Origin of the sequence: Rubripirellula obstinata, from assembly GCF_001642955.1 — a bacterium.
Lineage (GTDB): Bacteria > Planctomycetota > Planctomycetia > Pirellulales > Pirellulaceae > Rubripirellula > Rubripirellula obstinata.
The window spans coordinates 1-115,343 of the sequence record NZ_LWSK01000003.1; the positions used below are offsets into that span (position 1 = coordinate 1).

The 115,343-nt window shown below is 53.6% G+C and carries 84 protein-coding genes and 1 pseudogene (1 of these 85 running past the window's edge); 45 read left to right on the forward strand and 40 right to left on the reverse strand.

Annotated features, from left to right (window positions below; translation table 11 throughout):
- The first annotated feature begins 1,291 nt into the window (after nucleotides 1–1,291).
- A complete protein-coding gene (locus RC85_RS01585; protein WP_068258131.1) occupies nucleotides 1,292–1,513 on the forward strand; it encodes a hypothetical protein in 222 nt (73 codons plus the stop codon).
- A 290-nt stretch (nucleotides 1,514–1,803) separates the two neighbouring features.
- Here RC85_RS01585 and RC85_RS01590 read toward each other — a convergent pair whose 3' ends face one another.
- Entirely contained in the window at nucleotides 1,804–2,013 is a 210-nt protein-coding gene (locus RC85_RS01590) for a hypothetical protein (RefSeq protein ID WP_149752887.1), read from the reverse strand.
- A 91-nt stretch (nucleotides 2,014–2,104) separates the two neighbouring features.
- Complete coding sequence (locus tag RC85_RS01595; protein ID WP_068258133.1) at nucleotides 2,105–3,349, reverse strand: DUF1559 domain-containing protein; 1,245 nt, start codon at nucleotides 3,347–3,349, stop codon at nucleotides 2,105–2,107.
- Between the two features lie 291 nt (nucleotides 3,350–3,640).
- Between RC85_RS01595 and RC85_RS01600 the strand changes: the two genes are divergently transcribed.
- From RC85_RS01600 to RC85_RS01650, 11 genes are all read left to right on the forward strand, one after another.
- The gene (locus RC85_RS01600; protein ID WP_068258134.1) at nucleotides 3,641–4,561 is read left to right on the forward strand and encodes a family 16 glycosylhydrolase; all 921 of its coding nucleotides are present in this window, start codon (nucleotides 3,641–3,643) and stop codon (nucleotides 4,559–4,561) included.
- A gap of 10 nt (nucleotides 4,562–4,571) precedes the next feature.
- Complete coding sequence (locus RC85_RS01605) at nucleotides 4,572–4,841, forward strand: hypothetical protein (protein WP_068258135.1); 270 nt, start codon at nucleotides 4,572–4,574, stop codon at nucleotides 4,839–4,841.
- A 134-nt stretch (nucleotides 4,842–4,975) separates the two neighbouring features.
- Nucleotides 4,976–5,491 carry a sigma-70 family RNA polymerase sigma factor gene (locus RC85_RS01610; RefSeq protein WP_068258136.1) on the forward strand — a complete coding sequence of 172 codons (516 nt, stop codon included), beginning with the start codon at nucleotides 4,976–4,978 and terminating at the stop codon, nucleotides 5,489–5,491.
- A 12-nt stretch (nucleotides 5,492–5,503) separates the two neighbouring features.
- A complete protein-coding gene (locus tag RC85_RS01615) occupies nucleotides 5,504–7,270 on the forward strand; it encodes a FecR family protein (protein ID WP_084422265.1) in 1,767 nt (588 codons plus the stop codon).
- 89 nt (nucleotides 7,271–7,359) lie between these two features.
- On the forward strand, nucleotides 7,360–9,003 hold the full coding sequence (locus tag RC85_RS01620) for an alpha-L-fucosidase (RefSeq protein ID WP_084422266.1): 1,644 nt from the start codon (nucleotides 7,360–7,362) through the stop codon (nucleotides 9,001–9,003).
- Between the two features lie 408 nt (nucleotides 9,004–9,411).
- Nucleotides 9,412–12,627 carry a beta-galactosidase, LacZ type gene (gene lacZ, locus RC85_RS01625; RefSeq protein WP_068258137.1) on the forward strand — a complete coding sequence of 1,072 codons (3,216 nt, stop codon included), beginning with the start codon at nucleotides 9,412–9,414 and terminating at the stop codon, nucleotides 12,625–12,627.
- A gap of 262 nt (nucleotides 12,628–12,889) precedes the next feature.
- Nucleotides 12,890–13,660 carry a PEP-CTERM sorting domain-containing protein gene (locus RC85_RS01630; RefSeq protein ID WP_084422267.1) on the forward strand — a complete coding sequence of 257 codons (771 nt, stop codon included), beginning with the start codon at nucleotides 12,890–12,892 and terminating at the stop codon, nucleotides 13,658–13,660.
- Nucleotides 13,661–13,807: 147 nt separating this feature from the next.
- The gene (locus RC85_RS01635; protein ID WP_068258139.1) at nucleotides 13,808–15,550 is read left to right on the forward strand and encodes a family 16 glycosylhydrolase; all 1,743 of its coding nucleotides are present in this window, start codon (nucleotides 13,808–13,810) and stop codon (nucleotides 15,548–15,550) included.
- A 246-nt stretch (nucleotides 15,551–15,796) separates the two neighbouring features.
- Nucleotides 15,797–17,008, forward strand: coding sequence for a DUF1559 domain-containing protein (locus RC85_RS01640; protein WP_068258224.1), 1,212 nt, complete (start codon nucleotides 15,797–15,799; stop codon nucleotides 17,006–17,008).
- A gap of 10 nt (nucleotides 17,009–17,018) precedes the next feature.
- The gene (locus RC85_RS01645; protein ID WP_068258140.1) at nucleotides 17,019–17,213 is read left to right on the forward strand and encodes a hypothetical protein; all 195 of its coding nucleotides are present in this window, start codon (nucleotides 17,019–17,021) and stop codon (nucleotides 17,211–17,213) included.
- 5 nt (nucleotides 17,214–17,218) lie between these two features.
- Complete coding sequence (locus tag RC85_RS01650; RefSeq protein WP_068258141.1) at nucleotides 17,219–19,579, forward strand: GEVED domain-containing protein; 2,361 nt, start codon at nucleotides 17,219–17,221, stop codon at nucleotides 19,577–19,579.
- Nucleotides 19,580–19,592: 13 nt separating this feature from the next.
- Here the strand turns inward: RC85_RS01650 and RC85_RS01655 are convergent, their stop codons facing one another.
- The 5 genes from RC85_RS01655 to RC85_RS01675 all read right to left on the reverse strand — a co-directional run bounded on the left by RC85_RS01655 (nucleotide 19,593) and on the right by RC85_RS01675 (nucleotide 24,503).
- On the reverse strand, nucleotides 19,593–20,612 hold the full coding sequence (locus RC85_RS01655; RefSeq protein WP_068258142.1) for a zinc-binding alcohol dehydrogenase family protein: 1,020 nt from the start codon (nucleotides 20,610–20,612) through the stop codon (nucleotides 19,593–19,595).
- Nucleotides 20,613–20,626: 14 nt separating this feature from the next.
- Nucleotides 20,627–21,466 (reverse strand): amidohydrolase family protein, encoded by an 840-nt coding sequence (locus RC85_RS01660; protein WP_068258143.1) that lies wholly within the window; start codon nucleotides 21,464–21,466, stop codon nucleotides 20,627–20,629.
- 38 nt (nucleotides 21,467–21,504) lie between these two features.
- Nucleotides 21,505–21,939: an L-fucose mutarotase gene (fucU, locus tag RC85_RS01665; protein ID WP_068258144.1), complete on the reverse strand. Its 435-nt coding sequence runs from the start codon at nucleotides 21,937–21,939 to the stop codon at nucleotides 21,505–21,507.
- Nucleotides 21,932–22,999: an aldo/keto reductase gene (locus tag RC85_RS01670; RefSeq protein ID WP_235033370.1), complete on the reverse strand. Its 1,068-nt coding sequence runs from the start codon at nucleotides 22,997–22,999 to the stop codon at nucleotides 21,932–21,934. The genes fucU and RC85_RS01670 overlap by 8 nt, the downstream gene beginning before the upstream one ends.
- Before the next feature lie 253 nt (nucleotides 23,000–23,252).
- The gene (locus tag RC85_RS01675) at nucleotides 23,253–24,503 is read right to left on the reverse strand and encodes a tagaturonate epimerase family protein (RefSeq protein WP_068258146.1); all 1,251 of its coding nucleotides are present in this window, start codon (nucleotides 24,501–24,503) and stop codon (nucleotides 23,253–23,255) included.
- 156 nt (nucleotides 24,504–24,659) lie between these two features.
- Between RC85_RS01675 and RC85_RS01680 the strand changes: the two genes are divergently transcribed.
- On the forward strand, nucleotides 24,660–25,580 hold the full coding sequence (locus RC85_RS01680) for an AraC family transcriptional regulator (protein ID WP_068258147.1): 921 nt from the start codon (nucleotides 24,660–24,662) through the stop codon (nucleotides 25,578–25,580).
- On the opposite strand, the pseudogene RC85_RS26550 reads toward RC85_RS01680, so the two are convergent.
- The 3 genes and pseudogenes from RC85_RS26550 to RC85_RS01690 form a co-directional block, all read right to left on the reverse strand.
- A pseudogene (locus RC85_RS26550) lies at nucleotides 25,561–25,650 on the reverse strand (hypothetical protein); the annotation flags it as partial. The gene RC85_RS01680 and the pseudogene RC85_RS26550 overlap by 20 nt on opposite strands.
- Before the next feature lie 43 nt (nucleotides 25,651–25,693).
- Nucleotides 25,694–27,403 carry a sulfatase family protein gene (locus RC85_RS01685; protein ID WP_084422268.1) on the reverse strand — a complete coding sequence of 570 codons (1,710 nt, stop codon included), beginning with the start codon at nucleotides 27,401–27,403 and terminating at the stop codon, nucleotides 25,694–25,696.
- On the reverse strand, nucleotides 27,400–28,812 hold the full coding sequence (locus tag RC85_RS01690; RefSeq protein WP_235033369.1) for a BNR-4 repeat-containing protein: 1,413 nt from the start codon (nucleotides 28,810–28,812) through the stop codon (nucleotides 27,400–27,402). The genes RC85_RS01685 and RC85_RS01690 overlap by 4 nt, the downstream gene beginning before the upstream one ends.
- 424 nt (nucleotides 28,813–29,236) lie before the next feature.
- Between RC85_RS01690 and RC85_RS01695 the strand changes: the two genes are divergently transcribed.
- Complete coding sequence (locus RC85_RS01695) at nucleotides 29,237–30,973, forward strand: sodium:solute symporter family transporter (protein ID WP_068258148.1); 1,737 nt, start codon at nucleotides 29,237–29,239, stop codon at nucleotides 30,971–30,973.
- A gap of 63 nt (nucleotides 30,974–31,036) precedes the next feature.
- Nucleotides 31,037–31,921 (forward strand): LamG domain-containing protein, encoded by an 885-nt coding sequence (locus RC85_RS01700; RefSeq protein WP_068258149.1) that lies wholly within the window; start codon nucleotides 31,037–31,039, stop codon nucleotides 31,919–31,921.
- Between the two features lie 142 nt (nucleotides 31,922–32,063).
- On the opposite strand, the gene RC85_RS01705 is transcribed toward RC85_RS01700, so the two are convergent.
- The 6 genes from RC85_RS01705 to RC85_RS01730 all read right to left on the reverse strand — a co-directional run bounded on the left by RC85_RS01705 (nucleotide 32,064) and on the right by RC85_RS01730 (nucleotide 37,930).
- Nucleotides 32,064–32,867: an alpha/beta hydrolase gene (locus RC85_RS01705; protein WP_068258150.1), complete on the reverse strand. Its 804-nt coding sequence runs from the start codon at nucleotides 32,865–32,867 to the stop codon at nucleotides 32,064–32,066.
- A 129-nt stretch (nucleotides 32,868–32,996) separates the two neighbouring features.
- Entirely contained in the window at nucleotides 32,997–34,103 is a 1,107-nt protein-coding gene (locus tag RC85_RS01710; protein WP_068258151.1) for a Zn-dependent alcohol dehydrogenase, read from the reverse strand.
- A gap of 119 nt (nucleotides 34,104–34,222) precedes the next feature.
- The gene (locus tag RC85_RS01715) at nucleotides 34,223–35,359 is read right to left on the reverse strand and encodes a cytochrome P450 (protein ID WP_068258152.1); all 1,137 of its coding nucleotides are present in this window, start codon (nucleotides 35,357–35,359) and stop codon (nucleotides 34,223–34,225) included.
- Entirely contained in the window at nucleotides 35,352–36,653 is a 1,302-nt protein-coding gene (locus RC85_RS01720) for an NAD(P)/FAD-dependent oxidoreductase (protein WP_068258227.1), read from the reverse strand. The genes RC85_RS01715 and RC85_RS01720 overlap by 8 nt, the downstream gene beginning before the upstream one ends.
- Before the next feature lie 11 nt (nucleotides 36,654–36,664).
- Nucleotides 36,665–36,976, reverse strand: a complete 312-nt coding sequence (locus tag RC85_RS01725) for a 2Fe-2S iron-sulfur cluster-binding protein (protein WP_068258153.1) — start codon at nucleotides 36,974–36,976, stop codon at nucleotides 36,665–36,667.
- A 114-nt stretch (nucleotides 36,977–37,090) separates the two neighbouring features.
- Complete coding sequence (locus tag RC85_RS01730; RefSeq protein ID WP_068258154.1) at nucleotides 37,091–37,930, reverse strand: helix-turn-helix domain-containing protein; 840 nt, start codon at nucleotides 37,928–37,930, stop codon at nucleotides 37,091–37,093.
- Between the two features lie 142 nt (nucleotides 37,931–38,072).
- On the opposite strand from RC85_RS01730, the gene RC85_RS01735 reads away from it, so the two are divergent.
- Complete coding sequence (locus RC85_RS01735) at nucleotides 38,073–40,613, forward strand: glycoside hydrolase family 2 TIM barrel-domain containing protein (RefSeq protein WP_068258155.1); 2,541 nt, start codon at nucleotides 38,073–38,075, stop codon at nucleotides 40,611–40,613.
- An 11-nt stretch (nucleotides 40,614–40,624) separates the two neighbouring features.
- On the opposite strand, the gene RC85_RS01740 is transcribed toward RC85_RS01735, so the two are convergent.
- Nucleotides 40,625–43,195, reverse strand: a complete 2,571-nt coding sequence (locus RC85_RS01740) for a glycoside hydrolase family 2 TIM barrel-domain containing protein (protein ID WP_084422270.1) — start codon at nucleotides 43,193–43,195, stop codon at nucleotides 40,625–40,627.
- A 103-nt stretch (nucleotides 43,196–43,298) separates the two neighbouring features.
- Nucleotides 43,299–44,471 (reverse strand): glycoside hydrolase family 117 protein, encoded by a 1,173-nt coding sequence (locus RC85_RS01745; RefSeq protein WP_068258156.1) that lies wholly within the window; start codon nucleotides 44,469–44,471, stop codon nucleotides 43,299–43,301.
- A 221-nt stretch (nucleotides 44,472–44,692) separates the two neighbouring features.
- Here RC85_RS01745 and RC85_RS01750 point away from each other — a divergent pair, with 221 nt between their 5' ends.
- The 8 genes from RC85_RS01750 to RC85_RS01785 all read left to right on the forward strand — a co-directional run bounded on the left by RC85_RS01750 (nucleotide 44,693) and on the right by RC85_RS01785 (nucleotide 54,144).
- Complete coding sequence (locus RC85_RS01750; protein WP_068258157.1) at nucleotides 44,693–45,295, forward strand: GntR family transcriptional regulator; 603 nt, start codon at nucleotides 44,693–44,695, stop codon at nucleotides 45,293–45,295.
- A gap of 73 nt (nucleotides 45,296–45,368) precedes the next feature.
- Nucleotides 45,369–46,538, forward strand: a complete 1,170-nt coding sequence (locus RC85_RS01755; RefSeq protein WP_068258158.1) for an L-rhamnose/proton symporter RhaT — start codon at nucleotides 45,369–45,371, stop codon at nucleotides 46,536–46,538.
- Between the two features lie 4 nt (nucleotides 46,539–46,542).
- Nucleotides 46,543–47,595, forward strand: a complete 1,053-nt coding sequence (locus tag RC85_RS01760) for an aldose epimerase family protein (protein WP_068258159.1) — start codon at nucleotides 46,543–46,545, stop codon at nucleotides 47,593–47,595.
- A gap of 99 nt (nucleotides 47,596–47,694) precedes the next feature.
- On the forward strand, nucleotides 47,695–48,708 hold the full coding sequence (locus RC85_RS01765; protein WP_068258160.1) for a zinc-dependent alcohol dehydrogenase: 1,014 nt from the start codon (nucleotides 47,695–47,697) through the stop codon (nucleotides 48,706–48,708).
- Between the two features lie 25 nt (nucleotides 48,709–48,733).
- The gene (locus RC85_RS01770) at nucleotides 48,734–49,504 is read left to right on the forward strand and encodes a 2,5-didehydro-3-deoxy-L-galactonate 5-reductase (RefSeq protein ID WP_068258161.1); all 771 of its coding nucleotides are present in this window, start codon (nucleotides 48,734–48,736) and stop codon (nucleotides 49,502–49,504) included.
- A gap of 188 nt (nucleotides 49,505–49,692) precedes the next feature.
- Nucleotides 49,693–51,159 carry an aldehyde dehydrogenase gene (gene aldA / locus RC85_RS01775; RefSeq protein WP_068258229.1) on the forward strand — a complete coding sequence of 489 codons (1,467 nt, stop codon included), beginning with the start codon at nucleotides 49,693–49,695 and terminating at the stop codon, nucleotides 51,157–51,159.
- A complete protein-coding gene (locus tag RC85_RS01780; protein ID WP_276526177.1) occupies nucleotides 51,140–52,318 on the forward strand; it encodes a mandelate racemase/muconate lactonizing enzyme family protein in 1,179 nt (392 codons plus the stop codon). Before aldA ends, RC85_RS01780 begins: the two co-directional genes overlap by 20 nt.
- Nucleotides 52,319–52,596: 278 nt before the next feature.
- The gene (locus RC85_RS01785) at nucleotides 52,597–54,144 is read left to right on the forward strand and encodes an MFS transporter (RefSeq protein ID WP_068258162.1); all 1,548 of its coding nucleotides are present in this window, start codon (nucleotides 52,597–52,599) and stop codon (nucleotides 54,142–54,144) included.
- A gap of 151 nt (nucleotides 54,145–54,295) precedes the next feature.
- Here the strand turns inward: RC85_RS01785 and RC85_RS01790 are convergent, their stop codons facing one another.
- The gene (locus RC85_RS01790; protein WP_084422271.1) at nucleotides 54,296–55,600 is read right to left on the reverse strand and encodes a glycoside hydrolase family 117 protein; all 1,305 of its coding nucleotides are present in this window, start codon (nucleotides 55,598–55,600) and stop codon (nucleotides 54,296–54,298) included.
- Between the two features lie 444 nt (nucleotides 55,601–56,044).
- On the opposite strand from RC85_RS01790, the gene RC85_RS01795 reads away from it, so the two are divergent.
- Nucleotides 56,045–58,528, forward strand: a complete 2,484-nt coding sequence (locus RC85_RS01795; protein ID WP_162273158.1) for a GEVED domain-containing protein — start codon at nucleotides 56,045–56,047, stop codon at nucleotides 58,526–58,528.
- A 311-nt stretch (nucleotides 58,529–58,839) separates the two neighbouring features.
- Here the strand turns inward: RC85_RS01795 and RC85_RS01800 are convergent, their stop codons facing one another.
- Nucleotides 58,840–59,901 (reverse strand): MamS/MamX family magnetosome protein, encoded by a 1,062-nt coding sequence (locus RC85_RS01800; RefSeq protein WP_149752884.1) that lies wholly within the window; start codon nucleotides 59,899–59,901, stop codon nucleotides 58,840–58,842.
- Between the two features lie 844 nt (nucleotides 59,902–60,745).
- On the opposite strand from RC85_RS01800, the gene RC85_RS01810 reads away from it, so the two are divergent.
- The gene (locus tag RC85_RS01810) at nucleotides 60,746–60,985 is read left to right on the forward strand and encodes a thiamine-binding protein (protein WP_068258166.1); all 240 of its coding nucleotides are present in this window, start codon (nucleotides 60,746–60,748) and stop codon (nucleotides 60,983–60,985) included.
- Between the two features lie 59 nt (nucleotides 60,986–61,044).
- Here RC85_RS01810 and RC85_RS01815 read toward each other — a convergent pair whose 3' ends face one another.
- The 3 genes from RC85_RS01815 to RC85_RS01825 all read right to left on the reverse strand — a co-directional run bounded on the left by RC85_RS01815 (nucleotide 61,045) and on the right by RC85_RS01825 (nucleotide 64,483).
- Nucleotides 61,045–62,070: a hydroxyacid dehydrogenase gene (locus RC85_RS01815; RefSeq protein WP_068258167.1), complete on the reverse strand. Its 1,026-nt coding sequence runs from the start codon at nucleotides 62,068–62,070 to the stop codon at nucleotides 61,045–61,047.
- Between the two features lie 377 nt (nucleotides 62,071–62,447).
- The gene (locus tag RC85_RS01820; RefSeq protein WP_149752883.1) at nucleotides 62,448–63,458 is read right to left on the reverse strand and encodes a Brp/Blh family beta-carotene 15,15'-dioxygenase; all 1,011 of its coding nucleotides are present in this window, start codon (nucleotides 63,456–63,458) and stop codon (nucleotides 62,448–62,450) included.
- A 23-nt stretch (nucleotides 63,459–63,481) separates the two neighbouring features.
- On the reverse strand, nucleotides 63,482–64,483 hold the full coding sequence (locus RC85_RS01825; RefSeq protein ID WP_238383078.1) for a bacteriorhodopsin: 1,002 nt from the start codon (nucleotides 64,481–64,483) through the stop codon (nucleotides 63,482–63,484).
- Between the two features lie 467 nt (nucleotides 64,484–64,950).
- Here RC85_RS01825 and RC85_RS01835 point away from each other — a divergent pair, with 467 nt between their 5' ends.
- Both RC85_RS01835 and RC85_RS01840 read left to right on the forward strand, forming a co-directional pair.
- The gene (locus RC85_RS01835) at nucleotides 64,951–65,277 is read left to right on the forward strand and encodes a hypothetical protein (RefSeq protein ID WP_149752881.1); all 327 of its coding nucleotides are present in this window, start codon (nucleotides 64,951–64,953) and stop codon (nucleotides 65,275–65,277) included.
- Nucleotides 65,243–65,848, forward strand: coding sequence for a hypothetical protein (locus tag RC85_RS01840; protein ID WP_068258172.1), 606 nt, complete (start codon nucleotides 65,243–65,245; stop codon nucleotides 65,846–65,848). The genes RC85_RS01835 and RC85_RS01840 overlap by 35 nt, the downstream gene beginning before the upstream one ends.
- A 63-nt stretch (nucleotides 65,849–65,911) precedes the next feature.
- Here the strand turns inward: RC85_RS01840 and RC85_RS01845 are convergent, their stop codons facing one another.
- On the reverse strand, nucleotides 65,912–67,123 hold the full coding sequence (locus tag RC85_RS01845) for an aromatic ring-hydroxylating oxygenase subunit alpha (RefSeq protein WP_068258173.1): 1,212 nt from the start codon (nucleotides 67,121–67,123) through the stop codon (nucleotides 65,912–65,914).
- 311 nt (nucleotides 67,124–67,434) lie between these two features.
- Between RC85_RS01845 and RC85_RS01850 the strand changes: the two genes are divergently transcribed.
- The 3 genes from RC85_RS01850 (at nucleotide 67,435) to trkA (ending at nucleotide 69,658) form a co-directional block, all read left to right on the forward strand.
- Nucleotides 67,435–68,052 carry a DUF6677 family protein gene (locus RC85_RS01850; protein ID WP_235033368.1) on the forward strand — a complete coding sequence of 206 codons (618 nt, stop codon included), beginning with the start codon at nucleotides 67,435–67,437 and terminating at the stop codon, nucleotides 68,050–68,052.
- A 63-nt stretch (nucleotides 68,053–68,115) separates the two neighbouring features.
- A complete protein-coding gene (locus RC85_RS01855; RefSeq protein ID WP_068258174.1) occupies nucleotides 68,116–68,307 on the forward strand; it encodes a hypothetical protein in 192 nt (63 codons plus the stop codon).
- A 10-nt stretch (nucleotides 68,308–68,317) separates the two neighbouring features.
- Nucleotides 68,318–69,658, forward strand: coding sequence for a Trk system potassium transporter TrkA (gene trkA / locus RC85_RS01860; protein WP_068258175.1), 1,341 nt, complete (start codon nucleotides 68,318–68,320; stop codon nucleotides 69,656–69,658).
- A gap of 138 nt (nucleotides 69,659–69,796) precedes the next feature.
- Here the strand turns inward: trkA and argH are convergent, their stop codons facing one another.
- Complete coding sequence (argH, locus tag RC85_RS01865) at nucleotides 69,797–71,185, reverse strand: argininosuccinate lyase (protein WP_068258176.1); 1,389 nt, start codon at nucleotides 71,183–71,185, stop codon at nucleotides 69,797–69,799.
- A gap of 117 nt (nucleotides 71,186–71,302) precedes the next feature.
- Here argH and RC85_RS01870 point away from each other — a divergent pair, with 117 nt between their 5' ends.
- The 3 genes from RC85_RS01870 (at nucleotide 71,303) to RC85_RS26555 (ending at nucleotide 75,846) form a co-directional block, all read left to right on the forward strand.
- Nucleotides 71,303–74,053, forward strand: coding sequence for a hypothetical protein (locus RC85_RS01870; RefSeq protein ID WP_149752880.1), 2,751 nt, complete (start codon nucleotides 71,303–71,305; stop codon nucleotides 74,051–74,053).
- Nucleotides 74,054–74,247: 194 nt separating this feature from the next.
- On the forward strand, nucleotides 74,248–75,474 hold the full coding sequence (locus RC85_RS01875; protein WP_068258178.1) for a DUF1559 domain-containing protein: 1,227 nt from the start codon (nucleotides 74,248–74,250) through the stop codon (nucleotides 75,472–75,474).
- Nucleotides 75,475–75,684: 210 nt separating this feature from the next.
- Entirely contained in the window at nucleotides 75,685–75,846 is a 162-nt protein-coding gene (locus RC85_RS26555; RefSeq protein ID WP_160148170.1) for a hypothetical protein, read from the forward strand.
- 114 nt (nucleotides 75,847–75,960) lie between these two features.
- On the opposite strand, the gene RC85_RS01880 is transcribed toward RC85_RS26555, so the two are convergent.
- The gene (locus RC85_RS01880) at nucleotides 75,961–76,767 is read right to left on the reverse strand and encodes a sirohydrochlorin chelatase (protein WP_068258179.1); all 807 of its coding nucleotides are present in this window, start codon (nucleotides 76,765–76,767) and stop codon (nucleotides 75,961–75,963) included.
- Nucleotides 76,764–77,144, reverse strand: a complete 381-nt coding sequence (locus RC85_RS01885) for a hypothetical protein (protein WP_068258180.1) — start codon at nucleotides 77,142–77,144, stop codon at nucleotides 76,764–76,766. Before RC85_RS01885 ends, RC85_RS01880 begins: the two co-directional genes overlap by 4 nt.
- A gap of 415 nt (nucleotides 77,145–77,559) precedes the next feature.
- Here RC85_RS01885 and RC85_RS01890 point away from each other — a divergent pair, with 415 nt between their 5' ends.
- On the forward strand, nucleotides 77,560–78,687 hold the full coding sequence (locus RC85_RS01890; RefSeq protein ID WP_068258232.1) for a patatin-like phospholipase family protein: 1,128 nt from the start codon (nucleotides 77,560–77,562) through the stop codon (nucleotides 78,685–78,687).
- A gap of 113 nt (nucleotides 78,688–78,800) precedes the next feature.
- Here the strand turns inward: RC85_RS01890 and RC85_RS01895 are convergent, their stop codons facing one another.
- Nucleotides 78,801–80,705, reverse strand: coding sequence for a DNA gyrase/topoisomerase IV subunit B (locus RC85_RS01895; RefSeq protein ID WP_068258181.1), 1,905 nt, complete (start codon nucleotides 80,703–80,705; stop codon nucleotides 78,801–78,803).
- A gap of 185 nt (nucleotides 80,706–80,890) precedes the next feature.
- Between RC85_RS01895 and RC85_RS01900 the strand changes: the two genes are divergently transcribed.
- Nucleotides 80,891–83,116, forward strand: coding sequence for an NADP-dependent isocitrate dehydrogenase (locus RC85_RS01900; protein WP_068258182.1), 2,226 nt, complete (start codon nucleotides 80,891–80,893; stop codon nucleotides 83,114–83,116).
- A 375-nt stretch (nucleotides 83,117–83,491) separates the two neighbouring features.
- On the forward strand, nucleotides 83,492–84,775 hold the full coding sequence (dprA, locus tag RC85_RS01905; RefSeq protein WP_149752879.1) for a DNA-processing protein DprA: 1,284 nt from the start codon (nucleotides 83,492–83,494) through the stop codon (nucleotides 84,773–84,775).
- A gap of 73 nt (nucleotides 84,776–84,848) precedes the next feature.
- On the opposite strand, the gene RC85_RS01910 is transcribed toward dprA, so the two are convergent.
- The 5 genes from RC85_RS01910 to RC85_RS01930 all read right to left on the reverse strand — a co-directional run bounded on the left by RC85_RS01910 (nucleotide 84,849) and on the right by RC85_RS01930 (nucleotide 90,885).
- Entirely contained in the window at nucleotides 84,849–85,256 is a 408-nt protein-coding gene (locus RC85_RS01910; protein WP_084422274.1) for a hypothetical protein, read from the reverse strand.
- Nucleotides 85,253–87,355, reverse strand: a complete 2,103-nt coding sequence (locus RC85_RS01915; RefSeq protein WP_149752878.1) for a hypothetical protein — start codon at nucleotides 87,353–87,355, stop codon at nucleotides 85,253–85,255. Before RC85_RS01915 ends, RC85_RS01910 begins: the two co-directional genes overlap by 4 nt.
- Nucleotides 87,356–87,700: 345 nt before the next feature.
- Complete coding sequence (locus RC85_RS01920) at nucleotides 87,701–89,359, reverse strand: Na/Pi cotransporter family protein (protein ID WP_200836782.1); 1,659 nt, start codon at nucleotides 89,357–89,359, stop codon at nucleotides 87,701–87,703.
- Between the two features lie 398 nt (nucleotides 89,360–89,757).
- Nucleotides 89,758–90,288 (reverse strand): hypothetical protein, encoded by a 531-nt coding sequence (locus tag RC85_RS01925; RefSeq protein ID WP_068258185.1) that lies wholly within the window; start codon nucleotides 90,286–90,288, stop codon nucleotides 89,758–89,760.
- A 36-nt stretch (nucleotides 90,289–90,324) separates the two neighbouring features.
- The gene (locus RC85_RS01930) at nucleotides 90,325–90,885 is read right to left on the reverse strand and encodes an adenine phosphoribosyltransferase (RefSeq protein WP_068258186.1); all 561 of its coding nucleotides are present in this window, start codon (nucleotides 90,883–90,885) and stop codon (nucleotides 90,325–90,327) included.
- A 113-nt stretch (nucleotides 90,886–90,998) separates the two neighbouring features.
- Here RC85_RS01930 and dapF point away from each other — a divergent pair, with 113 nt between their 5' ends.
- A complete protein-coding gene (dapF, locus tag RC85_RS01935) occupies nucleotides 90,999–91,838 on the forward strand; it encodes a diaminopimelate epimerase (RefSeq protein WP_068258187.1) in 840 nt (279 codons plus the stop codon).
- Nucleotides 91,839–93,071, forward strand: a complete 1,233-nt coding sequence (gene xseA, locus RC85_RS01940; protein WP_068258188.1) for an exodeoxyribonuclease VII large subunit — start codon at nucleotides 91,839–91,841, stop codon at nucleotides 93,069–93,071.
- 144 nt (nucleotides 93,072–93,215) lie between these two features.
- Here xseA and RC85_RS01945 read toward each other — a convergent pair whose 3' ends face one another.
- A complete protein-coding gene (locus tag RC85_RS01945; protein ID WP_068258189.1) occupies nucleotides 93,216–94,154 on the reverse strand; it encodes a sugar phosphate isomerase/epimerase family protein in 939 nt (312 codons plus the stop codon).
- A gap of 141 nt (nucleotides 94,155–94,295) precedes the next feature.
- On the opposite strand from RC85_RS01945, the gene RC85_RS01950 reads away from it, so the two are divergent.
- Entirely contained in the window at nucleotides 94,296–94,715 is a 420-nt protein-coding gene (locus tag RC85_RS01950) for an acyl-CoA thioesterase (RefSeq protein WP_068258190.1), read from the forward strand.
- 5 nt (nucleotides 94,716–94,720) lie between these two features.
- Complete coding sequence (locus tag RC85_RS01955; protein WP_068258191.1) at nucleotides 94,721–98,221, forward strand: DUF7932 domain-containing protein; 3,501 nt, start codon at nucleotides 94,721–94,723, stop codon at nucleotides 98,219–98,221.
- A gap of 448 nt (nucleotides 98,222–98,669) precedes the next feature.
- On the opposite strand, the gene RC85_RS01960 is transcribed toward RC85_RS01955, so the two are convergent.
- The 6 genes from RC85_RS01960 to RC85_RS01985 all read right to left on the reverse strand — a co-directional run bounded on the left by RC85_RS01960 (nucleotide 98,670) and on the right by RC85_RS01985 (nucleotide 108,299).
- Entirely contained in the window at nucleotides 98,670–100,001 is a 1,332-nt protein-coding gene (locus RC85_RS01960) for an ABC transporter permease (protein WP_068258192.1), read from the reverse strand.
- A gap of 47 nt (nucleotides 100,002–100,048) precedes the next feature.
- The gene (locus tag RC85_RS01965; RefSeq protein ID WP_084422275.1) at nucleotides 100,049–100,873 is read right to left on the reverse strand and encodes an ABC transporter ATP-binding protein; all 825 of its coding nucleotides are present in this window, start codon (nucleotides 100,871–100,873) and stop codon (nucleotides 100,049–100,051) included.
- The gene (locus tag RC85_RS01970) at nucleotides 100,870–102,519 is read right to left on the reverse strand and encodes an HlyD family secretion protein (protein WP_149752877.1); all 1,650 of its coding nucleotides are present in this window, start codon (nucleotides 102,517–102,519) and stop codon (nucleotides 100,870–100,872) included. Before RC85_RS01970 ends, RC85_RS01965 begins: the two co-directional genes overlap by 4 nt.
- A 106-nt stretch (nucleotides 102,520–102,625) precedes the next feature.
- Nucleotides 102,626–104,023: a UTP--glucose-1-phosphate uridylyltransferase gene (locus tag RC85_RS01975; protein WP_068258236.1), complete on the reverse strand. Its 1,398-nt coding sequence runs from the start codon at nucleotides 104,021–104,023 to the stop codon at nucleotides 102,626–102,628.
- A 38-nt stretch (nucleotides 104,024–104,061) separates the two neighbouring features.
- The gene (locus tag RC85_RS01980; protein ID WP_068258194.1) at nucleotides 104,062–104,787 is read right to left on the reverse strand and encodes a lipoate--protein ligase family protein; all 726 of its coding nucleotides are present in this window, start codon (nucleotides 104,785–104,787) and stop codon (nucleotides 104,062–104,064) included.
- Between the two features lie 23 nt (nucleotides 104,788–104,810).
- On the reverse strand, nucleotides 104,811–108,299 hold the full coding sequence (locus RC85_RS01985) for an ABC transporter permease (RefSeq protein ID WP_068258195.1): 3,489 nt from the start codon (nucleotides 108,297–108,299) through the stop codon (nucleotides 104,811–104,813).
- A gap of 279 nt (nucleotides 108,300–108,578) precedes the next feature.
- On the opposite strand from RC85_RS01985, the gene RC85_RS01990 reads away from it, so the two are divergent.
- The 4 genes from RC85_RS01990 to RC85_RS02005 form a co-directional block, all read left to right on the forward strand.
- Nucleotides 108,579–110,549, forward strand: a complete 1,971-nt coding sequence (locus RC85_RS01990) for a TolC family protein (RefSeq protein WP_238383079.1) — start codon at nucleotides 108,579–108,581, stop codon at nucleotides 110,547–110,549.
- Nucleotides 110,549–110,938 (forward strand): DUF3859 domain-containing protein, encoded by a 390-nt coding sequence (locus tag RC85_RS01995; protein WP_068258196.1) that lies wholly within the window; start codon nucleotides 110,549–110,551, stop codon nucleotides 110,936–110,938. The genes RC85_RS01990 and RC85_RS01995 overlap by 1 nt, the downstream gene beginning before the upstream one ends.
- A gap of 92 nt (nucleotides 110,939–111,030) precedes the next feature.
- Nucleotides 111,031–113,517 carry a tetratricopeptide repeat protein gene (locus RC85_RS02000; protein ID WP_068258197.1) on the forward strand — a complete coding sequence of 829 codons (2,487 nt, stop codon included), beginning with the start codon at nucleotides 111,031–111,033 and terminating at the stop codon, nucleotides 113,515–113,517.
- 98 nt (nucleotides 113,518–113,615) lie between these two features.
- Nucleotides 113,616–115,343, forward strand: the 5' portion of a protein-coding gene (locus tag RC85_RS02005; RefSeq protein ID WP_160148169.1) for a PVC-type heme-binding CxxCH protein. It continues 1,404 nt past the right edge of the window; only the first 1,728 of its 3,132 coding nucleotides appear in the window; the start codon lies at nucleotides 113,616–113,618; its stop codon lies off the right edge, out of view.

Genomic DNA, 115,343 nt, shown 5'->3' on the forward strand with positions numbered 1-115,343 from the left:
TGGCTCGATAGCGATCGAGTCGCTCGGCCCAAACTTGGGCGAGAGTCGGCAACATGTTGACCTCCTGGGTTCGAGAAAACCCGCCAACCTATCACGCCGAAAATTCATCCCCACGCCGAACGCTTACGTCTGTTGAGCTTGCATCGCCTGGTGGGCCTACTGAGGCAACCACGGTCGCCCCTCGGGTGATTCGGATGCTATCTGAGCTAGCACCTGGTTTCGGAGGCTCGGCGCTCCACGGTCCGGGGCAGAACCCCAATCGTTGTTGGATAGTGTTCATAATCTTCCTTTGTCGTGAGAGAAATGGGAAAGCAAAGAGCCGATTTCAAACGTCTGGCTTTTACTAGGAACATAAAAGCAGCGTGCAAAAAGTAATCTGCTTCTACAAGTAACATGAAAGCGACCGGTCAAAATCTTCGGCCACATTCGATAGAACCCGTTTTTTACGGGGGTTTGTCGTGTTTCCACGCTGGTGCAACCGCGTACGTGAATAGATAACGCTATACGTAGAGATGCATGGCCTATGCCTAAGCCTTAGTGCAGCGCAGGGACGCCGATTCTTAGGACCAGCGAGACAAATCTGACCAGCTCGAAAATGGCCGGTCTCACCAGTAACATAGAACGGACGTGCAGAAACGAGAAAACCCCCCTGAATCACTGCGATTCAGGGGGCAAATGGGATTCGATCGGACTGCTTACACCGAGTACGAAGAACAGAGCGACTAGAGCTCATGCAAGCGTCCCGCCCAGCCTTGGGCGACGGCTAGAATGTCGGCACGGGCGGCGGCGTCCAGGGATGCCCACAGCGTCAGCAGCTCGGCGGTGTCCGCATCGTCGGTGGGGTGGATTTTGGGGTGGTTTTTAGATTGCCCCTCGTTTTCCCCGCTATTTGTTGACGGGTTCGAGTCCCTCCTTCGGTACTTAGTAAATTACGGGGTTTTCGTCGTTTCGACGGAGACCCTGTTTTCATTGATTTCACCAGCAAGTGAAGTACAGGTGAACTCGTTGCTTTTGTATTGGACCCTGCGTCGCTCGTCAGAGCCGACGGACGTACCCTAGGCTCTGCTCTTGCTCGCAAGCGGAGCCCCTCGCGATGGCTTCCCTTGAGAAACAGAAAACGAGCAAATTTCGAGTTATTATTTTTTATGATGGCAAGCGATTCAAGTGATCACTTGAGACGACTAAAGAATCAGTCGCACTTGCACGCAAGCAAGAGATCGAAGAAACGCTCAGTCTGATCCGTCGAAATAGGATCAATGTTCCCGACGGGGTCAACTTCGTCGATTTCATCATGTCTGATGGCGAACTTGACACTGCGAACACCGAGGCGGCAATCGAGTGTCCGGCATCGGGTGATTTAAGTCCAGGCACCGCTGCATCGAAGCGCTACAGCGACCAGCCCGAAACCGTTGCTCACAACCCATTGCTCTTTTGTGAAAGCACAGTCAGCAATCATCGACCAGTATTCCCAGACATCTTGCTACCATCAACAACGCTTTCTCAGCGTCGTTGACTAAGTTCTTTTCTTTGCAACCGTTGGACTAGGCAACCTCGCGGATGAATTCCACCGCAAGTATCTGAATCATCGTTTCACAACGCGATGTTGGCGGCTACCTTCAAGGCTCCAAGTTTCCGGATCATCGGGGCTCTTGATGTGGGCACGTCCAATCAGCGCGTTGGCCTCTTTCCACCAGCCTTGGTTCGCCGCTTCAATGGCAAGCTGGAACGAAGATCGACTTTGGCGAGTTGCCACATCGATTCGTTGGAAGGCCCAGGAGCGTCATCCTGATGGCTATCCTTCTTCTATTGTTGCTTGGGTTTCCCCGCTTTTTGGCCACTCTTGGCTTGCAACTTATCCGTTTCGCCTGTCGCAGCCTGAGACTCTGCCACCATGCGAGTGTAAGCTTCCACGTCGCTTTCGGTGGCTCCCTCCATCACACTGGCAGGTTCCGACGTACCGCATCCGATGACCAACATCGAACCAACCACACAAACCAAAAACAACCGTTTCATCGAAAACCTCAAGTCATAATCTGACAAACAAAAAAAATGCGGTCGCTTGCAAAGATGCAGGCAACCGCAAAGAAAACTAACCCGAAGTCAATTAAAACTCTTCGTCGATGACTTCCTTGGACGCTCTGGTTCCCAATGCACCCCAAAAACCATAGGGACTCTCGCCGCCAGGATTTCGCCATTTGTAGACTCCCCCTGCGCTCTGGTCACCGGCTTCTACCGAATCGGTGATGAACTTGATCGCTCCGTCACCCATCAAGACGTGAACACCACCTTGGTGACGACTGGATGCGGAGTACCAACCGGAAAGGCCAGCGTTCTGCTCAGAACAAATCGGGCTGTTGGGTGGTTGAGCGGTGAAAAAGCCCGAGAAGTTTGGCAGATGGTCTGCCCATCGAAATCCACGGCCGTCCACCGAACCCACAGGCGTCGCGATGGCGGGATCAGGATTCCAAAACTGAGGGCGAAGAGGATCCGTCAAATTATCACAATCATTGGGCGGGAAGTTTCGGACGAAAGACCAACCGCGAGACAACGCAATCGTGCGTGCATCCGAATCGCCAAGGTCGGTTGCGATTTCGCCAGCAGCGATTGTGTTAGAAAGTCCGTCTAGAATATCGCGGAAGCGGCGTTTTTCGTGGACGGTAAAAAAGCCACGTGCAGCCGATCGGAACTCCTCGGCAAGAGCGGGATTAACCGTCCCAATCGGCACACCGGCGGGCGGACCAGGATTGTACCAAGCTCCGTGATGAGCTCGTTCTGCTGAATCGCCGTAGCTTGCTGCGTAGTTGGTTCGACCCAGCGACGGCAAGCCTGTTCCCGGATCGCTTGGACAACGAAGCGCTGGGATTTGCGTCGCCCATGGCGTGTAAAGAATCTCGTCGGGGCTTGGTCCCATCGGTGAGAAATTGGCACCGCTGCGGAGGGCTTGCACGTTGGCGTTGCCACTGGGACCAGGCGGGGAATTCCCCAGCGCATCGACATTCATTGGATTGGAAATTTGCTCCCAAATCGCTTGCTGCTCGATGAACGGAGTCAAGCCGACCAACCAGCTCAGCTTTCCATTGTTGGAGGTTTCCGATGGTCGCCAGTTAGCAGTCGTTACTGGGTCGGTCGTTCCGCCGCCCGAAATCGGCAACATTTTGTACGCCGAGTGGTAATTGTGGATCGCCAAACCAATCTGCTTGAAGTTGTTGCTACAACTCATGCGTCGTGCTGCTTCGCGGGCAGCTTGGACGGCGGGCAACAGAAGCCCCACCAATACGCCGATGATGGCGATGACCACCAGCAACTCCACAAGAGTGAAACCTGCTCTTTTTTCTCGCTTCGAGAACATGAAACCATTCCTTCATTTAGAAACACAGGGAATAAAGAAGACACCACTTCCACCAAAGGAAGATGCGTCACTCGTCTCCGAACAATTCGCTATTGTGTTACAAAAACCTCGAAAAACGACCGCCGCCGAGAAATAGCTAATTGTTAACAATTTGATTGTATACTCATTTTGCTTGCTACGCTATCCCTTTACTTTGACATTTCGTCATTAAAACAATCGACCATCGCCAGCGAGTGACCTGCACTCATCCCTTGAATTGCTTCGCCCTCCTTCGGACCCTTCGACAGATCCATGATCAACGCTACCCGCACAAAATTTGCATTCCTGTTGCTCGTGTCGATCAGCACAACGTTTTGCGAATCGGCACACAGTCAATCGACCGCTCCCCAGGATGTCCCGCCGGAACCACCTGATGGCTATCAATGGGTCAAGAACGATGCGTTCAGTGACGAATTCAACGGGACCGAGTTAGACCAGGACAAGTGGCACGATCACCATCCAAGCTGGGTCGGGCGGCCACCGGGTAAGTTCATGCCGTCCAATGTCAGCGTTCGTGATGGTTATTTGCAGATCAAAAGCACCGTGCTGGATCCACCCCAAGGAGACTTCTCGATTGCGTGCGGTGCAGTCCAGTCGAAGTCTCAGGAGGCTTTGTACGGTTACTACGAATGCCGGATGAAGGCGTCGAGTGTTTCAACGTCGTCAACGTTCTGGCTAGCCGGCAAACCAAAACCGGTGCCCGGCGGAACGCTGCGTTTGGAGCTGGATATTCAAGAATCGATTGGCGACGCGCAGCGGTGGGAAGGCTTCAAGACACGCATGAACAGCAACACGCACATCACTTTCCTCGCTGAAAAGCAAGCAGCCGGTTCCGAACAAGACAAAACAGCGGAGCCAGAACCCAAGACGGCCAAAAAGGGAGATCACGTCAAGTTGAAATCCAACGTCAATGAAGAATTCCATACCTACGGTTGCTGGTGGATCGATGCCAATTCCATGAAGTTCTACGCCGATGGAAAATACGCCTTCACGATCACGCCATCGACCGAGCTAGACCCGACTCCATTCGATCATCCCCTGTTCATGAACTTGGTATGCGAAACTTACTCGTGGGAAACGCCACCGACCCACGAAGACTTAGCCGATGATTCACGCAACACGACGTACTACGACTGGGTTCGTTCGTACAAGCTGGTGAAACTAACTCAGTAGCGACCGATCCGTGAACGTCGATCTGCTGATCGGCACTTTCGTCAGGGATTGCACAGAAATTGGCTCTGGCCAAAGCTGTAGGCGATCGGCAGATGGCTTCTTACGTGCGGAAGTGGATCTTGCTGAAGATCCCCATACAGAAGGATCTTTAACAAAGACCACGACGGTGGATTCTGATCAGCCGATCGCCTTCAATCAAAAAAATTCTGCACCGCCGTTTCGCAAGCTTGGGAAGCAGGCGAAAAGCGGCAGTGGCAAGCTGGATGCAGTAAAATCGTGAATCCTTCCAAGGCATTCATTCGGGTTCCTGACAATTTGGTTCGCCACCTATGGCGATAATTTGGAGAGAATCGTTGATGAAAGCGCTCGGAATCGTAAGAGCGCTTCCTATCGGTCCGTCGGGAAAATTGAGCAGTGGATGGCAGTTCAGATGACGAGAACTTTGTCGCTATGTTGACTTTGCATCAGAGTCGATTGCGGGGTTACATTTTGGCTTCGCTGGGGGACTATACAAATAGCCATGATGTGTTGCAGCGGACCAATTTAACGATTTGGAAAAAGGCTGCTGAATACAACCGTGATCTGCCGTTTCTGCCGTGGGCCATGGGAATCGCCCGCTATGAGATTCTAGCTTTCCTCCGCGATCGAGGTCGCGAACGAATCGTGTTCCACTCGGACGTCGTTGAGATGATGATTGCAACCGAAGACTCGACTTTCGACGATTGGCACGGTAGCCAACGCGAATTGCACGAATGCCTTCAAAATCTAAGTGAAAAAAACAAACGATTGCTGACGATGCGATATGCCCAGGGGAATTCGATCTCCAAAATCTCCGAGTCAACCGGACGGTCCCTTGATGCGATCAAGAGTCTCATGCTCCGGCTGCGGCGTTCGCTTCGTGACTGTATCGAAAAGAAACGACAACAATAACAATAGCATCCGATGGCTCTAGCGATCATGACCGAAGAACAACAACGAATTGAAGAGTTGCTGGAACTTGCGTTGACGGGTGACATTACCTCTGAAGACAAAGAGGAACTTAACGCGCTGCTTCGCGAGCACGAGAGCCTTCGTCGGTTTTCCAAAGCGTTTCTGCATTTCGATGCGATGTTAATGGATGAGTTGCAAGCGAATCAGACAGCCGACCTATGGAATCAATTGCAATTCAATGCCGATGTGACCCAAAGCGTTGTGCCACAGACGCAACCAGAAGATGCGCAACTGAAAAATTCGCAACTGAAAAATTCGCAACTGGGAAAAGTGGAACGGGCAAAACGGCACGGGTCTTATCAATCGCCTTGGACCGCCTCCCTGGTTTTTCTGGTCGTCTGTGCGTCACTAGTTGGAATCGTCTTCAGTTTGCAATTCCACCGGTTCACTGATTCAGATACCAACATTGAAGCTGCCAATTCCGAGGTGATCAACGACAAAAATCTGACGCCGCCAAGCGGACTGGGATCGGATCGTTCGCAGAAAAACGCGTTAGCTTCGATCACGTTTGGTCACGAAGCGGTTTGGGAACCTGCCAAACAAACCGGTGATCATCTCTTCGCAGGGCCGCTAACGCTGAAATCGGGTTTTGGGCGGTTGCACACCGTGGAAGGGGTCGAGCTAATCCTTGACGCCCGCAAAGCTCCCGTGGTGCTAACTCTTGATCGCGACATGTCGGTCTGGGTCGATGGTGGTACCGTTTTGGCGACCGCCAATGAGGAGGGACTTGGTTTCGCGTTGCGTACGCCGACCATCAGTGTCGTCGACATTGGCACTGAGTTTGCCGTTTCGGTAAATGCGCAAGGGCATAGCGACGTCCAGGTTCTGCAGGGGGCAGTGACCTGTCTGCCTGCTGATGCACACCCACTTACGAATCGATCCATGTTGACCCCAGGTGACGCAGCCGTTTTTACCGATGCCAAGGCTCGCGAAGGGTTATCCCAGGCTGGTACTCCTGAAATTTTCAAGGACTTACGATCACAAATTAATTCAATCGAAAGCCTTGAATCATCAGAGCAACCCATTGCCTACGATGGATTCGACTACCCAGTTGGACGAATGCCACCAACACCTGGTGGCTTCGGGTTCCGTCGTGGTTGGTCTCGTCACGAGCTTCCCGATCAGGCTCCGCAGGCGGTGATTCGTCAAGGTTCGCATCTGACCCCACCAGCTTGGCTTGCTGCTGGAAGCGATCGTTACAGCGTTCACAGCCTTGCCGCATCGTCCGCACGGGAAATCGAGGAGGATTTCCCTGTGGATCAGGATCGAGATGTCTTCTTTAGCTTCCTGATGAACAAACGTGTCTTTCGGCGAGACGCTTACTCCGGTGCGGGGCTAGCGTTCTATCGAAGCGACAACGCAGAGCAGATCTTGGGAGTTGCAATCGACATGCGTGACAATTTGGTCGTCTATACCGGAGAGGATCGCTACAACAGTGGGCGTGCATTGCCACCCGAGACAACCTATCTAGTCGTGATCAAGGTTAGCTTGCGCGATCAGGAGCAAGACAATGTGTTCGCTTCGGCGTTTTCGCTGGACGACCCGCCACAAGTCGTTGAACCGGAGCATTGGGATTCCGTGGGAATACCGACAGACCTTCCGCAATCGTTCACGGAAATCCGAACTTGGTGCGGCTTTACCGCCGTGGCCGCGTTTGACGAAATTCGCATCGGTCCAACATGGAAGTCCGTTGTCCCCATTCGCAAACTAGATCAGTAATCGCGATTACCATCTTTGCGATCGTATCGAGGCTAGATTCAGACATCGACTTGCACTCATTCAATTTCCTCAAGATCCGCTGAACCATCATGAATTCACTCTTTCGACCTGCGATTTTCCTATTCAGTTCTTTGCTGTGCAGTTGCGTCGGGTTCGCCCAGCAACCATCGACCCAATCGCCATCGACTCAGTCGCCATCGACTCAGCAACCATCGACTCAGCAACCACCGGGCCAGATTCCACCGAGCATCGAAGAGATTGATCAGGTCGCCGCATCGGGGCCGTTCACGGCGACTTGGAAGTCACTGGAAGGCTACGGAATTCCCGAGTGGTACAAGGACGCCAAACTTGGCATCTTCATTCACTGGGGTGTCTACAGTGTTCCGGCGTACGGAAGCGAGTGGTATCCGCGGAACATGTATATCGAGGCCGATGGCCCCCAGGGTGATGTCTTTCGTCACCACAAGAAGACTTGGGGTGATCAGTCCAAATTCGGTTACAAGGATTTCATTCCTATGTTTCAGGCCGAGAACTTTGACGCGGAATCCTGGCTAGCGCTCTTCAAGGAAGCGGGGGCGAAGTACATCGTTCCGGTTGCCGAGCACCATGATGGCTTTCCCATGTACGATTGCTCGTATACCCGCTGGGATGCGACCGAGATGGGACCGAAGCGTGACATTGTGGGTGAGCTTGCCAAGGCGTCAAAAGCAACCGGAATTAAGTTTGGTGTTAGTAGCCATCGTGCTTTTAACTGGGCTTTCTACCCACGCAACCAATCCTTCGACAACGCAAATCCACAGTACGAAGAATTCTACGGTCGCGCCATTCCTGCGTTGTTTGAGAAGGAAACGGTCGACTATCGAAACCACTACCCGCCCTACGATGACCAGTTTCGAGAAGAGTGGCTGCTGCGAACCGCTGAGTTGGTGAAAAAGTACGACCCTGATTTGGTCTGGTTTGACTTCGCGATCGCGGTTGACAAAGAAAAACCTTACGACCAACAAATGATGGTCGAAGAACTGCGTCGCTTTGCCGCTTACTACTACAACTTATCGGCGAGTCGTGGCAAAACGGGGATCATCAATTACAAATGGAATGCGTTTCCTGAACAAGCCGCTGTCTTGGATTTGGAACGCAGCAAGATGGACGCGATTCGTGAACCGTTCTGGCAAACCGATACGGCGGTTAGTTCAAGTTCATGGGGGTACACCGAAAACCAGCAGTATAAAACGCCCGATCGATTGGTTGATGATTTGATTGACATCGTCGCAAAGAATGGCTGCCTACTGCTAAACATCGGCCCGCGTCCAGACGGCACCATTCCCGAACAGGACCAAGAAATCCTGCGGGAAATTGGTGGCTGGCTGAAGGTCAACGGCGAAGCGATCTATGGTTCGCGACCTTGGGAAACCTACGGTGAAGGCCCCACCGGGACTGCCACCGGCCACTTATCGGAAGACAAGAATAAACCGTTTACCGAGCATGACATTCGCTTTACTAAAAAAGGCGACGTGCTCTATGCGATCCCTTTGGAATGGCCGGCCAGCAATCAGGTAACGATCAAGACGCTCGGCAAGAGTTCGACACGGTACACCGATGCAATCAAATCAATCTCATTGCTGGGAAGCGATGCCGAACTGCAATGGGATCGTAGCGAGGACGGATTGACGGTGACCTTACCGAGCGAACCATCCTGCAAGTATGCGTATGGTTTGAAAATCGAATCGCTGTAGTTTCTATCGGGGTTCTTGGGCGAATTCAGTAGCTGATGACCAAGATCCGAGGTTTTCGGAGGCATCGCTGCGATGTCCGAAGTTGCAGTGGAGTCGTCGATCTTCAAACTGAAAAACCCACCGCCAGGGGAACCCCGACGGTGGGCTGGACGCACCTTCGGCGCATCGCAGACCGGGCTATTCCTCGGAAAGTTGCACCTCTGCAGAGCTTTCCTCCGCTTCGCCCGGCACCCACATCGTATCGCACAAGTTCTTCGGACATCGCAGCAATGCCTCTAAAAACCTCCAGCATGGGTCCGTCGCACGCTTCCACCGGATGAGCCTTTCTTTCTTATTGCCTTGTCATGCCTTGGAAAAACTCCACGGCTAATTTTTTCACGTACTGTTTCTCCTGAGTTTCGAACAATCATGCTGAAACATCATTCGCCTGTCTTCTCAATCGTCATCTTTTTAAGCGTCTGCGGCTTGCTTGCATCGACGGCAAACTCGCAAGGCATATTTCCCAATGATTGGGAAAACGAAACGATGATTGCCAAAGGTAAGTTGCCCGCACGAGCAACTTCCTATTCTTATTCATCGACCGCCGACTCGCTCAGAGCCGATCGGAACCAAGCTCGAGTTTTATCGCTCGATGGTGATTGGAAGTTTCACTTCACGCCCGATTCATCCGAACGGCCCGAGAAGTTCTTCAAACCCGATTTCGATGCCAGCGATTGGGATCGCATTGCGGTCCCAAGTAATTGGGAACTCAAAGGCTATGGGACACCGATCTACACGAATTCGACCTACCCCTTTCAAGCCGATCCGCCTCGAATCGATCGAACCAATCCGGTGGGATCGTATCGCCGAGAATTTGAATTGCCGACCGATTGGAAAGAGATGCGAGTGGTGCTGCATTTCGGTGGCGTCTCGTCTGCGTTCTATGTTTGGGTTAACGGTGAATTGGCCGGCTACAGTCAAGGCAGTCGGTTGCCGGCGGAATTTGATGTAACCCGCCTGGTCAAGCCAGGCCGCAACCAAGTCGCCGTCCGAGTCTATCGATGGTCCGACGGAAGCTATCTGGAAGACCAAGACATGTGGCGGCTTAGTGGTATCCACCGTGAAGTCCTGTTAACGGCAGAGCCAAAGATGGCACTGCACGACTTCTTCGTGCGAACCAAATTTGATGAAGCATTGGAAAATGCAAAGCTTCAGATCCGTCCTGAAATCACTGCCCCGCCTAACGCGAACGTTGATGGTTGGAATCTGTCAGCCGATTTGCTTGACGCTGATGGGCAATCGGCATTAAGTAAACCGCTTTCAATCGGAGTGAAACAAATCGTAAGCGAATGGTATCCCCAACGTGATACGGTGCCGTTCGGGTTGATTGAAACGGAGATAGCAAACCCCAGGAAGTGGTCTGCCGAAGATCCCTATCTCTATTCTCTCGTCTTCTCCCTGACCGATCCCAGCGGAGCGTTAGCGGAGTCACGCAGTTGTCGTGTGGGATTTCGTCATGTCGAAATTGATCCCAGCGGTGCGTTGCTGGTCAACGGGCGCAGCGTCAAGCTGATGGGAGTCAACCGCCATGACCATGATCACATCCACGGCAAGGCACTGACGCGAGAAGACATTCGCGATGATGTTCGCTTAATCAAACAGTTCAACTTCAACTCGATCCGCACCTCTCACTATCCCAACGATCCCTACTTTTATGAACTGTGTGACGAGTACGGCATCTATGTTATGGATGAGGCCAATGTTGAATCGCATGGAGTGCGAGGGTTATTGGTCAACAGCCCAACATGGCATTACGCGATCAATGATCGAATCATTCGGATGGTCGAACGTGACAAGAATCACCCATCGATCATTTCCTGGTCGCTAGGCAACGAAAGTGGCGCAGGTCCGATTCATGCTGCTGCGGCAAATTGGATTCGCGACTTTGACCCGACGCGTTTTATTCACTACGAAGGCGCACAAGGCGACCCAAACGATCCTGATTATGATCCTGCTGGTGGGACACAAGTCCAGCGATGGGACGTGATGGCAAACCCAGATGACCCTGCCTATGTCGATGTGATCAGCCGCATGTATCCCTCGGTGGATCAATTGCGGAACCTCAGTGAGGCATCGCGGATCCGTCGCCCGATTGTCGTCTGCGAGTATGCGCACGCGATGGGTAATTCACTCGGCAACCTGGGTGATTATTGGGATCTAATTCGTTCCAAACCCAACTTGATCGGTGGCTATATTTGGGATTGGATCGATCAGGGTTTGGTGGCGAAGACATCCGATGGCACGCCCTACTTGGCCTATGGTGGGGATTTTGGTGACACGCCCAACGACAGTAATTTTTGTTTGAACGGGGTGATCGCTTCGGACCGTTCACCCAAACCTCAAACGTGGGAATGCAAGTACGTATTCCAACCGTTTGCAGTCGAAGCCGAAGATTTGCAAGCCGGTAAGATTCGGTTGTTTAACCGATTCAATTTTACCAATGCGAATCAGTACGACGTGCGGTGGCGGCTTTCCGAAAACGGCGTCAAAATCTCCAGCGGAATGCTAGACCGTGTTGACGTACCCGCGGGAGAGAGCAAGGCGGTGACGATTCCGTTTGAACAGCCTGGCGCAAAACCAGGGGCCGAGTACTGGCTGCAAATCAGTTTTCACGAGACTCGATCACGCCCCTGGTGCGATGCGGGGTTTGAGGTTGCGAAGCAACAGCTTCAGCTTCCAATCAGTTCGCCCAACTCGGCCAACGAGGTTTCGTTCAGATCAGAGAAACCGCCGGCCATCGAAAGTACCGAACAGCAGATCATCGTTTCGGGTGATCGATTTCTCGCCCAGTTCGATCGTCAAACTGGAAGACTAGATCGATATCAATTCAATGACGAAGAGATCATTGTGTCACCGATGCGATTGAATTTCTTTCGTCCCCAGACCGACAATGATCGGCTGGGCGGAAAGACACACGAAAACCAAAAAGTCTGGATGGAACTGGCCGACAAGCTGCAAGTACAATCGATCGCAGCCAACATCCAATCCGATCAAACGGTCAAAGTATCCGTTACAAAATCGTGGAACGACCAAGTATTGATCGACATTAGGTATTTGGTCAGCGGCACCGGCGACATCCGTGTCGAAACAAAGTTTTCCGCCGATCCATCGATGCCGCCATTGGTGCGGCTGGGATGGACGCTGGGTGTTTCGGGTGACTACCGCAATGTTAGATACTACGGCAGGGGGCCGTGGGAAAACTACGTGGACCGAAATCGGGGAGCCGATGTCAGCGTCTACGAGGCGGCGATTGGTGACTTGGCGAAGAGCTATGTTCGACCGCAAGAGTGCGGTAATCGGACAGACACGAGGTGGATTGAATTATCGGGCGAGACGCCGGATTTTTCGATCTTGGCCGAGTCGCCTGTCGGATTTTCAATCTGGCCATGGTCGATCGAGAATCTTTCAGCCGCCCAGCATACGTATGATCTCAAACCGCAAGGCTTCCACACGTTGAACCTGGATCATCAGCAAATGGGCGTCGGCGGCAATGATTCCTGGTCCCCCAAAGCGATGCCACTGCGGCACTACCAGATTCCCGCCGGTGATTACCAATGGTCATTCGTGCTGCGTCTGGGTGACTGACGCTGGAAAAGAGCTCTTCGCGGAGCATCTCGGGCCGTTTGCCCTGAAATCTCCCAGGCATAATCCGTGGCACAAGGATTCGCTGAAATGGCGTAAAACCCCGGCTGCCACATGAACTAAAGCTAAATTGTCAACAATTTACAGAAAACGTCAATTATCAGTATTTTCACCGCCACCATGTAGCGAACGGGGGAGAAGTACGTAAGAGACGCCATTTGTAGGCGTTTGTGCGCACAAATTCTCCAAGTAAAAGGCATCAACAATGGTACGAAGCTTCTCAAAACTCTCCCTTATTCTGGCCAGCGTAACGCTGCTTAGCGTCGCTATCGGCTCGTCCGCCAATGCGGCAATGGTGACTCTGTATGACTCTGATTTCACCACTGCCGACGGATTCACCGAAGGTGCCGACATCAATGGCATTGATGGTTGGACCGCGCAAGTCCAACTTGATTCGTTCAACGTCGGTAGCAACGGTGAAGTTCAATTTGCCAACTTTGTGCGTGGCTACAATGCTGCCACGGCATTCGCGGTCGGCGACACGATCGAAATTACGGCCAGCGTCAAATCGATCGGTGGGAACAACCCCGGCTTTGATGCCAACATTTTCAGTTTAGGATTGACTAGCGGCACCGACCTGGGGACTCTCGGTAACGAGGCTGGAGTTCTGCTCGGTGGACAGGGCTCTAATTTTCGGCTTGCGACTCAGTCCAATGCTGGCCGAACCGATGCCGGCACCATTGACACCGCATTTCACGATTTGACGACCAGCATTACCAAGTCTGCCACTGCGAATCAGTTTGACGTAACGGGAAGCTTCAACGGCGTGAGTTTGACACCGTTCACTGTGACCAACGCAGGCTTGTACAGTGCGAGCACTGTCAACACGGTTATCTTTTCGCAAGGCCAAACCAATGTTGGCGGCATTGCCCTTGATTCCCTGAACGTGACGGTCACCGCCATTCCAGAACCCTCCTCAATGGCCTTGGTTGGCCTAGGTGGAATTGGAATGTTAGTTCGTCGCCGTCGCCGATAGCAACCCTTTGTTGCAGTCGAGCCTGGTTCGTGTTTGGAAACAAATCGAGCCAGGCTTTTTTTAGCTCCGACCCTTGTTCGTCTTCCCTGGCTTGCCTGCCCCTGGCTCGTCCGACTCGGTCGAACCGAACTCATTTCGTTGGATATCATGTCGTCGCTCCGTAATTTTATCCTTTTAGCGGTTTGCATCCTAGCAATCTCGGTTGCCAGCGGTGCTGAACCGGTTCCCACCCAAGGTCTCTTGCTGTGGCTGGATGCCGATGAACCAGCATCATTGTCGGTGGATGGCCAAGGGAATGTGCAGGCTTGGAAGTGTAAGGCGAATCCTAAAAACGAATTGACGGTCAACGGCAATGGCCGGATTCATCGAATCGAGAACGCTGTCGCCGGAAACGATGCGATCGAATTTGATGGCAACGCATCTCTTCGACAATCCGCACTGAAAAACGAGCTTGGCAATCTGTCGATCTTTGTGGTCAGCCGCCGGCAATCCGGCGGTGATGACATCGCTGATAACATCGCTGATGATGGCGACACTTGGCAGCGTCTGGTTTCATCGACACCGGGGCCTGGGATTCCCGACACCGACGCGCCTGGATTCTTCGTCGTTTCGCAGGTCGGCAAAAAAGGAAAGTCGGTCGCCTATAAAACTCAAGTCAGTGAAGCGTTCCCGCAACAGGCTTCTGCCCAAACGCTTTCGATCGCAGGCAGCGCGGCACACGGCGCACAGCGTTTTCAAGGCCAGATCTGCGAGGTGCTGATCTACGATCGTCACTTCCAAGACGAAGCGTCGATCCACGCCATTCGATCTTACCTAGCAAAGAAATGGAACGCACAACTTACTGCTTACCAGAACGGTTGGACGCGTACCGGCGACCTGCCCAACCCACCGGTTCGTATCAGCGACACCTTGCCACTTTCGGATCAAAATGATCTTGGTGGCTGGGTGCCCGTGGCGAGCGTCAGCGATGAATTCGATGGCAGTCAATTGAACCAGGACAAATGGATGCCGCGAAGCCCGTATTGGCTGGGCCGACCGCCAGCGTTCTTTCACGAAAGCAACGTGAAAGTATCCGATGGGCAACTGCATCTGACGTTTCGTAAGGGCGAAGTTCCCGAAATGGCGGACAAAGAGGAATATCACACCTACACATCGGCCTACGTTCGCAGCAAGCAAGCGATCAAGTACGGTTACTATGAAGTGCGTGCGAAACCGATGTCATCGGCGGCATCGAGTTCCTTCTGGCTGTCGGGCCGCGAAAACAAATTCTGGACCGAGATTGACGTCTTCGAAATCGGAGCCGGCGCGAAAGGCTTCGAGCGAAAATACAACATGCACGTGCATGTCTTTGAGACGCCGAAAGAAAAACGGCACTGGGATCAGGGTGCCGTCTGGTTGTCACCTTGGGATTTGGATAGTGACTACCACGTCTACGGCCTGCAGTGGGATCAGCACAAAATCATTTGGTTCGTCGATGGTGTGCCCGTCGCGCGGATGGAGAACACGGATTGGCATAACTCGTTAAACGTGATCGTGGATACCGAGTCGATGTTCAATTGGTTCGGACAGATCGACGATGCGGACCTGCCGTCGACTTATTCGATCGACTACATCCGCGGTTGGCAACGAAAATCTCCGGCACCGGAGGACTCACTCGATGAATTCTTAACTTCGTTGACAGATCAGACGGAAGACACACCATCGGTTCTAGGTCAACAGCGAGATTGGACCGACATCACCGGCCGCCACACGATCACAGCAACCGCCATCGCCATCCAACAAGGTTGGGTCAAACTGAAACTCAGCAACGGCACGATGAAGGATGTACCAATCGATCGACTCAGCAAAGATGACCAGCAGCTTCTGAAGCGATCCCCATCGAAAGAATGACAACTTGGCAAACAGCCCCGACTAATCCGAGCAGTTGTTGAAGATCAAGCAAGCAAGATAGGGTTTCCTAGACGAACTACCTGGCACCTTTGACCTGACCACCCCATCGATTTGTTTTAGCAGTTTCCTCCGTTCTACCCGGTCGAATTATCGCTACCAACGGACTGTGCTCTGGAGACAATAACTAACGACTATTAGCAGTTTATTTTTTTGGGTTTCCCTTATCTCGTCATTTTGGAGTTAAGCATGGTTAGGCGTCATCGTCTTGGGTTTACATTGGTCGAACTGCTGGTGGTCATTGCCATCATCGGTGTGTTGGTGGGGCTGTTGTTACCCGCCGTACAGGCCGCTCGCGAAGCAGCGCGGCGAATGAGTTGCAGCAACAATTTCAAACAAATCGGATTGGCGATTCACAATTACCACTCTGCCTACAACCGTTTGCCGCAGCATTTGGGAGGAACGACTTCCGACATCAGCAATGCCTTTAACGTCTCACTGCTCAATCCCGGCCACAACCGATTAGAACTGAGTGCGACGGTAGGCCTGACGCCATTTATGGAACAGCAGGCATTGTGGGAACAAATCAGCAACCCGTTCCGCCCTGAGGGATCAACGACGTTCAGCTTTTCGGCGATGGGTCCCTGTCCTAACATGGCGATCGCCAACCATGGGGTCACTCGTTACGACCCCTGGATGACGGAATTGCCAATGTTGCGTTGCCCCAGTGATCCAGGCATTGGTTTGCCTGGGCAAGGACGCACCAATTATGCAGTCTGTTTAGGCGACGCCGCACACAAGGGAGCAACAGGAGCCCTGGACCACGATGGGTCCTCAACGACCGATCTAGCCCAGGACACTCGTGCTGCACAGCGAGGTGTGTTTGTGCCTCGATTTAAAACTGCTTTTCGAGACGTCTTGGATGGGTTGTCCAACACAATCTGCATGGGCGAAATCGTTACCGACTTGGGGGATAACGATGTTCGCACCGTGGCCACCGAGTCGGGCGGCAACCTGTTCGGTGACAACGGAGCGATGTTGTGCAACGGTTTTCGCGACCCAACGCGTCCACAATTTTGGGGCAGCGGCACTCAACAGGGCACCGCCGAAGAACGCCGTGGACTCAAATGGGCCTATGGTCGAATCTTTTATTCTGGGATGAACACAATCCTGCCGCCCAACCGGGAGGTGTGCATGAGCGGGATGGGTCCCAACCTCCACAACTTCGAAGGCGTTTGTCCGCCCAGCAGTCGTCACCAAGGTGGTTGCCATGTGTTAATGACCGACGGTGCCATTAAGTTTGTGACGGATTCCATCGAAGCGGGAAACAGCAATAGCCGGCAAGTTCGCCGCGAAGCGACTGTGACCAATTACTTACCCGGCGGTTCCGAGAGCCCGTTTGGTTTGTGGGGATCTTTGGGGACTCGAGCATCGAAGGAGGTGATCGATGCTGAGTTCTAATCGACATCCCATGTCTCGCTCTGCTTGCTTCTTGGCTTTCATCGGCGTGGTCACCCTAAGCCTAGCGGGGTGTGATCAATCCAACGAAGGCGTCGTGACGCCCAAGAGCGAGATTGATCAATACTTAGAAGACAACCCCGACGCCCAAGAGGCGGCCGACAAGATGTTTCAAGCGCCTGGCGGCGCGGCCAAAGACAAGTCTTAAATCCTTTGACGCATCGCAAACTTCAGATCGAATCGCTCGAAGGTCGGCGGCTTCTTGCTGTTACGTCCTCCGAACTGCTTGCCATCGGTGTCCAGCAACGAACCGTTGATGCGATCGAAAGCAGTTCGATGCGGGATGATTTTCTGGATCAAGAAATCTTGGCGACGGTCGTGTCAGCCATTGCCAGTTCCAAGGTTCCCGTCGGTGTTACCGATGTGATCGATACCGACGCCGGGTTGTTGACGATCGCCACCGGTGGTCCAGGTCGGACCTATCACATCGTTGGTGATCGAGTTTTGGCTGACGGAACCGAGATCGATGTTCCCCCCGATACGACCATCTACGTCGAAGGCAGTATCTACAAGCGGGGCCAATTCGCGGACGTTCAGAATCTGACCCTCGAAAACACCGGTTCCGACGCCGACCTAATCTTCCGCGTTCGTGAAGACAACGTTCAACTTATCGGAATCGACAATGCGTTGTTGCATAGCAACCCGGACCTAGCCAGTACCGCCGGTCACGCGACGGCGGTTTACATCGCTGGTAGCGCTGAAAACGTCGTGGTCGACGGGTTCGAAATTGCCCACGTTTGGGAAGGCATGACTGCTCGTTACGGAGCCAAAGATATCTTGTTCATCAACAACCATATCCGCGACACCGTCAATCGTGCGATCTGGATGTTGGGTTCAGAAGATTCGTCCGTGGTTCACAACTTCGTTGTCAACGCGGGTGCTGATACCATTGATTTTGATGCCTTTACCGACGCCAATGTTGCTTACGAAAACATATCGATCGGCGCTGGACGCTTCGCTGGCTTTGTCGAAGAAGCCGCACATGACAGTTTCTTTGTGCGCAACCAGGCTTTGATCGTGGATCTAAACAACCCCAACCGCCGCTTCATGCTGGGATGGGCCGACAACGGAACGACTCAAAAAATATTCGACAATTCAGGACTGCAGACGACTGACAACTACTTCATCGAAAACCTTAGCTTTGACGACAACACGGTTCAACGATCCAACGGACACTTCTTTGCGAAGTCGGGCGAAGGTGGCAAAGGTCCGAGCTACTTTTGGGCGAATCAGGGTTTTGGCGGAACCGGACAGTCCACGGAGTTTTTTGCCAATTCCCAGTGGCTCGATTTCGTTCCCATCGTCGGTGGCACCGACAACTCGGTCAACGGAACTCGCCTGCTCGCAGAGCTCAACGCGATGTATAACGGTTCGATCATCGTTGATCTTGAAATTGATGAACACGACGACGACTTTTCAGTCGGCGACCTTTCAATTCGTGAAGCCATCGACCTGGCTGGTGGTCTAACCCATCCTCCGCAAATCACATTTTCTGACGCGGTACTCGCTGGCGAATATGTCGATTTCGGTGATGCGCCGGAATCTTTCCGGACATCGATCGTCCGATACGGTCCAGCGCATTTGGCGATCGGACCACGTCTAGGATCGCTGCGTGACGGCGAAACCAACGGACAACCTACGCCGATTGCCGACGGAGAAGGGGTTGATGATGATGGAGTGTTGTTCGGTCGAATCGTTGCTGGAAACGCGGCGGGAATCAATGTCGATCTACAAAACGCTGCCAGCGCGCATGTCGACGCTTGGATCGACTTTGACCAGGACGGAGCATTCAACGATGATGAGAGAATCCTTAATAAAGCGGCGGTCGGTGCCGGTGTGCAAACGCTGAACTACACGGTTCCTTCGGAAGCGTTGTCCGGGCAAACCGTCGCGCGTGTCCGAGTCAGTTCCGATGGAGAGCTTGCTGCGTTGGGGGTCGCCGCGGATGGCGAAGTCGAAGACTACTTGGTGACAGTAGGCCCGGTCGCTAGCGTTTCAGGTTGGGTGGTCAATTCCGGTCAACCGACTCGTTCAGAATTGACATCGATTGAGATTCAATTTGATTCGATGGTGGATCCCGTCGCCAGCGATTTCGTGCTGCGTCATTCAACCACCGGCGTCGCCGTAACCGGGATTGCAGTGGTCAATGACAGTGACGCTGTGTCGACTCGATCGACATTGACCTTCACCGGCGGAGCTTTCGTCATCACGGGCACCCAGCCCAGTGTCTTACCAACGCTGGCTGACGGAGCCTATGAACTAAGTTATCGCCCGACGCTTGATCAAAGCGATTCTGTCATCCCGATCGATCATTTGTTTCGCCTGTTTGGACTCACCGACGTGGGCGATGGCAACCGGACGGTAGGCTTAAGTGACTTCGCGGCGTTTCGTTCGGTGTTTGGTAGTGCATCAACCGACAACAACTTCCGCAGCGATCTGGACGCTGACCGAAATGGAATGATCGGCTTGAGCGACTTCGCCGCCTTTCGAGCTAATTTCGGTTTGGGCCAATAGATCGTTTGTTGTCCTAAGAAAGGTCAACGTGGATCTTTGTAAACTCGCCTGGCTTGTCGCTCCAACGCTTTAGGATTTCCGGTGCCGATGCCAAGGGAACCGTTGCGGTGATCACGTCATCGACCGGGAATTTGCCAGATTCCAGCAGTTGGATCACCGCTGCGAAATCCTCGGGAAGCGCGTTGCGTGAACCGAGTATGTCGATTTCTTTCATGACAAAGAGCTTTGTTTCGTAATCCACCGGTGCCTTCGCATACCCGATGTAAACAACGCGGCCGGCAAAGCAGACTTCGTCGACGGCACTGCGGAAGGTTTGCGGCAGCCCAACGGCCTCCACGATCACGTCCGGCCCTCGATCGTCAGTGAGCTGGCGTAATCGGTCATGCAACGATTCGGATTGTGAGTTGATCCCGATCGTTGCTCCGCATTTCTTTCCCAATTCCAACTTCGAATCGTCAACATCAATGGCGATCACCATTGCTCCGCGCGCCGCCGCACCCGCGATCACTCCCAGCCCAATGGCTCCGCAACCAAACACGGCAACCGTTTCATCACGCAACACTCGACCTCGGGCCACCGCATGAAACCCGACCGTGATCGGCTCGACAAGGGCAAGTTCGGTGATCGACAAAGTGGAGGATGCGATCAGTTTTTGCCAGGGTGCAGTAAAGAACTCCGACAACGCACCGTTTCGTTGAACGCCGAGCGTTTCATTGTGTTGGCAGCAATTCGTGCGCCCCACTCGACATGCTGCGCACGTACCACAGGCAGTGTAAGGCAGGACCAAGACATTTTGCCCAATCCGCAGTTCATCCGGTACGTCCGATCCTATTGACTCGATCGTTGCTCCGATCTCGTGTCCCGGAATTCGGGGATAGCTGACCAAAGGGTTCAGCCCACGGAACGTGCTTAAGTCACTCCCGCACAAACCCACCCGCTGGACTTTCAATAAAACTTCGTCCGGTGCAGGGGTGGGGCGATCGAGTTCAACAACACTTGTGCTGCCCGGATCGTCAATTTGTAACGCCTTCATTTGAATCTGTACTTTCAATTGGGTATTTGTACGCCATACGCTTTTGCTGCGCTTGCGCCAAAAAATGCACTCTGTTCGGCTTGTGAAAGTTCGGCAGCAAACCGGTTAGCGATCTGGAACCAGCGTTTGTATTCGGACGCGATCAGGCACACCGGCCAATCCGACCCAAACATCAGCCGCTGGGGGCCGAACGCTTCCAGTACGGTTTCCCAGTAGGGCAGCAAATCGTTTGCGGTCCACGCGCCGTGGTCGGCTTCGGTAACAAGACCAGAGAACTTGCAAAAGACATTCGGACGTTTGGCAATGTCGATGATGTTTGAACGCCAAGGTTCGAGTTGTTTTTCCCGAATACGCGGCTTCGCAATATGGTCTAGGATGAAGGTTTGATCTGGATGGAGATCAATGAACTTCGTCGCGACGGGAAGATGCTTCTCAAAAATCAAGATGTCGTAGGCGAGGCCATAGTCTCGCAACAACTTCACGCCACGATTGAAATCTTCCCCGAGCAAGAACGAGTCATCGGGTTCATCTTGAACGACATGGCGCAGGGCCTTTAGCTTTGGCCGCTCCGAAACAGCATCCAACTGGCTTTGGACGTTTGCATGTCGAAGCGGCACCCAGCCCACAACGCCCAAAATGAAGTCGTTTGCATCACCGTAGTCGAGCAAAAATTCTGTTTCCTCAAACGACTGCCTCGCTTGCACGGATACCACGCCATCAATTCCCACGCTGTCGATTTCCTGCTTTAGGTTAGCGGGAGTAAAATCGCGTCGCAGTTGGTCCATCGAATCATCGATCCAACCGTAATCGGCGGGGTCGTAATTCCAAAAATGGTGATGGGAATCAATTTTCATCGCATTGCTTTCAAGAGTGTCGTCATCGCTGCTGCTGCTTACACAATCGGTGTAACGCCCTTCTTGATGATGATGTTTCCGTACTTGGCGGTTTCCCCCGTCATTAACACCGCTGTCGCGATCCTTGCGCGTTCATAAAAAGCAAAGCGATCAAGTCGCGTAATCGCGGGAGCGTCAGGAGCATGCTTGGAGATGGAAACGAGGTAAGATGCCTCGACCGAATCATCCAATGTGTCGGGCGAGACGGCTGCCATCATGATCAACGGGTTATCCACGTACGCATCAAGCTCCATCAGTGGCAAGATGGCGTCAAGCAACGCGGCGATTCCAATTCCATCCGCCCGCAACACGCGGTCGTTGAATTGGTGGCCAGGAAAATGAGCATCCGCGAGCACAAGTTCCTCGCCATGCCCCATGCGATAGATTTCAGCCAACAGTTCAGGAGACAGCAGAGGTGAGATACCTTTAAGCATGATCGTTCACGGCCAAGTAGGGATAGTCTTCAGCGATCAACCCGCTGTTCTTCAATTCGCTCCAAAACGCATCCGCTGGTTTTGCATGAACCAACGAAACATTTTGGGCGATACGTCCGGGGCGGCTGCTATTAAGCGCCGTCGCAATCACACCAGGTGGCGACATACCAAAGGCGACACAGGCTTCGGCAGGCGAGACTTGGTGCCGGGCACAGATGTCATGAAATTTCGCTCGCCATTTCAATAGCGATTGATCTTCGGCAGATTCACCCGTGATCTTTCGATAGTCAAAGAAGTCTTCCCCGATCAAGAATCCTGAATTGAAGACCGCTGAATTGATCACCGAGATATTCCGCTTGCGAAGCGATTCAACAAAATCCAACAGATCTTGTGAATGCTCGTAGATTGTCAGGCTGGTTGCGAGCATGACCCAGTCTAGGTCGTAGGTGTCGCAAAGCCGCTGCGACACGCGCCAGTCCTTCGACCCGACGCCGATCGCCGAAACCGTGCCACGGTCCTTCAGCTCGAACAATGCTTGATAGGCTCCACCAAGATCGTCCCATCGCGCGCTAGCGTCTGACTCATCAACGGCCGAGGCTAGATACTCGTCTGGATCGTGTACCGAAACGATTTGTGGTTGATAGGGTGCGAGCAACTCACAGCCCTGTTCCCAACATCGAAGCATACCGTCGTAACTGATGTCTTGGACGGCGTCATGCTTTAGGTCGACCCAAGCACCAGGTTCGAATGTCGGTTCAGAACCCACAAGCGGCACTCTCCGCCAGCCAAGCTTGTTGCTGATCAAAATGTCCTGCTGATCGATACCAAGCTGCGTCAGCGCCGCAGCCATGCACTCCAGTGCAAGCCCCGCTCCGTACTTACCCGCCGAGTCCGCCACCACGACGCCAGTCGATTGGGTAAACCACTGTGACACGATTTCTCGCTTTACCTCGTCGCCAATTGCCTGATACAGGTTGCCCAAAGCGCTGGAACCAAAAATGATTGGTGGCAACTGCAAGGCGGTCGTCCCGAGTTGAGATGTCGTTGAATTGGTTTGCATTGACATTCGCCGTGTGAGTTGGCTGTAGTGGACGAGGCAACGAGCTGACGTTTACCCACAACTCAACCTCTTAACGTAGCCACAAGCTGCCAGCTTGTTAGCTGATTGTCAGTTTAGCTCACAAGCTGGCAGCTTGTGGCTACGTTTGCCGACTTGTGGGTAGCTGACAGGAGGCAACGAGTCCCCGTCCGTTGCCGCATGAAAAGGACTCGTTGCCTCGTCCACTACCTTGAAATCAAATCTTGTTAAAACACTAGCCAACGAACAGCGGGCGTAAGTGCCGCTCGAAGATATTCTTGGTCACCTCGCCGCCCACGATCGCTGCGTTGGACTTCAGCAGGTCGGTGTAACGTGATCCATGCTTCGCCGCGACCTTGAACGACACGTGCAGAAGTTGGCGCATGTGCGGGTTGAAGTGTTCGTTGCTTTGAATGTGGCGAATTGCACTCGCCATCCGTTGCCCAGTCCATTGGTTGACTGTATCGGCGGCCGGCAGCTTGGTGTGGTCGATATCGATGACGCTGGCGTAAGGAGCACAGAATTCATCGACATGCTCAAGAGCATAGGCGTAGATCTCTTTGGTGAGTTTAAGACCATCACCGCCCGCTTCGGCCAGCCCGATGATCTCCTCCAGCCATGTCGTGCCGGCGGTTTTCAGATGCAATCCAGCCCCGGTGCGCTGCAAGCATTCGCGAATGATCGGATAGAGACTGAATTTATCGCTGCCACTGTGAACGCTAAGTTTCAACGTCTTCGGCAAACCATACGTCTTGACTGCATGTGCAATCACGGACACGTCATCGTTGAACTCTCTCGCGAACTGCTTGAGATCGCCGACGTAATCGACTCCCTTGTTGAATCGACCGGTGAACTTTGGTGCGATCGTTTGCACAGGGACGCCTTCGTCTGCGATCGCTGCCAAAATCACCAGCAGCTCCGGTGGTGTCTGAGGCGCATCGGTTTCATCCATCGATATTTCCGCGATGGTATTGTCGTCGCCCTTGGTGTCAACAATGTGCCGATAGATGGCTCCGGCCTCGTTCACCGCCAACAGGTATTGCTCCGCCACACGCAACACGTCTTCTTTGGTCACCTCAAGCGGTGCCGACATTCCGTCGATCTGGAGTGAACCGACCAGTTCTGGGTGCCGGTCGACGAATGCTGCGACGTCATCGGGCGAAGCAGGTTTGCCAATTGAGTCGGCCACATCGATTGTGAAAAAATCGCTGCACGGCAAAAACGGTTCGACGGTCGTCAACTGAATATGGTCGGCATCAACATGCCAAGACTTATCCCAGCCGAGTTGCTCGACGGCGCTCTTGGCGGCATCAAACACGCTTTGTGGCTGTGAACCGACGAACGTGTGCTCACGGTTGGACTTGTTCCATACAGGTGTCACATCGACACCCTCGTCGGCAAGTAATTGAAAGGCTCGCAATTGAGCCACTGCCTGATGGGCGAAACGATCGCCCACGCCAAACGTGTATTTCTCGATGGGGAGCATGTATTTTATTTCCTAAGCAAGTTTAGTGACTCGCCTAATTGTCTCCGCATTAAACTGGTGTTCCATAGCCAAGATTGACATTTGCATGTCTATTCTTAACATTGAAAAATGCCTTAGGTTCTTTGGCGTGTCCGAGAAAAATCGAACGAGCAAACGATGCCTACAGACTCCCAGCCTGAACTGAATCAGTCGGATCCGGCGTTCATATCGGATCAAGTTTCGCAAGCGCGCCGGTACTACTTGGACTTGAACCCTTCGACCAACGACGCTCTGACGGTCGTTTGCGGAGGCGTGGAGCGGACGCGAGCAGATTATGTGATCAGCCGTGATTGTTTTCCCTATTTCGGGATGGAATTGGTTACCGAAGGTCGTGGCGAAGTGTGGCTGGGAGATCGCAACTTCTCACTGACGCCGGGAGTCATGTTTGCCTATGGACCGCAAACACCCCACCGAATTGTCAGCCGGCCCGAATTCCACATGCGTAAGTACTTTGTGGACTTTACTGGGCATGAAGCCGAGGCCGCTCTTCGTCAGACGGGTTTACTCTCAGGCAGCACGCTTCTTGCGACCCGAATGCATGAACTCGTCGCACTCTTCGAGATGCTCGATCGCGAAGCACGCATCGACGGCGAAATCGCAGGGGAAGTTTGTAGGCATGTGTTGCAACTTTTGTTTGCCAAGATCCGACAATGCTGCCTTGCGGAATCGCCCACGATGCCTCGCGCCTATGAGACTTACGAACGTGTCCGTGAGCATATCGAAAAGCATTTCCTGCGATTGAAGAACGTTGATGAAGTTGCGGCGGAATGCGACATCACACCGGTCCACCTGTCGCGACTATTTCGTCGCTTTGGAGGCATTGGTGCTTATCGTTTTTTGCTCCGAAAAAAAATGAATCGGGCCGCAGAAATGCTGTTGGAAGAACGACTGCTGGTCAAACAGGTCGCAGAGGAGCTTGATTTTTCTGATGCGTTTCAGTTTTCTCGCGCCTTCAAACGCATCTACGGAATTCCTCCCAATCAATTGGTTGAATCTCGCCAAGCGGCTCTTGAAGCCATTAAGCGATCAAGCTCTTGACGACGTGACCGTGGACATCAGTCAAGCGGAAATCACGGCCCTGATATCGGTACGTCAGGCGCTGGTGGTCGCGTTGGCAACCAGGAAGACGAGTATTGTTTTCATGACATGACCTACTCTTTTGGTTTGCGGCCTAGCGCTGCGTCCTGTTCATCTGCCACGTAGTAAGGGTTGTCTTTGATCGCTTGCAGTGTTTCAGCCGATATCTTTGCTGCCTTGATCCTTGATTGCGGCGTATCGTCCCAAAATTCTTTCGCGACACGATTGATGTTCGCGATCGCAGACTTCACCTCGGGGTCATCGACTTGTTCGGGGCGTGCTGCTCCGGCTTGCTCGCGAAGGTCCGCAAGTTGTTTCTTTAGCAACACCAATTCGGCTGCGTAGGATGGGTCGTCGATCACGTTGTTCATCTCTTGCGGGTCTTTTTCCAGATCGTACAGTTCCCAGCCCGGCGGGGTGGCGATCTCGCCGAACGGATTCTGCCGCGCGTCATAGGGGATCGGAGTGCCGGTGAAAAACAGCAACTTGAATCGCTTGGTGCGGATGCCCAGGTGCGCGGGAACTTCGTGGTGGATCATGTGCATCCAGTACTGATAGTACGCAGCCTCTTTCCAGTTCGCAGGTTCGTCGCCAGTCGTTATCAGCGACGCAAAACTCTTTCCCTGCATCACGTCGGGTGCTTTTCCGCCGGCAAAGTCGATCAGAGTCGGCGCGAAGTCGATGTTTTCAATGATCGAATCGTTCACGCTGCCGGCCGAAACAGACTTGGGGTAGCGCACGATCAGCGGCATCTTCAGTGACTCCTCGTAGCCCCAGCGTTTGTCCATGTAGTCGTGTTCACCAAGCCAAAATCCTTGATCGCCCGTGTAGACGATCAACGTGTTGTCCAACTGGTCGGTGTCTTCAAGATGCTTGATCACGCGAGCGAGGTTGTCGTCGACACCTTTGACGCAGCGCAGGTAGCGTTTGAGATAGTATTGATAGCCACGGCTGGTCGCTTCGTTTGCCGAAAATTTGTCGTCGAATCCGCCGTAGCGAAAGTAGTTTCGGCGGAGGTTGCGACCGCTGACCGAAGTGCCGATGTACGGGGTCAATTCGTCGTTGGCACCGCGAGTGGCGATGGAACCATGATTGCCCGGACTATACATGCTGGCCGGTTCAGGAATAAACGTGTCGGCCAAGTAGGATTCATAGCGAGGCGCGTAGTCAAACATGTCATGCGGCGCTTTGTAGTGCAGCATCAGAAAAAACGGTTTCTGGTCGTCCCGCTCCGCTAACCATTTTAATGTCGAGTCGGTGATCACGTCGCTGGAGTGACCTTGGGTAAGCATCGGTTTCTGTTGGCCTCGTACTCGGAATCGCGGGTCAAAGTACTCGCCTTGTCCGATCAAAACTTGGTAGTGGTCAAATGCTTCGGGACGATCGTGCAAATGCCACTTTCCGATGATCGCGGTTTGGTAACCGGCATCGTTCATCGCGTGGGCAAGGTATTGACGCTCCGCCGGCACGCCACCCATCAACGTGTGACATCCGACCATGTGCGGGTACTGCCCCGTGATGATGCTGGCCCGACTGGGAACACAGATCGAATTGGTGCAGACGACGTTGTTGAATCGCATCCCTTCGGCAGCCAACCGGTCGATGGTGGGCGTGGGATTCAGCGCTGCCAGCCGACTGCCGTAGGCACCGATGGCTTGCGAAGTGTGATCGTCCGACATCACGAACAAGACGTTCGGCCGGGCGGAGTTTGTCGATTCGTCACCGGCGAAGGCTGTCGAGCAAAGTGCGAGTGCGGCGATCAGGAAGCAGTTGAGTTGTATCATGGATTTTGTTCATGGGTGTTGTTGGATGAACGGTTGTTGACGTTTTCGACGAACCCGACTGCGTCCAGGTCATAGTCAGCATAGGTACGAAACTCGCCTCGGTTCCAAAGAACAATGCGATTGTCTCCGTCACGGACAATGACCGGGCGAATGTTGCAAACCGGCGAATTCTGCGTGACGGCTTCCCAAACAATCGAATGGATATCGTCGGTCACACCTACTTTGGCACGGTAGATTTCATGCTTCCCGCCAATCTCTTTCGCCGTTTTCGGGTCGACGTCGGTTGAGATGAAAACGACGCTCGGATCGCTCGGGTCCAGTGTGATCAGCCCCGTGTAGCTGGACTCGTTCGTGTAAAGGCAATTTCCGGCGTAGGCAACTTCACGGTCGTGCCACTTTTCGCCGTCCCATGACGCAATGCGATAACGATGATCTTCGTTGCTGATGTACAAGGTGTAGCCAATGTGAGGATGCCCCTTGCCGTCGACCGTGATCGAACTGGTCCAGGCCGCATTCGCAGCACTCTTTCCAGGCCCGCCGCGACTGATTCCGCTACCTTGATAGACTCGTTCCGCTTCACGAGGGGAAAGTGGTCCATCGGTCGCTAGATTCTTAATCACAGTCCCGTCCGCTTTGTAAAAGTTGCCCTCTCGAAACTCGAAATAGTAGATGCTATTGCCATACACTCGTGGATGCGCGTCGGTAACACTCACATAGATCGAGTCTTTTCCATTGCCGGAATACCTTGCGTAGGGACGATTCCGCTGACCACCTTCATTCTTAAAAAAGTGGACTGGTTCGCTCCAAGTCTTGCCGTGGTCGGTGGAAGTCACGAAGGTCGGATTGAAATTAATGCCCCGGTAAAAATTGTAGAGCCTCTTCTCGTCGTCAAGCTCGTAGAGATTCATGTACGTGACACGATCCTTGGGATTCGGGGACGTCCGCTGATGCTTGACTTCATCGCTCCATTTCAGCGGGTCAGACGGATCGGAAATGCGTGAGTAGTGAAACTTGTCGCGATTGTGCTTCGCATAAGTCGCCAACACACTGCCGTCGGGCCGAACATGAAACACCGGCGAATTGTGATCGTCTCTAGAAAAATTATCTTGCATCGTTACCGTGCCGATCGACTGCTTCTGCACTAGATCGTAAACACCAACCGTCGCCGGTCCGGAGCCGTTTCCTGCGACTGAGCCAATGAACAACTTGCCGTTTTGGGCAATGACCCGCGGATCTTGAAACCAACACCAACCGGTGTTTCGCGCAAAGACCGTGAACTTGTGGTCGTCCTTTGGGGTAGTCGTCTTCACCGACTCAGTCGTGCCCCCAACCTGTTCGGCGTGGACTTCGAGGCAAAACATGCAGCAAAGTAAAAGCGGGATGGTGGCGACGTAGATCAAGCGATTCATTGTGATGATTGCCAATCGTGGTGGGTTGTTCTTTTATCCTCAGTACTTTTGGCGAGGGCCGTGCGATACCTCCGCTGCCAGGCGCTTCCACTGCCAGACGCTTCCGTTGCCTGGCGCTTCCACTGCCAGGCCACGCACAGACTTGGAAAGAAAACGCCTGAAAGGTCCTTGCAACAGGAACCGCCGACTGTAGGATGTTAACAATCAACAGTGGGCTGTACAAGGATCGGGCCGCGATTTGCGGCATTTTAGCGTACGCCAAACGTTCTATTTGGCCCATCAAGCGAACTGCGGCACCACAGGCGTCACCCAACCGCTCTGACAGATCGCGAAAATGTAAAGGTCGCATTCTCGGCAGACTGCCCGCAATTTGCACCGCCTTCGTTCAGAACAACGATTGCCTCCGCCGGATTTCAATCTCTCCATGAATGTTCTCGAAGTCGCACTGTTCATTTTCGCAGTCGTAGGCGTGATCGCCTTGGGAATCTGGAAAAGCAAGGGGGATGATGGCGACGATTCCAACGATGCCTCGGACTACTTTCTCGCCGGTCGCGGCCTGACTTGGTGGTTGGTGGGTTTCTCGTTGATCGCGGCCAACATTTCGACAGAGCAGTTTGTCGGCATGTCGGGCGCTTCGGCTAACTGGTTGGGAATGGCTATCGCGTCCTATGAATGGATGGCCGCCGTCACGCTGATCTTCGTCGCGTTTTGGTTCCTGCCCAGGTTTCTGAAAGCCGGGCTATACACAATTCCCGAGTTCCTTGAGTATCGCTTTGACGGCGTCGCTCGATTGGCAATGGCGATTCCCGCCATCGTGACCTTGGTGTTTGTTACGACGTCTTCGGTCATCTTCTCCGGTGCCAAATTTGTTTCAGAGTATTACAACACCGTTCCGGTGCTGAATAACCTGACCGCGATGTGTTGGTTGATCGCAACCTTTGCCGCTGTCTACGTTTTCATCGGCGGACTGAAAGCATGTGCCTGGACGGACCTGATCTGGGGCGCTGCTTTGATTGTTGGCGGAGCGATCGTGATGTACCTGGCCTTTGATCGTTTGGCCGAAGCCCCTGCCTCTGAACTCTTTGAAACCAAAGTTGCTAATTCCGATGCGACGCTGGAACAAATTGAGGCCGCCGGCGCTTGGGAACGATTCATGCTACTCAATGATGGAGTCAACGGCGAAGCCGAGGCACGCAACGGGCCCAACGGTTCGGGTGGTAAGGTTCACATGGTGCGTCCCAAGGAAGATTCAGACATCCCCTGGACAGCGCTTCTGATTGGCCTTTGGATTCCCAACTTTTTCTACTGGGGTTTGAATCAGTACATTGTTCAGCGGACGCTCGGATCAAAGTCGCTTGCTGAAGGTCAAAAGGGAATCGTTTTCGCTGCGTTCTTGAAGCTGTTGATCCCGTTCCTTGTTGTGATTCCAGGCATCCTGGCCTTCAATCTGTATAGCGCTGACCTACTGAACGCGACGACTGGCCAATACGACTATGACCGTGCGTTTCCGGTGTTGGTCCGAAACCTGATCAAACCGATGCCGTTGATTTCCTGGTTTGTCCTGGCGGCTCTGTGTGGTGCGGTGATCAGTTCCCTTGCATCGATGTTGAACTCAGCGTCAACGATCGCCACGATGGATTTATATGCGAAATTTACTGGCGAAAGGGACCAGAAAAAGCTGGTCAAGGTGGGGCGTTTCTTTGTCGTGCTATTCGTCATTCTGGCGGGAATCGTGGCTCCCAGGTTGGACAATTTTGAGAGCATCTTTGCCTACATCCAAGAGTTCCAGGGTTTCATTTCGTCTGGGTTCGTGGCCGTCTTTATTTTCGGTTTCTTCTCACCAAGAACCCCACGCTACTTTGGAGCGGTGGGAATCGGATTGAACGTGGTTGCCTATGGAGCTTTCAAATGGTTCCTCGGTCCGATCATGGTGGAAAACGGATGGTGGTACGCCGATAAAATGGCCTTCCTAGATCGAATGGCAATCTGCTTTTTCATCGTCATGCTGGCAGGAATAATCCTGACACTCGTCAAGCCAATGAAGACACCTGTCGTGCTGCCAGTCAACGAGAACATTGAACTAGAAACCTCTCAGGGTGCCAAAGTTGTGGGTGTCGTTGTTGTGATTGCAACGATCACCCTCTATGCCATCTTTTGGTAGCCAACACTGTCTCTCAGAAAACCAAATCATCCATTCGACAAACCTCCAATCTGCTAGGAAACCATGTTTAAGTCCTCTCCCTTTGCTGCGGTCGCGATCGCATTACTGGTTCTTTGTCACTGCAATGAATGCGCTGCCCAGCCCGAACCGCCCACCGGAAAAAACTGGCAACTGGTACCGGAGTTGTCCGACGAGTTTGACGGCGACAGTCTCGATACAAAAAAGTGGTCGGCTGATCCCGAAGGACATCCGGCTTTGGACTGGATCGGACGACCACCGGGTTTGTTTTTGGAGCGAGCCGTTCGACTGCGCGACGGGATGATGGAAATTTTGGTTGGCAAACTGCCCAAGCCAGTCGTATCGAACAAGTATAAGGAACCAGCGACCTATCTGTACCACGGCGGCATCGTGCGTGCCGTGGTACCAACATCGGTGGGGCACTACTACGAGTGCCGAATGAAAATGAACAAGACGGAAATGGGCGGCGGATTTTGGATCATGTCGCGGGGCACGCCAGGAAAAAAGCACGAAATTGACATTACCGAGTCGGTCGGGCACCTCTCCGAAAAATCCCAGGCATGGGCGAAACACTGGGACGCGATCATGCACTCCAATGCGATCCGCAGAACAACCCCTCTGAACCCGGAGGCTGAACAACATCAGAACGCTAAGCATCTAGAGGAAAAAAATTCGGATCGCTTTTTTCGCTATGCGTGCTGGTGGGAAAGTCCCAAAGAGTTGAAATTCTATCTGGACGGGGAATACGTCTATTCGATTGAACCGCCGGTCGATTTCGATCAGGAAATGTTCCTACAGCTTTCAATCGAGTGCTACGACTGGAACCCCATTCCTGACGACGGCGGCCTGGTCGTCAGTGCCACGGTGCAAGACCGAACCACATTGATTGACTATGTGCGAACCTACAAACTGGTCGACGCCAATCAATGAGTTCGACCATAGTCGCCCGACCGCTCCGCCAGTCGGTGACGTTCGATCGATAAGTGGCGGTTTTCGTAGTGGACGAGGTTACGAGTCCTTCACGCTGGGACTCGTAACCTCGTCCACTACGCCAATCATTGATCGAACATTGCTAGTCAAGCTGGGCAGCAAAGAATCGCAAGGTGTCTTCGACGTGGGTCGCCCAATAAGGCCACTCATGGCAGCCCGGATGCTCTTGGAAATCATGGGCAATGCCTTGATTCACCAGCGCATTGTGGAGGGAGCGGTTGTACTCGATTAGCTCATCCTGATCGCCGCAATCAAATCGAAACGGTGGCAACCGGTCGGCATTGCGGAGCATGACTTGCAGGACCGAACGTGCTGATCCCGGATCGCCATAGTGTGAAAGATCCTCTTCCACAAACAGCTTCATCTGATCGAAGTCGGTGATCGAAGAGTGTCCTGCAAAGGCGGCATAGTGCTGCGGGTAGGCCGCACCCAGACGCAGCGCACCGTAACCGCCCATCGATAGCCCCGCGATGAATTGTGGCGAAGCCGACGTCACCGGCAGTCCCGCTTCGATGACCGCGGCGGGAACGTCATCGACAATCCATTTCTCAAAATTTCGATCGTTGTGTGGCAGGTAAGCTGTGCCATCGAACATCAGCCCGTCGGAGGGCATCGCAATGATCATCGGCGGGATCTCACCCGAGTTGATCATTCGCTGAGCGGTCCGGTGAACGCCCGCTTTCTGCGACCACACCCAATGACTGCCGTAAACCCCATGCAGCAACGTGACCAGCGGCAGCGGTGTGTTGTTGTTCGCCGCCTGGTCCGGCACAAACACGGTTAGGTCGCCACGTCCGATCAGGTTCGGTGTCTTCACCGTGATGTAGCGCAGGTTGTCCGATTCGTATTCGGCAGCGGAAACTTCAATCGTGCGAAATGGTGGCATGATTGCTTAGATTCTAGAAATGGTCGGTAGGTAGTGGATCTTGTTAAAGATCCTGCCGCATTGGGATCTTTAACAAGATCCACTACGGTTTTGCATTGGGATCTTTAACAAGATCCACTACGGTTTTGTTCAATCAAACAGTATGACGCCTTTGGCGATTCGACCTTCGTGCATGTCGTCGAATGCTTGCTCCAAATCTTCCAGCGCATAGGTCCGACTGATCATTTCATCGAGCAGCAGGTCGCCTTTGGCATACAGGTCCAGCAGGATCGGAAGATCAATGTTCGGCCTGCAACCGCCGTAAAGCGGATTGATATAAACCTTATCCCATTCAAAGAGATTCATGTCGAAGTTTATTTCCTGTTCGATTCCGGACGCCTGTACTGCCACCCCGCCCGATCGAATCATTGCCAGAGGCGCTGCGCCGAGCGAGGGAACCGCTGTTGCTTCGACCGCCACATCCGCACCGATTCCGCCGCATAGCGTTTCTACCTGCTTCGCTGCCCGCAGCAGACCGACATCGTTTCGATCCGCCTGAATCGTGTGAGTGGCCCCGAACTGTTTGGCGAGTTCCAGCCGCGTCTGACTGAGATCAATCGCGATCACCATTTTGGCTCCGGCAATGCGGCATCCTTGAATAGCGTTCAGGCCGACTCCGCCACAACCGATCACGACGGTCGTATCACCCGCCTTGACCTTGCCTGAATTGACGGCCGATCCGTAACCCGTCATCACGCCGCAACCGATGATGCAGGCCGAAGACCAAGGTATCTCAACATGAATGGGAATGATTGCCTGTTCCCGAACGACAGCCAGTCGGGTCATGGTTCCCAGCGCGAACGAACGCTCGATCGGGCGGCCATGGTGCTGTGTCGATTCAGGATCAGCGTGACCGCGGGCGGGAGCGGGAGCTGTCACCGTGTTGTTGACTTGGCATAGGTTTTGGTGGCCGCGAACACACATCGGGCAGGTCATGCAGGGAATCGCCCAGTTCAACAAGACGCGGTCACCGACCTGGCAAGTCGTGACTCCTTGACCCACAGCCGAAACCACACCGGCTCCCTCATGTCCCATCACCACGGGTCGATCCCAGGTCATGGAATCATAATCGGTGTGGCAGATTCCCGAGGCCTTGATATCGACCGCCACCTCTCCGGGACCAGGGACACCGACTTCGATGATTTCGATCGAATAGCCTCCCTTGGAATCGCTGACGGCTGCTTTGGTAGATTGCATGCTGAGTGCTTATTTCTTTGAAACTTCTCGGTGATCGTCATTTCGTAGGCCGTGTGGAGCTTTGCGACACACGGCAAATACGCACTGCCGTGTGTCGCGGAGCTCCACACGGCCTACTTTCAGGAAACGAATTTTATGCGTGCCGACTTATAGCCGACCTGCCGGGAATACGAGGACTCTTCTTCGATTTCTGGTACGGCTTCGATGAATTCGATCTTGTCCAGTTGGTCGCAGACTTCATGAAGCAGTGACCGAACAATCAGCCGTGCTTGATGCTGGCCCAGACAGTTGTGCGCGCCGAACCCGAACCCGACATGGGGGTTGGGAGCGCGATCAAGTACGACTTCGTCTGGGTTATCGAAAATGGTCTCGTCGCGATTGGCCGACGGCCAGCAGAGACCGATTCGCTCGCCGGCTTCGACCTGATGTCCCAGCACTTCGGTGGCGTGGGGACAGGTCCGTGAGATGATCGTCACCGGGCTGACGTAGCGAACGAACTCTTCGGTCGCCGTCGTGATGTGCATCTCGTCTTCACGCAAAAACTCAATCGCTTCGGGGTGTTCGGCCAGATAGACCAGAATACTGCTGATCGTATTGATCACCGTATCGCGTCCACCGGCAAACGCCATGTTGGCATAGCCGTGCTTTTCTTCCATCGTCAGCTTGCGGTCGCGGAAGTCGATGCGATTGAGAATGCTGAAGAAATCGTCGCCATCGGAGCCTTGCATCTCCTCGTACTTACTGAAGATGTACTTATCAACTTCGGAACCCTTTGACCCAAGCTGGGCATCGCGAAAGATATGCACGCCCCACCCGATCCAGATCTCAGCTTCGCTTTGCGGCAGCCCCAGCAATTGGGCCAGACCACGCGATTGCAGCGGCACGGCAAACTCCCGCACCACTTCGACCTCACCGTTTGCCGCAGCATTCTTAACCATGCCAGCCACCAGTTTTCGCATCTCGGCCTGATACTCTGGCTGTTGCGGCTTGCGGTAAATCGGTTCAACGAGCGCTCGATAATCCGTATGTTCGGGCGGATCGGTTTCGATCGGCAGTTGACGCACGTTGCGAACATGGGCCTCGGAATGCAGCACGATCATCATCGGATTGTCGTTGCTGAAAGTTTTGGTGTCCTTGCACGTTTTGCGAATGTCCTGCAAACGCAACACCAGCGGAACCTCTTTTCCCTCGGCCGTCGCAGTCTTCACTCCGCTCTGCTGGCGGTCTTCACGAAACGGATCGATATGCTCAGGCATTGCTTTCCTCTTTGGCAGATTGAAGAAGTTCTTTGGGCGTGATGTTGGTGTCAGTGATCAATTCAAGCCGGGGACACATTCCGGTCGGGATCAGTTTGCCCGCAACCGCATAGGCACGGGCATCGTTGATCGCATCGACCGCAAGAAGACGGCCTTGTTTCAGGTACCACGCCGAAAACGATTCACCAAGTTTGGCGGAACCGCGAATCAAACATTGATCGAAGCCAGTCGATACACCGGCAATTTGAAGCTTGACGTCGTACTGGTCCGACCAGAACCACGGCATCGTGTTCTGTTTGACCGGTTTTCCTAAGATCGAGGCAGCGACGGTCTTGGCTTGGTCGAGTGCGTTTTGTACGGATTCGATTCGCAGTTGTGCCGAGTAGATCGGGTGAAACTGATTGCAGCAGTCACCCATCGCGTAAATATCCGGATCACTGGTCTGGTTGTACTCGTTCACACGGACGCCGTTGTCCACGTCCAGTCCAGCCTGCCGGGCCAACTGATCGTTCGGTGCGGCCCCCGCGCCGACGACCACAAAATCTGCGGTGAAGTCCGAGCCGTTTTCGGTCCGTACAACCAGTCGCCCCTCGACTTCATCGACCGCCGTCACGTTCACACTCGTGTGCAGTTCCACCCCATGATGACGATGCATCGCCTCGAAAAACCGAGAAACGTCAAGCGATGTGACGCGTGACAGGACGCGTTCCATTCGCTCGAGCACGGCGACGCGAACGCCAAGTTTGCGCAGCGAGGCGGCGAATTCAAGTCCGATAAAACCGGCTCCAATCACGACCACGCAACGATCACTGCGAATCCGATCGCGAATGACATCGGCCTGAGCAGCGGTTTGCAGAGTCAGCACATCCGGGTGGTCGATGCCTGGGATGGGCGGACGACGATGCGTCGATCCGGTTGCCAGTGCCAAGACGTCATAGGGGATCGTTTCGCCGCCCAGACAAACCTGCTTCGCCTGGCGGTCAATCGATTCGACGCGTTTGCCCAACCGCATCTCGATTGAATTCTCACGATAAAAATTCTCCGGCCGAATGAACTGCAAAGGCTCGGGGGCTGCCGGGTTGAGATAAGTTTTCGACAGCGGCGGACGATGATAGGGCGCGTGCGGTTCATCGCCGATCACTGTGATTTCGACAGGGATCTTTCCGGACCGTCCTGCATGCGTTAGCGAGACACACAACTGGGCCGCCGAATGCCCAGATCCCACGATGACGCATTTTTTCTGCTCAGCGTTCTGTTCAGCATTCTGCTCAGCGATTGTTGTTTCAGCGCTCATTGGTTCAGCGCTCATTGACCAACGACGCGAACAACAAGCCCATCGAGTTCAGGCGTCAATTTCACCTGGCACCCAAGCCGACTGTTATCGGTCGCATTGTCTTCCAGCTCTAGCATGCCTTGCTCGATGTCCGTCGCCGGCCCAACCTTGTCGATCCATTGGGGATCGATATGGACGTGACAGGTCGCACAAGAAGCCACACCGCCGCAGTCACCTAGGATTCCCTCGACTTGATTCGTAACGGCAGCCTGCATCAGGTTAGGCTCATCGCTGTTGACAACAACCTCGTCGCCAGAAGGAGTAACGTAAGTGACTTTGGGCATGGATGGTCTTTTCAAAAGAGGTAACGATCGCATTTGTTCAGTCGTGTCATCGTAGAAGCGCCATGCCAGTGGTTCTACGCCTGTCGTCACCTGAACGCATACTATCTTCACGTCTTACTTTGAGCGGTAGCTTCGCGGTGCGACTTTGTAGCGTGCCAAGAAGAGACGATTGAAGTTGGCGAGGTTATTGAATCCGCAGTTAAAAGCGATCTCGGATACAGCTCGCTCGCTTTCCAGCAGTTCGCGTGCGGCTCGACTGAGACGCAATTCAATCACGTACTGCTGAAAGGTCTTGCCCAGTCGTTGGCGAAAGTAGCGGCTAAGTGATTGAGGGTGGAGGCCGGCAACTTGGGACGCATCAGCCAAGCTGATGGTTTCCTGCCAGTGGGCATCGATGTAGGTCAGAACCTGCTGAAGTCGTTCGTCCTGTTCGATGTTTTTCGGTGCCATAAAATCATGGCTTGCCATCTGCCGTCGCTGCTGGTCGCGACCGAGAATATCCATCAGTTCAAGCAGCAGACTGAGACGCAGCAGGCCGGTTGGGGCTTTGAATAAACGTGTCATGACGCGGCAGCCTGCTTTGCGTGCCGCTTCTGAAAAACGCAACCCGCGCGCCGAATCCTGAATCAATTGCCCAATGGACCTGCATTCAGGAAGGTCAAAGAACCCTTCGCCCAGGGCATCCCGATGGAATTGCACCACGCGCGAATGGGCGTTGCCGCTCTTCCAATTCTTGTAACGATGCGGCAGGCCCGGCCCAAACATAGTCAGATCGCCGGCAGCATACGTTTCGAAGCAATCACCGATCAGCACTTCTCCGCTGCTGGCCAGGATCTGCGTGATTTCAATTTCCGGATGACAATGGTGCGGGAAGTCGAAGTCAGTATCTTTCCACTCCAGGCAGCGGAACGATGCCTGTTCATCAGCGACGACTTTTTCGTAGACCATTTTCATGGTGGTATCTATCAAACTGAAGTACTGAGCATGCCGTCAATGAGGTGAAGATAGTATAGCTTTCGGTGAGCGAAAGCGTAGTTGATTATTGGCAGTAAAGTAGATTGATTGGTTCGTCTTCACCCCCTGAACTGGACACTCAATGTCGAAACGATTCTTTCTCGTCGCTGCGTCGCTCTTCCTTCTGTTTTCCGGCCTGCATGCGATCGGTTCACCCAGAGAAACGGATGACTTCAATTTCGGCTGGCAGTTTCACTTGGGAGAAATCAAGGACGCCAACGCTGCCGCGAATGACTCCGATATTGATTGGCAAGCGATCAGGCTGCCTCATGACTGGAGCATCATCGAGTCCTACCAACAAGAAAACACTGGCGCGAGTACGGGTTTCTTGCCTGGTGGGATCGGCTGGTATCAAAAGAGTTTTTTGCTGCCCGAATCGGATCGTGGAAAAACGATTTGGGTAGAGTTCGATGGTGTGTATTGCAAGTCAGAGGTGTGGATCAACGGCCAGCGTTTGGGTTTTCGACCCAGCGGCTACAGCAGCTTTTCTTATGACCTGACTGAGTTTCTGAACTTCGGCCAGAAAGCGAATGTCATGACCGTCAAGGTCGATCACTCGGCCTATCTGGATTCCCGCTGGTATACCGGATCGGGGATCTACAGGAACGTCCGGCTGGTGAAAACATCCCCCGTCCATATTCCGCAGTGGGGCGTGCAAGTCACGACTCCAAACGTGGACGCCGTTTCCGCCGACGTTCAAGTACGGGCAAGCGTCGTCGGCCCTGACGGCGACAACGCTGAGCTACAGATCAGCATCATTGACTCTGACGGAACGGTCGTCGCGACGAAGGTGGCCAACGAATCTGACGGACAATTCGAGAGCACCATCGCCGTGTCGATGCCCGACCTTTGGAGCGTCGATACGCCCAATCTGTACATCGCTCGGACCACCGTCAAACTCAATGGATCGGTGGTCGATGAAACGGAAACCAAGTTTGGCATTCGCTCGTTCAACTTTGATGCGAACAAAGGTTTTTCCCTCAACGGCGAATCGATGAAAATCAAAGGTGTCAACTTGCACCATGACGCCGGTGCGGTCGGCGCGGCCGTACCCAAAGCGATTTGGGAAGACCGTGTTAGGAAGCTCAAGTCCATCGGGGGCAATGCGATCCGCATGTCTCACAATCCGCACTCCGTCGAATTGATGGACGTCTGCGATGAAATGGGCATGCTGGTCATCGATGAATTTTTTGACGAGTGGCACATCCCCAAAGACAAAAGCATCGTCTACGTGGGCGACAACAAAGCGAAGGGTCTGGATATCGCGCGGGGATACAGCGAGTATTTCGATGAGTGGGCTCAGCGCGATCTGAAAGATCTGATCCGACGAGACTTTAATCATCCGTCGGTCATCATCTGGAGCATCGGCAACGAGATTGAATGGACATTCCCGAAGTATTCGCAGGCTTTCAAAATCCTAAACCCCGATGCCGTCGCGCACGAAACGCCGCCTGTCTTTGATCCTGAAAAGGTGAAACCAGTGATCGATCAATTGACCGGTGGCAACGATCCACTGGCGAGTACCGCGATGCAGCTATCCGCTTGGGTCAAAGAAATGGATACCTCGCGACCGGTCACTTGTGGCAGCGTTCGACCGGCGATCGCAGCGGCCAGCGGCTATGCGGACGCCGTTGATATCCTTGGGTTCAATTACCGAGCCGAATGCTACGATATTGCTCATCAAACCTATCCCGACCTAAAGATCATCGGGTCTGAAAACTGGGGCGCGTATTCAGAATGGAAGAGTGTCAAGGATCGCGACTTCGTCAGCGGAATGTTTGCCTGGACCGGGTTCGCTTACCTCGGCGAAGCAGGGCCGTGGCCACGAAAGGGACTCAATCTGGCGTTCTTTGACTTCGCCGGTTCCAAGACGCCGCGAGGACACTTTTTTGAATGCTTGTGGAAAGACGAGCCGAAGGTCTACATGGTCACGACTCCGGCAGCCGAATCCGAGTACTCTTACTCCGATTCGACGGGTTGGTCGTTCGAGATGCAGATGCTGCCGCCGCCACTTTGGGGTGACCTTCGCAGATGGGAATGGTATCGCGTCAACGAACATTGGGCCTATGAAGACGGTGAAGACATCGTCGTTCAGGTCTACACCAACTGTGATCAAGCCGAGCTTTTCCTCGACGGCAACAGCCTTGGTAGGCAAGCGTTGGCGGATTTTCCTGATGACCATGTCATCAAGTGGCTGGTTCCGTACGACCGCGGAAAGCTCGTCGTCAAAGGCTTCAACGATGGAAAAGCCGTCGAAGAGTTCTCCCTTGAAACGCCGGGGACACCCGCAAGGATCGAATTGGCTTGCGACAATGAAATCCTGATCGCGGATCGATACGATGTCGTGCGCGTCACGGTCCAACTACAAGACAAGCTGGGACGCCCCATCACCAACTTGGAAACTCCGGTCACGTTTCAATTGTCGGGGCCTGCCGAATTATTGGCGGTCGACAACGGATCTGAAAACAACATCCAGTCTCATTATCAGAGCACCGTTGGGACGAACAACGGGCGAGCGAGCGCGTTGATTCGAGCGGGCGACGAAGTGGGAACATGCAAGTTGACGGTGTCCGCAGGAAGCAATCTCAGCAATACGCTGAAATTGAAAATCGTGTCACCGTAGTGGCAACCCCATCACTTCACCCTCAACTCGATTTCGTTGCTTTGCATTTCGCCTGCGCGAGCACGAATCGTGGCGGTTCCGGGCTTCTGGTTCGACTGGACGATCAGCAAACAACGTCCCTGATGCGTTTGCACCCGATCGGATTGGTATTGAACGACGGTTGTTCCTGATCCGTTATCAACGCCGAGTGACCGTACTGCACCGTCCACTTCAAAGACTACTTCGGATTCAATGGACCGGACGGCAATGCCGTTCTCATCGACCACCTGGGCTACGACGTGAGCGACATCGTTGCCATCCGCTTCAAGCGAGGATCTATCGATCGTTAGCTTGATCGAACGAGGTGTCCCAGCGGTTTGCAGTTGATCGCTCGCCGAAGATGTACGAGCAACCAAGTCGCCCGACTCAAAAGGCACCGCCCACTTGAAGATGCGATCGGGGAAATCAGACAGGCTCTTGACCCCCAGCGATCGATTGTTCAACAACAGCTCGACACGATCGCTATTGGCGTAGACTTCTGCCACGATCGTTTGACCCGTTTCATAATTCCAGTGACGATTGACCTTGTGCCAATTCCATGTTCGCCTGGTCCAGGCGTCGGCTGGCTCCGTCGCAACGATCCCGGTTTCCTTGTCGATCTTATAGTCCGAATCATCCAAGGCTTGCGTCGCTAGGTAAACGTGCGGCTGATCGCTCCACAGTGTTTTCATTAAGTGATAAGACGGCTTCTCGAATCCGGCGGTATCGATCAGACCGCTGAGCACGCCTTTCCGCGGCCATGCACCATTGGCCTCGCCCATGTAATCGGCTCCCGTCCAAAGAAACACGCCCGAGATGAAAGGACGTTCTAGCACTGCTTTCCACTCATGCCATTGACCAAGGTTTTCGGTTCCCATGACGATCTTCTCTGGATAGTTTCGACGAGCGAAATCGTAGACGACTCGTCGATAGCTGTAGCCGACGACGTCCAACGCGTCGGTGTAACCCGAGGCATGGCTGACTGATGGCAAAATGCAATTGGCGGTCACCGGACGCGTCGTGTCCATCTGCTTGGTCCAGCGCGACAGCTTCATCGCAGTATCGGCAAGAACGTACTTCCCCGGCTCGGTGGAATCGAGCCGCTTGCGAACTTCGTCGGGGGAAAGATGCGGAGGCGTCCAGAAGTAGTTTCCCTTCGCGTCAGCATCGAAGTAACCCGATGCTTCTCGATAGCGGGGATACGTCCATTCGATCTCGTTCCCAATACTCCACTGGAAAATGCAGGGATGATTGCGATCGCGAAGCATGGTCGCCTTCAAATCACTCTCAGCCCAGTCTTGAAAAAACTCAGCGTGACCGCGCGTGATCCGATCATCATGATTCTCCATCATGTTCAGTCGCTTGTCTTTTGGATTGTCCCATTCGTCATAGAACTCTTCCTGAACCAGCAAACCCATCTCGTCGCAAAGATCAAGGAACTCCGATGATGCTGGATTGTGAGCCGTTCGAATCGCGTTGCAGCCAGCGGCGATTAGCTTTGCAAAACGTCTCTTCCAAACTCCCTTGGGCACCGCCGCGCCGACCAAGCCTGCTGCATGATGAAGGCACACGCCTTTGATCAGCGTCGGTTTGCCATTGATCGAAAAACCGGTGTCACGATCGAATCGAATGGTTCGGATTCCAAACCGCGTCCGATAGGAATCAATGACGCTTCCTTCGTTGACGATCGAGATTTCGGCAACGTAAAGATTCGGGTCGCTGATGTCCCAAAGTTTGGGCGAATCAACCGAAAGTATCTGCTCGGCGGTCCGGGTGGTCTGGGCAGGAATCGTCTCGTCGCTACTTTGTTGGGCAACGACGTTTTGCTGATCGTCAAAAATTTTGGTAACGACTTGAATCGACTTTGGCTTAGCAAACGCATTCTTGACGTCGATGTCGATCTCAATCGTTGCACTTTCCTGTGACACGGTTGGAGTTCGAATGAACGTTCCCCAAACCGGGACATGCAACTTGTTGGTCGTGACAAGATCGACGTTTCGATAGATTCCGGATCCGGTGTACCAGCGACTGTCTGCATACCGCGAGTGGTCGACTTTCACCGCCACCACGTTGTCCTCGCCCGAAGCGTTCAAATACGGCGTGATGTCAAAGTTGAATGGAGAATAGCCAAACGGATGAAACCCAAGTTTTTCACCATTGATCCAAACTTCGGCACGATTGTAAACGCCATCAAAACACAAGTAGACGAGCTGGTCCTCGCCAACATCGACCTTGAAATGCTTGCGATACCATCCCACACCGCCGGGCAGATACCCTCCGCAACCTTCCAAATCCTTACTGAACGGCGATTCCACGCTCCAGTCGTGCGGCAACCGCAATACACGCCAATCAGAATCATCGTACTGAAGCGTCTGCGCTGGATCATCTAGTAATGGATCGTCTTGTAACGAGAACTTCCAACCCGAATTGAAATCACTCACTCGGGTGCCGTCATCACCATCACAAGAAACGCAGACGAAGCCAACGACGATCGAAGCCAACCATCGAACAAGACCGTCAGCAAAGCGGTTGATGGAATTTGAAAGAGTTGTTTTGGTTGACATCAGATCCAGCCTTGTTTTGGCATCGGAGAAACCCTTGTTTGGCTTCGTAGAAAGATTGAGGAACAGCGCGTCATGTTGAAGTGCGACTACTCTTCAGACGACGCTACTTACTTGCTTCACCCGGCGCGGTGTGACTTTTTTTAGTCTTGGACGTAAAGCGGCGAATGTACTGGTAGTGCCACGAGTGATATTTGTGGGTCAGTCCCCATCGCAGAATTTCAGTTGGCTCCTTTTCCGTATCAGCAGCACGGTTCAGGCCGATCGCGTGCGGAGCGTCTTTGATGACCGACATGATCTCAAAGTTGATGCCATCAGGAGCCCACTGGATCGTGTTTTTCTCGGGACCATCGGTCGTGATCAGTGAAGCGATTCCGCCGTTGTAGGGCCACACGCAAACCTCGTGACCACTGTTGCTGACCGGGTTGTAGGGGCTCTTGATGTAAGGCCCTTTTGGATTGTCGGCGACCGCAACCCCGTGGCGAATTTGACGACCACCAAACGTGATCGCTTCTCCCATCTGTTCGCCCTTGTAGTAAAGATAGAACTTTCCCTTGAACGGCAAGATGCAAGGGTCGTGGACCTTGTGACTATCGAAGTCGCCCTTCTTGATGACCTTGAAGCGGTTGTCTTCATCGCCTTCCCAGACGCCGTTGGCGGCGGGACTGAGGATCGGTTCTTTGCTTTTGGTCCAAGGGCCGTTGGGGGAATCGGACCATGCAAGTCCAACTTGGTTTTTGACGCGAACGTTGTAGGGCGACTTCACTGTTTGGTAACACAGGTAGTACATTCCATCGTGCTTCATGATCTCGCAAGTGAACACCGACCGATCGTCGTACGCGCCCGGTTCGCCACGTGGGACCGCGAGACCTTGTTCGTCCCAAGTGATGCCATCGTCGCTGGTGGCGTACCAAAGATCGCATCGATCCCACGGGAACACTTTGTCTTTGTCGTGATCGCCACCGAATCCTTGAGTCGGCCCGACACCGCGGGAGTACCAAACGTAGTACTTGCCATCCTCTTTGATCATGGCACTGGGATCGCGGCGGATGATGCCTTCTTCATAGGCGAGGTCACCCTTCAAGTCCTGGGTCTCAAATTCAACGTACCAATCATTGCCAATGTCGGGCCACTGCAGAGCACGCTTGGATGCTGCGCTGAGTTTGTCCGGGTTGGTAATGCCGAGAAAGTCGACTTGTTCTGGCGTCGGCAGGGTCGCAACCTGTCCCCAAGCGGTTGAGTAAAGAAAGAGGGTAACGGCAATCGTTGGCAGTCGCATTTGATCTCTCGGATTGCTGAGTGCATGGGGTGCATGAGGGGTATCCCGGCTAGATGAACCACCAAAAAGCCGTCTGGTCATATGTTGATTGTTAACAAGATAGCAGCTACAATCGTAGAATCAACTGCTCTGAGCAGCGAAACCAACACCACCGAAATCCGTCAAAGCGACCTGCTGACGACGGGATTGAACCAGATCAGCACGCCCTTAGAGGACTGAATATGCCCATTTCACCGAAGACTGTTCGAGAACAGGTGACGAATCAAATCCGAGATGATTTGGTGTCTGGACGCTTCGAAGCGGGTTCGATGCTCCGTGAAATTGAACTGGCCAGCCGCTTGGGGGTCAGCCGCGGACCCGTTCGCGATGCCTTTATTCATCTTTCTCAGGAAGGCTATCTGGCGTACTACGCCAACCGTGGGGTGATGGTGCGGCACCCGCCTAATCCTGATGAGCGAACCTTTATTACGTCGATCCGCCAACAGATCGAAACACATGTGGTGGAAAACGGGATCCAAGACCTCACGGATGAATCGTTTCAGAAGGTCGAAGCGGCGCTGGAGCGATTAAAAGAAGCGTGTGACGTTGGCAAGGCGACCGGAATTGCTCTGCGCGACATTGAGTTTCATGAGTCGATCATGAGGGCTTGCGGTGGAGAAGACCTGGTGGGTGCTTGGCGACAACTTTGCTCGCGAATGTTGCTTTCGTATTCGCGGCATGACAATTATCAGCAAACGTATCAAGAACACCTTGAGATCTTCACTTCATTGTCCGCCCGAAGTGTGAAGCGAACGGTCAAGGCGCTCAAAGCAAACATCAAGTAGCAAGCAGGCATCTTCGATCGCGCTGCCTCATTTTTAATCAACCGGTTCTCTTTCACGCGAAAGATTCGTCTCTATGTTTATCGGTATCTTGGCGGCTCTTATTGCGGGGACCATGCTGGGTCTCTACGCGCTTCCTGGGAAATTTACCAGCGACTTTGAGGAAGAAAACAAGTGGAGTTTGTTTTTCATTTTGACGATGTTTGCGGTTCCCTTGATTGCAACGTTCGGTTTGATGAAAGGCGTCGGGGCAATCTATTCTGAGATTGATTCAAGCATCCTGATCACCATGATCGTGTCCAGCTTCCTGTGGGGTGTGGGTGTGATGATGTGGGGTAAGGCCATTGATCACATTGGTATGTCGCTCGGATTTTCTCTGTTCATTGGGACCGTGATTTTAGTTGGCAGCGTGTTGCCGCTGGGGATCGCCATTTCCAAAGGCCAACCACTGCCGTCGACGCCAACACTGATCGCCATCCTAATCGGGATCGCGATTGTGTTGATGGGAGTGCTGTCCAATGGAAAAGCTGGGTTGAAACGCGAAGCAGATGAAATGGCGCTAAAGGCTGGTGAAGCGAAGGCTGGTGAAGCGAGGGCTGGCGAAGGATCAGCGGGTGAAGGATCAGCGGGCGACAGCGAAACAGCCAAGCCCAAGTCGTATGCGATTGGAATTCTGATCGCTGTCACGGGTGGTTTGTTGGCGACGGGATTCAATGTCGCGTTTACCTACGGTGCAGGGCCGCTGGCAGACGCAGTCAAAGCGAACGGCAATCCAGGCTGGATGACCGCGATGGCCGTGATGTTGCCCGTCTTTCTAAGCGGCGGCGTCGCGATGACCGTCTATTTCCTGATTCAATTGTCCAAAAAGAAGGCTTGGGGAAAATTCAAAACTCCTGCGTTCGGGAAGAACTTTGTTTTGATCTTCATCATGGCAGTGTTTCACTATGCCGCTTCGGCGATGTATGCCTTTGCCGCTGATAGCCTGGGTGCAAACGGTCCAGTGGTGGTCTACGCCATCTTCAATACAACCTGTCTGGTCGTCGCGGTTGTTAGCGGCATCTTGACGGGTGAATGGACCAAGGCATCACCGCAGGCGAAGCGATGGCTTTACACGGGGCTGACCTGCATGGTTGTCGGCGTGCTGGTGTTGGCCTACGGCCAGACGCTCGATCAACCGACCGCCGTCGAAACCACAGTTGAAACCGCAGCCAATTCTTTCATGAACTTGCACCAAGTGGGAGCTTAATTCGGTGAACCTATCCAAAGATCCCTTTGGCGAAGTCGATGGTGAGGCAGTGGACCTGTTCACCTTGCAAAACGACAATGGCGTCACCATCAAGGTGACCACCTACGGCGGCACGGTGACGTCGATGGTGGTGCCGGACCGGGACGGAAATCGCAGCGACATCGTCTGTGGGTTTGACACCCTGGATGGCTACTTTGCTGACGAGTACAAAAAGAATTCGCCCTATTTCGGATGTCTGGTTGGACGCTACGCGGCGCGAATCAAAGATGGCAAGTTCACCGTCGATGGCACCGATCATCAAGTCGCCACCAACGATGGTCCCAATCACTTGCATGGCGGGGTGAAGGGGTTTGATAAGCGAGTTTGGCAGGTTGTCAAAACAGCACAGGACAATGATTCCGTTTCACTAACTTTGTCATTGGATAGCCCCGATGGTGAGGAGTCATTTCCAGGGAACTTAAAGGTTGTCGTCGAGTACCGCTTGACCAACGACAACGAAATTCAAATCAAGTACCAAGCCGAAACTGACAAAACGACGCCTGTTTCCTTGACCAATCACACCTATTTCAACCTGAACGGGTTCGCAGACAAAGTCCTCGATCACGTTTTGCAGTTAAGCAGTGATCGCATCCTGGTGCCCGACGAAACCAATGTTCCGGTAGGCGAGGAAGCACCGGTTGCCGGCACTGCCGCCGACTTTAACCAGCCCAAGCGGATTGGCGATGCCTTTGACGAATTGCCGCTCGGGTTCGAGCACTTTTATGCGCTCAACAAACCCGACGGATCGCTTCAAAAGGTGGCCGAGGTGAACGAGCCCACGACCGGTCGCAGATTGGAAGTTTTTTCAACCGAACCAGGGACTTTGTTCTACACCGGCAGGTATACCTCCGACAATTTGAAGCGTGAAAGTGGCGATCAATTTGGTCAGTTCCGTGCCTTCTGCGTCGAGACATCCAAGTATCCCAATGGCCCCAACATTGACGGAGCGCCCAAGAGCGTTCTGAAACCAGGTGAGAAGTACGACGAAATGACGGTCTACAAACTCAGTTGGACCTAGGAACTTCTGTAGTGGACGCGGCCACGAGTCCCTCCACTTTCCCAACCGCTAGGACTCGTGGCCTCGTCCACTACTATTATTCCCCCCAAGTAACAAAACATGAAATCAGCGCAGTACAAGGGTGATCGAACGATTGCCGTCAGCAGCAGCGAAGCGATCAAACCGGGCCCCGGCGAGGCTCGTCTTGAAGTGGCTTACTGCGGTATCTGCGGAACCGACATTCACATCTTTCACGGCGCGATGGACCAACGCGTTCAGATGCCACAGATCATCGGCCACGAAGCGTCGGCGGTTGTCGCCGAAATCGGCGAAGGCGTCACAACGGTTGCGGTCGGCGATCGAGTCGCGGTCCGTCCGCTGCATTTCGGTGCTCCGTCAACCTTTGACAACGGATTCGCTCACGTTGGCAAAAACCTAAAGTTCATCGGGATCGACATGCCTGGCGGAATGCAATCGTCTTGGACGGTGCCCGCCTACACGCTGCACCATTTACCTGAGTCAATGGACTTAACCCACGGTGCGATGATCGAACCCGCTGCGGTGGCGTGCCACGATGTCCGATTGGGCGAAGTCAAGCCAGGCGAAACCTGCGTGGTCATTGGCGGCGGCCCGATCGGACTGTTGATTGCACTGGTCGCATTGCACAAGGGTGCCACCGTCATCATGTCGGAAGTCAATCAAACTCGATTGGACCTAGCCGATTCGTTAGGGATCAAGGTTGTCAATCCGATCAAGCAGAATCTGCCCGCAGCGGTCAGCGAAATGACCGACGGAAAAATGGCCGATTGCGTGTTCGAGGTCTCTGGTTCGGCACCCGGCGTCGAGGTGATGACCGAATTGCCCAACGTTCGCGGTCGTATCGTGATGGTCGCGATTCACCCGGAACCCAAACCCGTCAATCTGTTCAAGTTTTTCTGGTCCGAAATCAAGATGATCGGTGCTCGACTTTACGAAGAAGAGGACTTTGATGAAGCGATCGCATTGGCCGCAAGTGGCAAGTTGCATTTGGACAAACTGATCACCAAGGTCAGCCCCATTGATCAAGTCCAAGCGACCTTCGACGGGATCGACGCTAATCCCGATGGCATCAAGTATTTGATTCAGTGCAGCTAAACACTTTCCTCAACTCATTGAACGCATGACAACTCTTTCATCATTTGATCTCTCCGGTAAAACCGCTTTGGTCACCGGTTGTAAACGCGGCATTGGCAAAGGCATGGCACTTGGCCTTGCGGAAGCCGGTGCCAACATCATCGGCGTCTCTGCATCGCTGGAAACCAGCGGCAGTGATGTCGAAAAAGAAGTCACAGCACTGGGGCGATCCTTCCAAGGTTATCAATGCGATTTTTCGGATCGTGCGGCGGTTTATGAATTCATCAAACAAGCCAAAGCGGATCACCCGACGATCGACATTTTGGTCAACAACGCTGGCACGATCCTTCGCAAACCAGCCGCGGAACATCCTGACGATTACTGGGACAAGGTGATGGAAGTCAACTTGAACGCCCAGTTCGTGCTGGCACGTGAATTTGGCAAAGACATGGTTGCCAAGGGAAGTGGCAAGATCATTTTCACTGCGTCCTTGCTGACCTTCCAGGGTGGCATCACGGTGCCCGGTTATGCAGCCAGCAAAGGCGGGATTGGTCAACTGACGATGGCGCTGGCCAACGAATGGGCCGGCAAAGGAGTGAACGTCAACGCGATCGCGCCCGGTTACATCGCAACGGACAACACCGAAGCACTGCGTGAGGATCCCGTCCGCAGCGAACAGATTCTCGGCCGTATTCCAGCCGGGCGCTGGGGCAATGCTGATGACTTCAAAGGTCCGATCGTGTTCCTTGCCTCCGACGCGGCGCAGTATGTCCACGGGACCACGTTGCTGGTCGATGGCGGCTGGATGGGCCGTTAGTACTTTGTCAAGAATCAGAACGAGGGTTGGCGGTAGTGGATCTTGTTAAAGATCCCAATGCGAATGGATCTTTAACAAGATCCACTACCCAAAAACGTAATCTTGACAAAGCACTCGATATTTTCAATCAATTTTCAATCACCTACTTTTTTACTTGCTGAAGCGATCGTTTCCCCATGACATTGTCCATGACAGAATCCCGCCGTGGTGTTGAGCATTATCGAATGCTGATCCACGGTGAATTCAAAGATTCGGTATCCGGCCAAACGGTGGACGTGGCTAGCCCCACCACCGAAGAGGTGCTCTTTGCGGTGCCCGACGGAAGCAAAGAGGATGCCGTGATCGCGTTGGAATCCGCTCAGTCGGCGGCAAAATCCTGGGCAGCGACGCCTGCGGTGCAGCGTGGTGAAATTCTGGCGAAGTTTGCTGATTTGATTCGTACCAACCGTCAGCGGCTGGCAAAGATCTTGGTCAACGAGATGGGAAAAACCTACTCGCTAGCCCTGGGAGAAGTCGATGTTTCGGCGGACTTTATTAATTTCCCAGCCCAGGCGGCCAGACGTGTCGAAGGCGACATCCTTCCTTCTGATTCGCCCAACGAACACATCATGATTCACAAGGTGCCCTACGGTGTCACCGTGGGAATCGCAGCTTGGAATTTTCCGCTCGCGTTGTCGTGCCGAAAAATTGGTCCCGCACTGACGACCGGAAATGTCATGGTTATCAAACCACCCTTGGTGACGCCGGTCGCTGTTTTAGCGCTCGGCGAGCTGGCTTTGGAAGCGGGGATTCCTGCGGGTGTTTTGAATCTTGTCACTGGTGATGGTCCGACAATGGGCGAAGAATTGGTCACCAACAAGATCACTCGTTTGGTCTCCATGACTGGCTCCACACCGACCGGGCAGCACATTTTCCGAGCGGCGGCCGAGCGGTTGACTGCCGTTCGCTTGGAACTCGGCGGCAAGGCTCCGTTTATCCTTTTGGAAGATGGAGACGTTGATAAAGCGGTGGACGCAGCCGTGGTTTCGCGGCATCTCAACAGCGGTCAAGTCTGTACTTGCCCCGAGCGGTTCTACATCCACGATGCTGTCTATGAAGAGTTTGTAAAGAAGTACTGTGCAGCGGTCGGAAAACTAAAAATTGGTGATCCGATGGAAGACAGTACTGATATCGGACCGAAGGTTAACGCTCATGAAACCGATCGACTGGAACAAATCGTTCGCGATGCGGTTCAGGCGGGTGCCAAGTTGGAAGTGGGCGGGAAGCGTCCCGAGGGGGATCAGTTTAAGAAAGGCCATTGGTATGAGCCGACCGTACTGACTCACTGCAATCACGACATGGCCGTGATGCGTGACGAAGTTTTTGGCGTCGTGAGTCCGGTGATGCGAGTGAGTAGTTACGACGAAGCACTCCGACTCGCCAATGACAGCGACTATGGCCTTGCCGCTTTTATTTTTACAAGCGACATGAGAAAGATCCAACGCGCAGTTCTTGAACTCGAATTCGGAGAAATCTACGTCAATCGACCCATGGGGGAACAACGCCAAGGATTCCACAACGGGCACAAGCTCAGTGGAACCGGTGGCGAGGACGGAAAATACGGAATGGATAACTACCTCGAAAAGAAGACGATGTATGTCAACTTCGATCAATAGCGACCACGCGGCCCGCCTGCCGGCTGTCCCCATGCCAGGAAATTCTGCTGGGAATCAATATCATGAACCAGCGAAGATTGAATCAATCGTAACCCGATTGTTTTGTGTTCCCCTGCCGGAGGTTTTGTCGGATGCCAAACACGGTGACCATACTCATTTCCAGCTAGTCACCGCAACGATTACGCTGGGTGATGGCAGTGTGGGCACCGGGTACACGTACACCGGAGGCAAAGGAGGTCATGCGATCAAAGCCATGATCCAGCATGATTTGGCACCCGCGTTGATTGGCAAAGACGGTACTGCCGTTGAAAAAGTCAATGACTTCATGGAATGGCACATTCACTATGTTGGTCGTGGTGGCATTGCATCGTTTGCCATGTCGGCGATCGATATCGCTCTTTGGGATATCCGCTGCAAGCAAGCCGGTGAGCCTCTTTGGAAGATGGCAGGCGGAGCCGGAAAAGATTGCTTGGCGTACTGCGGCGGAATCGATCTGATGTTCCCATTGGACAAGTTGCTTAATCAAATCCGCGGCTATCTGGCAAAGGGAATCAATGCGGTAAAGATCAAAATTGGACGCGAAAACCTTGACGAGGATATCGAGCGTATTAAGGCGGTACGCGAATTGATCGGCCCGAATATCAAGTTCATGGTGGACGCCAACTATTCATTGACGGTCGATCAGGCAATCGAAGCGGCGACTCGGTTCAAACCGTATGACATCGCCTGGTTTGAAGAGCCCACGATTCCAGACGACTATCAAGGCTATGCAAGAATTGCCGAGGCGACCGGAATGCCGTTGGCCATGGGTGAGAATCTGCATACGATTCACGAGTTCGGCTACGCCCTGGAACAATCGAAGCTGTCGTTCATTCAGCCCGACGCATCGAATTGTGGCGGCATTACCGGATGGTTGGCTGCGGCCCAGTTGTCTCGCAAATACAACATTCCCGTTTGTTCGCATGGGATGCAAGAACTCCATGTGAGTCTAGTTTCAGCGCAATCCAACGGTGGCTGGCTGGAAGTGCATAGCTTCCCGATCGACCAATACACCACCCGGCCGTTGGTCGTCGAAAATTCCCGCGCGGTCGCACCGGATGATCCAGGGACTGGGGTCACCTTCGATTGGGCGAAACTCTTGCCCTACGAGCAGAAGTAGGCCGTGACCAATCGACCTGGGTTCGAGCGAAGTACGTCAAGCCACGAAGCCAGTCTCTCCTTTGGACGCGAGACGCTGCGACGAGCAGAACAATTCTCGGGTGGCTCATCTGTGCCTCACAAGAATATTGACTTTCGTTGTCGCCATGTCACACATCAACACCCCTGGGCGTCTGAAGTCGCAATTTACCTGTGAGTCGCAGCCACACATTTAGACGCAAGCATTCTGTTAGAGACTGCTTGTGACCACATCCAAGTTTTCATGCAGTGAGGAACCGAATGACTGACAAAGACATTCCAGCGGCCAGCATCACGACGGATGACCAAACCCACGAGTTGCCTGTGGTGCCAACGCAATTCATTTATCCGTTTGTGCTTGTCACGACGCTTTTCGCGCTGTGGGGATTCGCCAACGACGTGACCAACCCTTTAGTCGCGGTGTTCAAAGATGTCTTTGTCATCGATAACGCTCAAAGTACGTGGGTGCAAATGGCGTTTTACGGAGGGTACGCCACCATGGCGCTGCCGGCGGCGATCTTCATCCGCAAGTTTTCCTACAAGTCCGGGATCATTGTAGGTTTGTTGCTTTACGCGACGGGTGCCCTGCTATCGGTCCCTGCTGCTTCAGGCGCGAACTTCAATCTGTTTATCATTGCACTCTATATTCTGACCTTTGGGCTCGCATTTTTGGAGACAACGGCGAATCCTTACATCTTGTCGATGGGACCGGCGGAAACATCGACTCGTCGTCTCAACTTGGCTCAAGCCTTCAATCCCGTTGGTTCGCTCACTGGGATGTTCATTGCCGGCACGGTCATTCTCTCTACGATCCAAGTCGAGGACTTTAAGAGCGATGTGAATGGTTTTCATGACGAACTCAGATCGGCAGCGGTAGAGAATCAAGAATACAAGATTCTTCCCTTTCTCAAGTCGAAAGAGCGCGAACGATCCAATGATGCGAACGTCAAAGCCTATGTCACAAACTTGGCTCCTGATGCCCAGGACGTTGCCTCGACTGCGTTACAAGATTTTAAGGACGGGAAGATTGCTTCCTTTCAGGGCAAAACTCATTCCGAACTACAGAAGCATGATCTAAAGATTGTTTCGATGCCCTACATGGTGATTGGCTTTATCGTCATCGGCGTGATGATTGTTTTCATTCTGACGAAGATGCCCGACACCAGTCCGCAGGGTGATGAGCATGATCTTCATTTCGGTAGGACCGTTGGCAGATTGATGAAAAATCCCCGTTACGTGGGAGGCGTGATTGCGCAAATGTTCTATGTGGGAGCGCAGATCATGTGCTGGACGTTCATTATTCAGTACGCTGAAAACGCTTTGGGGATCGATAAGGCGACAGCGCAGAATCACAACATCCTGGCGATGGTCATCTTCCTCTTCAGTCGATTCATCTGCACTTTCTTCCTGAAATATATCTCGCCAGGAAGGCTGCTGATGGTACTCAGTCTCGGTGGGCTCGCCTGCACGCTTGGCGCAATTCATTTGGAAGGCATGGCCGGACTCTATTCCCTGATTGCTGTTTCCGCCTGCATGTCGCTGATGTTCCCAACCATTTATGGATTGGCACTCGACGGTGTCGGTGAAGATGCCAAGCTGGGTTCGGCGGGCCTGATCTTTGCCATCGTCGGCGGGGCCTTCATGCCGCGTTTGCAGGGTCAGATTCTCGACTTAGACTCTTTCATGGGAACCACGGCGATCCGGGGATCATTTTATCTGCCAGCACTTTGCTTTGTGGTGATTGCCATCTACGGAATTGTTTGCTGGAACCGTAGGAAAGCTCCAATCTCCAAAGGCGAACTCGCTTAGGAACTGTCGAATGTCCCGGTTGAATTCGACTTAGTCCGCTGGGAGAAATCGCGGCAGCAATACAAGAACGCAGCAATACAAGTAACTTTCCCAGTCGTCGCATGTTGATACTTGCGGAGAGGTTTAGGTTCTTGTCCTCTTATGTTTTCACTCATTCAAGATTTGCATCTTCGATGCGTTTGCGTTGCTCGTGATTCAGGCCCTGCTTGAAGTAAACATCATGCTTAATAAACGCGCGATGACGTTTCATGTCCGAATCGTGGACGTCTTGGCTGAGGTCACAGTCGAACCGCGCAAGAACGGCGTGGTTCTGACTCCATTGGGTGTAGTTGTTGAAGTGAGAAATTCCCCAGGTGATGCCACGCCCATCGGTTGTGTTGGTGAACGCATCGGGGACATAGGGGCCAGCGGCAATGGGCATCAACTGGACCATCGAAGCAATCTCGAAGTTGACGCCGTCTTTGGCAAATTGAATCGTGTTGTGTTCGTTCCCGTCGCCGTGAACCATCGCCGCGATGCCGTCTTGAAACGGAAACAATGACGTTTCATGACCGGAACTAAGAACGGGATTAAGAGGGTGCTTTTCAAAAGGCCCGAGCGGATCGTCAGCAATCGCCAATCCCTGCATCCGCACTAAGTCTGGATCGCCATCGGAATCAGATTTGTAGTACAGATAGATCTTGTCGTTGTGGACAAGCGGATAGGGATCGTGAATCGAGTATTGGTCCCAATCGCCTGGGGCACCGTTGGGAATCACGATCTTGTTGTGTGGCGTCCAGGGACCATCAGGAGAATCCGCGTAAGAGACCGCGACGGGACAATCGTCCCCGCGCGTGCCGCTCGCTTCCATAAAGCCTTGGTAGTAGAGGTAGTATTTCCCCTTCCAAAACAGGATGTCAGTGGTGGTCACACTTCGCCAACCGACTTGTGGTTTAGAAGGGCGTGGGATCGCGACGCCTTGTTCGGTCCAGTTGAAACCGTCTTCGCTGGTCGCGTACCAGATATCGGCCAAATCCCAATCACTCGATGGAATGGTGTCGGTGCATTTCTGTGGACCTTGGGGCGGGACAGGCGTGTGACGGTGCGTGTACCAAACGTAGTACTTCCCGTTTGCAAGAATCACCTTGGACGGATCGCGACGGGAAATCGTTCCGTCATGATCGTTGTAGTCAAAGCCGTTCAGTTGCGTGTACTTAAACAGCGAATAGAGTTCGTTGTCTTCCGGGCGAGGTGCTAAGTAGGCGGTGTAGTTCCGCTCCATCGCCGCGCTCATCGGACGATCAGGCTTCTGCTTGGGCAACACAAAGGGAAAGCCAGGCGACGTTGCTTCAGGCACCGCTTGTGGTGTTGTTTTCGGTGCTGTTTCCGGTGCTGCTTTCGCTTGAGGCGGTTCCGCCTCGCAAGCGTGTAGCGAAAAGAAGGTGGCGAGCACGAGAAAGACTATTGCGAATTTCATCCCGGTTCTTTGTTGTTCGTACGCGATGCGCCTCCCACAAGCCGTGGCGGCATTGAAACGGTAGGACTCCGACGTGAGAGAAGCTGACGCCAAAATGCTAATTGTTAACATTGTGTTCGGTCCACGCCGATTGTCAAGGACTTTCAGCGACTCAGCGCAGGACGACTCAGCGGTTCAAGATCCTTGCTTAGCCGGACTTTAAGTCTAAATGGCAATCCCCATCCTTGTCTTTAAGTCGCGTCGCTCCGTCATCTTTTCCTGGAAGTCGAAGTTTTGTAGGCTCAGATGACATTGTGAATTGTTAACATATGGAAAGGGTCTTCTATTTGACCCATGGTTGGCAAGCAAAGGATCAAGGCCTTTCGACGGCTCCAGCGAAATTCAAATCCATCGCTTTCCCAGTACAAGTCCAATCGCCAACAACGATCAGGCTACGAGAAGTCAATGCTAGATTTCATTTTCGCGTTGTCAGGTGTGACTTCAAAAAATCGATCCCGCCGAAAGTCGATGAGCATCTGCCGGCGAATTAAAAAAGTAGAACTGCTGGAATCGCGAATCCTGTTGGCTGGGCTGGCGGATGCCGAGTGGTCAGTTCTGCCTGTTCCAGCTGATGCGGGCAACGGATTGGAGTGGAGACTTGCGACGGAACTATCTGATGAATTCAACGAGGACACGATTGGCACCGTTGCTGATCAACTACAGAAAACCTCGGGGGTTCTCGATTGGAACATCGCTCCAGACCATGACGACAGCATCAAGTGGGTGGATTCCAAACCAGACGGATGGCTCGGCCCGGGGGCGACGTATTTCGACAAGAACAAACCGGCTAGTGATAAGAACTATGAAATCCAGAACAGCAAATTGATCATCTCAGCGACGAAAGTGCCGCTGGACCAACAAGTGACCAACCTTTTAGAGCCGGAATTCACGCGATCAGTTTATACCAGTTACATCACGTCGAAACACAAGTTCGGCCCCGGGACATTCACCGAAGCCTTGATTCGGACTTCATCCACGAAGGTTTCCACCAACTTTTGGACGCTCAGCGATAGCAACGAAACCGAAATCGACGTGGTTGAAGTTTACGGTGACGGGAATTGGTTTCCTCGTCGACCATCCAGTAACGTTCATATCTTCAAACGAGGTGGTGACGGCGGAAACAATAATAGCGACCAAGTTCATCATGTTCACCAACAAAGTCTTGCTGGTCAGTGGACTCGATGGGGTGTTGATTGGAAATCAACCACGGAACTGGATTTCTACATCAACGGACAATTGGTTCGGCAGTTGGATTTGGCAACCGGCAATAACGTGGTTTACAACGAAAACGGCGAAGTCGTCACCAGTGCTAATTGCGATTCTTTGACTCAAAGCACCTGCATGGGCACCGACGGGTACAACTGGGACGCGACCAGCCAATTCCTAAACGAAGACATGCGATTGATTTTTGACTTGGAAGCTCATTCGTGGCGGGGAGAAGATGGGATTCCTTCGGATGCTGACTTGGCCAATCCGAGCGTCAATCAGATGCAAGTCGAATGGGTACGCACCTATCAACGAATCGTCGCCAATCAACCGGCATCCGGCGTGCCGATTGTCCAAGGGTCCGCCCAACAAGGCCGAGCGTTAATGGTCGACACTAGCGGAATCCAAGATCCAAATGGATTGGGGGAATTTGTCTATCAATGGATGCGTGACGGTGTCAACATTTCGGGCGCGAACGCATCAACCTATGTCCTTTCCAACGGCGATATCGACAGCACTGTTTCGTTACAGATCGCGTTTATCGATGGCGGTGGTAGCGAGGAATTCGTTTTCAGTGACGACGTCGGACCAGTCTTTCCTCGTGACATCGACAGTGACTTTGGCGATGCTCCCGAGTCTTTTGGAACTCGTTTTGCCGACGACGGCCCTTCTCACGCAGCAACCGGACCGCGACTAGGTCAGCGACGCGACGTTGATCCCGATGGATTCCCTTCAACCAGCGCCACCGGCGACGACGATTCGAGTTTGAGTGATGAAGACGGAGTCATGTTTGGCGGCATCACCCCCAACGGTTCGCAAGCTGCCGTCAATGTCGATGTGCAGCAAGATGCGGTCAATATCGACGGACAGCAAGCTGCTGTCAACATCGATGGACAGCAAACTGCCAGCCCCCGGATTGATGCTTGGATTGACTTTGATCAAAGCAACAACTTCACATCTAACGAAAAGATTCTTGACGGTGTCGCCGTTTCTGGCGGTTTGCAAACGCTGAACTACGACCTGCCTGCGGGACTGACTGCGGGTGACCGCTATGCCAGGGTTCGGATTAGTTCAATCGGCGGGCTTTCACCGACCGGGTTCGCGCCCGACGGTGAGGTCGAAGACTATCTGATTTCCGTTGACGCCCCCAAAGTCGAAGCGATCACTGTCAATGGAGGCGATGCTCAGCGGTCTTCCCTGGATTCGGTGACAGTAACTTTTGATCGCGATGTCGAAATAGACCAGTCCGGATTAGGAGCATTTCAAGTTTTGAACTTGGACACGCTTCAGTCGGTTGATCACAAGGTGAGTGTCCAAATGCTGGATGGGCGGACCGTGGTCGACCTGTCATTCACACCGTCAACGTCTTCCGTCAATGAATACGGAAGTTTGGAAACCGCGAATTACAAACTGGTCATTCTTTCATCGCGTCTTTCGTCAGCGACAGTTTCGATGACGGGCGACCATATCTTTGGCGACCACAATCCCACCGATGCATTCTTCCGCAAATACGGCGACATCAATGGCGACGACGCCGTCGGACTGACCGACTTTGCAGGATTCCGAGGATCGTTTGGAAAAGCAGTTGGTGAACCTGGATATCAAGTAGGTCTCGATGTCGATGGTGACGGGAGAATCGGCTTGAAGGAATTCGCGGCATTTCGCGTTAGCTTTGGAACTTGATCGCGATGTTCAGGTAGCGGGTGTCCGAACCGTGATTTCGGCTAAGCGATGGAAGTCTTTGTGATTGAGTATCAGCAAAGGAGTGACCTCAGGCTCAATCATGACGGGACGAAAACGCGACGCAGCGACAGGTTCCAGTCTTCATGACGTCGCCGGGGCACCGATCATTGCACTGATTTGATTGGGCAAGAAAAAAGGGTCAGGAGCCGTTTTGGCGATCTGCGCAGATACCATCGCCTGCCCCGCCAATTTAGCTCCTGCCCATTTTCTATTCGCCCTCAATCGAGAGCAGGTCGATCAAATGCCAGATGTTAATTGGCTTGGGCAACCTGACGATCAACCTCCATTTTGTCGCCGTCATGCATGATTTGGCGAGCCATCAGGATGACGCGATCGTTTACCTTCACCGGGACACCTTGGACGGTGATCTGCGAGCCTTCTTCCAGACTGCGATCAAACGTCGTCTTGGGGCCCAAGTCCACCATCATGGTCTTGCCATTCTTGGTATTGACCTTGGCCAATTGGTGTTGCTGCCCACGGACCTTCACCGTTTTCGTCTTCTCGACGGTTCCTTGGAACTTCTTGCCGTTTCGGTCAATCGTGATCGTGCCGTCTTTAAGAGAGGCTTCGGTTGCAACGAACAGTGGCTTGTCGCCGACCTTGACTGCGTGGCCATTGGCCGTCAATTGGTCGCCTTCGGAAACACTGACCGATTCGGCGGGTCCAAGATCGATCGGCATGGACTGCCCGCTTGGTACTTGGACGGATGCAAGTAAGTGCTTGCGATCTCGAACATTAACGGTCTTCGTATCGACGACTTCGCCCGACAATTGCATCAGAGTTGATTTCATCTGCTTTTGTTGGTTCTGGGCTTGCTGCTTCGATTCTTGCTGGCCTTCACCGTCTTCGTTGAAGGTGTAGTAGTCGAAGTCTTCGTAAAAGCCATCGCCGTCGGTGTCGCTGTAGAACGCGTAGGCATCGTATAGGCCATCGTCGTCCGTGTCGTAGTAGTTCGAGTAGTAATCGTTGTCCCAATAGCTGTAGCCGTCATCGTAGTAATCATAGAACCAGTCGCTATCGCTATCTTCATCTTCATAGCCGTAGTCGCTGTACAGGTTCCAGTCGTTGTCGGCATCGCTGTCGGTCAACTCATCGGCGTACGACCAGGTTTCATTATCCCAGCGTCCGACGGCTTCATCGGTCGGGTTGTAGTCGTTTCCGTCAAACCATTCCGATACGTCATACCATGCGTCATCTTCGTAGTATCGGGTGTTGCTGCCAAACTCATCAGCTTGCACCAGAGCCGTGGGCGTCATCATTGCAGCACCGATAATACCAGCAAGGATGGCTCGTTTCTTTTGTCGCATTGTCATTTTGTTCTCCATGTTCGATTGGAAAATTAAGTCCACACGCTGTGGGCTTGTTTAATCAATGAATGGTTGCAAACCCGATGCCAATACGGAGTTTGACGGCGTTTCAGATGGCGAACTGACCTGGATCGACAGGCCTGGTGCTTGGTTGACGATCAAGTCGAGCGATTTCGAAGCGGTTCATTGTTGTTTGTGAGATGGGGTTTGTGAGATGAGGTTCTGCGAAAGTGGGGGGACATCGATTTGATTGCTGCCGGATTAGTGTCGTTACTCATCCCGTTTGATTCCGTGGGTCAAGACCCACGGCACCGTGCTGACGCCCCATCCGGGGCTAAGGAACGTACAACTTTTTTATAGTCGCCTTTCGCTCGGGACGTCGCATCAGTTACTGCGTCTTAGGCCTGGAGGGCCGGAAGCTTCCTGCCGGGTGCGCGAGCACCCGGATGGCTGCCCCAAATCAATTCTCTGTAACTAATTCTCTGTAACTAATTCTCTGGCTGCGTTTGGCCTATAAATTGCCCCATGTCAACATCGGCGTCGCAGGATGAAGTTCTGCCGATCGCCTTACTGTCAACAAATCGCTCGTCGCCATCGAAGCGACCAGCCCGCCCGGTTTGGCGACAAGGACGAAGCTGTCACGAGCCAAGCAAAGCCGTGACCTTGACTGGAGCTGACCCTGACTGGACAGCGGCACTTTGGATTAGCCGCAGTTTTAGCGAGAGCAACCGTGGCGAATGCCAAAACGGCTAATACGCTCGGCGCTGTTCCAAAGGCACGCTGTCCAGCTAACCATCTTTGCAAAAGCCAAACCCAACAACGAACCCCATGACACCGACGGAGCCTGAATATGCTTGCTGACTTTAGTATTTGGACACTCGACGACCCCGCGATGCACGACGACATGCAACTCGTTCGCGAAACACTGGACGAACGCGGCCTGGAATACACGATGAACAGAATGTCCACGTCTGTGGAAGGATCGCTTACGCAGATAAGCGAATCAATCGAGGCATGTCGGCAAAAGCTAGCCGTCAAACACAATCGCCTATTGATCCAAATCACTTTTGATGATGATCGTTCAAAGTAGGCGTAAAGATCGCTGGCAGTTGAGAGACAGGTGGCACGCGCGTCCACTGTCGTATCGCGTTAGACGTTGGCTACTGCCTGTTCAGCGTTAATTCTGTTTTTGCGATTACCGCGGGTGAAGGCAACGATATTGTCAACGGTGGTGTCGATGATTCGTTGAACCGCTTCGCGTGTGTTGAAAGCGCTGTGCGGCGTCACCACAACATTTCGCATTCGAATCAACACCTGATCGACCAACAGCGTATCGAGTGAATGATGTTGTTCGTAAACGCGTCGCAACAGTTCGGCTTCTTCCCGGATGACGGGCTCCTCTGAAAGTACATCCAGCCCGGCGGCGGCCAAGTTGCCTTCGGCCAGCGATCGCAACATCGCTCGTTCATCGACCAAAGCTCCACGAGCAGTATTGATCAACACCGCTCCGCGTTTCATCAGCTTGAATTGGTCTGCGCCAATTAAGTGCTTCGTTTTGGCTGACCCCGGCACGTGCAAGCTGACCACGTCCGATTGTTTTAGCAATTCATCAAATTCGACGTAGTCAAAGCCAAACTTTTCTGCTGCGTCGGCGTTGGGTTGCAAATCAAAGGCAATGACATTCATTCCGAATCCATGTGCAATGCGGATGACGTGCTGTCCGATATTACCGGTCCCGATCACGCCAAACGTTTTTCCCTCCAGATCAAAACCCTGAAGCCCACGCGGCGAGAAGTCGCCCTTGCGAGTTCGGTCGATTGCTTCTTCAAGTCGGTGGCTAATCGTCAACAGTAAACCAAAGGTGTGCTCGGCCACCGTCGCCGACCCGTATTCAGGAACGTTGCAGATCGCAATCTCTCGATCATTGCAATGATCCATGTCAATGTGATCGAACCCGGTCGATCGAGTTGCGATCAGTTTCAGGTGATCGAATTTCTTCAGCGTTTCATCGTCCAGATCGGAGTAGACAAAGGTGGAGATGACGTCGGCATCTGAAAATTGAGACGCATTCTGGGCAGTCAGGCTATCGGCGGTCAGCGTGAGTTCGTGGTCCTCGCGAAGTCGTTCAAACGTTTCTCGTTCCCAGTCTTCCACGTCAAAAATTGTGATGTTCATCGAAGTCCCATCGGTAGGTGGTTGTATTTGCAATGAGATCAAACGCACGCAAACTCCGCGCCGAACATGCTTGCTTTAGTACACAACTAGCATCGCAATTAGGACACTTCTCGATGAACGCAACCATCCGCCTCCACCTCGCAGCCGGCCCCAGCACGACGCGCGGGGCGATGCCCACGCCGTGAAGGGTTTCTAAACTGTTTAACCGCGTGGGCATCGCCCCGCGCGTCCATGCGGGGCGAAACGCGCGGGGCGATGCCCACGCGGCTAAACGAATTAACACGTGTTTTCCGGGACCAAAACGCTTCAGCGCGTTGGGTGGAATCCCTTGGAAAATTCGCTCTGGATGCTATTTACAGAAACCTAAAGGGTGGCGTTCACCGAGAATCGATCATGCCACCGCGTGTTCGTGCGTGCCACCAAAGATGCGGTAACGTGACCACCGCGTAGGCAATAAACGCAAAGGCTGCGAACTGATCAGCGGAAGGTCCAAAGAACAGCTTCGAGAGCTCGAATCGATTCCCACCAAACCTACCCATCCAAAGAAACAAAGCGACTGCCAAAATCGGAATGGTTGCGAGCAATGTTGCCAGCACTGTTGCAGGTCGGTCGTTTCGTTCAGTTTCGGTCATCAGGTGAACCGTTGACTTGACTGCGTGCCAACCACCAACGTAAAGCCCGATAAAAAACAGTGGATGCATCACGAAGGCACAGGCGGCTAGCACGATCGTTTCGATCCACCATTGTCGCACATGCCCAACGCCACGAAACGCCAGCACGGTATGAGAAGCAATTGCCAAGAAAAGAATCCCTGTGCTTGCCGACCTCGCTACGTTGATGCCAACAAATTGAGGTGTCGCAAGAGTCAACCCGTTGACATGAAGGACATCTTGGCACAACCCAAGAAATGCGATCGATTCATTCCAGTGGATCGCGATTGGCAATCCAACAACGACAGTCCCACGAGCGATGACGGCGAGCGTAGCGAAGGAAGCAAAGCGACTTCTTGGTAAGTCTTCGAATCCAAAATGAATTCCGGCTAGAAGCAAGAAGGCTGCAATGGCAACGCTTGGAGCCAAAACAAGCGATACTGCCGACACGAATAACAGCGCCAGATAGTAGAATGCCAAGTTCCATCGACGTTGTCGAATTCCGACTTGCAAAAGCTGCCAAGGATCAGCGGCACCGTGCAGCATTCCGATGGTTAAGAAGCCCAGGTTCAAGGCGAACGCAGGCGACTTCCAGGAATAGGAGCAGATGATCTCCGCCAAAGCCAGGATGGCAAATGCCGTTAGCATTCGAAGGACATAACTACGTCGCCACCGCCAGTCGCGTGGACTGACGATGACGTCGCTCAGCGATTTGAATTCGCAGTTGTAAACGTGCAATGGATGCTCCACGTAGTCACTGGTTATTTGGCGAGCACCGGTGCCGGACGACCACTCGATTCCTGGTCACCGTAGAAATCATCGGGAGTCAAATCGGGAACATCGCCGCGTGTGACCGCTTCCCAACTGCACTCATCCATTGCGGGCTGAAAACCTTCGGCGGCCGATTGGAAGGTGGCTACTCGCGCGAGCATCGCACCGTAAATCACTTTTGAAACAACGTCGCAGAACGTGAAGATGAATTGACGACTCACAGCACCACCGGCGTTGAACGCAAAGGCAGGCATCGCGATCGCGATTCCGTAGGCGGTCCAGGATCCAACGAAGAGCCACCAAATTCCTCGCATCACATTTCGAGCTCTGGCATGCATGTGATCGGTTCGGTCGAATACGTCTTTTTTCACCGAGTAAAGGATGTAGGCGAAAGCGACCCAACCGAGCAGATAAAAGGTCCAAAAGTAGAATCGCGAACTCGGATCGCCGAGGGTTGGGTGGAAACCACCCTCAAAAAACTGCGCGGTGTAACTAAAGTAAATCATCGCCAAGCCGCCAACGACGAACTTTGCGGCCGACCGGAAAAAGGTCACCCCCGCAACTCCGATCACGGCTAGTAGTTGCACTTGCAACATTGGGACGTCAATCGTCCAGTTCATGTAGCGGAAGCCGTTGCTAAACGTAGCGCGTGAAAGATTGCTTTGATCCTCGGGAATAGCCCCGGCCAAACCAATGATCCCATCCTCCATATTGGCATTCACGTATCCGCCTTGGCCTTCACCCAACACATTAGGAACGTAGGTAAATGCGTTGGTCCAACTTTCATACTGCGTCCACAAAATCAGCGCGGCGGAAACCATAACGACGCTGCCCAGGTAGCTAGTCGTTCGATACTTCGGCTTGGTGGAACTGACCGTGTATGCGAAGTAGATCAACCCAGCAACCATCGCTCCCAGCCCGAAAACGAGTACGTGAGAAATCAGTTGGAACTGGTAGTCCGTGTAAACGAGATAGTTCTCCATATTGGACATCAAAATTACCTTCTTAAAGCGGTGGAGTTCTGAAACAACAATCTTCTTTGACAACGTTCGCAACCAACGTGCCAATAACGAAATCGGTGGATCCACCAAGTTGCCGGAAGCTTTCCATAGAAGCTTGGCAAGCCCCGTCCAAAGAAAAAATGGACTGGTCGATCAGCGACCACGCTGTTGGCTAAGCATCGCGCGAACAACAATTGACGTAGTGGATTTTGCCGGGAAGTCGATTGTTTCGCTGACGTAGCGGAACTCGCGAACAACTTGTTGATTTATTCCAATAGTCGTCACGTTTCGTTTAACAGTTAGCCGAAGGCGTACTCGAAGGGCGCGTAGTACGCCTTCGGCTGACTGTTAAACGAACAAATCAACAAGCCGCGAAGCGTTTCGGCTAGCCGTCTTCGCTTGGCTCGTCGGTCGTGACCGTTGAATAAGTGTTATCGGTCACGGCCAAGGAATGCAGTGTGGCTGTCGAAGACTACCGAGGGTTTCGCAGTCCTGAGGGCGGACGTGATATTTCGGGCTACCTATGCCGTAAGCACACGACCGCTACGCTGTCAGAACTGTCCCAGCGATTCGGTCTAGGTGATCCCGATAGTTCTTCGGATATGGTAGAGCGAGCAAGAAAGTTCGTGACCGCCAACGCGGACGCCTACCAAAAGAGTGAAGCAAATCGAAGACCAACTTGGACTCAAACCCGAAAACCAAACCTGCCCTCACTCGAAGCGTTACCATTCAAACGAAAAATTCTGATCCATGAAAAAACGGGCATCGAACCATTCGAACGTTGATTGGCAATGGTCGCGACAAAGTCGGAAGTATCTCTGGAATGGGTTTGTGCGGATTCCATTCTTGGTGAATGTTGTCATCAACGCATCATTGCCTTGGGTGTTATTTAGACAGCGTGACAGGCTGCCGGTTTGGGGTGGCCCGGAAAGCTTGCATGGCGAGATGATCATCACGGCGATATTGTTGCCATTGTTGACGGCATGGATTTGCGGGAGAACTTTGCGTCGTCAGACTTTGGGTGAAGCCCACGCGATCCCGTTGCCAACGTTCAGAGTTGCCGATGAACCGATCGCGACAACGATGTCGAGCTTGCGCGTCGGGTTTTGGCAGGCAATGGAACGAGTCACCGGTGAAGGATCCTGGGTAGGTGGAGTCTTGTTTACGCTCGTCTGCGGGCCACTGATCTATGCGACGGGTTGGCTGGTCGTAGTCGTCTATCCGGGACCTGCCATTTCGATTGGCCAACTGTCACTGGTGAAGGCGGTTTTTGCAGGATTCCATGGTTGTTGGGTCACGCCTCTGTATGCAATGTCCGTGTTGGTAAACACTGCCAACCGACGCCGCGACGACTGAATTCGCCTCCATCAAATCCGTCAAAAAAATGGACTGGTCTGTTCCCTGAAACCTGTCCATCATTTACGAGGTTTGACTCGCTGCCGAGCCCGCATCCGATTCGTTGGCTTGATCATTATCGGTGCTCCGCTTGGCCTCGATGCCGGCTTCGATTTGGGCTTGGTCTTTTTTAGGCATGCCGATTCCCGTGGTTTCCAGCAACCATTTTTGGAACTGCCAAATCCTTTCTTCGCGAACTCCTATGACGCCGGGTTGATTGCTCCCCTGGATACCCAATTGCTGGGCTTCGTAGAGAACTCGGTCTTCGTTAAAGATTTGGCGCACTGACTTTCGAGCCATGCGCCAAGCCACGTACCTGACGATCGATCGAAGCGGTCCGTTTCGAGTTCCGTGCAACGCAAACATCCGTATTTTCACTCGAACGGTTGTCGGTGAAGTTGGAACATGGACAGACACGTAGTTGATTGTGTCGGTCATTACCACAATGAGGCTCGGATGAAAGTGATAATGGCGGTACACCTCCTTGGGCTCACCGCCCAAGAATCGACTGGTCTTGAATTGCTCTTTGGCCCATGGAAATTTCTCCGCGTACTCCAAACGCGTTTGAGAGTCTTCCAGGTGATGAATCGAGTGGAGTTCCAATGGCAATTCCCCGTCGAACCAATCCGGGTGGACTTCGGCAATGTGGTAGGAATCCAGCGTGTTTTCGACCGGGACTTTCCAATTGCTGTTCGCATCGAATTCCCATTCTTCGGCCATTCGCCACATGGGTGCTTTGAAGTTGGCCTCGATCTCATCCCATTTCTCGCCAATGAAGTCCTTCAAAGTCTCAGGACCGTTCGACAGGTTGATGAAAATCAAGTCACCACACATCTCCATTCGGATCGGTTGGAGATGAGAGTTCTCTCGGTCCCAAGGACGAAAGCAGTGAGCTTCGGGTATACGTCCGGTGCTTCCGTCCGAATTAAATTCCCACCCATGATACTGGCATTTGAACTTCTCGCTGTTGCCATTGGGTTCACATGTTAACTGCGAGTGCCGATGAGGGCATACATTCACAAATGCTTTAATCTCGTTTCCAAAATTACGCAGAATCACCGGAGTTCCTGCATGATTGACAGTAACGAAATCGCCCTTCTTGCTGATTTCCTGCTTGGTGCAGGCCAACTGCCAAGACGTGCGAAAAAGCGTTTCAAGCTCTAGCTGATAGTGGTCTGGATCGCGATAATGCTCGGGACGCAACAGGTGACGTAAACGGCTTTCGTGCACAAACATTAGAATTCCTTATCGCAAACAGATCCTTATCATCAGACGTCATAGCCTGACGACCAAACCCTAGCAAGCAAGACCGGGAAAAAGGGTCAACCAGGAAAGCAGGGCCAGGAGCCGAATTGGCTCATTAGATAACATGAAGGCTGTCCAGAACACCAAGACGGCTCCTGTACCGTTTCTTCGTCGTCTTTCCATCTTCATGGGCGTTTTGATTCCGCCTATCAACCGTCGCCGGTTTGCTTCACAATGCGGTGCGTGAACGAAGTTCTAGCAAATCATTCAAATCTCCTTCCCCCTAGGGATCCAGACAGCTAATGGCATCCAGCGAAGCCACGACGATCGACGTCGAAGGTCAAATCATCGACCTGAAAAATCGCAATTTGGCGGCTTTTCTGTCTTGGTTGGTGCCCGGTTTGGGGCACATGTACCAAGGACGAATGACCAAGGGCTGCATTTTCTTGGTCTGTATTCTGTCCGCTTGGATCCTCGGTTTTGCACTCGGTGGCGGGCATGTTGTCTATGCATCGTGGGTTCCAGGTGACCGGCGGTGGCATTATTTTTTGCAAGCAGGCGTTGGAGCACTTGCGATGCCAGCGCTGGTGCAAGGCAATCGAATGCGGAAGGCGACCGATCCTGATACCGGCTACACGGCCAGATCCTACACGCCGCTTTGGGGTGGATTCATGGCACCGCCGTACCGACGAGTGCTAGAAAGCGAAGCCGATGAAGTGTCCGCTTGGTACGCTCGCCGAGGGGCCGGTTACGAAATGGGTACCTGGTACACCGTGATCGCCGGACTGCTAAACATTCTTGTGATCTACGACGCATTTGGCGGCCCGTTGGCGGTACCGATCAGCGGCCGCAGAAAAGACGAAACGCCCGATCTGGAACATTCTGAGCCAGAACATTCTGCCCCAGAACAAGGCGATTAAACGGTCACCCCTACTGTCACTTTCACCCGCCAACCGTCACCCCTCACGCTTCAAACTTCACCCGTGCTGTCGATTTCCCCCACCTATTTGCTGTACTACCTGCCGCTGATCGTGACGATCTCGCTGGTTTTTGGCGGCACTCGTCACGAAGACACCACCAAGGTGATCCAACACGCTTGGCAAACCGGTCGCTGGATTACCGGGTTCATGCTGATTATTTTTGCCGTCCTGTGTTTGATGGCGTGGCTGATCTAAGATCGGACGAATGCGAGTACTCACACTAGGTGCCGGAACCGTCGGACGCTGGGTCGCCGACATGCTTTGCCGGCGAGGCCACAGCGTTACCGTCGTTGACCACGACCCCGAAAATGTTCGACGAATCAACAGCGAACTCGATGTGCGCGCGATCGTTGGCAGCGCTTCCCGCAGCACCGTGCTGTTCCAAGCCGGCGTGTGTTCGGCCGATATGTGTTTGGCGGTCACCGGCGACGATGAAGTCAACATTGTTGGTGCCAGCATGGCCAAGGCGCTTGGTGCACGGCGCAGCATCGCACGCGTGTACGCGCCAGCGTTTCGCGATCTGAGTACGTTCGATTATCAGAAACACTTCAACATCGACAGCCTGCTTAGTTTGGAACAACTCTCGGCATTCGAGCTGGCTCGATCGATCCGTGATCCCGACGCGATTCCGCTAGAACACTTTGCTCGCGGGCAGCTAGAAGTCTACGAGATGGATGTCGATACCAAGTCGCCTGCGGCTGGCCGTAAATTACGAGACTTAAAGATCCCCGGTTCCATCCGTGTTGGTTCGATTGCTCGCGACGGCCGCATGTGGATCGCTAGCGGTGAAGATGAATTGCATGTCGGCGATCGCATCAGTTTGATCGGAAGCCCCGAATCGGTCGCCAAGGTGCGCAGCATGTTTTCTGAACAGCGCAAGAGCCGGAAGCAGTCGCGTGTGATGATTGCTGGTGGTGGCGAAACAGGTTACCACTTGGCCGACTCGCTCGCCCGCCGCGACTACCGCGTCGTGATGCTGGAACGCGACGTTGATCGATGCGAACATCTGGCCAAGCTGTTACCCGACGTCACGGTGGTTCACGCCAACGCCAACCGCCGCGTGGTGTTAGAAGACGAAGGTGCCGGCAATGTTGATTTCTTTGTCGCCTGCACCGGGTCGGACGAAAGCAACATCATGGCCGGCGTCGAGGCTCGCGAATTGGGTTCGGCCAGAGTGATGTGTGTCGTCGGACGGCCCGATTACGCCAACGTGGTCGGAAAGCTAGGGATCGACTTGGCCGTCAGTGAACGAGACGTGGCGGCTCGTCAGATCCTGGGTTATCTGAACGAAGGCGCGATCATCAGTCGGAACCAATTGCCCAACGGAACGATTGGCGTTTATGAATTGGAAATCAACGAAGGTAGCCCGATCACCCAAGGTTCGCTGGCGGAATTGCCGTTAGCGGGACGTTGTTTGATTGGGGCGATTTATCGCGATGGCTTCGTCCGCGTCCCGACCGCCGATGATAAATTACAGGCCGGTGATGTGGTGGTCGCGTTGATCGATAGCGCGTCGCCCGATGACCCGTTGCCGCTGTTCCATTAGGAAACAAGCAAGGTAGGCCGGAACAAGCTTAGCGCAGTTCCGGCAATTGCATTGATGAGTGTTGGATTGCCGGAACTGGATTGCCGGAACTGGATTGCCGGAACTGGATTGCCGGAACTGCGCCAAGCTTGTTCCGGCCTACTTCAACAATTCAGTCCAACGTTGGATTTGCGAGCGAACTTGGTCCGGCGCGGTGCTGCCATAGCTGACGAAGGCTTCGACCGCATTCTTGCTGCCCAAGCAATCATAAACACTGTCGTCAATCTCCGGTGCATGCTCTTGCAATGCATCAATCGGCAACTCGCTCAACGAAACCTTTCGCTTCATCGCTTCCCCGACAATCGCACCGACCAAGTGGTGAGCCCGTCGCTGCGGCATGCCCTTCTTGATCATCCATTCCATCAGTGTTGTCGCGTCCAGATAGCCACGTTCCAATCGGTCAGCGATCGATGCTCGATTCAGTTCACTGTCCTGAACAATCGGCGCGGCCAATTCCAACATCGCGTCAATCGTGTCAAACGAATCAAACAACGGTGGTTTGTCTTCTTGTAGGTCGCGGTTGTAAGCCATCGGCAGGTTCTTGACCAACAACATCAACGTTTGCAGGTTGCCCATCACTCGAGCCGACTTGCCTCGCGTCAATTCCAGCGTGTCCGGATTCACCTTTTGCGGCATGATGCTGCTGCCGGTACAAAACGCTTGCGGGATTTGGATAAAGTTGTATTCCACCGTGCTCCACAGAATCCATTCCTCGGCCCAACCGCTTAGGTGTGATGCGATGACGGACAACACAAACGCTGTTTCCAACATGAAATCGCGGTCGCTGCTGGTGTCCAGGCTGTTCGCGGTGACTCCACCAAATTCCAGAGCCTTGGCGGTTTGATCGCGATCAATCGGCAACGTCGTTCCGGCGACCGCGGCAACCCCAAGGCTGCACTGGTTCACGCGGCGACGGCAATCGGCGATACGTTCTCGATCACGGGAAAACTTTTCGATGTACGCCAACCAATAGTGCGATGCCAGGACCGGTTGAGCACGTTGCAGGTGCGTGTACGCAGGCAACACGATGTCAAAATCGGCGTCGCAGCGGCTTAGGAACGCCTTTTGAAGCGTCAGCAGTCTGGCGTCGATTCCGTCCAGGGCATCACGAATCCACATGCGAATGTCGGTGCTGACTTGATCGTTCCGGCTGCGCGCCGTGTGCAGCTTTCGCCCGACGTCGCCGATGCGATCGATCAACGCCTGTTCGACGTGCATGTGAATGTCTTCCAGCTCGAACCGAATCGGCAACTTGTCGGCATCGAGTTCGGATTCGATCTCCTTCAAGGTGTCACGAATCTGGACAAATTCATCTTTGCTGATCAGCCCGACCGTTGACAGCATTTCGGCATGCGCGATCGAACCGCGAATGTCGTGTTTATACAATCGGCGATCAAAACTAATGCTCTCGGCGAACGCTTCGAGACGTTTGTCGGTCGAATCGGCAAAAACACCGCTGCGAGATGGGCTGTCTTGCTGCTTGCTCACAATCTGAACTCTTCACAAGGAGTGGTCGGGACCAATAATGGGTGGGTAAGCTTACGCAAGCTTCGCGTCATCCGCGACCAGAGACCTTTTTCCGAGAACGCTTCCGAGCTTTTGCCCATGATCTTTCGCACCCTACTTTGCATCTCCGTTTTCCTGATGGCCGATCGGGTCCAGGCCGCCGGTGCCATTGTCAACGCGGCCAACGGTAACGGGGCGACCGGGCAGCCCTATGGCGTGGCGACGATCGAAATTCCATTGGATTTTCCCGTCATCGATCAGACGCTTCCGCCACTGGTCGCAACCGACCCGGATGGGCGAATTTTGTTTCCATTCAGCGAGGACATCAAAGTCCAGGTGCCGCTGCCGTCACAAAGACCTGTACCGCGTCCCGGCGGCGGACGTTTGCTCAACCGCGTCGGAAACCTGATTCGCGAGATCACGGCTGACCAGAAACCTCAATTCCAAACCGTTGCCCGACGCGTCACGTTTTTGTTCACCGGCAACGGTCCGATGAATGTGACGCTCAGCGATGCTCGGGGAACTTTGGGTAGCTTCCCCGTCAACCCGCAACCCAATCCAATCCTGCACTCGCAAACGCTAAACGCATGGTGGGCAGGTTACACCAATGCGGCCAAGCAACAGATCGACTCGGCCGACTATCCGACTTGGGTGGAAAATTATCTGGTGGCGATGTTGTCAGGTCGGTTGCAATTACCGCTGCCCGCTTGGTACTTGGACACCGACAAAGAAGAAGACGAATTGCTTAGTACCTTGAAGTTGGTCGCCGGGGTCGAAGGCGTCGGGAAGGCGATCTTCCGAAAGCAAGCCGCCGGTGTCGGAGTGAATACTCAGAGTGCTGATTTGCCTTTGCCACTACCGCCGAACTGGTCGCCATTGTTTTCGCAGAACGATCTTGCCGATGTCCCCGTCGAGCCGATGGCGACTCGAGTGCCGCCGGAGTGTTTTTACATTCGTTACGGATCTTTTGAAAACTATCTTTGGTTCTTGAATCTTACCGAGGAATATGGCGGCGATATTTCGACGATGGTTTCGCTGCGTGGAGTCACGAATGAATCGACGGCTCGGCTCGAAAGACAACTTAACGTCAAAGCAAATGCGATGTCGCGAATGTTGGGGCCATCCGTGATCGAAGACCAAGCGATCATCGGCCGCGATCTTTTCCTGGCCGACGGCGCGTCGATGGGAGTACTGTTCAAATCCAAGAACGCGTTCCTGCTAAGAACTTCTTTCAACAATGATCGATCTTCCCTCGCGTCGTCCGACGATTCAGTCACGCTAGAAGAAATAAAAATTGGTGATCGGAAAGCGTCGCTGTTGTCATCAGCCGACAACCGAGTGCGATCGTTCTTGGTCGAAGACGACGGGTTCTTCCTGGTCACCAACAGCCGCACGATCGCAACCCGTTTTCTAGAAGTCGGTCAAAACAAGCAATCATTGGCGGCAACTGAATCGTTCTTGTTGGCTCGAAAACTAATGCCGCTGGAGCGCGAAGACACGATCTTTGCCTACTTCTCGCCGCAAATGTTACGCGGACTTGTCGCGCCGAATTACCTGATTGAATTGCGTCGTCGTTTATCGGCCAAGGCTGAAATTGCGTTGACGCACCTCGCGCGGATGGCTGCGGCTCAAGAGAGCTTTGCCGTCACCGGATCAAACGCTGCCAATTCCACCGGGATTGCTGAATTGACATCCGCTGGATTTTTGCCAACCGGTTTTGGGTCCAGACCCGATGGAAGTGGCACGATCGAAGTGGGCGATTCGGTCATGGACACACGGCGTGGTGCCAGAGGATCCTTCATTCCGATCGCCGATGTGGAGGTCACCACGGTGACAGCCGACGAAGCATCGTGGTACGGACGGATCGCGGCGGAGTATTCCAATCGGTTTCCCACGATCGATCCCATCATGGTTGGTTTGGGCAGAACGCCGCTGGACGATCAATCAGTTAGCGGTGATTCAACTGTCCAGCAATCTGGTATCGAGCGTGTCAACATCCATGCCGAGATCGCGCCTTGGGGGGCGGAAAAGTACGGCAAGTGGTCGCGGCAACTTGGACCGCCCACACCGCTTGCGATGCGATTCGCTCCCGACGATATCTTGTCCGTTCAGGCTCATGTTGCGTCGCAGCAACTGGGGCCACCGACGCACTTGTTCGCTGCCATCAAAGACACTTTGCCACCGCGACCCGAGGACTTCGAGGGCATCCTAAACATCTATCGTTCACTCAAAGCCATCCCGGGATACTTGGGTGCTTGGCCGCAACCGGGCGCGCTGGATCGATTGCCGCTGGGGCTTGGGATCGGCACGCCGGTCGGTCCTGGATTGAATCGGTTGATCGGTGGCTTGTACCGTTACAACGACGGCAGTTTCAGCATCCTCAGTTTTTGGCCCGACGTGTTGCAAGCCACTCTGCCGTTCTTGGAAGCGGTGGACGTCGAAGACACCGCGCAGATTCGCGCCACCTTTGGCAATCTGCAAGGCAGCCAATTGGAATCATGGGCGAATGGTCAGTTGTACAAGCGTGCAAGAGAAAGCAGCCTTAGCGGGGCAAGCTTTTTGAGTTTGTTGACTCGTCAGTTGGGTGTCAAACCAGACCAAGCGATGATGGAATCGCAAAGAGTACTCGGTGCAGACCTGCAATGTTCACTCGGGGGCGAGTACGAGTTTGCACCCACAGCCAAGCGATGGATCAGCACGGCATGGCGAGGCGAATTACCAAGCGGCGGCGCGCCACCGGACTACGTTGCCCCGGTCATGAAATGGTTTCGCGGCGGCGGCGCATCATTGACCCAGTACGCCGATCGAATCGTCGTCGATGCGACGGTGGATATTCAGAGAGAAAGATAGCCCGTGTTAGGGACAGGAAAAACCCCTCGCCGATATCCATTCTGAGGTGAATTTTAAAGAAACTGGCACAATCGTGCTAGTAAATGCACTTTTGGTAAGGCGGATAATGTTCCACAAGCGATAATGTACTCAGGAACAAATACCCCTTAGGAAGCAACGACATTGTTTCCAGCACTCTTTCTTGAAGGTCATTTATGAAACGTTCACATCGAGAGCGTGATGCTTTCACGCTGGTCGAGCTGTTAGTCGTCATCGCCATCATCGGCGTTTTGGTCGGTCTGCTGCTGCCCGCTGTCCAAGCTGCACGCGAGGCCGCACGCCGGATGAGCTGCAGTAACAATTTCAAGCAGGTGGGATTGGCGGTACACAACTATCATTCCGCTTTTAATCAAATGCCGAAGCACGGTACAGGTACGCCGCAACTTGGCGGAACACCAGACGGACAGAGTGCCGCGCAAGCCCCACGCGCAAACAGTCGTTTGGAATTGAGTTGGCTCGTTCCGCTGACTCCGTTCATCGAGCAGCAGGCTCTTTGGGAACAGATCAGTAACCCATTGCAGGATCCATTGACCGGTGCAATTTTCCCACCCATGGGCCCTGGTCCTCGGCGATGGTTATCGCATCACGCAGTTACACGTTACGACCCATGGTTAACGGAAATCCCCGGCTTTCGATGCCCAAGTGATCCGGGTGTTGGTTTGCCTGGTCAAGGACGCACCAATTACGCAGCAAGCGTGGGCGATTCAGCTTACTTCATCGCAGGCCCTGTCGGTGACAATGGGAACGACAATTCGGCTGGTAACACGCAGACCGTCAATGCGCGGGCCGGATGTCGAGGTGCATTCGTCCATCGTCAGGATTCAAGATTCCGCGACATTCTCGATGGCTTGTCCAATACGATTTGTGCCGCTGAAATTGCATCGGACTTAGGGGACAATGACGTGCGAACTCGCGGAGCTCACTCAGGTGGTGAGATCAGTGCTGCTGGCGGCGTCCTCCTTTGCAATGGTGAAGTCGATCCCCTACGTCCGCAATTTTGGCGTGCAGGCTTCACCAATGCTCCGCTGCAAGGTGGTGGTACGGATGCAGAGCAGCGTCGTGGACTGAAGTGGGCGATGAGTCGTTCGATTTGGGGGATGGTGACAACGATCAGCCCGCCCAACAGCTTGTTGTGCATGGAAACGAACAACTTCAATGACGCGATTGTGCCTCCGAGTAGTCGCCACCAGGGCGGCGTTCATATTTTGATGTGCGATGGAGCAGTCAAGTTTGTCACCGATTCGATCGAGGCTGGTGATCAATCCAGCGCCCAAGTCGGAAATGGAGCAGCATTCCTAGCGCCAGGTTCACAAAGTCCGTTCGGGCTGTGGGGAGCATTGGGAACGCGTTCATCGAAAGAAACCGACGTGTCGCTCGAGTAAGGAACGTGCGACTTTTTATAGTCGCCTTTCGCTCGGCGAAAACAGTGGATTCGCTACTTTCGCGGAGCGAAAGGCGACACTAATTTTCCACTCGTTCCTAAGCTTCACGCCGCGGACAATCGTTTACACAGGGGCCGGTCTCGTCTAACAACCGGCCCCGTGAGACTGACATTTCTCTACATTTTCTAACAATCGTGCAGGAAGTTGATGATGAGTCGATTTTATATTTCTTTGATGTGCTCGGTCGCGTTGGTCATGGTTCTGGGCTGTGGCGGTGCCGGCGATTCGCTCGAACAGGCTGCCGAACCGGACGAGCTCTCCAAGTGGGTCGAGGACAATCCAGCTCCAGAGACCGTCGAGATTTCAGATTGACGGTGTTGGGTTTTGGGACAGCCAACGTTGAACCGGTTAGGGCCAGGTTTCTAAACCGGCAGAGACGCTGTGTCCGTGCTCAACCTGAAATTAACGGCTGATGGCTCAGTTCCATCAGCCGTTTTTTGTTGGTCCAGCGACGCTGGGAAATTGTTTTGCTTTTCGCTTTGTATCGCCAAGCACGCGGTCGGCAATGGCATCCGAAACGTAAGAATTGGGACCGAGATAGTCGGTGTAGTGGAACCGGACCGACGGGAACTCTTCCATGGCCTCTTCTGTCTGCCTGACAATCGCTTGATAAAGCCTGCCGTGAAAAAGCAGATGCGGGTAGACCAAGATTTGGTCAAACCGGCCGGTGCTGGCTACTTGGCGAAGCACCGTTGGCAGCTTTGGTTCGGCCATGGCGTAGAACGCTGTACAAACATTCGGCAAGCTTAAACGAGTGCGAACAATTTCAGACAACAATCGCATGTCCGCCTGCGCACACGGATCAAAACTGCCGCGTCCAACCATCACCACCGCAGTCCGCTGTGGATCAGAATCCATCGACGCCAGCGATTCGGATATTCGTTGAGCCGCCAATTGCACAATGGATGCATGACGTGACAGCGGCCGAGATTGATCGGTCGTGATCCCGTTGGATTCGCTTTGGCATTGCTTGATCGCGTCAGGAATGTCGCTCTTGGCATGTCCGGCGGCGAACAGCAACAACGGTGCAACATGAATGTGAGTTGCCCCCTTTGCGACCAACGCATTCCAGCCATCGGGAATCGTGGGCGACTGAAATTCTAGCAGCGCAGATTCGACCGGCAGATCGCCGCAACGTCGGGAAAGCAACTCGCCAAGCTCAAAGAACTCTTGCGTTCCAAGCTCATCACGAGTCCCATGACCAATCAGCAGGACACCTGACTTGCGACTCACTTAACCAGTTGCGAATCAGTGAAGCCTTCGGTCGCCAACATCTTCAAGGCGTTATCAACCGCGAAGCCAGCCTTGTACTGAACAACAACTTGACGGTTATCAAGCGTCCCCTCAACCTTTTGCGGCCCAAGGACAACCTGTTCGACTGCCTCGTTCTTTTCCAGTGTTTCTTTGACTCGTGGGAAACAGGAAAACGAACAATGCATTTCGGGAACCGCCAGCGTCAAAGTACCGGCCTCTTCCATGGTCACCGCATCGGCCGAAACCGAGGTCGCCGAAGCAGCCGGATCGACCGATTCGGGCCCGCCCGTATTAGCGATGGCAATCATAATTCCAACCGCAGCAACCGCGGCAATTCCGTAAACAAGTCCACGCATGATCTTTTCCTAGTCAAATGTTTCAAGGGTTTGTGTTTTGGATTACCAATCATTTTAGATCGTCAGGCAAGATTGGGCAGGGGACCAGCAGGGCAACTCACTTTTGAAGCTGGGCAAGCTCTTGTGAGCCGCTGGCGGTAACGCCTCGGGCATTTACGTAGGCCCGGCCGCTTACGCGATCACGGCTCACTTCCCAGTATGAAAAACTGATTTGCCCTGAGGGGCCTTGTCGTCCACCGTTTGCCTGCACGGCTAAATTCACAAACCAGGCCATGTTTTGACATGGATTCGTGCTTGCGGAAGAGGCTAAGGTCGGATCGTACGCCAACGCGAAGCGTTTATCGTCAGTTTCACGGTCCGGTTTCACGATGCATCGATTCAGATGATTCAATCAAAGTCAGCCGTTAGTCGCCCGCTGAAGATTGCTTTGGCATTTTCGGGCGGTGGTGTTCGCGCGACCGTTTTTCATCTGGGCGTTTTGGCTCGCTTGGCCCGACAAGATTTGCTGGGCCAAGTCAAAATTGTCTCCAGCGTTTCCGGCGGCAGTCTTGCCGCTGGGTTGGTGTTCTCGATTTCTGGCAACCGTTGGCCGGGCAGTGCTCAGTACTTACACGATGTCGTTCCGCAAATTCACGAATTGCTGACGACACGGGACTTGCAACGCTCGTACGTGATGAAGTCGCTGATGTTTCCCTGGCAGATCGCCAAGGGCCGCGCGGCTGTGCTTGGTGATGCGATCCGAAAACATTGGCGGATCGAAACGGACTTGGCCGAACTGCCGATTTCGCCTCGTTGGATCATCAACGCGACTTGCTATGAAACGGGTAAGAATTGGCGTTTTGGACGCGATCAAATGGGCGACTACCAAACCAAGTACATCAATGATCCAGACTTTCCGCTGTCGCATGCCCTAGCAGCATCGGCGGCGGTCCCCGGATTGATCGGTCCGTTGGTCGTCAAGACGCGTGACTATGCTTGGAATGAATTTCGCGATGACGATTGGCATTCCTTCAGCCCACAATACAAACGGCTGCATCTTTGGGATGGCGGCGTATACGACAACCTGGGCGTCGAATCGTTGTTCAAACCCGGCGTGGGACTGCAAAACGACACCGACTTTCTAATTGTCTGTGACGCCTCGCGACCGCTCTCCGGTGAATCACGTGGAACCCATTGGCGGCCTAGTTATTTAAGAGCGTCGATGCGTTTGGTGGATGTTGCCACGGATCAAGTGCGGAGCCTGAGAGCACGGATGTTGATCAATCACTTCCAACAAAACCCAGGCAGCGGAGCGTACTTGCGAATGGGCCTAAAAACTAAACGCGGCAACAACCTTCGTATCGCAGGCGAGACGCCAGCGTTGACCGATGCCGAAGTCCGCCAAGCAGCCGGCATGGAAACAACCTTGCGTCGATTAACGCACAACGAATTCAGTATCCTGTTTCGCCACGGCTATGAAGTCGCCGACGCCACGCTGACACGGCACAGCGAAAAGGTGGTTCGATCAGCCTCACAGAATCACGTTCGATTCAGAGCCGCGTGATGATCGCCAGCGATTTTATCGAAATTAGATCGTAGCTGATCCCGCCAGGGTTCAGTTGATCCTGACTGAACCCTGGCGGGATCAGCTACGACGTTTGTGATCCCAAATGTTGTCTAAACGTCGATCGAATCGGCGTCTTCGGCTCGGTCCATGATGAAACGGAAACGGGCGGACGCGTCGCGGCCCATTAGGTCGCTGATGACACGGTCGGTTTCTAGTTGATCATCGATTTCGACTTTCATCAGCCGACGGGTTTCCGGGTTTAGGGTCGTGTCCCAAAGGACCGCGGGCATCATTTCGCCGAGACCCTTGAAACGTGTGATCTCTGGGTTAGCGTTACCTTTGTAATCGGCCAAGATCTTTTCGCGAGCCGATTCGTCGGCGGCCCAGTGCGTTTCTTTCCCCAGATCAATGCGATACAGCGGAGGATCCGCGATGTACAAACGACCCGCTGCAATCAACGCCGGCATGTGGCGGTAAAAGAACGTCAGCAGCAACGTCGTGATATGGTGTCCGTCACTATCGGCATCCGCCAGCAGAATCACTCGGTCGTAACGCAGCGCGGCAATATCGGTACTGGGGCCGATTCCGCAACCGAGCGCGGCAACGAGGTCTTGGATTTCTTTGTTCTCGAGAATTTTCTTCAGCGTCGCACTCTCGGTATTGAGCACCTTTCCACGCAGCGGCAAGATCGCTTGCGTGTTTCGGTCGCGACCCTGTTTCGCCGACCCGCCGGCCGAATCACCTTCGACGATGAAAATTTCACTTTCGCCTTTCCCGCCCGAAACGCAGTCCGATAGTTTGCCGGGCAACATCGTTCGTTTTCCGCTGCCTTTGCGTGACACCGCGTCCGACGCAGCACGCGAAGCGGCACGCGCACGAGCCGCTGCGATGATCCGTGCGACGACTCCATCAGCAACGCTGCGGTTGTCGTTCATCCATTGTTCCATCGCTGGACGGATCGAGTTTTCGACCAACGGAGCGACTTCAGGGTTGTTGAGTTTGTCCTTGGTTTGACCTTGAAATTGTGGTTCTGAAATGAACACGGAAACGATTGCGACGAGACCTTCGCGAATGTCTTCGGCGCTGATCTTGACGCCGCGCGGGGTCAAGCTGTGGGTGTCGATGTAGTTGCGAACCGCTTTCGTCAAACCGCTGCGGAAACCATTTTCGTGCGCACCGCCTGACCCCGTCGGGATGCCGTTGACGTAGCTGCGAACGTGTTCGTCGGTGGACTCGCTCCATTGCATCGTCATTTCCATCCGCGGGTCGTCGTTGCGAACGGTGAATGGTGCTTCGTGAATGGGGCGAGCTTTACGTTCTTTTAGAACCTTGCCCAAGTAGTCCACGATGCCGTTTTCGTGCAGATACGTTTCTTTGGTTTTCGCAGCTTCATCGATGTAGGTAACTTTGACACCGCGATGCAGGAAGCTGGCGGTTTCCAGGCGAGCTTGAACGAGCTTGGTGTCAAAATCGGTACGTGGAAAAATGGTCGGGTCGGGCGTGAACGTGATTGTGGTGCCAGTACCGCGGACTGCTCCTTTTAATTTCTGCAGCTTGCTGGTCGGTTGGCCTTTGGCGAACGTCATTCGATATTGGGCACCGTCGCGGCGGACGACCGCAGTCAATTCTTTGGACAACGCGTTGACGACCGAGGCACCCACACCGTGCAAACCGCCCGCAGTCTTGTAGTTGCCTTCGTCGAATTTGCCGCCCGCGTGCAGGACCGTCAGCACGGTTTCCAGAGCACTTTTTTTGGTCTTGGTATTTCGATCGACCGGGATTCCGCGGCCGTTGTCAGACACCGAAATCGTGCGACCATCTTTGCCCAGGGTGACCGTGATTTCGGTCGCGTGACCGTTCATCGCCTCATCGACGCTGTTATCGACCACTTCCCAAATCAGGTGATGCAGCCCAGTCGAACCAACGCCGCCGATGTACATGCCGGGGCGTTTGCGAACAGGTTCGAGACCTTCGAGGACGGTGATGTCATCGCCGCCGTATGATTTCTTTGCCATGCGTGGGTGTTAGCTTGGGTTTGCGAGATTGCACGATTTCCGGGGTAGTTTCCGTGCCTGAACAAATACCCGCTCAGCCCGATCGAATCAAGTTGGTTCCTATCCTCGTCTTTTTTTGGTTCGACGCTAGGATTGACATTCAACTGACACAAGCGTCCTAGCGAAATTTGAAGAGGAATCACCGAATGTCCGGCCAAACCCCAACGATCATCTACACCCATACTGACGAAGCCCCCGCATTGGCGACCCATTCGCTGCTGCCGATCGTTCAGGCGTTTTGTGATGCCGCAGACGTCAAAGTTGAAATTCGCGACATTTCGCTGACGGCCCGAATACTGGCAAATCTGTCGGATCGGCTGCCCGAGGATCAAAAGCGGTCTGACGCGTTGGCAGAGCTAGGGGCGATGGCGAAAACACCCGAAGCCAACATCATCAAGCTGCCCAACATCAGCGCTTCGATTCCTCAATTATCTGCCGCGATCGAAGAATTGCAGGCCAAGGGTTTCGCCGTCCCCGATTTCCCCGAAGAACCATCGACCGACGACGAAAAAGCGATCCGCGACGCCTACGCCAAAGTCTTAGGCAGCGCCGTCAACCCAGTCCTGCGAGAAGGCAATTCCGATCGCCGCGTCGCCGGCCCCGTCAAGGAATACGCTCGCAAGAATCCTCACTCGATGGGCCAGTGGTCATCTGATTCCAAGTCCCATGTCGCTCACATGTCCGAAGGCGACTTCTTTGGCAGCGAACAATCGCACATCATGCAATCAGCCGGATCGGTTCGCATTGAACTGACAAGCAACGGCGAAACGACCGTCTTGAAAGAAGGCCTGGAACTGCAAACCGGTGAAGTGATCGACGCGTCGGTGATGAGCAAGACGGCGCTGCGAAAATTCTTGGCTGAACAAATTGATGACGCCAAGTCGCAAGACGTGCTGATGTCGCTGCACATGAAAGCGACGATGATGAAGGTGTCCGACCCGATCATCTTCGGACACTGCGTCAGCGTTTATTACGAAGACGTCTTCGCGAAGCACGCCGCACTGTTTGAAGAAATCGGAGTCGACGCCAACAACGGTATCGGCGACGTGTACGCCAAGATCGAATCGTTGCCTGCCGACAAACAAGCCGAGATCAAAGCCGACATCGAATCGGTCTACGCCGATCGCCCCAAACTAGCGATGGTCGATTCAGACAAAGGCATCACCAACCTGCATGTGCCCAGCGACGTGATCATCGACGCGTCGATGCCAGCGGCGATTCGATCGTCAGGTAAAATGTGGGGCCCCGATGGAAAGCTTCACGACACCAAGGCAATCATCCCCGACCGTTGTTACGCTGGCGTCTACCAAGCCACGATCGACTTCTGCATCGCCAACGGAGCGTTCGATGTTGCGACCATGGGCAACGTCGCCAACGTGGGACTGATGGCTCAGAAGGCGGAAGAGTACGGATCGCACGACAAGACGTTTGAGATTGAATCCGACGGTGTCGTTCAGGTTGTTGACGCCGCTGGCAACGTGCTGATGAAACACGATGTAAAGCAGGGTGACATCTGGCGAATGTGCCAAACCAAAGACGCACCGATTCGCGACTGGGTGCGATTGGCTATCAGCCGCGCTCGTGCGACCGGATCACCAGCCATTTTCTGGTTGGACGAAAACCGTGCCCACGACGCAAACCTGATCAAGAAGGTCACGCAGTACTTGCCCGATCACGACACCGACGGCCTGGAAGTTTCCATCATGTCGCCTGTCGATGCAGCAACCTATGCTTGCCAACGTTGCAAGGACGGCAAAGATACGATCTCGGTTACCGGCAACGTGCTGCGAGATTACCTGACCGACCTGTTCCCGATTTTAGAACTTGGCACCAGTGCCAAAATGCTGTCGATCGTGCCTCTGTTGGCTGGCGGTGGACTCTTTGAAACCGGGGCCGGTGGTTCCGCACCAAAACACGTCCAACAATTTGTTCAGGAAAACCACCTGCGTTGGGATTCGCTGGGCGAGTTTTTAGCGATCGCAGTTTCGCTGGAAGACCTGGGTGCCAAAATTGGCAAAGACGACATCCTGGTCTTAGCTGAAACATTAAACGACGCGACCAGCAAGTTGTTAGACAACAACAAATCCCCCAGTCGCAAAGCTGGCGAACTGGACAACCGAGGCAGTCACTTTTACCTAGCGATGTACTGGGCCCAAGCCCTGGCCGCCCAAGACAAAAGCCCAACACTAAAATCCAAGTTCACAGAGTTCGCCAAGACTCTAACGCAAAACGAAACCAAGATCGTCGACGAGCTCAACTCCGTCCAAGGCAAGCCAGTCGACATCGGCGGCTACTTCCAACCCGACTGCGAAAAAACCGCCACCGCGATGCGCCCCAGCAAAACCCTCAACGAAACCCTAGCGACATTGTAAGACGCCAAACTGCGCGGGCCGGCAACAAGACGCGTCAGCGGCGCAGTTCCGGCATTCGCAACACAAGACCTGCACCCTGGCAAAGCGTTTCGCAAAACAACTGCGTCACAACGGTACTTTGCGAGCATAAAACTCTGTGTCTTCTGTGCCCTTTGTGGCTAGCCAAACCCAGGCATGCAGCGGGTGCGAGATAGTTGATTTCGTCCTCTTATGCACGTCGTTTCTAGCCACAAAGGGCACAGAGTTCACAAAGGAAGATCGCGTATTGATCCGAAGTGTGTCCTGACATGGCGGTTGGTCACATTGGGTTTGTTCGATCCGGTACACTTGAGAATTGACTTCCGAAGGTTTGGTTCTCTCTGGACGGATTGCGAGATGGTTCAAAACGAGATTGATTGGGATGCGGCCAACGCTGAGTTGGCCAGTCATGGGCGTGGTGGGATTGATGCTAAGACGGCACGGCGGTCGTCGGATCCGCGGCGAAGTGCTAAGCGAGATTCGGCCGGTTGGGTGAACGACATCGGCGACCCACCGCCAGGGATCGCCAAGGAAACACTTTCGCCCGAAATCTTGGACCAATTGCGATTGTCGTCGATCACCGGTGTCGGGCCGCGAATCATGGCGACGTTGCTGGAGCGTTTCGGCAGTGCAAGTGAAGTGTTCCGTGGTGACACCGACGCGATCGTTTCAGTGCCCGGCATCGGACCCAAGCTGTACAACGAAATCAAGTTGGAAAGTCGTGGCTATGATTTGGACGCCGTCGTTCATTGGTGCATGAACCATGACACGCAAATCTTGGTCAAGGATCAATCGCCTTACCCAACGATGCTGGATGATCTGGTCGATGCGCCGCCGATTCTGTTTTGCCGCGGCGAACTTCTTCCCGAAGACGACATTGCGGTTGCCATCGTGGGAACGCGTCACGCAACCAGCTACGGTTTAAAGCAGGCCGAGCGAATCGCTTATTCCTTGGCTCGTGCCGGGGTCACCGTGGTCAGCGGATTGGCGCGAGGAATTGATGCGGCGGCGCATGAAGGTGCATTGTCGGGTGGCGGGCGAACGATCGCGGTGCTCGGTGGCGGGTTGGCCCAGATGTATCCGCCCGAACATGGTGGACTCGCCAAAGCGATCGCTGCCGACGGCGCGGTATTGAGTGAGCATCCACCGATGACAAAGACCAAGGGTGGATTGTTCCCACAGCGAAACCGCATCGTCGCGGGCTTATCGATGGCCACGCTGGTGATTGAGGCACCCGATCGGAGCGGTTCACTGATCACCGCAAGACTTGCAGGCGAACAAAATCGCGAAGTCATGTCGCTGCCCGGTCCCGTTTCCAGCCGAGTGTCACGCGGTTGCAACCAACTGATCCGCGACGGCGCGACACTCGTCCAAAGCGTTGACGACATTCTGGAAGCACTCGGCCCGATGCGAAGCCCCGTCGAAACCAGCGATGGAAACCAAGTTCATCGCCCAAGCGAGCTAAAACTGAACGAGATCGAACGCAAAGTACTCGACGCGATCGAAACCACCAGCACATCGATCGACCAAGTCATTCAGACCTGCGAATTGCCAACCCACCAGGTCATCGCCATCATCAGCGTCCTGGAAATGAAACGATTGGTGCAGCGAATGTCGGGGCAGAACGTGTGTCGGATTTAACCAAGGTTATTGAAAAGCGAAACACTTCTTCAAGTCACATTTTTTGTCAGAGAGATCGATTGCCTCGTAAGCCCTACGCAACCTTGCGACGCAGCAATCCGATGACCAGCACCACGGCGGCGATGGTCAATGCGTAGCCAGCCCAGGCGTGCCACGAAACGAGTTGATGCATCGTGTCGGTCGACGCGATCGGCAACATGCATAGGAACACCGTTGCGATCGTGGGCAAGCCGAACGCGACCGATCCCCAGAAACCGATGTTGTACATCGATGCTCTTAAGTGTCGCCTCGAAAAACCGATCAGCCCGATGATCGCGTAGACCGGCAACGTAAACACCAACGCGCCGCTGGCACCCATGTGAATCAACAACGGCAAGCCACTCATGCCATGACCGCCCCAAGATACCGCAGTGGTCGCCGTCAATACGACAACCAATCCGACCAACAGCATCGCAAGCGCTCGTTCGATCCACAGCATCATCGGCGGGCCTCCTGCGATGGGGTCGATGAATCCGAGCTGGCCAATGGATTGTTTTTCAGTTCAGCCTTGTGGAACAGATGCACGCTAAGCATCCCAAGCCCGATCATCAAAACGCAGACCAGAATCGCGATCGAACCGGCAATGAAATACTTAAAAGTCTTACGTCCGGAAAACATCTGATTCCATGCCAATCGCTGCAGCGGATCAACACCTTGCAGCGACGCCATCGTCACTTTGCCGTCACTGTCGTTAGCGATGCGATTAACGGGTCCGACGGGTGACACCGTCGATGCAAAAATCAGTCCATCGTCGCTGTGACATTCGACGCAGCCGCCGACGCCGAGCGACCGTCCGGCGGGGCGAACATTGTGGGCCATCGGCCACGTGATCATGCCAGTGTCGCGTTCGTTGGAAGATTCGATTTCGCGTAGCCCTGTCCCCTCGCTATCTGTCCCCTCGCTATCGACCGCATAAACCTGGCCGGTCGATACATAGACAGCAGTCCTGTCACCGATCTCCTTCTCGATTGCCTTCAAACTAGCTGATACCTTTTCACGAAAGTTTTGTTGCCCGATTTCTTGCTGGCGTTTGCCGATCAAGTCCTGTTCTTGCTGGTTCCATTCTTCGGAATCAACACGAGCACGTTCTTCGCCGAGCACTTCTTTTCGTTGATCTGATTTCAATTTTGGCAGCATCAGTTCATCGATGAAATCGCGACGAACACGCAGCGTTTTTCGCGTCCAGTCGTACACCTGATCAGGATTCAGCGGAGTGATCGAATCATCGCCATTGAGCACACCCCAATAAGCTGGCCACATCGCTTTGTGTGGGTAAACCTTGTCGTCAGCACGCTTGGTATAGACGCCGGAAACCATCGCGGGCAATTCGTCACCCTTGCGACGCCCTTTCTCGCCGAGGCTGTGCGCCAGGGAGGTCATCAAACGCTGCGCCTGCTCGTCAATCATTGGACCGCTGTGACAAGCAGTGCAAGCCAGTTTTTCAAAGTGAATCGGTGGAAGGCCTTCGTGCAGCGGCTTTGGCGAACCCAGCCGACCGGCAAGCAGCGCCGGATCGCTTGATCCTTCCTGGCCCAGGTGACAGCCCGCACATGACAACGTCACCATCGCATCGGGATTTGAATGTTGTTGGCCCTCGAATCCTCTGACCATGTCGTGGTCCAAACCGTTACGGTGACAATCCACACAATCCATCCCCGCACGAAGGTGAACGTCTTCGTCATGGATCCAGCGTTGCTGAACGCCTTGTTCATCGACGGTTCGCTGGCTGTGACATTGGTAACAAGCGTTGGACAATGGTTGTCGCACCAGGTCGACAAAAACCGATCCATCGAGTGCAAATTTCCGTGCGTCATAGGTGACCGTCGGCATCTTTTTCTGAACAGATTCGTCAGCCGGATCGATCTTGCCTCTGATTCTGGAAACATCTCCCTTGATCTCACCCAGTCGCAGTGCGGCAGTGGGAGCCCAAGCAAAATTTTGTTTTTCAATCTGGCTCCGGCGCTCGTTCATGTCATAGGCACCCGACACTGCGTGGCAAGCCAGACAATCGACTTCCAATGATCCCGAAAGTTGCCATCGCGGTGGATCAATTTCCGCCACTTGCTCTTCTTGACCGGTCTCGATATCGCCAACGGAACCATTCTCGCCTGGTCCACCACCGGGAAGCCGTCCCCCGAACTTCAGCGTCATTTGCCAAGGCGACAAACCAGCTTGTGATGGATGAAAAGAATGCGACCAGTCGCGATAAGTCAGCGGCAACTGCGTGCCTGTACGAGCATCCGTCCAAATCCAAGGTTCGCCATCACGCCCCGAAATCGCGGTCGAATCAAACGCGTTGAAGTGCCAACCGTGTGAGATTGTGTTGTAGTCGTGACAACGTCCGCAGGTATTGCGAGGCGAGTAGGGAAGCGTTGACTCAGCCGTGATTTTTCGATTGTCAGTATCGTACAAATCAATGTGATGCAGATACCGCGCATCACCATCACTGCGAGCTTCGGCACGCTCCGCTGCTGTACCCGTGCCAACGGCTACCACCGTTAGCATCGCAAAAAAAACAATTGCCACCGTGCGACGCATCATCAAAATTTCTCTAGTCCATTCGTTGGTCGAAGATTTCTCAAATGATATCGACGCTTCGGTTTCGTGACGATAGCAAACGAGAACGTTCACGATGCAAGAATTGCACCTTACGGTTCACTGAGAATGACGATGTTTGCTGGAGTCCAGGCATTCGCCGCTCTTTTTCACAGGTGGAATTGCGAGAGTATTGAGTGCTCAAGCGACTAAAGCCTGGACAAAACATGGAGCGTGCGACCATGAGACAGTGTATTGTCAGAAGCTATCTCAAACGTAGCTGATCCCGCCAGGGTTCAGTCGCACGTTAGGCGATGCAGAACTGAACCCTGGCGAGATCAGCTACGTGCGTCACCTATCTTGCGCAATCGTTTCGGCGATGTTGCGAGCGTGGTCACGGACGCGAATGTACGCATTCAAGGCAGCCATGAATGCCACGTTGACGACTGGGTGAATTGTGCCCGCGGATAACTCCTCCAGATGCTTGCGACGCAATCCATTGATCTCGTCCCGAATCCGTTTGCCGCTTGCCTCGGTGTTATTCAGAACGTTTGGATTGGAAGCGATCAAGGCCCCATGAATTTCGGTCACGTAAGTTCGTACTTGACGGTTCAACGCCTCTAAATCAGTCCTCTGTGATTCGGTAAATCGGAAACCATCGCGGCGTAACTTGCGATCAAATTTATCGAGGTTAACGATGTAGTCGCTGATCGATTCATATTCGTCCGCCAACCGAAATTGACGGCGTCCCTCTTCGACGGTTGCGTGCGAAACGTTGCTTGAAAGTAGTTTTGTGACAAAGTCGGCGACTTCGTCTCGGACTGAATTCAGGATACGTTCACGTTGTTTTAGTCGATCGCCTAGTTGTCTGTCGGAGTCGCTGGCGAGCATCAATTCCAAATGCCAATCCAGCATTTTCAGGCAACCATCGCCCATCTTGATGATCTCTTTACGAGATTGTTCGATCGCAAGCAGGGGTGTTTCTAAAATGCGAACATCCAGGTCCGTCAATCGCGAATTTTCTTTGTAAGGCAGCGAAGGAATCGCCTTTTCCAGAAAACGGACCATCGGTGTCACAAAGGGCATGAACAGAAGCATGTTGCACACATTGAATACGCTGTGCGTCGCCGCGATCGCAGCCACGGTGTTGGGGTAAGTGTCGTTGCCATCGATGACAACTGCCTCGGTGACATCCAAACCAATCACGCTCTGGATAAATCGGATATACCACTGAAAGATCAACGTGATCCAGAACACGCCGGCTAAATTAAAGATGACGTGGAAGTAAGCTGCACGCCGCGCGTTGGTGGTGGTTCCCAGAGAAGCCAAAAAAGCGGTGATCGTGGTGCCAATGTTCTCGCCCAAAATCAGCGCCGCGGCGGTCGGATAAGAGATGACGCCCTGCGTCGCTAACGAGATCGTGATGCCGAGCGTTGCTGAAGACGATTGAACCAACGTCGTCAGGATACAGCCGACAAGCGCACACTTGAGAACACCGAAATAGCTGTCGGCCTGGAACCTGGCAAACCATGCTTCGAAGTCAGGCATTTCTTTGATGATCGAACAGGCATCTTTCATGACCTCCAGCCCAAAGAACACCATTCCGATGCCCATGATGAACATCGCCCAGTACCGCCATCTTTCGTTCCGCGTAAAAAGATAGGTGAACGCGGCAAACCCCAGCAGCGGAAGTCCGTACTTGCCGACCTTCAATACCAAGATCCAACCGGTGATCGTCGTGCCGACGTTGGCCCCCATGATGACGCCGACCGCCTGGGACAGTTCCATCACACCGCTGTTCACAAATCCGACAACCATCACCGTCGTGATGGAACTCGATTGCACCACGCATGTCACGATAACGCCAACGGTGGTCGCAAAGATTCGGTGGTTGGTGACGGCACCGATCAATCGACGCAAACTATTTCCCGCAACCGCCTGCATTCCATCGGACATGTGCTTCATGCCGAGCAGGAAAATACCGAGGCCGCCAACGAGCTCGAAAACCATCTTGATCTGCGTCGATGAATCCAAAGTTTCCGTTTTCCCTGACCCGTAAAACTAGATTGATAAGGACCGTCGGAACAATGAGTGGCGGGAAAATTGGTAGCGAAAGTCGCCAAGACTTTCGGTTTGTCGAGATGCCGAAACTCTTGGCGAGTTTCGCTACGCTACTTATTGTCGAGATGCCGAAACTCTTGGCGAGTTTCGCTACGCCACTTATTGTTCCGACGGTCCTAAGATTAATGAAAGACCGCTAGGTCGAGGAAATGGGTAGCCCGGATGGTTCTCCAGACTGTGACTGCCAATAAGAAACCTTCTTGGAAACTGCATTCAAACCAACGCTAGTTTAGCGATGACCGATCCGTCACCGATTCCGCCATGGCTCACGATTCCGCGTCACCCGACTAGGTGACCGCTGGACTGCTGGCAATCTTGCAGGGGACTTCGATCGTGCCGATCCAGTCGGCCAATCGCTCGCAAAACGCTTCAGTGTTTTCTCCATGAGTCTGCCAGCGTGGGGGATCGCTTTGACGCAAACTGGCGTGCAATTGCGACAAACAACGATGCAGGTGAGCCAAGATTTCTGACGTCTCGTTATCAGCGACCGCTATCGGATTCAATTTCAGGCGTCCGGCGGGCGTTTCAGTTTGATCAGGCGAAGATCTGTTTCGTGATTGATTCAGTCTCATCAGCACTCCATTCTCCGCCGCGTATCGCTGACCGTTCAAAAAAACGCGGCGAAGTTCACCGCTGGAATTGAACTGGTAGACCGGATCTTGGTCCCAATACAAACTTGCTGAACCGCAAAGGCCTTCTGGAATCGTTTGGCGAAATCCCACAACGACTTCGGCTTGGTCGATCTGCGTGCGTCCACGAATGGGCATTTGCGTGCCATCGCGAAACAGATCTTCTCGATCATGAATTTGACGTGCCATCGTTCTCGCTGTCGCCGACGTTAACTGTCGCCCCTGTTAACTGCGACTTGAAGGACTCAATTCCGCTTCCATGTCATCTTGATCGTAGGTCAGGACGCTGTGACAGGTGTATGGATTCAATCGTTGTTCGCCGCCCAAATTCGCCAAGTGAATCAGGAACGAGCAACCCACAATTTTGGCGTCACATTTTTCCAGCAAACGACAACAGGCTTCCATCGTGCCGCCGGTGGCAAGCAGATCGTCAACGATCAAAACTCGCTGGCCCGGTTTGACTCCATCGATATGCACCTGCAATTCGTCGCTGCCATATTCCAGTTCGTAGGCGAAGGAATGCAGATCAAACGGCAGCTTTCCTGGTTTGCGAATCGGCACAAAACCAGCGCCCAATTGCATCGCCAACGGAGCCGCGAAAATAAACCCCCGAGCCTCCGCGGCGGCAACGATGTCTATTTGTTGATCCATGAATGGTTCAGCCATCGCGTGGGCCGCCGTTTTCAGCGCCTCCGGATCCGCCAACATGGGTGTGATGTCCCGAAACAAAATTCCGGGTTTGGGATAGTCAGGGATATCACGGATGTAGCGTGCCAAATCGACCATGAGAGGGATCTTCGCGAGCTTGGTGAGGGAGAAATGATGGGTAAATCGCTCCTTCAGAATAGAGGATCGGGCGACTTCGCGGAATCTGTTGCCAGCGTTATGATGTTCAAACTATGAAATTCACCAAAATGCACGGCATCGGCAACGATTACATCTACATCGATTGCTTCGACCAACCCGTCCCAGACAACGCACCGCAACTTGCACGCGAAATGTCGCATCGACACTTCGGGATCGGCGGCGATGGGCTGGTCCTGATCCGCCCCAGCGAAACCGCCGACGCCTGGATGCAAATGTTCAACGCCGATGGCAGCGAAAGCGAAATGTGCGGCAACGCCATTCGATGTGTCGCCAAGCTGGTCTATGAACGTGGCATCGCGACCAAAAAACGGCAACTAATCCAAACCGGCAACGGAAATTTAACGCTTGACCTAAACGTCGGTGATGAAAACCGAGTCGATTGCGTGACCGTGGATATGGGGCCGCCCGAATTGCAGTCCGAAAAAATCCCAACCACGATTGCCAACGACGGCAAAGCGATCGCGCAAACGGTCGAATTCAATGGGCAATCGTTCGAGGTGACTTGCGTTTCGATGGGCAATCCGCACTGCGTGATTTTTGTTGATCAAGCCAGCGACGATCTCGTTCTGGGGCTTGGTCCCAAAATCGAAAACGACCCCAGGTTCCCCAACCGCACCAACGTTGAATTTGTAGAAGTCATCAGCCGAAATCGTCTCAGACAACGAACCTGGGAACGTGGGTCTGGTGAAACCTGGGCCTGCGGCACGGGGGCGGCCGCGGTTTGCGTTGCCGCTGTCTTAACCGATCGATGTGAACGAAAGGTCACGATCGAATTGCTCGGCGGTGAATTGGAACTCCAATGGGACGCCGAAACGAATCACGTGATGAAGACCGGCGGAGCAACCGAAGTCTTCGAAGGTGTTTGGGAATAGATGCCAAGCAATCAACACAACGACGATCTGCTGGTGCAGTCCGACACACCACACTCGGTGACCGTCAGCGAATTGACCGGACACATCAAGGCGATCTTGGAAGGCACGTTCCCGTCAATTTGGGTTGCAGGCGAAATCTCCGACTTGGTCCGGCCTCGTAGCGGACACCTGTATTTCACGCTGAAAGATAACGATTCACAAATACGCGGGATCATCTGGCGAAGCACTGCGTCACGGATGAAAGAGCCGATCAAAGAGGGGCAATCAGTGCTTTGCTTTGGCGATGTCGAAGTCTACGCGGCGCGCGGATCGTATCAAATGGTCGTTCGCAAGTTGCAAATGCAGGGATTGGGCCCGCTGCAACAAAAGTTTGAACTGATTCGAGCCAAGCTGCAATCCGAAGGTCTGTTCTCCGCCGACCGAAAGCAATCGCTTCCAACGCAACCGCGTCGCATCGGAGTGATCACCAGCCCCAGCGGTGCGGCAGTGCGTGACTTCCTAAAATCCGCCATGCAAGGAATGGGCGGTGTCGAATTCATCGTCATCCCAGCTCTGGTGCAAGGTGTTGGTAGCGCCAAGTCAGTCGTCGATGCAATGAAAGCCGCTCAGCGAATTTCCCCACCGCTCGATTTAGTGGTGCTGACGCGGGGCGGTGGATCGATGGAAGATTTGTGGACGTTCAACGAAGAATCAGTCGTCCGCGCGGTCGCCAATTCCAAGCTACCAACGGTATCAGCGATCGGTCACGAAATCGATGTCACGCTTTGCGATCTGGCAGCCGACGTTCGAGCATTAACCCCGACGGCCGCCGCAACTACGATCTTGCCCGATGCAAAGCTGGTCGGACAAACGGTGTCCGACCTACGACGCCGACTGGAACGGGCCGGACGGTCGATCATCACGCAGCGAGTCGATCGGTTGAACCAGCTTGAATCGCGCACCGTGTTCCGCAAGCCACACGAAGTGATTCACAATCGATCACGCCAACTCGATGAACTGGACGCACGAGGCCGCAGGGCAATGTTCGCCAAACTGCAACTGAGCAAAGCCAAGTTGCAATCAGCCGCCGCATCGCTTTCGGCACTCTCGCCGCTGCAAGTTCTCACGCGAGGCTACAGCGTCACCGTTGGCGAAAACGGTAAAGCAATCTTGGACGCCAAAGACGTCGTGCCTGGTGAAATCATCCACACCCGCGTCCACCAAGGTGAAATCAAATCGGTTGTGCAGGATTGACTTCAAGGAACTGCCCTGAAGCTTCCTTGGAAGAGTGTCTGCGATCTGTCGTAGCTGATCCCGCCAGGGTTCAGTCGAGCTTAAACTGAACCCTGGCGGGATCAGCTACGATTGAAACGTTCTCTGGAAGATCGAACGGGTTCGCTAAGTCTCTTTTGCAATCCGTTCTAGCAACGCTTTCCCCATGCGGATGCCAGCGAACTCATCAGGATCGGAACCCTCCCATTCGATTCCAACATAGCCGTTGTAACCAGCGTCGGTGACGATTTTCATCATCCGTTTGTAGTCCGTGTGAACTTCGTTTCCGGATTCATCGAACTGGTGCATCTTGGCGCTGACTGCTTTGGCGTAAGGCATCATGGCCTGCACGCCTTGGTATCGGTCGAATGTTTCAGCGTTCTCTCCGCGAGTGATATTGAAATTCCCAAAGTCGGGAAGCGTTCCGCAATTCGGCATGCCAACGCGTTCGATCACGACTGCCAACCAAGCGGCGTTGCTGCTAAGCCCACCGTGGTTTTCAACGATCACACCAATGTCTTGTTTCGCCGCGTACTCGCTTAGCGAACGCAGGCCATCCGAAGCCAGTTTGATTTGACTCAAATAGTCTCCGTCGCTGGCGGCGTTAACGCGAATCGAATGGCATCCCAAGAACTTTGCCGCATCGACCCACTTGTGGTGATTCATGACGGCTCGCTGACGCGCCTTTGCATCGGGATTACCAAGCTGCCCTTCGCCGTCGACCATGATCAGAACGTTCTTGACGCCGTGGTCATCACAGCGAAGTTGCAGTTCCTTCAAGTAGGTTTGGTCGTTTGCTTTGTCCTTAAAGAACTGATTCACATACTCAATCGCATCGATCCCAAATTGTTTCCTTGCAAGCAGCGGAAAGTCCAGATTGGTCCATCCTAATGATTCGTCTCGCAGTGTTCGGTGCAAAGACCACTGGGCCAACGAAATTTCAAAAGGCTTCGTTGGTTCTGAACTGGAATCAGCGAATGCATGACGATCAGGGAATGCGGCGATCGCGGTTGCGGCAGCAGCAGCTTGTAGGAAAGTTCGCCGAGCAAGAAGTGATTGGTTCATAAGTCTTCAATCGCGGGGATGGAAATCAGGATGCTTCTATCGTAGCTGCCCCACCAGATGATTGCGACAAATACGATTGATACGGCTGTTTCAGTCAACGGCCTTGCAGCCACCCCGATAAATTGATCGATTGGTGGCACTATGAGAAAGCACCAAATCGAGCTTAGAGTCCGTTACGACGAATGCGACCCGATGGGTTTCGTTCACCATTCCAATTATCTTCGTTACTTTGAAATCGGACGTACCGAATTGCTGCGAGCGTCCGGCGGCCGTTATCGCGACATGGAAGACGCGGGATTGCTGGTCGTGGTGGCGCGTGTGGATTGTCGCTATCGCAGCCCCGCGAGGTATGATGACACGCTGATCATCCATACCCGCATCGCGAAAGTCACCGCTGCCAAGATCACGCACGAGTACCGAATTGTTCGCCCTGATCCCAGTTGGGATGATTCCAATTCAACTCTGATCGCCGAAGCCACGGTGATTCTGGGCGTGATCGATCGCGAGGGACGACTGCAGCGTGTGCCGGACTCTCTGCTTGAACAATACGGCGAAGAATAACTAACGTGTCTTTCCAGTTTGAATCCGATAACAATACACCTCACGTCACCGACGCGGGCCGCTTCGCATCGGATGGCGAGATGGAATTGCTGGGGTCAATTGAGGTCTACGGAAAACCGGGGCGGCGAGGCCAAGATGGCACCTCCTATCGCAATTCGCCTCGATCACCAGGCGCGACCGGATCGCGAGGCGGCGATGCCGGACCAGCCACACCGGGACAAAGTGCCGGTGCAGTCCAATGCGAACTAACGCATGCAGTCCAGTGCGAACTGACGCATGCAGTCCAAGGCGAACTAACGCATACAGCGATCGGTTCGCGCCAAGTCCGTGATCGAATTCAGTGGCTCGTTCGCGCCCAGTTGCCCGACGGACGATTGGTCCCGGTCGAGCGAAACGTTCCTATCGGCGATCGGGGATTTCTGTTCATTGACGGTCACGGTGGCAGTGGCGGCAACGGAGGACGTGCAGGCAACGGCGGACCGGGCAGCCAAGGTTACGCCGGTCGCAATGCTACGCGTTTTACCAGCGGTACCAACGGCGGTCCCGGTGGTGATGGTGGCGATGCGGGACAACCCAGCGATGGTCGCGATGGCGGTGACGGAGCGAATGTCGATCTCATCGTCGATCACACCGAAACCGGTTTGCTGATGCTGGTCAAAGGAAACTTGGTCGGCGGCGACTTGGGGTTTGCCGGTGAAGCGGGACGCGGCGGACAAGGCGGACCGGGCGGCCCCGGCGGACGCAGCTATCACTGGACCGAAACACGCACCTCGCGTGATTCCAACGGACGAACTGTCACTCGCACGATCATGCGATCCAACCCAGGCGGCATCAACGGTCGGCCGGGTCGAAGCGGCCGACCGTCAATTTACAAAGCCAAAGATGCTAAGCCTGGGCGAACTGGTCGATTGACGATCGGTGTGCGAGACGGCAATGGAAACATCGCCACCTACCCGTCGCCTTTTGATCTGGAACTGGTCACGTTCGACATCGCCAGCGAATACGCGATCCTAGAACCCGATTCAATCGTGTCCGTTGACCACATCGTGATTCGTAATTGCGGCGGAATGCCGACGCCCGCGAACTACACCGTTCGAATCTTCCTGCAACCCGATGAATGGCTGATCTGCGATGAAGTCGACATTGTCTTGCATCGATCGCTTGCACCCGGTGAAACCTACACCTTCGAAAACGATGGACTCGATTTTCGGATCGGCGACCATGTGATTGACGAACCCCGCTCGCGTTCGTTTCGGCTCAGGCATCCAGTCAGCCCACAAGCCAGACTGGAAAGCGGCATTGCAAGGTCTTTTGAACAGTTTGAAAACGGCGAGAATATCCGCGTCAGCTTTCCAGTCGAATTGACGCCCATGACGTGCTTGAATTCGTTGGCACCGGGCGAATCAACACGACTGATTTGGGCCGTCAGAAATATCGGCTCTGAAACATTTGACCAGAAATACCTGTATCGAAGTGTGCGAAGTCGGTTGCGTCTGTTGGGCGGCGACTTGCATCAGGACTTGATCGCATTCTTTGACGACGAAGATTCACCTTTCGCTGTTCATGTCGATGGGCAAACCGCCGACTGGGAAAAACGCGTCGGCGAACTCAGACCTGGCGAAAGCACGATCATTGAAACTCGCATCGGGATTCTCGATAAGCCTGGCGCGGTTCCCTATCAAGGATTCGCCGTCGGCGTCGATTTGGATTTGCAGCGACCAGGCACAAGCGACCGGTCGGACCAATACCGACGAGTCGATTATCGCAAAACCTTTATCCGAGTTTCGGAACGTTACCTGCGCGAAGATGGATCACGTTTTTTGCTGGTTGCCAACGAAAAAACCACGACCAACGATATCGAAAAATGGACTCAGCTTGCCGATTACTTCGGCAGCGAATTGGATGTCTGGGATGTTTCTTACTACGGATTCTTAGACTTGGTTCGCGCGGTAGACGAAGACCAATCGCTATTGAAACAGTGGGAAGGGATGACGATCATCATCCCCAATAATTACTACAGCACACCCGCCGGTCGCACGGTCGCGTTCGAACAGCTTGCCAAAAGTCAGTTTCTTCGCGCCGCTGCCGATTACGACATCAACTTTTACATCGTCGGCGACTCACGCACCGGCGGCGCGGAAATGCTGGCGACTTCGTTGATTCCCGTCGGCGATGAAAAAACGCCCAAACAACTTAGCAGCCAAAAAGAATTCCTAAAGAACGTCCGGCGTTGGAATAAGTATGTCGCTGGTAACCAAAGCGTTGTTGGCGGTGTGACCAGCGGCGCTCAAGACATTGCCGACGCGTCGCTGGGCCATGTCCATGAAATCGACATCGATCGCCGAACGTTTCTGTTCCAACCCAAAGAAAAGTGGCTGGTCGAAGAAGCAAAACGACTGCAACGCAAACTCTCTAAACAGGATCCACTGAAACGTTGGATCATTGTTCATCGTTACGACACCGGCGACACCGACACGTCATGGGGATTCTTCAAAAAGCGAAACGTTGGAAAATTTGAAGTCCACCGAACGCTCGATTCGACCAAGGGTTCCGTGGTTCTGTACGAAGTTGACGGCATTGACGCGATTGATCGTGGCTTCATCAACAGCCAAGCCAACAAGCACGGAATCTTTTTGGCGTTGAAGTTCGAGGACAAGATTGATCGCTTCATTCGCTTGGTCAGCGAGCGGACCTTCCCACGCTACAGCGAAAAGTACATCGAACGACCGATGACCGACGACGAGGTCCGCGAGATCGGTGGCGAGTTGGTCGATTCAATTTTGACCGATCTGTACAACGAACAAAAAACCGCTCGCCATTGTCGAACATGGGGACGCGGTGGTATTCGCGCGATCATGCCAAAACTGAATTACCTGGCCGAGCGGTCACTCAATTATGGTGTCACCCATCGCCAGATGCTCGAAAACGAACTCAGCCTTGGTCTACTTTACGAGTTGTTGGCGAATCTGCGTTACATGGCAGTTCAGTCGCGAACGATTTGGGACCATGCCGTTTTCCCGACTGCGTTCTTCAAACGTTCGCGAGCTGTATCGAACTACATGATCGAGCGGAGTGATCGAATCGCGACCAATATCTTTGGCAGAGCACCGAGTTGGTGGGACAAGATCACGTCACCCGGTGACGACTACGACCCGTTTGGATCAGCAAAAAAGAAATCGCCCCAGGGAATCGAACGCACTACCGCGGATGCGCGGATCAAAACAATCGAAACTGAATTGATTCAAAACAAAGTCCCCATCGAAACCTACGCTGGCAGCCAGAATCATCCCGGCCTGACTTATGACCCAGAATTGTTGGCCGAAAGCGTACGTGTTATTTCAGGAAAACAATACGACGCCCTCGTCCAAGCAGAACGCCAAGCCACCCGCCGGCGCTACGAAACCGAAAAAGCAATCCAAGGCGAACGAGCCGATTTGTTAGTGCCCATCAAAACACCCAAGGCCCAAGCAATCCAAGAGCAAAAGTCCATCGCAACGCCAAGTTAAAAGACCACCAGAACCTATCCTTTGTGGCTTCTGTGCCGCACAAAAGGGGAAGGGGGTAATAAAATTGGGGCGAACATCGGCGTTCAAAACTGAAGCATTACCCTTTCCCCATTTTCAACCATCATCCCCATTTCAATCTTGAGCCTGGAATCGTTTTGCCCCCACATCGTTTTGCCCAATGATCGGCTTGATTAAATCGAGCAAGTAGCACCTGGGCCTAAAACAAGAACTGTCAAACGCAGACCGCTAACAAGACAAGAGATGGGCAAAACGATGTAAGGGCAAAACGATGCCAAGCGTGGTGGTGGTATCGGCTAGCCGTACAAAAAGGGAAGGAGGTAATAAATGGCACGCGCATCGAAACTAGCCCCGTCTCCTTTTCTGGAACATTCCGATGAACCGCATGGGTTTTAGAGTCTGTCGAGCGTTGGAATTCGATGCCGTTGGTTTACTCGTGACGCAAGGCTTCGATTGGGTTCATCTTGGCCGCGCGGACGGCGGGGTAGAGGCCGCTTAATAGGCCCACGCTGACGGCGATGCCGACGGCCAGCGGGATCGTCCACCAGACGATGGAGGGTTCGGCTTCTCGGATCGCTTCGGGAAGTGCGGCAAATTTTTCGGGCAGGCTTCGTTTGACGATCCAGATCAATGACCGGTACAGCGGCATCGATAACAGGCCAAGCAAAATGCCGAAGAACGCGCCGGCGAAACTGAGTACTGCGGTCTCGACCAGGAACTGCCGTGTGATGTCTCGCTGCTTCGCCCCGAGTGCGCGGCGGACGCCAATTTCGCGTGTTCGTTCGGTCACGCTTGCCAACATGATGTTCATAATGCCGATGCCGCCAACGACCAACGAGATGCAGGCGATCAAAACACCGATGCCCATAAACATCAACTTCATGTTCCGAGCCTGTTCCAGCAATTCCAGCGGAACCACAACACTGATGTCATTCATCTCGCTGTGCGTTTTGTCCAACAACCGCTCAATCAAATTGGCTGATGTCTTGACCGAATCCTGCGTCTTGGTTTGCAGCGTGATTTGGTTCAGCTCCATAATCTCCATTTGAAATTGACCCGATCGCCGAGTGACAATCGTGTCCCCGATCCGCTTTCGCAACGTGCTCATGGGAATGTAAACGTCAGCCGAAAAGTCTTGCGAATCAAGCGATCCACCGATGGCGGCCGACGGGTTACGATGCTGCAACACGCCGACGACTTTGTACTTATCGGAATGTTCAGGAATCGTGACACGTTTGCCCAGCGGTTCTTCGTAGGGGAATAAACGCTGCGCGACACCGGTTGAAATTACACAAACGGTGTCTGCTCGAGCGTCATCGGCATCGGAAAGAAAACGCCCGCCACCTTCGCGGATTTCCAGTTGATTGACCTTGGCATACAGCGGTGTGCAGCCGACCAATCGGCCATCAACCATCCGATCGCGGTAGGTAAACTGGCGACGGATTTCGCGAATCGGAACGGCGACATCGATGGTGGGCACATTGGCAAGAATCGCACCTAGATCGCTCCGGCGCAAGCCGTAGATCGACGCATCCATTCCCGCCATTTTGTCGTCTGGCGGTTTCTGGCTACGCACAATGATCGTATTCGACCCGAGCGATTCGATTTGTTTTTGAACCTGATCGCTGGCACCCTGGCTGATGGCCGTCAAAACAATCACCGCCCAAACACCGATCGTGATTCCAAGCATCGTCAGCCCTGTTCGCAGCGGATGCAGCGACAAGCTCTTGATGCCAAGTTTCCAGGTCCGAAGCCAAAGCATGGAGGCGAAGTTTGAAGAGTGAGGGGGTGAAGGGTGAAAAGAGTTTTTTACGCGCGGGCGAGTAGTTCAGCGACGGCGGCGGCTTGTTCTTGGCGGGCTGCTTCGCGTCGATCTTGTGAGATCAATTCGTCCAAGTGTAGGCTGCCATCTTTCAATCGAATGATTCGTTTTGCTCGTTCGGCGACCTCGTCTTCGTGCGTGACCATGATGATCGTTCGGCCTTCTGCACTTAATTGATCAAAGATCGTCAGGATTTCGCCTGTCGTAACAGAATCCAAGTTTCCGGTCGCTTCATCAGCAAGCACAAACGAAGGATCGTTGATCAGACTTCTGGCGATCGCAACGCGTTGTTGTTGCCCACCGGACAATTGTGTCGGGCGGTGGTCCAAACGATCACCCAATCCCACTCGCTGGGCAAGTTCAATCGCCCGTTGTCGCTCCTCAGCGCCCAATCGGCCTTGGTAATACAAGGGAACCTGAATGTTCTCGACCACGCTGAGCTGTTGAATCAAATTGTAGGACTGAAAGATGAATCCAATTCGTTGGCTGCGAATATCAGCCAATTGATCATCATTCATGCGTGCGATGTCATCATCACCCAGCAAGAACGAGCCACTGGTGGGTTTGTCTAGGCATCCCAGCAAGTTTAGCAGCGTGCTTTTGCCGCTTCCCGACGGCCCCATGATCGCAACATAATCACCATTGGGAACATCGAAGGAAACGCCTCGCAGCGCACGCACGGTTTCGCTTTTCAACACGTATTCTTTGGTCAGATTGCGAATCGAAATCGCGATCTCGTTGCTCGGTATCTCAGTATCGATTGACGAATCCCCGATCGGTTTTGGACTGCCGTAAGCCTTTTGGGTCTTCATCCGCTTTCCCCAGCGGTGGCGGCGGTGGGCTGAACCTTTGAGGTTGATTGAACGGCGGGTTTCTTTGCAGGTCGCTTCTTTCCAACCGCGGGATCGGCTGATTCAGAATCGGATTGTTTTACGGCGGTAGCAGTCGGTTTCATCCTCATCGCCTTCATGTCACTGTTGTCGTCTTCGATGATCGACGGCAAATTCATCAGTGACAAATGCTCTCGCAGGTTCAAGACGACCTTGTCGCCTTCTTTGATGACGCCACCGACACTTGCCATCGTGTCATTGGTCGCCTGCAAATCGACCGAAATCGTTTCAAACTTTTGTTCGCCCTGTTGAATCAGCGAATACATTTTTCCGCCATGCTCGTAGAGACCTTGGATTGGAATCTGTAACGCGTCATCAAGTTGTTCTACAAAAATCTGCGCCTCGGCACTCATGCCCGTGCGGATGTTTTCCGGCGGATCGATGATCTCGATCGTCGTCGCGTATTCTTTCACCGAGGAACTAAACCAACTGCCTGGTTCGGCGTAGCGGTTTACTTTCTTGACTCGGCCGGTCAGTGTCATTCCTGAAATTGCGTCGATTGAGATCTTCGCTGGCATGCCTGACTTGATCAACGTGATTCGAGATTCGTTGATGTTGCACTTGACCTGCATTCGGCCCGGGTCGGGCAAGCGAAGGATCGTTTGCTGTTCGCGTACCAGTGCTCCGGGCTCAACAACAAACTCGGCATTCCCGCCACGACGACTAAACTTGTTGGCGTAGACAACGACTCCATCGGACGGCGCGTACATCACGCACTTGGCGATTTGTTCCAGAACTTCATCCAATTCATTCGATTCTTCTGCCAGCTCACTCTGAGCCGCTTTCAACGATGCGGTGGCGGATTCAATTTCGCTGTTGTATTGAACTAAGAATTTTTCTTTGGTGTATTTCCGCAAGACTTCAAGACGGTTCTCAGCAGAATCAAGCTGGGTCACTGCATTGGCGACAGCGTATTCGTCGGCCTGCATTTGCAGTTCTTTGACCAACCCCTTCGCGACAAGTCGAGCGCTCGATTGAAGTGCCAACGTCGCTCGGGTTTTATTCTGTTCGGCAATCTGAATTTCGCTTTGGATCGCTCGTTCTTCGGTGATGAAGATGCCTTTCAGGTATTCTTCTTTGGCAATTTCGGATTGCTTCAACAAGGCGGACGCGGTGGACACCATCGCCTCGGCCGTGATGACCTCGATCTTTTGCGTCTTGAGTTCCAGTTCCAGTTGCGACGTATCCAGTTCGACTAGCTTGTCGCCTTCCTTCACCAGGGTTCCTTCATCGACAACCCACAGGATTGCTACGCCGCCTTGGCCGCGAGACTTTACTTCGCAAACGATCTCTTTGTTTCGGCTGCTCTCGATCTCACCCTGTTCCAAAACGATGTGGTCAAACGAACCTCGCGATGCAACTTGCGTGATCAAATCGGCTTGGTTGACCCCTGACTTCGGAGCCGAAAGCACTCGATAGCCAATGCCACCGATGATCGTGGCCAGCACCAATCCGATCGCCAAAACCCCCACAACTTTGCCGCGGCGATGCATGAGACGGTCGTGGAAGTTTCGCGGCCTTTGCGGGCGCACGGCTAAGTCGGCAAACAGGAATCGTACACGATTCATTGTTGGGGAGTTTCTGGGGTGGGAGAAATCAGGCGGGACGAAGGTACAGAAGAGTCGCCCAAGGGGAACCGCCTAAGATACCTTCGGTTGTTTCACCTAATTTTACTCAGCCGTCAAAGTATCGGTCCGATTGGATCGACAGATTTGGAGCAATCTTTGCTGATAATTCCGAAGAATCGAGCGCGTAACGTGAATTAATTTCCACGATGACCCCATCGGCGACCGTTGCACCGGCCGATTCGGCCCAGCTTCGATGCTGGTCAGAGATCGCTTTCTTTGCCAGCGAAGCTGTGTCGGTTTCAGCGCCTTCGGCGTTTTTGACGGGTGCGAAGACATTGCCCGGCAAGCCTTCGACCACAAACGCGTTGGCGGCCAGCGGCAGCAGATCGAAAATAAATCGCTCGAACTTGACTGCGTTGGGCGACGACGGCTCAACCAATTGCCCCTGTGCATCCAAGTGTGGAACCTTCTTTGATGCCCGGTGGAAGGGTAACGCCGAGCTGGATTTCGCCATCCGACGCAAGAAAGCGATGTCGATGACGTGAACACCGATACTGCCCGCCCATAACTTTAACGATCCGTCTTCGTTGGTGACCTGAGCCGCGGATTCTGGCAGATCGCTGTATTCGATGATCTGCACTTTGCCATCGACCACCACCACGTTGCCAACCTTCTCCATCGGGTAACGTTTGCGAACGACCTGGCTGGTCATCTCACTTTTCGACAAGATGTGATGCCCGATGAAGGCCGGATCACAAAGGTTCGCCAGCGGGTTATCGACTTGGATGTAGGCCAGATACTTGACCCCACGTGCATCCGCGTCATCGAGAGAGCCGCTGCGATCGAGTGCGCGAACAGTTCCGCCGTGACCATCAGGACTAAGAGCCAGCGAATCTTTTGCGGCTAATAACAACTGACCGGAATCAGCATCGACTGCCGGCATTGTGCCTTGCTTAAAGATCTTGACTTGCGACGGATCCAGCCCCAGATAGTTGTTCGATTCAAAGTACTGCCGCGTGTCGCTGTCGGTCGCTTCGCTGGTCATCACATAGAAAGGAATCGTGACGCCGTAGCGTTTCCCGATCGCAATCAATCGATCTGCGAAAACCTCGAACAGCGTGCGCTGGGAAACAGGTCCGATGGGGAACATGCCTTTGGGTTTATCGAATCCCAATCGCGTTCCCTGTCCACCCGCGACAACTACCGCCCCGACTTGACCGGCTCGCAAGGCATCTTCGCCCGCCTGGATTGCTTGATCGATCGACCAATCACAACCGGTGCCGTCGGCGTTGACCGATGGCGGCGATCCCGCAGATTCTGCCATCGCTGCGAAGTCTTGTTTTTCGTCTTCGCCCGCGATCAGGGTCGCCAACTGATCGAAGTCAATGTCGCCAATCTGAGCGGAAAGTTTTTCTTTTCCTGCGTCGCTCAGTTCATCCCAAAATCGAATGGCACTGGATTGACCGTGAGTTTCAAGCGTGTCGCGAAGAGTTTGTTCGTTCATGATATTCAAAAATCGGAGTGGTTGAAATTTTGTTTTCTTTAGTGACGAAAACGCCACGAGTCTAAATCATATCTTTCGGATTGCAATTTCGATGCGCGGTCAAAGTAGTCATCGATTGAAACAGCATCGATGGCTAAAAACTGTTCCCTTAGGTCGCTAGCCAAAACTGTTGGATCTAATTCAACGTTGGTGACAAACGAATCATGTGATCGAGATTGGCGATAATCGGGTTGGCGGGGTGCGAAGTCCAGACATGACGCCAACAGATCCAGGTCGAAATCGTAGAGCACGGTTCCATGATAGAGCAAATGCTGGCGAGCGATTCGCAGACTGTTGCCAGAGAATTTCCTGTTTTGCCAGGTCAAATCACAAATTCCCTGATGCACCGCGTCGGGAACCTGGTTTTGGACGGCGGCCAGAACTCGATTCATGACGTAAAGATGCGCCTGATCTATTTTTTGAAGGCCTGGGTGCTGTTGGAAACTCAGCAGGACGCTGTACATCATGCACCCTGGGCCTCCCATCACGGTCGCACCGCCACTGCTCCGCCGTTGGATGGAAATTCCGTTTGCTTCGCAACGCTGCCGATCGACTTCGTCGTCAACCTTTGATGACCGTCCCAGCACAATCGTTGGCTGATCAAACTCCCAAATACGAAGTCGCTCGGCAGATCCAGCTTCCTCTGCTTGAAACAACATTGCTTCGTCGATCGCCAATTGCATCGACGGCGAACGCGCAGCCTGGTCGGTATCAACCCACTTCATCGTCACGATTTCTTTACCAATGTTTATTGTGCTCTTAATGAATCAATCAGCGGCATGCGGCTGATTCGACGTGTTGCCAACCATCCTGCACCTAAGCCAAACAGCAAAATGCCGACCACAATCATGACCGGTTCGACGATCGGTGGTCGGACCCCAGAAAACCAAGCATGGGGCAAGACCGCTAGAACCGCGCACAATAATCCACAGCCAATTCCCATCACCAACAATGAAGCCGTTTCCGTGATCACCATCAAACTCAAACGGCTGCGTGTAAAGCCCATCGATCGCATCACCGCCAATTCACTTCGTCGTTCGATCACGCTGCGAATTTGCGCAACGGCCAAGCCAACGGTGCCCAACAACAATCCGAGCGCCCCCAAACTCTGGAAGGTTCGCAGGTAAGTATTCTGCACCGCCAACATGCCAGCCAACACATCACTGGCACTGGAAACATCCATTCCAACGTCACCCAACCGGCTTTCTAGCAACGCGGAAACGGTGTCCGCTTTCTCGGCAGGAGTGTCGAACAAAAAGAACTGATAACCGCTGATGTCGGGGAAGGTTGTCTCGAAATTGGTTTCGCCAATCAGCAGTTGGCCTTGCAACACTGAATTGGAAAGCAGGCCGACCACTTCAAAGAAAACCGGCTTTCCAGCTTCGTACTCGAACGATTTGACTTGACCAATCCCACCCGTCATTTGCAAACTCCACATCGCCGTGTTCTGGTCAATCACAACGGGAATCGGATCTGATTCAGTTCCACTCGCGTGCCTAGAAAGATTGTCCCAAGGCGTTTCACCTTCTTGCAAATCGGCGTGGGATGCCCAGTCAAATCCTGCGATTGAATCGCGGCGATTGATCAGATTACCGAATTTAGTTGGCACTCCGATCACGGTCGGTTTAGTCGCTTGATACAGATTGTTGCAACTGGCGTCCTGGCCCAATCGCAATCGCATCGGCGCGATCGTGATTTCATTCAAATCCGCGGCCGAACGACCAAACGTTTCTTGGCGAGCTTTTGGATCCTGCAAGTCGATGAAGACCGGCTGGGCTGATCTCGCCATCAACTCAAAACCGCCCGTTCCACCTTCACTTGGTTGCAAACGAAAAGCGGAGATGGCAATGATCAAGAACGATGCAACTGCCATCAAACCGATCGTCATCGTGCTTCGCAGTGGTCGCCGTGATGCGTTTAAGGTTGACAATCGTGAAATCGACAATGGCGTCTCTTTCGCGCCGAGTGAATGTCGCCCTTGAGCCAGACGGTGAAAGATCGCCAGCAACGCAGCCATTAACAGCATCATCCCGCCACCAATGAAGCCGCCCGCCGCTGCTTGTCCGCCGCTGATCGCACCGAAGCAACCCAGCAACAACGCAAACACCGCCATGCCACGAGCGATCCAAGGGATTCGCGAACTTTTTGTATTCGAAGTTGAATACGATACGACATCGACATCGCCGCCACCGAGTAATCGTTGGGCGTTCACTTTGGTTAGCCAACGCGTCGTGAACCAAAGCGTCATCGCCGCAGTTGCGAAGCCGGCGATCGCGCCGATCGCCAAGCTGGTGAACGTGTAATGAAACGTCAAAAACGGAACCGTCACCGCGCCGACCCATGCGGTTCGCAGTGCCCACAGCACACACCAGGCATAGGCAATGCCGCCAACGATTCCCAGCATCGCTCCGATACCGCTGGTGATGACGCCTTCGCCCATCATTGCGGCGCGGGTTGTTGATGGCGTCCAGCCCATCGCCATCATCGTGCCCATTTGCTGAGTTCGTTCGGTCAATCCCAGTCGCAACAACATCGCGATTAGCAAAACCGCTGCTGCGATGACAAAGAAGCTGAGTGCCAAGAACAGACCGTCAAACGGCGTCGTTCCCCGCGACGCTGCAAGCTGTTGACGTCGAATCGGAATCGCTTCCCAGCCAAGATCACTCAAATGCGGACGCAGCAACTCGTTGATCTTACTTTGCAAACTTTCTAAATCCGTTGCAGCCGCCGCGTCGATCCGCAATGAAGTAGTATCGCCAAATCGACTGCCAAACAAACGATGGCCTTCAGAGAGCGGCAAGAATGCCTTAGGCGTTAAACGATAGTCGTTCCAGTAATCATCGTCGGCGCTGTTGATTTTTCTTTGCAACTGAAACGGAAGATCCCAATCGCTGATCGAATCTTGGTCCGTCACCCCTGGGACAAGCGGCGTCAAATCGGGATCGTTGTAAACGGTGGGTGGCTGATCAAATTGGGCGGCGCTGCGACGTCGGTAAGGACGTGATGGCTCGGTGATCGGGACAACTTCGGTGACGACCGCATCGAAGTATCGTTCGATCTCTTTGCCGTTTTCAACTTCCGGTTCGTAGTAGGCGACCCGCAACTTTGTCCCAACTTCCGCCCCCAGTTGCTCCGATGCCCACGAATTGATCACCAACGGAACAACAGTCGAATCACTTTTTGAGCTTTCCGATGCGGGGATCGTGAAATCGAGAGGCACGTCGTTTGACGAATCCATCGCGGTGATGGTGCTGTAGGGGACCGAGGCGACGACGGCACCCGATTCGTCTAATCGCTCGATTGCGTTGGCGAGGTAAGTGGTGATGGGAACGACTTTTTGGCTGCCAAATTCACGGATCACTTCGTCAACGACGGTTTCGGGCAACAACAGTCGATCACTAGTCAGCGTGTAGTAATCAAAGACGGCCTCGTCTTCAAAATTCTTCGTGATTCGGCGGAGTGAAAGTCCGAGATCATCCACACCAACGTTCAAGTCACCGGTTTCAATCTCGCGATCAAACAGCAACATGTTGGCTTGTCCATCGCGGTCCAACACCTCGCCAATCAACGTTCGTGACACATAGATGTTTTGCGGTGCTGCTTGGCTGGGCGAGAGCGAAAACCGGCCGAGTCCTCGGTCTTCGATCACCGCGACGACTTTCATTCTCGGCAAGCCTTCGCTGGTCGCGTCTCGACGCCCCAGCGGGCTGTCTGCTGGCACCGCTTGTTCGGCGGGCAGACGAACCGTGATCAGGTCGCCTTTCTGGACGCCCAATTCATCGGCCGCCGAAGCATTGATCACCACGCCATCATCGCTGGGGAATTCGGCGGGCCGGATTCCCAACGAATCCAGGTTCCAGAAATCCTGGTCGATGCCAATGATCTGAACGGACCCCGCACGACGAATCAGGTCGGAACCGTCATCGTTGTCATCCGAGTCGACTTTTGATTCAGCGATTCCGGTGGGAAAGTAGATCAGCGGAATGGGCTGAAGGTCATCACCCGCAATCCCGTCCGAATCAAAGAATCCCATCGGAGCGACCATCGACTCGGTCGATCCAAGACGCTGGATCGTCAAATCGGCCAAGCTGCCACGCATCGAATCGCCGACCAGCAAAGCGCCCGTGATCACGGCGGTTGCGGTCGCCACTCCGATCGCCACCGCTGCTGAAATTCGCCAATAATGGCGGATGGATGCGAGGATGAATCCCCAAGTCGAAAGCGGAGCAGAGGTCACGGAAACGATCGTATGAATTAGGTCGATTGGTTCAATTAAACAGGAACCCTTCCATCATATCGGCGATTGAAAAGCAAAGTAGGCCGCAACCCTGGCAGTCTTTAACGCTTCGCAGGGTTCTGTGTCGTCTACACCTTGCGACGCCTGCAATGGCTCTAGCAGGACAGGTGTTCCCTAGCCCGAATGCGAACCGATACCAAGCACCAGACGGAACTGACGAAGGACAGAACATTCTGACATGACCGGTTCAAGGATGAACCCCTGGTACGACTGAATACAGTGCGACTGAATACTCAAACTGAAACAACTGGACATGCACGCGCGGTAATCGCGTTTGTCATGCTGGGCTCAGTTATTGCGATCGCTGGTTGTGCATCGAATCGCAATGCACCAACGGACACCCTTGCCCAATCCGAACCGCAGCAGCAGCGTTCGCCGTTCATGCCAGCGTCGTTTTTGCAAAACACGCCGTTAATTTCAGAGAATCAGTCGCCGTATCAGCGTGATGATCCGAGTCGAACCGCGGACAGTCTGATCGACGAACTTGAAGACGCCCTGCAGCTTGCGGATGTCAATCAGCAAAAAGAACGGCAAATCGGTGACGTTGGGTTGTCGGGCCAGACCTATTCCGAAGTCGCCCAGCCTCGCAACGCGACCGAGTTGCCTGAAAACTTTCGGGATCTAACCGAGTCCGAAATGCTGTCGATCGCGATGGCGAATAGCCCTGTGCTAAGACCGCTTGGAATTCGGATTCTGGAGAACCCAGACGCCGCCACCACGTTGCTGGACCCCGCGATCGCCCAGTCCGATCCGTTCTTTGGTCCCGATGCAGCTTTGTCCGCTTTTGATTCACAACTTAGCGCCGGCCTGAACACGCAAAACAATGATCGTGTTTTCAACAACACCATTCTTGGCGGCGATGTCCAGGAACTAACGCAGGACTTCAGCACCGCGAATGCAGGTCTTCGCAAGCAGACGATCTCCGGTGCAACGATCAATCTTGGTGCGTTGCATCAGTACGACAACAACAATCGCGACGGCAACCGTTTTCGAAACTACTGGGAAACGCAATACGAAGCCAGCATTCGTCAGCCTCTGTTGCAAGGTGCTGGCCGTGATTTCAATCTGATCGCAGGCCCCAATGCAAGACCAGGGTTTAACTTTTCAAACGGGATCGTGATCGCTCGTTTGAACGTCAAGATGACCGAGACTGACTTTGAAATCGAAGTTCGTGATTTTGTTCGCGATCTGTACACAGCTTACTGGGGATTGCAGCAACAATACGAAAACGCTCGCAACATTCACGTCGCTAAAGATCTGGCTTATCAAACGTGGCAGTCCGTGCTGGCTCGTCGTCAGGCCAAATTGACCGGTGGCGAAGCAAACAAAGAGGCGCAGGCACGTGCTCGCTATTATGGTTTCGTTCGACAACTACAAACAGCACTCGGTGGTGATGCTGGGCAGACCGGCCTGTACGTTAGTGAACGCAACCTGCGTCGTTTGATGGGGCTACCTATCGTCGATCATCAATTGCTTCGACCGATCGATGAAGCGCCCACCGTTCGGTTTCGTTTTGATTTTGATAATCTGGCCAGCCGAGCTATCGGTCAGCGGGCGGAGTTGACTCGGCAATCGCTGCGAGTTCAACAAGAAGAACAGAGACTGATCGCGTCCAAGAATTTCTTGTTGCCGCAATTGGACATGATCGGACGTTATCGAATGCGAGGCTTTGGTGACGATTTGACCGGTGGTGGTGAACGCTTTGCGAGTGCCTACAAAGATCTATTTTCGCTTGATCATCAGGAATGGGAATTCGGCGTTGAGATGGGTGTCGCGGCCGGACGCCGACAAGCCCACGCGGCGGTCCGAAACGCATCGCTGCAGGTTCGCCGTGAACGATCGGTATTGATCGAACAGCAGCGAACGGTTCGACATCAGGTTGCCGATGCGCACGCCGAAGTTGCATCAAGCTACGCTGCGTTAGAAGCGTCGATGGCGCAAGTCGATGCGGCGTCCGAGCGGTTGCGGGCATCGCAGGTGCAGTTCAAAGCGGATAAAATACAAATCGAGTTTTTGCTGGAGGCTCAAGAAGAATTGCTACGGGCTCAAACTCAGTTAGCTGGCGATGTCGCGAGGTACGCAATTTCGCTGGTCAACATCGGGACCGTGGGCGGGTCTCTTTTGGATGACGTTGGAATTCACATTCATCGCGGTTGCTGTGGCAACCAATTGATTTACGCCGGACAGTAATGCCGAAACGCAAACCGGAAATTCGATTGCGCACCTACGGGATCTATACGCCGTGGGATCACGAGTCGAAAGAACTGCCGCGCTTTCAAGAACTGACGACTCGCATTCCTGCCAAGATTGACATCGAGTTTGGTTTCGTCGTCAACATCAAGGGCGCAAAAAACCAGGAACTCGATTTCTGTATCGATCATCCTGGGATCCGAGACGACAAGGGCAAGCGACGTCGGCCGTTTGACGGAACCGTTTACGTCAAAACCAACGACTGGGATTTCTATCTCGGCGATACGATTTGGGAACCGATCTCGGACAAGATTGGACCTTGGCGAATGACGCTGGAACTGGGCGGCGAAGTCATCGCTGATAAGACCTTCGACGTGGTGGCCGAATAGCCAGTATTCGATTTTCACGCGTGCTGCGCATTGTCGATTGTGCTCTGTAACGACATACTTGGCCGCTAAATCGGCGATGCTGTACTTTCATCGTGGAAATTTCAGACCCAATCATTGTCGCGATGGAGGCAAGCAAGTTGGCCCGCAAGAAACCTGCTCGGAAACGTCCAAACAAGCCAGATGCCCTGCCAAAACCACTGGCGCACCCTGACAACAAAGCATTGTCTCCCGACGCGATGTTTAACTTGTTGCGGGTGCTATCCGAAGCGGGGGCACCAGAACCTGTTTTGCAGGCGGCTGCCAATGCCCAGAACGCCGCCGCAAGTGGTGACATCCAACCCCTTCTAGAATTCTTTGAGGCGATCGGTCTCGATCCAAACCAGATCGATGCGGATGGTGGGCTGGGGCCAACACAGGATCCTTGCGACGTGTTTCCAATGTCCAGCCCGAGGGCCGCTGCCGTGCTGCTGGCGAACCAATCCGAGGACAGGACAATCGAAGAGGAGGTTGAATTCATGGAATCGGTTTTGGCGATCGATCCTAAATCCGTCGAAGCGCTGATCGGCATGGCAATGGAATGCGACGATTCCGACGCGGTCAAGTACTTTCACCAAGCATGCGAATTTGGAGTCAAGAAGCTTAAGCAGGACTACAGGCTGACTAATTACTGGATCGGTCTTCGAAATCAGATGGGCGTCGACTTAGTCGAACGTGCTCGTCTTACTGATGCCATCGAAATTCTTTTGCCAGCGATTGATGAAGACGAACGTGACGGCGCGGGAACGCGTTTCTTCATCATCGATCTGATGCTGCGTCTTGGTTGGTGGGACGAATTGGGCGAGTTGCTTGGTCGGTTCCCAGACGATGGCATCGGTCCGGGAATCTTCGCAAAAGCGATTCGCTTGCACCACTTGCAACCTGAAAGCGAAGAGGCCGTGAAGGCTTTGAAAGACGCGCATCGAGACAAACCGTTCGTTGCACCGATTTTGATTTCCCCCCTTCCATTGCCAACCAACCTAGCGTCTCGATACGCGCTAGGCAGTCGGGAAGAAGGCTTCGTCATCGCCCGCTATTTGAAACCTGGATTGCGAGCGAACCCAGGCACCATTCGCTGGATCCGCGACTCGTTGAATCTTTCAGTGGACGATCAAGACGGGGCGTCAGAAAGATGGAAAGAAACCGAGGACGAGAAATACGAAGAATACGAGCATAAACCGGGGCCGGGTGACCTTCACATCGCCTTGGATCTGCCAGAAGTCGATGAGACTTGGATTTATCATGGCCAAAAAAATCGTGGAGGAGATTATCTTTGTCTGGTGTTGTGCGAGGACACGCCAGTGAGTTTTGGATCGTGTGAGTCAGCACCAAAGACGCGTGAACTGAGGCAGTTCATTCTGGATGCCGTTTGTGATCCGTTGTTCGGTAAGCCACGACGTCCTCGCTTGATTCGGGTTGCTAACAAGGCAACGTTGAACATGCTTCAAAAAGGGGTCGGCACTTACGGTGTTGCCTGCGAATGCGTGAAGCCATCGGCGTTTGAAAAGATGGCTTTTAAAGAGATCGCCGAACAGGCAGGTCGCGGGTTGAAGATGATGGAAGAGTCCGAAGGTTCCTCGCTCGCTGATTTCGATATCGACAAAATCCCCGGGACTGACTCGCCTTGGTTTGTTGCCGTCATGCAACCGCCAATCTGGGTTGGAGATCAATCGACGCCCTATCGTCCGTATCTTCAATTGGTCGTCGACGGTGAAGATGGAATGATTTTGAAGACCGAAATGACGCAGGCCATACCGACCGCAAAGCAGCAAGTCGAAACGGTTGCCGATACCATGCTGCGGCCCATGACCGGATCACCACGGTGCCCCGGCGTGATCGTCACCCATCCACAATTGGACCGCGCTGAATTCGATTCTGCTATGCGGGAACTGACCAATTCAGATTGTGTGGAAATCGTTTCGGGGGACGATGAGATTTCGAGCCTGTTTAAATCACTGATCATTGACATGGTGCGTTCCAACGATCCGACCGGCATGGCGTTGATTGAACAAGACGGCGTGGATTCGGAACTGCTAGGCAGGTTGTATCAGGCTGCGGCGCGGTTCTATCGTGTCTCGCCATGGAATCTGGTCGGCGGCGACCAACTGATTCGTGTTGTCTCCGGTTCAACACCCGGTCATCAATGGGGTGTTGGAGTCATGGGACAGATGGGCCAAACCATGGGACTATCGGTCATTGACGGAGTCGACACTGCGAAAGCAATGGTTCGCGAAGAATGCGACATGAACCGCTTATCCGCAATCTCCGTTCAGTTCGATGAAGCATTCGATCTTCCGCCGCGAGAATTGTGGCAAATCGAAACTGAGAATTATGAAATCGCCAATGAAGAAGCGTATCCGTTGTTCTTGAGGATCAAAAATGGAGAAGGTGGGCACACGGTGGATGCCGGCGAAATTCGAGCGTTAATTGATATGCTCAACCACCTGCCAGCGTTTCTGCGGCAAGACAGAACGAAGGAAACGACCGTGCATGGTGTCGCTGGAACCGCGTCGCATCTTGAATTGCAATGGATCAGTGTTTGATTTGATTGCGTCATTCTCAAAGCCTTGTTGCTACAATTGTCAATGAGCAGGATCTTCCTGATTGTTCTGACATGCCACCTGTTGGGCTTAAATTCGCGATGCGAACTACCATTCTGTTTCTTTGCCTGACGCTTTATCCATCGACGCTTCCTTTGTCAGTGGGTCACGCGGACTTTCCGGTGCCCTACAACACCGAGCCAACATCCGACGAAACATTGATGCCGGCCGACCAGGCCGCAGCGAAGATGTCGGTACCCGATGGATTTCGAGTGACTGCGTTTGCGGCGGAACCGGATGTGCAGAATCCGATCGCTTCGGCTTGGGATTCGCGAGGCCGACTTTGGGTCGCTGAAAATTACACCTACGCCGAACGGTCGCAGAAGTTCCAACTGGACCTACGCGATCGAATCATTGTTTTTGACGGAACTGACAAGGGCAAGTTCAATAAGCGAACTGTTTTTACAGACAACGTCCAAATGCTAACTGGGGTTGAAGTGGGGCGTCACGGGAAACGTCATGGCGTTTGGATGATGTGTCCACCCAAATTGATCTTTGTGCCTGATGAAGATCGCGACGATGTTCCCGACAACGATGGCGAAGTTGTTTTGGATGGTTTCAAAGTTGCCGAGTCGAACTACCACAACTTTGCCAATGGAATTCGATTCGGGCCTGACGGTTGGCTCTACGGTCGTTGCGGCGGATCGTGCCCAGGACGAATCGGGAAACCGGGAACACCCGACGATCAGCGATTGGCTCTTGAAGGTGGCATGTGGCGATATCACCCGGACCGTGGTGACGTGGAAGTGTTGACGACGGGAACGACGAATCCTTGGGGGCACGACTTTAACGATGTCGGCGAAGGCTTCTTCATTAACACCGTCAACGGTCACTTCTGGCACATGATTCCCGGTGCTCATTTCACTCGCCCGTTCACGCTGGATCCGAACAGGAAAACGTTTGAACTGATCGACTTTCACGCCGACCATTGGCACTTTGATACCGGCGGTGCTTGGCACGAATCGCGTGACGGTGTGGCGAATTCCTACGGCGGCGGTCACGCGCATTGTGGTGCAATGATTTATCAAGGTGGAAGTTGGCCGGAAGAGTATCATGGCAATCTTTTCACGCTGAATTTCCATGGTCGCCGGGTCAATCAGGAAGTGATTCGGCGAAAGGGAAGCGGCTATGTTGCCAGCCACGCCGAAGATCTTTTTCTGTCTGCTGATCCCTGGTTTCGCGGAATGGAAATCACCAGCGGGCCGGATGGAAACGCGTTCATTTTGGACTGGAGCGACGCAGGCGAGTGCCACGAACACACGGGCGTTCACCGAACCAGCGGCAGAATTTTTAAGGTGATTGGACCAGTAAACGAAACTTCTAAAGTTGCAAAACTTGACGAACTTGATGTTGCTTTGTGGAACCAAAAATCCTTGGCGGAAACTGTCAGTGGTGAAAATGTTTGGTTTCGCCGGCAGGCGAGTTTGGAATTGGCTAGGCGAGCCGCGGGCGGTGATCGTTTGTTGGAAGCGAAGTCATTGCTTCGAGATGTCATCAATCGATCGGAGGACCATCGGCAAGTTGTTCAAGCAATGTTGATGATGAACGCGATGGGTGATTGGGTGACGAATTTTCAGCATGCGAATGAACATGTTCGAGCGGCAAGCATTCGGATCGCGACCGAGCGATTGCCGCTGGATGATGCGTTGGGCATGCAGTCGAAGCCTCCGCCAAGCGTCACCACGCGAATGATCGAGACAAAGTTGTTGCCAAAGCTGGAAACAATGGCTCAGCACGATCCGTCGCAGTTGGTTCAATTGACACTCGCA

Excerpts from the sequence above, each read along its gene's own strand:
- RC85_RS01585 (WP_068258131.1), top strand. The coding sequence starts at position 1,292 with ATGTCTGATGGCGAACTTGACACTGCGAACACCGAGGCGGCAATCGAG.
- RC85_RS01590 (WP_149752887.1), bottom strand. The coding sequence starts at position 2,013 with ATGAAACGGTTGTTTTTGGTTTGTGTGGTTGGTTCGATGTTGGTCATC.
- RC85_RS01595 (WP_068258133.1), bottom strand. The coding sequence starts at position 3,349 with ATGTTCTCGAAGCGAGAAAAAAGAGCAGGTTTCACTCTTGTGGAGTTG.
- RC85_RS01600 (WP_068258134.1), top strand. The coding sequence starts at position 3,641 with ATGATCAACGCTACCCGCACAAAATTTGCATTCCTGTTGCTCGTGTCG.
- RC85_RS01615 (WP_084422265.1), top strand. The coding sequence starts at position 5,504 with ATGGCTCTAGCGATCATGACCGAAGAACAACAACGAATTGAAGAGTTG.
- RC85_RS01620 (WP_084422266.1), top strand. The coding sequence starts at position 7,360 with ATGAATTCACTCTTTCGACCTGCGATTTTCCTATTCAGTTCTTTGCTG.
- lacZ (WP_068258137.1), top strand. The coding sequence starts at position 9,412 with ATGCTGAAACATCATTCGCCTGTCTTCTCAATCGTCATCTTTTTAAGC.
- RC85_RS01630 (WP_084422267.1), top strand. The coding sequence starts at position 12,890 with ATGGTACGAAGCTTCTCAAAACTCTCCCTTATTCTGGCCAGCGTAACG.
- RC85_RS01635 (WP_068258139.1), top strand. The coding sequence starts at position 13,808 with ATGTCGTCGCTCCGTAATTTTATCCTTTTAGCGGTTTGCATCCTAGCA.
- RC85_RS01640 (WP_068258224.1), top strand. The coding sequence starts at position 15,797 with ATGGTTAGGCGTCATCGTCTTGGGTTTACATTGGTCGAACTGCTGGTG.
- RC85_RS01645 (WP_068258140.1), top strand. The coding sequence starts at position 17,019 with ATGTCTCGCTCTGCTTGCTTCTTGGCTTTCATCGGCGTGGTCACCCTA.
- RC85_RS01655 (WP_068258142.1), bottom strand. The coding sequence starts at position 20,612 with ATGAAGGCGTTACAAATTGACGATCCGGGCAGCACAAGTGTTGTTGAA.
- RC85_RS01660 (WP_068258143.1), bottom strand. The coding sequence starts at position 21,466 with ATGAAAATTGATTCCCATCACCATTTTTGGAATTACGACCCCGCCGAT.
- fucU (WP_068258144.1), bottom strand. The coding sequence starts at position 21,939 with ATGCTTAAAGGTATCTCACCTCTGCTGTCTCCTGAACTGTTGGCTGAA.
- RC85_RS01670 (WP_235033370.1), bottom strand. The coding sequence starts at position 22,999 with ATGCAAACCAATTCAACGACATCTCAACTCGGGACGACCGCCTTGCAG.
- RC85_RS01675 (WP_068258146.1), bottom strand. The coding sequence starts at position 24,503 with ATGCTCCCCATCGAGAAATACACGTTTGGCGTGGGCGATCGTTTCGCC.
- RC85_RS01680 (WP_068258147.1), top strand. The coding sequence starts at position 24,660 with ATGCCTACAGACTCCCAGCCTGAACTGAATCAGTCGGATCCGGCGTTC.
- RC85_RS01685 (WP_084422268.1), bottom strand. The coding sequence starts at position 27,403 with ATGATACAACTCAACTGCTTCCTGATCGCCGCACTCGCACTTTGCTCG.
- RC85_RS01690 (WP_235033369.1), bottom strand. The coding sequence starts at position 28,812 with ATGAATCGCTTGATCTACGTCGCCACCATCCCGCTTTTACTTTGCTGC.
- RC85_RS01695 (WP_068258148.1), top strand. The coding sequence starts at position 29,237 with ATGAATGTTCTCGAAGTCGCACTGTTCATTTTCGCAGTCGTAGGCGTG.
- RC85_RS01700 (WP_068258149.1), top strand. The coding sequence starts at position 31,037 with ATGTTTAAGTCCTCTCCCTTTGCTGCGGTCGCGATCGCATTACTGGTT.
- RC85_RS01705 (WP_068258150.1), bottom strand. The coding sequence starts at position 32,867 with ATGCCACCATTTCGCACGATTGAAGTTTCCGCTGCCGAATACGAATCG.
- RC85_RS01710 (WP_068258151.1), bottom strand. The coding sequence starts at position 34,103 with ATGCAATCTACCAAAGCAGCCGTCAGCGATTCCAAGGGAGGCTATTCG.
- RC85_RS01715 (WP_068258152.1), bottom strand. The coding sequence starts at position 35,359 with ATGCCTGAGCATATCGATCCGTTTCGTGAAGACCGCCAGCAGAGCGGA.
- RC85_RS01720 (WP_068258227.1), bottom strand. The coding sequence starts at position 36,653 with ATGAGCGCTGAAACAACAATCGCTGAGCAGAATGCTGAACAGAACGCT.
- RC85_RS01725 (WP_068258153.1), bottom strand. The coding sequence starts at position 36,976 with ATGCCCAAAGTCACTTACGTTACTCCTTCTGGCGACGAGGTTGTTGTC.
- RC85_RS01730 (WP_068258154.1), bottom strand. The coding sequence starts at position 37,930 with ATGAAAATGGTCTACGAAAAAGTCGTCGCTGATGAACAGGCATCGTTC.
- RC85_RS01735 (WP_068258155.1), top strand. The coding sequence starts at position 38,073 with ATGTCGAAACGATTCTTTCTCGTCGCTGCGTCGCTCTTCCTTCTGTTT.
- RC85_RS01740 (WP_084422270.1), bottom strand. The coding sequence starts at position 43,195 with ATGTCAACCAAAACAACTCTTTCAAATTCCATCAACCGCTTTGCTGAC.
- RC85_RS01745 (WP_068258156.1), bottom strand. The coding sequence starts at position 44,471 with ATGCGACTGCCAACGATTGCCGTTACCCTCTTTCTTTACTCAACCGCT.
- RC85_RS01750 (WP_068258157.1), top strand. The coding sequence starts at position 44,693 with ATGCCCATTTCACCGAAGACTGTTCGAGAACAGGTGACGAATCAAATC.
- RC85_RS01755 (WP_068258158.1), top strand. The coding sequence starts at position 45,369 with ATGTTTATCGGTATCTTGGCGGCTCTTATTGCGGGGACCATGCTGGGT.
- RC85_RS01765 (WP_068258160.1), top strand. The coding sequence starts at position 47,695 with ATGAAATCAGCGCAGTACAAGGGTGATCGAACGATTGCCGTCAGCAGC.
- RC85_RS01770 (WP_068258161.1), top strand. The coding sequence starts at position 48,734 with ATGACAACTCTTTCATCATTTGATCTCTCCGGTAAAACCGCTTTGGTC.
- aldA (WP_068258229.1), top strand. The coding sequence starts at position 49,693 with ATGACAGAATCCCGCCGTGGTGTTGAGCATTATCGAATGCTGATCCAC.
- RC85_RS01780 (WP_276526177.1), top strand. The coding sequence starts at position 51,140 with ATGTCAACTTCGATCAATAGCGACCACGCGGCCCGCCTGCCGGCTGTC.
- RC85_RS01785 (WP_068258162.1), top strand. The coding sequence starts at position 52,597 with ATGACTGACAAAGACATTCCAGCGGCCAGCATCACGACGGATGACCAA.
- RC85_RS01790 (WP_084422271.1), bottom strand. The coding sequence starts at position 55,600 with ATGAAATTCGCAATAGTCTTTCTCGTGCTCGCCACCTTCTTTTCGCTA.
- RC85_RS01795 (WP_162273158.1), top strand. The coding sequence starts at position 56,045 with ATGCTAGATTTCATTTTCGCGTTGTCAGGTGTGACTTCAAAAAATCGA.
- RC85_RS01800 (WP_149752884.1), bottom strand. The coding sequence starts at position 59,901 with ATGACAATGCGACAAAAGAAACGAGCCATCCTTGCTGGTATTATCGGT.
- RC85_RS01810 (WP_068258166.1), top strand. The coding sequence starts at position 60,746 with ATGCTTGCTGACTTTAGTATTTGGACACTCGACGACCCCGCGATGCAC.
- RC85_RS01815 (WP_068258167.1), bottom strand. The coding sequence starts at position 62,070 with ATGAACATCACAATTTTTGACGTGGAAGACTGGGAACGAGAAACGTTT.
- RC85_RS01825 (WP_238383078.1), bottom strand. The coding sequence starts at position 64,483 with ATGTCCAATATGGAGAACTATCTCGTTTACACGGACTACCAGTTCCAA.
- RC85_RS01840 (WP_068258172.1), top strand. The coding sequence starts at position 65,243 with ATGAAAAAACGGGCATCGAACCATTCGAACGTTGATTGGCAATGGTCG.
- RC85_RS01845 (WP_068258173.1), bottom strand. The coding sequence starts at position 67,123 with ATGTTTGTGCACGAAAGCCGTTTACGTCACCTGTTGCGTCCCGAGCAT.
- RC85_RS01850 (WP_235033368.1), top strand. The coding sequence starts at position 67,435 with ATGGCATCCAGCGAAGCCACGACGATCGACGTCGAAGGTCAAATCATC.
- trkA (WP_068258175.1), top strand. The coding sequence starts at position 68,318 with ATGCGAGTACTCACACTAGGTGCCGGAACCGTCGGACGCTGGGTCGCC.
- RC85_RS01870 (WP_149752880.1), top strand. The coding sequence starts at position 71,303 with ATGATCTTTCGCACCCTACTTTGCATCTCCGTTTTCCTGATGGCCGAT.
- RC85_RS01875 (WP_068258178.1), top strand. The coding sequence starts at position 74,248 with ATGAAACGTTCACATCGAGAGCGTGATGCTTTCACGCTGGTCGAGCTG.
- RC85_RS26555 (WP_160148170.1), top strand. The coding sequence starts at position 75,685 with ATGAGTCGATTTTATATTTCTTTGATGTGCTCGGTCGCGTTGGTCATG.
- RC85_RS01885 (WP_068258180.1), bottom strand. The coding sequence starts at position 77,144 with ATGCGTGGACTTGTTTACGGAATTGCCGCGGTTGCTGCGGTTGGAATT.
- RC85_RS01895 (WP_068258181.1), bottom strand. The coding sequence starts at position 80,705 with ATGGCAAAGAAATCATACGGCGGCGATGACATCACCGTCCTCGAAGGT.
- RC85_RS01900 (WP_068258182.1), top strand. The coding sequence starts at position 80,891 with ATGTCCGGCCAAACCCCAACGATCATCTACACCCATACTGACGAAGCC.
- dprA (WP_149752879.1), top strand. The coding sequence starts at position 83,492 with ATGGTTCAAAACGAGATTGATTGGGATGCGGCCAACGCTGAGTTGGCC.
- RC85_RS01910 (WP_084422274.1), bottom strand. The coding sequence starts at position 85,256 with ATGATGCTGTGGATCGAACGAGCGCTTGCGATGCTGTTGGTCGGATTG.
- RC85_RS01915 (WP_149752878.1), bottom strand. The coding sequence starts at position 87,355 with ATGATGCGTCGCACGGTGGCAATTGTTTTTTTTGCGATGCTAACGGTG.
- RC85_RS01920 (WP_200836782.1), bottom strand. The coding sequence starts at position 89,359 with ATGGTTTTCGAGCTCGTTGGCGGCCTCGGTATTTTCCTGCTCGGCATG.
- RC85_RS01925 (WP_068258185.1), bottom strand. The coding sequence starts at position 90,288 with ATGGCACGTCAAATTCATGATCGAGAAGATCTGTTTCGCGATGGCACG.
- RC85_RS01930 (WP_068258186.1), bottom strand. The coding sequence starts at position 90,885 with ATGGTCGATTTGGCACGCTACATCCGTGATATCCCTGACTATCCCAAA.
- dapF (WP_068258187.1), top strand. The coding sequence starts at position 90,999 with ATGAAATTCACCAAAATGCACGGCATCGGCAACGATTACATCTACATC.
- xseA (WP_068258188.1), top strand. The coding sequence starts at position 91,839 with ATGCCAAGCAATCAACACAACGACGATCTGCTGGTGCAGTCCGACACA.
- RC85_RS01945 (WP_068258189.1), bottom strand. The coding sequence starts at position 94,154 with ATGAACCAATCACTTCTTGCTCGGCGAACTTTCCTACAAGCTGCTGCT.
- RC85_RS01950 (WP_068258190.1), top strand. The coding sequence starts at position 94,296 with ATGAGAAAGCACCAAATCGAGCTTAGAGTCCGTTACGACGAATGCGAC.
- RC85_RS01960 (WP_068258192.1), bottom strand. The coding sequence starts at position 100,001 with ATGCTTTGGCTTCGGACCTGGAAACTTGGCATCAAGAGCTTGTCGCTG.
- RC85_RS01965 (WP_084422275.1), bottom strand. The coding sequence starts at position 100,873 with ATGAAGACCCAAAAGGCTTACGGCAGTCCAAAACCGATCGGGGATTCG.
- RC85_RS01970 (WP_149752877.1), bottom strand. The coding sequence starts at position 102,519 with ATGAATCGTGTACGATTCCTGTTTGCCGACTTAGCCGTGCGCCCGCAA.
- RC85_RS01975 (WP_068258236.1), bottom strand. The coding sequence starts at position 104,023 with ATGAACGAACAAACTCTTCGCGACACGCTTGAAACTCACGGTCAATCC.
- RC85_RS01980 (WP_068258194.1), bottom strand. The coding sequence starts at position 104,787 with ATGAAGTGGGTTGATACCGACCAGGCTGCGCGTTCGCCGTCGATGCAA.
- RC85_RS01995 (WP_068258196.1), top strand. The coding sequence starts at position 110,549 with ATGCCGAAACGCAAACCGGAAATTCGATTGCGCACCTACGGGATCTAT.